This is a genomic window from Streptomyces sp. bgisy159 (genome assembly GCF_965341775.1).
Lineage (GTDB): Bacteria > Actinomycetota > Actinomycetes > Streptomycetales > Streptomycetaceae > Streptomyces.
Map to the genome: position 1 here is coordinate 1 of NZ_CBDQZH010000029.1, position 96665 is coordinate 96665.

General features: G+C 73.5%; 83 protein-coding genes and 4 pseudogenes. 46 read left to right on the forward strand and 41 right to left on the reverse strand.

Annotated features, from left to right (window positions below):
- Positions 1-1346, reverse strand: a 1346-nt coding sequence (locus ACSLTV_RS24715) for an amidase (protein WP_435612906.1), incomplete at its 3' end; no start/stop codon positions are given.
- A 143-nt stretch (positions 1347-1489) separates the two neighbouring features.
- Between ACSLTV_RS24715 and ACSLTV_RS24720 the strand changes: the two genes are divergently transcribed.
- From ACSLTV_RS24720 to ACSLTV_RS24735, 4 genes are all read left to right on the forward strand, one after another.
- Positions 1490-2515, forward strand: a complete 1026-nt coding sequence (locus ACSLTV_RS24720) for an enolase C-terminal domain-like protein (RefSeq protein WP_435612907.1) — start codon at positions 1490-1492, stop codon at positions 2513-2515.
- Positions 2512-3267: an SDR family NAD(P)-dependent oxidoreductase gene (locus ACSLTV_RS24725; protein ID WP_432136751.1), complete on the forward strand. Its 756-nt coding sequence runs from the start codon at positions 2512-2514 to the stop codon at positions 3265-3267. Before ACSLTV_RS24720 ends, ACSLTV_RS24725 begins: the two co-directional genes overlap by 4 nt.
- Positions 3264-4211: an aldo/keto reductase gene (locus ACSLTV_RS24730; protein WP_435612908.1), complete on the forward strand. Its 948-nt coding sequence runs from the start codon at positions 3264-3266 to the stop codon at positions 4209-4211. Before ACSLTV_RS24725 ends, ACSLTV_RS24730 begins: the two co-directional genes overlap by 4 nt.
- 167 nt (positions 4212-4378) lie before the next feature.
- Positions 4379-4663 (forward strand): amidohydrolase family protein, encoded by a 285-nt coding sequence (locus tag ACSLTV_RS24735; protein ID WP_435612909.1) that lies wholly within the window; start codon positions 4379-4381, stop codon positions 4661-4663.
- On the opposite strand, the gene ACSLTV_RS24740 is transcribed toward ACSLTV_RS24735, so the two are convergent.
- Positions 4606-6027: a lipase maturation factor family protein gene (locus ACSLTV_RS24740; RefSeq protein WP_432155344.1), complete on the reverse strand. Its 1422-nt coding sequence runs from the start codon at positions 6025-6027 to the stop codon at positions 4606-4608. The two genes, ACSLTV_RS24735 and ACSLTV_RS24740, sit on opposite strands and share 58 nt — an antisense overlap.
- A gap of 95 nt (positions 6028-6122) precedes the next feature.
- Between ACSLTV_RS24740 and ACSLTV_RS24745 the strand changes: the two genes are divergently transcribed.
- From ACSLTV_RS24745 to ACSLTV_RS24755, 3 genes are all read left to right on the forward strand, one after another.
- Positions 6123-8210 carry a SpoIIE family protein phosphatase gene (locus ACSLTV_RS24745; protein WP_432136748.1) on the forward strand — a complete coding sequence of 696 codons (2088 nt, stop codon included), beginning with the start codon at positions 6123-6125 and terminating at the stop codon, positions 8208-8210.
- Positions 8211-8233: 23 nt separating this feature from the next.
- A complete protein-coding gene (locus ACSLTV_RS24750) occupies positions 8234-9097 on the forward strand; it encodes an Fpg/Nei family DNA glycosylase (protein WP_432136747.1) in 864 nt (287 codons plus the stop codon).
- A gap of 83 nt (positions 9098-9180) precedes the next feature.
- Complete coding sequence (locus ACSLTV_RS24755; RefSeq protein WP_432136746.1) at positions 9181-9729, forward strand: isochorismatase family protein; 549 nt, start codon at positions 9181-9183, stop codon at positions 9727-9729.
- Positions 9730-9788: 59 nt separating this feature from the next.
- Here the strand turns inward: ACSLTV_RS24755 and ACSLTV_RS24760 are convergent, their stop codons facing one another.
- From ACSLTV_RS24760 to ACSLTV_RS24770, 3 genes are all read right to left on the reverse strand, one after another.
- Positions 9789-10448, reverse strand: a complete 660-nt coding sequence (locus ACSLTV_RS24760) for a zf-HC2 domain-containing protein (RefSeq protein ID WP_432136745.1) — start codon at positions 10446-10448, stop codon at positions 9789-9791.
- A 139-nt stretch (positions 10449-10587) separates the two neighbouring features.
- A complete protein-coding gene (locus ACSLTV_RS24765) occupies positions 10588-11100 on the reverse strand; it encodes a hypothetical protein (protein WP_432155342.1) in 513 nt (170 codons plus the stop codon).
- Between the two features lie 135 nt (positions 11101-11235).
- The gene (locus ACSLTV_RS24770; RefSeq protein WP_432136743.1) at positions 11236-11784 is read right to left on the reverse strand and encodes a sigma-70 family RNA polymerase sigma factor; all 549 of its coding nucleotides are present in this window, start codon (positions 11782-11784) and stop codon (positions 11236-11238) included.
- A 258-nt stretch (positions 11785-12042) separates the two neighbouring features.
- Between ACSLTV_RS24770 and ACSLTV_RS24775 the strand changes: the two genes are divergently transcribed.
- Entirely contained in the window at positions 12043-13200 is a 1158-nt protein-coding gene (locus ACSLTV_RS24775; protein WP_432136742.1) for a CapA family protein, read from the forward strand.
- A gap of 33 nt (positions 13201-13233) precedes the next feature.
- On the opposite strand, the gene ACSLTV_RS24780 is transcribed toward ACSLTV_RS24775, so the two are convergent.
- Positions 13234-13707: a universal stress protein gene (locus ACSLTV_RS24780; RefSeq protein ID WP_432136741.1), complete on the reverse strand. Its 474-nt coding sequence runs from the start codon at positions 13705-13707 to the stop codon at positions 13234-13236.
- Between the two features lie 138 nt (positions 13708-13845).
- Here ACSLTV_RS24780 and ACSLTV_RS24785 point away from each other — a divergent pair, with 138 nt between their 5' ends.
- Complete coding sequence (locus tag ACSLTV_RS24785; protein WP_432136740.1) at positions 13846-14688, forward strand: polysaccharide deacetylase family protein; 843 nt, start codon at positions 13846-13848, stop codon at positions 14686-14688.
- 45 nt (positions 14689-14733) lie between these two features.
- On the opposite strand, the gene ACSLTV_RS24790 is transcribed toward ACSLTV_RS24785, so the two are convergent.
- Positions 14734-15408, reverse strand: coding sequence for a class F sortase (locus ACSLTV_RS24790; protein ID WP_432136739.1), 675 nt, complete (start codon positions 15406-15408; stop codon positions 14734-14736).
- Positions 15409-15743: 335 nt separating this feature from the next.
- Here ACSLTV_RS24790 and ACSLTV_RS24795 point away from each other — a divergent pair, with 335 nt between their 5' ends.
- Complete coding sequence (locus ACSLTV_RS24795; protein WP_432136738.1) at positions 15744-16256, forward strand: hypothetical protein; 513 nt, start codon at positions 15744-15746, stop codon at positions 16254-16256.
- A 41-nt stretch (positions 16257-16297) separates the two neighbouring features.
- Here ACSLTV_RS24795 and ACSLTV_RS24800 read toward each other — a convergent pair whose 3' ends face one another.
- The 3 genes from ACSLTV_RS24800 to ACSLTV_RS24810 all read right to left on the reverse strand — a co-directional run bounded on the left by ACSLTV_RS24800 (position 16298) and on the right by ACSLTV_RS24810 (position 18405).
- Positions 16298-16810: a hypothetical protein gene (locus tag ACSLTV_RS24800; protein ID WP_432136737.1), complete on the reverse strand. Its 513-nt coding sequence runs from the start codon at positions 16808-16810 to the stop codon at positions 16298-16300.
- 187 nt (positions 16811-16997) lie between these two features.
- On the reverse strand, positions 16998-17762 hold the full coding sequence (locus ACSLTV_RS24805; protein ID WP_435612910.1) for a DUF4239 domain-containing protein: 765 nt from the start codon (positions 17760-17762) through the stop codon (positions 16998-17000).
- Between the two features lie 22 nt (positions 17763-17784).
- Entirely contained in the window at positions 17785-18405 is a 621-nt protein-coding gene (locus ACSLTV_RS24810; RefSeq protein ID WP_435612911.1) for a hypothetical protein, read from the reverse strand.
- Positions 18406-18756: 351 nt separating this feature from the next.
- Between ACSLTV_RS24810 and ACSLTV_RS24815 the strand changes: the two genes are divergently transcribed.
- The 3 genes from ACSLTV_RS24815 to ACSLTV_RS24825 all read left to right on the forward strand — a co-directional run bounded on the left by ACSLTV_RS24815 (position 18757) and on the right by ACSLTV_RS24825 (position 22948).
- Positions 18757-19740, forward strand: coding sequence for an SCO0930 family lipoprotein (locus tag ACSLTV_RS24815; RefSeq protein ID WP_432136734.1), 984 nt, complete (start codon positions 18757-18759; stop codon positions 19738-19740).
- A 218-nt stretch (positions 19741-19958) separates the two neighbouring features.
- A complete protein-coding gene (locus tag ACSLTV_RS24820) occupies positions 19959-20771 on the forward strand; it encodes an SAM-dependent methyltransferase (protein ID WP_432136733.1) in 813 nt (270 codons plus the stop codon).
- Positions 20768-22948, forward strand: a complete 2181-nt coding sequence (locus ACSLTV_RS24825; protein WP_435612912.1) for a putative bifunctional diguanylate cyclase/phosphodiesterase — start codon at positions 20768-20770, stop codon at positions 22946-22948. Before ACSLTV_RS24820 ends, ACSLTV_RS24825 begins: the two co-directional genes overlap by 4 nt.
- A gap of 249 nt (positions 22949-23197) precedes the next feature.
- Here ACSLTV_RS24825 and ACSLTV_RS24830 read toward each other — a convergent pair whose 3' ends face one another.
- Complete coding sequence (locus ACSLTV_RS24830) at positions 23198-24082, reverse strand: LysR family transcriptional regulator (RefSeq protein WP_432136731.1); 885 nt, start codon at positions 24080-24082, stop codon at positions 23198-23200.
- 131 nt (positions 24083-24213) lie between these two features.
- Between ACSLTV_RS24830 and ACSLTV_RS24835 the strand changes: the two genes are divergently transcribed.
- The 5 genes from ACSLTV_RS24835 (at position 24214) to ACSLTV_RS24855 (ending at position 29511) form a co-directional block, all read left to right on the forward strand.
- Positions 24214-24885: a succinate dehydrogenase gene (locus tag ACSLTV_RS24835; protein ID WP_432136793.1), complete on the forward strand. Its 672-nt coding sequence runs from the start codon at positions 24214-24216 to the stop codon at positions 24883-24885.
- A 1-nt stretch (position 24886) separates the two neighbouring features.
- On the forward strand, positions 24887-26833 hold the full coding sequence (locus ACSLTV_RS24840) for a fumarate reductase/succinate dehydrogenase flavoprotein subunit (RefSeq protein ID WP_435612913.1): 1947 nt from the start codon (positions 24887-24889) through the stop codon (positions 26831-26833).
- Positions 26830-27579 (forward strand): succinate dehydrogenase/fumarate reductase iron-sulfur subunit, encoded by a 750-nt coding sequence (locus ACSLTV_RS24845; RefSeq protein ID WP_432136729.1) that lies wholly within the window; start codon positions 26830-26832, stop codon positions 27577-27579. Before ACSLTV_RS24840 ends, ACSLTV_RS24845 begins: the two co-directional genes overlap by 4 nt.
- Positions 27580-27835: 256 nt before the next feature.
- Positions 27836-28618: a GNAT family N-acetyltransferase gene (locus tag ACSLTV_RS24850; RefSeq protein WP_432136728.1), complete on the forward strand. Its 783-nt coding sequence runs from the start codon at positions 27836-27838 to the stop codon at positions 28616-28618.
- Complete coding sequence (locus ACSLTV_RS24855) at positions 28615-29511, forward strand: lysophospholipid acyltransferase family protein (protein ID WP_435612914.1); 897 nt, start codon at positions 28615-28617, stop codon at positions 29509-29511. The genes ACSLTV_RS24850 and ACSLTV_RS24855 overlap by 4 nt, the downstream gene beginning before the upstream one ends.
- A gap of 79 nt (positions 29512-29590) precedes the next feature.
- Here ACSLTV_RS24855 and ACSLTV_RS24860 read toward each other — a convergent pair whose 3' ends face one another.
- On the reverse strand, positions 29591-30604 hold the full coding sequence (locus tag ACSLTV_RS24860) for an LLM class flavin-dependent oxidoreductase (RefSeq protein ID WP_435612915.1): 1014 nt from the start codon (positions 30602-30604) through the stop codon (positions 29591-29593).
- Between the two features lie 197 nt (positions 30605-30801).
- Between ACSLTV_RS24860 and ACSLTV_RS24865 the strand changes: the two genes are divergently transcribed.
- A complete protein-coding gene (locus ACSLTV_RS24865; RefSeq protein WP_432136725.1) occupies positions 30802-31293 on the forward strand; it encodes an LNS2 domain-containing protein in 492 nt (163 codons plus the stop codon).
- A gap of 13 nt (positions 31294-31306) precedes the next feature.
- Here the strand turns inward: ACSLTV_RS24865 and ACSLTV_RS24870 are convergent, their stop codons facing one another.
- Positions 31307-31522, reverse strand: a complete 216-nt coding sequence (locus ACSLTV_RS24870; protein ID WP_435612916.1) for a dodecin — start codon at positions 31520-31522, stop codon at positions 31307-31309.
- A 215-nt stretch (positions 31523-31737) separates the two neighbouring features.
- On the opposite strand from ACSLTV_RS24870, the gene ACSLTV_RS24875 reads away from it, so the two are divergent.
- Entirely contained in the window at positions 31738-33039 is a 1302-nt protein-coding gene (locus ACSLTV_RS24875) for an extracellular solute-binding protein (RefSeq protein ID WP_435612917.1), read from the forward strand.
- Positions 33040-33093: 54 nt separating this feature from the next.
- Here the strand turns inward: ACSLTV_RS24875 and egtD are convergent, their stop codons facing one another.
- From egtD to egtA, 4 genes are read right to left on the reverse strand one after another with little or no spacing between them, the layout of a single operon-like run.
- A complete protein-coding gene (gene egtD, locus ACSLTV_RS24880) occupies positions 33094-34056 on the reverse strand; it encodes an L-histidine N(alpha)-methyltransferase (RefSeq protein ID WP_432136722.1) in 963 nt (320 codons plus the stop codon).
- On the reverse strand, positions 34053-34841 hold the full coding sequence (gene egtC, locus ACSLTV_RS24885; protein WP_432136721.1) for an ergothioneine biosynthesis protein EgtC: 789 nt from the start codon (positions 34839-34841) through the stop codon (positions 34053-34055). The genes egtD and egtC overlap by 4 nt, the downstream gene beginning before the upstream one ends.
- Positions 34841-36157: an ergothioneine biosynthesis protein EgtB gene (gene egtB, locus ACSLTV_RS24890; RefSeq protein ID WP_435612918.1), complete on the reverse strand. Its 1317-nt coding sequence runs from the start codon at positions 36155-36157 to the stop codon at positions 34841-34843. Before egtB ends, egtC begins: the two co-directional genes overlap by 1 nt.
- Positions 36154-37446, reverse strand: coding sequence for an ergothioneine biosynthesis glutamate--cysteine ligase EgtA (egtA, locus tag ACSLTV_RS24895; RefSeq protein ID WP_435612919.1), 1293 nt, complete (start codon positions 37444-37446; stop codon positions 36154-36156). Before egtA ends, egtB begins: the two co-directional genes overlap by 4 nt.
- A 270-nt stretch (positions 37447-37716) precedes the next feature.
- On the opposite strand from egtA, the gene ACSLTV_RS24900 reads away from it, so the two are divergent.
- Positions 37717-38544, forward strand: a complete 828-nt coding sequence (locus ACSLTV_RS24900; RefSeq protein ID WP_435612920.1) for a TIGR02452 family protein — start codon at positions 37717-37719, stop codon at positions 38542-38544.
- 169 nt (positions 38545-38713) lie between these two features.
- Here ACSLTV_RS24900 and ACSLTV_RS24905 read toward each other — a convergent pair whose 3' ends face one another.
- Positions 38714-39160: a type II toxin-antitoxin system PemK/MazF family toxin gene (locus tag ACSLTV_RS24905; protein WP_432136717.1), complete on the reverse strand. Its 447-nt coding sequence runs from the start codon at positions 39158-39160 to the stop codon at positions 38714-38716.
- Positions 39161-39468: 308 nt separating this feature from the next.
- Positions 39469-40878 (reverse strand): amidase, encoded by a 1410-nt coding sequence (locus ACSLTV_RS24910; protein WP_432136716.1) that lies wholly within the window; start codon positions 40876-40878, stop codon positions 39469-39471.
- 227 nt (positions 40879-41105) lie between these two features.
- On the opposite strand from ACSLTV_RS24910, the gene ACSLTV_RS24915 reads away from it, so the two are divergent.
- Together ACSLTV_RS24915 and ACSLTV_RS24920 are read left to right on the forward strand one after the other, a co-directional pair.
- Complete coding sequence (locus ACSLTV_RS24915) at positions 41106-42494, forward strand: glycoside hydrolase family 43 protein (protein ID WP_435612921.1); 1389 nt, start codon at positions 41106-41108, stop codon at positions 42492-42494.
- 14 nt (positions 42495-42508) lie between these two features.
- Entirely contained in the window at positions 42509-44011 is a 1503-nt protein-coding gene (locus ACSLTV_RS24920) for a glycoside hydrolase family 43 protein (protein WP_435612922.1), read from the forward strand.
- A 12-nt stretch (positions 44012-44023) separates the two neighbouring features.
- On the opposite strand, the gene ACSLTV_RS24925 is transcribed toward ACSLTV_RS24920, so the two are convergent.
- Entirely contained in the window at positions 44024-44476 is a 453-nt protein-coding gene (locus ACSLTV_RS24925; RefSeq protein ID WP_432136713.1) for a YbhB/YbcL family Raf kinase inhibitor-like protein, read from the reverse strand.
- Between the two features lie 121 nt (positions 44477-44597).
- Between ACSLTV_RS24925 and ACSLTV_RS24930 the strand changes: the two genes are divergently transcribed.
- Positions 44598-45053: an archease gene (locus ACSLTV_RS24930; protein WP_435612923.1), complete on the forward strand. Its 456-nt coding sequence runs from the start codon at positions 44598-44600 to the stop codon at positions 45051-45053.
- A gap of 74 nt (positions 45054-45127) precedes the next feature.
- On the opposite strand, the gene ACSLTV_RS24935 is transcribed toward ACSLTV_RS24930, so the two are convergent.
- Entirely contained in the window at positions 45128-46543 is a 1416-nt protein-coding gene (locus tag ACSLTV_RS24935; RefSeq protein WP_435612947.1) for an RtcB family protein, read from the reverse strand.
- A 6-nt stretch (positions 46544-46549) separates the two neighbouring features.
- Positions 46550-46873, reverse strand: a pseudogene (locus ACSLTV_RS24940) (DNA polymerase/3'-5' exonuclease PolX); the annotation flags it as partial.
- A 113-nt stretch (positions 46874-46986) separates the two neighbouring features.
- Here ACSLTV_RS24940 and ACSLTV_RS24945 point away from each other — a divergent pair.
- Complete coding sequence (locus tag ACSLTV_RS24945) at positions 46987-47280, forward strand: hypothetical protein (RefSeq protein WP_432136711.1); 294 nt, start codon at positions 46987-46989, stop codon at positions 47278-47280.
- Positions 47281-47290: 10 nt separating this feature from the next.
- On the opposite strand, the gene ACSLTV_RS24950 is transcribed toward ACSLTV_RS24945, so the two are convergent.
- Positions 47291-48652 (reverse strand): jacalin-like lectin, encoded by a 1362-nt coding sequence (locus tag ACSLTV_RS24950; protein WP_435612924.1) that lies wholly within the window; start codon positions 48650-48652, stop codon positions 47291-47293.
- Between the two features lie 237 nt (positions 48653-48889).
- Between ACSLTV_RS24950 and ACSLTV_RS24955 the strand changes: the two genes are divergently transcribed.
- Positions 48890-49420 (forward strand): hypothetical protein, encoded by a 531-nt coding sequence (locus tag ACSLTV_RS24955; RefSeq protein ID WP_435612925.1) that lies wholly within the window; start codon positions 48890-48892, stop codon positions 49418-49420.
- Positions 49421-49794: 374 nt separating this feature from the next.
- On the opposite strand, the pseudogene ACSLTV_RS24960 reads toward ACSLTV_RS24955, so the two are convergent.
- Positions 49795-51046 (reverse strand): annotated as a pseudogene (locus tag ACSLTV_RS24960) (MFS transporter).
- Between the two features lie 434 nt (positions 51047-51480).
- Complete coding sequence (locus tag ACSLTV_RS24965) at positions 51481-52044, reverse strand: hemerythrin domain-containing protein (protein WP_435612926.1); 564 nt, start codon at positions 52042-52044, stop codon at positions 51481-51483.
- A gap of 327 nt (positions 52045-52371) precedes the next feature.
- Between ACSLTV_RS24965 and ACSLTV_RS24970 the strand changes: the two are divergent.
- A pseudogene (locus ACSLTV_RS24970) lies at positions 52372-52719 on the forward strand (transposase); the annotation flags it as partial.
- 5 nt (positions 52720-52724) lie between these two features.
- Here ACSLTV_RS24970 and ACSLTV_RS24975 read toward each other — a convergent pair.
- From ACSLTV_RS24975 to ACSLTV_RS24990, 4 genes and pseudogenes are all read right to left on the reverse strand, one after another.
- A pseudogene (locus ACSLTV_RS24975) lies at positions 52725-52844 on the reverse strand (transposase); the annotation flags it as partial.
- Between the two features lie 334 nt (positions 52845-53178).
- Positions 53179-61326 (reverse strand): SpvB/TcaC N-terminal domain-containing protein, encoded by an 8148-nt coding sequence (locus ACSLTV_RS24980; RefSeq protein WP_435612927.1) that lies wholly within the window; start codon positions 61324-61326, stop codon positions 53179-53181.
- Positions 61327-61986: 660 nt separating this feature from the next.
- The gene (locus ACSLTV_RS24985; protein WP_435612948.1) at positions 61987-63678 is read right to left on the reverse strand and encodes a protein kinase domain-containing protein; all 1692 of its coding nucleotides are present in this window, start codon (positions 63676-63678) and stop codon (positions 61987-61989) included.
- A gap of 248 nt (positions 63679-63926) precedes the next feature.
- Positions 63927-64490: an NAD(P)H-dependent oxidoreductase gene (locus ACSLTV_RS24990; protein WP_432155321.1), complete on the reverse strand. Its 564-nt coding sequence runs from the start codon at positions 64488-64490 to the stop codon at positions 63927-63929.
- A 99-nt stretch (positions 64491-64589) separates the two neighbouring features.
- Between ACSLTV_RS24990 and ACSLTV_RS24995 the strand changes: the two genes are divergently transcribed.
- Entirely contained in the window at positions 64590-65276 is a 687-nt protein-coding gene (locus ACSLTV_RS24995) for a TetR/AcrR family transcriptional regulator (protein WP_435612928.1), read from the forward strand.
- Positions 65277-65496: 220 nt separating this feature from the next.
- The gene (locus tag ACSLTV_RS25000; RefSeq protein WP_432136703.1) at positions 65497-66546 is read left to right on the forward strand and encodes a LacI family DNA-binding transcriptional regulator; all 1050 of its coding nucleotides are present in this window, start codon (positions 65497-65499) and stop codon (positions 66544-66546) included.
- A gap of 219 nt (positions 66547-66765) precedes the next feature.
- Here the strand turns inward: ACSLTV_RS25000 and trxA are convergent, their stop codons facing one another.
- Entirely contained in the window at positions 66766-67158 is a 393-nt protein-coding gene (gene trxA / locus ACSLTV_RS25005; RefSeq protein WP_435612929.1) for a thioredoxin, read from the reverse strand.
- A 141-nt stretch (positions 67159-67299) separates the two neighbouring features.
- Between trxA and ACSLTV_RS25010 the strand changes: the two genes are divergently transcribed.
- Positions 67300-68736 carry a dihydrolipoyl dehydrogenase family protein gene (locus ACSLTV_RS25010; protein ID WP_435612930.1) on the forward strand — a complete coding sequence of 479 codons (1437 nt, stop codon included), beginning with the start codon at positions 67300-67302 and terminating at the stop codon, positions 68734-68736.
- 196 nt (positions 68737-68932) lie between these two features.
- Here the strand turns inward: ACSLTV_RS25010 and ACSLTV_RS25015 are convergent, their stop codons facing one another.
- The 4 genes from ACSLTV_RS25015 to ACSLTV_RS25030 all read right to left on the reverse strand — a co-directional run bounded on the left by ACSLTV_RS25015 (position 68933) and on the right by ACSLTV_RS25030 (position 71108).
- A complete protein-coding gene (locus tag ACSLTV_RS25015; protein WP_432155318.1) occupies positions 68933-69577 on the reverse strand; it encodes a peptide deformylase in 645 nt (214 codons plus the stop codon).
- Between the two features lie 176 nt (positions 69578-69753).
- Positions 69754-70101: a tetratricopeptide repeat protein gene (locus tag ACSLTV_RS25020; RefSeq protein WP_432136699.1), complete on the reverse strand. Its 348-nt coding sequence runs from the start codon at positions 70099-70101 to the stop codon at positions 69754-69756.
- A 69-nt stretch (positions 70102-70170) separates the two neighbouring features.
- Positions 70171-70620 carry a MarR family transcriptional regulator gene (locus ACSLTV_RS25025; protein WP_435612931.1) on the reverse strand — a complete coding sequence of 150 codons (450 nt, stop codon included), beginning with the start codon at positions 70618-70620 and terminating at the stop codon, positions 70171-70173.
- The gene (locus ACSLTV_RS25030; RefSeq protein WP_435612932.1) at positions 70617-71108 is read right to left on the reverse strand and encodes a MarR family winged helix-turn-helix transcriptional regulator; all 492 of its coding nucleotides are present in this window, start codon (positions 71106-71108) and stop codon (positions 70617-70619) included. Before ACSLTV_RS25030 ends, ACSLTV_RS25025 begins: the two co-directional genes overlap by 4 nt.
- A 154-nt stretch (positions 71109-71262) precedes the next feature.
- Here ACSLTV_RS25030 and ACSLTV_RS25035 point away from each other — a divergent pair, with 154 nt between their 5' ends.
- Positions 71263-72228 (forward strand): pirin family protein, encoded by a 966-nt coding sequence (locus ACSLTV_RS25035; protein ID WP_435612933.1) that lies wholly within the window; start codon positions 71263-71265, stop codon positions 72226-72228.
- A gap of 114 nt (positions 72229-72342) precedes the next feature.
- Here the strand turns inward: ACSLTV_RS25035 and ACSLTV_RS25040 are convergent, their stop codons facing one another.
- From ACSLTV_RS25040 to ACSLTV_RS25055, 4 genes are all read right to left on the reverse strand, one after another.
- The gene (locus tag ACSLTV_RS25040) at positions 72343-73695 is read right to left on the reverse strand and encodes a DUF2254 domain-containing protein (RefSeq protein ID WP_435612934.1); all 1353 of its coding nucleotides are present in this window, start codon (positions 73693-73695) and stop codon (positions 72343-72345) included.
- Positions 73696-74077: 382 nt separating this feature from the next.
- Positions 74078-74455, reverse strand: coding sequence for a hypothetical protein (locus ACSLTV_RS25045; protein WP_435612935.1), 378 nt, complete (start codon positions 74453-74455; stop codon positions 74078-74080).
- A gap of 70 nt (positions 74456-74525) precedes the next feature.
- Positions 74526-75236, reverse strand: a complete 711-nt coding sequence (locus ACSLTV_RS25050) for a tetratricopeptide repeat protein (RefSeq protein ID WP_435612936.1) — start codon at positions 75234-75236, stop codon at positions 74526-74528.
- Positions 75237-75265: 29 nt separating this feature from the next.
- Positions 75266-75751: a hypothetical protein gene (locus ACSLTV_RS25055; RefSeq protein WP_435612937.1), complete on the reverse strand. Its 486-nt coding sequence runs from the start codon at positions 75749-75751 to the stop codon at positions 75266-75268.
- A gap of 209 nt (positions 75752-75960) precedes the next feature.
- On the opposite strand from ACSLTV_RS25055, the gene ACSLTV_RS25060 reads away from it, so the two are divergent.
- The 7 genes from ACSLTV_RS25060 to ACSLTV_RS25090 all read left to right on the forward strand — a co-directional run bounded on the left by ACSLTV_RS25060 (position 75961) and on the right by ACSLTV_RS25090 (position 84103).
- The gene (locus ACSLTV_RS25060; protein ID WP_435612938.1) at positions 75961-76140 is read left to right on the forward strand and encodes a hypothetical protein; all 180 of its coding nucleotides are present in this window, start codon (positions 75961-75963) and stop codon (positions 76138-76140) included.
- Positions 76141-76242: 102 nt separating this feature from the next.
- Positions 76243-77553 carry a hypothetical protein gene (locus tag ACSLTV_RS25065; RefSeq protein WP_435612939.1) on the forward strand — a complete coding sequence of 437 codons (1311 nt, stop codon included), beginning with the start codon at positions 76243-76245 and terminating at the stop codon, positions 77551-77553.
- Positions 77554-77741: 188 nt separating this feature from the next.
- Positions 77742-77954 carry a hypothetical protein gene (locus ACSLTV_RS25070; RefSeq protein ID WP_432136690.1) on the forward strand — a complete coding sequence of 71 codons (213 nt, stop codon included), beginning with the start codon at positions 77742-77744 and terminating at the stop codon, positions 77952-77954.
- Positions 77951-78850, forward strand: coding sequence for an RNA polymerase sigma factor (locus tag ACSLTV_RS25075; RefSeq protein ID WP_435612940.1), 900 nt, complete (start codon positions 77951-77953; stop codon positions 78848-78850). The genes ACSLTV_RS25070 and ACSLTV_RS25075 overlap by 4 nt, the downstream gene beginning before the upstream one ends.
- Complete coding sequence (locus tag ACSLTV_RS25080; protein ID WP_432155312.1) at positions 78847-80868, forward strand: M48 family metalloprotease; 2022 nt, start codon at positions 78847-78849, stop codon at positions 80866-80868. The genes ACSLTV_RS25075 and ACSLTV_RS25080 overlap by 4 nt, the downstream gene beginning before the upstream one ends.
- A gap of 507 nt (positions 80869-81375) precedes the next feature.
- Positions 81376-83634 (forward strand): MMPL family transporter, encoded by a 2259-nt coding sequence (locus tag ACSLTV_RS25085; protein ID WP_432155311.1) that lies wholly within the window; start codon positions 81376-81378, stop codon positions 83632-83634.
- Positions 83635-83776: 142 nt separating this feature from the next.
- Entirely contained in the window at positions 83777-84103 is a 327-nt protein-coding gene (locus ACSLTV_RS25090; RefSeq protein ID WP_435612941.1) for a hypothetical protein, read from the forward strand.
- 37 nt (positions 84104-84140) lie between these two features.
- On the opposite strand, the gene ACSLTV_RS25095 is transcribed toward ACSLTV_RS25090, so the two are convergent.
- Entirely contained in the window at positions 84141-84758 is a 618-nt protein-coding gene (locus ACSLTV_RS25095; RefSeq protein ID WP_435612942.1) for a hypothetical protein, read from the reverse strand.
- A gap of 113 nt (positions 84759-84871) precedes the next feature.
- Between ACSLTV_RS25095 and ACSLTV_RS25100 the strand changes: the two genes are divergently transcribed.
- From ACSLTV_RS25100 to ACSLTV_RS25120, 5 genes are all read left to right on the forward strand, one after another.
- Positions 84872-85612 (forward strand): DUF1775 domain-containing protein, encoded by a 741-nt coding sequence (locus ACSLTV_RS25100; RefSeq protein WP_435612943.1) that lies wholly within the window; start codon positions 84872-84874, stop codon positions 85610-85612.
- A 148-nt stretch (positions 85613-85760) separates the two neighbouring features.
- Positions 85761-87581, forward strand: coding sequence for a copper resistance CopC/CopD family protein (locus tag ACSLTV_RS25105; protein WP_432136684.1), 1821 nt, complete (start codon positions 85761-85763; stop codon positions 87579-87581).
- A 116-nt stretch (positions 87582-87697) separates the two neighbouring features.
- Positions 87698-88492, forward strand: a complete 795-nt coding sequence (locus ACSLTV_RS25110; RefSeq protein ID WP_432155307.1) for a hypothetical protein — start codon at positions 87698-87700, stop codon at positions 88490-88492.
- 173 nt (positions 88493-88665) lie between these two features.
- Entirely contained in the window at positions 88666-89376 is a 711-nt protein-coding gene (locus tag ACSLTV_RS25115; protein ID WP_432136682.1) for a superoxide dismutase family protein, read from the forward strand.
- Entirely contained in the window at positions 89355-89945 is a 591-nt protein-coding gene (locus ACSLTV_RS25120; RefSeq protein ID WP_432136681.1) for a copper resistance CopC family protein, read from the forward strand. The genes ACSLTV_RS25115 and ACSLTV_RS25120 overlap by 22 nt, the downstream gene beginning before the upstream one ends.
- Before the next feature lie 211 nt (positions 89946-90156).
- Here the strand turns inward: ACSLTV_RS25120 and ACSLTV_RS25125 are convergent, their stop codons facing one another.
- Together ACSLTV_RS25125 and ACSLTV_RS25130 are read right to left on the reverse strand one after the other, a co-directional pair.
- Positions 90157-90390, reverse strand: coding sequence for a hypothetical protein (locus ACSLTV_RS25125; RefSeq protein ID WP_432136680.1), 234 nt, complete (start codon positions 90388-90390; stop codon positions 90157-90159).
- Positions 90377-90736: a DUF6400 family protein gene (locus tag ACSLTV_RS25130; protein ID WP_435612944.1), complete on the reverse strand. Its 360-nt coding sequence runs from the start codon at positions 90734-90736 to the stop codon at positions 90377-90379. Before ACSLTV_RS25130 ends, ACSLTV_RS25125 begins: the two co-directional genes overlap by 14 nt.
- A 158-nt stretch (positions 90737-90894) precedes the next feature.
- On the opposite strand from ACSLTV_RS25130, the gene ACSLTV_RS25135 reads away from it, so the two are divergent.
- The 3 genes from ACSLTV_RS25135 to ACSLTV_RS25145 form a co-directional block, all read left to right on the forward strand.
- Positions 90895-91572 carry a DUF429 domain-containing protein gene (locus tag ACSLTV_RS25135; RefSeq protein ID WP_435612945.1) on the forward strand — a complete coding sequence of 226 codons (678 nt, stop codon included), beginning with the start codon at positions 90895-90897 and terminating at the stop codon, positions 91570-91572.
- A 1444-nt stretch (positions 91573-93016) separates the two neighbouring features.
- Positions 93017-94882, forward strand: a complete 1866-nt coding sequence (locus ACSLTV_RS25140) for an MFS transporter (RefSeq protein WP_432155303.1) — start codon at positions 93017-93019, stop codon at positions 94880-94882.
- A partial coding sequence (locus ACSLTV_RS25145) for an alpha/beta fold hydrolase (RefSeq protein WP_435612946.1) occupies positions 94879-96665 on the forward strand: 1787 nt, incomplete at its 3' end. The genes ACSLTV_RS25140 and ACSLTV_RS25145, both read left to right, overlap by 4 nt.

Genomic DNA, 96665 nt, shown 5'->3' on the forward strand with positions numbered 1-96665 from the left:
CCCAGTGGGGGTCCCCCCCCCCGGCGCCAGGGCCGCGACTCCTCCAACTGCTCCGCCAGCGCCAGCAGTCGCCCTTCCGTCCCGGGCCGCCCCACCAACTGGACCGCCGTCGGGGCACCCGACGGCAGCGCGCCCAGCGGGACCGTCATCGCCGGCCAGCCGGTCAGGTTCCACGGCGGTGTCAGCGGCGCATAGGCGGTGTTCGCCAGGAGATTGCGCAGCCACCCCCGCCGGTGCCAGGGCGCCGACCGCGGGGAGCGGCGGGCCAGCGCCGGGGTGAGCAGCACGTCGTACTCGGTCAGGAACGGCTCCAGCCGCCGCCGCAGCCGCTCGCGCGCCGCCCCCGAGCGGGCCGCCGTGACGAACCGCCGCCCCACCGCCGCGTGCACCCGGGTCCGTCGGTCCAGCAGCCGCGGGTCCAGACCCCGGGCGTCCACGGCCGTGCCCGCCGTCCAGTGGGTGAGCGCGGTGACGCCCAGCGACAGCGGATACGGCGGCTCCGCGCGCCGCACCCGGTGCCCCGCCCCCGCCAGCACCGCGGCCGCCTCCCGCACCGCGTCGGCGTACGGCGCGGCGACGGGAACCCCGGCCAGCGGGCTGCGCAGGGACACCGCGATCCGCCGGACGCCCGGCTCACCGGCGCCGGGAACGTCCGTGTCCGCCAGGACCGACAGCATCAGGCGCGCGTCGGCCACCGTGGTGGCCAGCGGGCCGTTCTCCGCCATGCCGAACCAGGCGCCGTCGCCGATGCCCGCCGGCACCGTCCCGTGACCCGGCTTGACGGTGACCAGACCGCACACGGCCGCCGGGATGCGCAGCGATCCCATCCCGTCGTTGCCGAGCGCCAGCGGCGCGAAGCCCGCGGCGACGGCGGCGGCGCTGCCGCCCGAGGAGCCGCCCGCCGAGCGGGAGGTGTCCCAGGGATTGCGGGCCGTGCCGTGCACCCCGTCCGTCGTGCCGAAGACGCACAGCTCCGGCACCTGTGTCAGCCCCACGACCACCGCGCCGGCCGCCCGCAGCCGGGCCACGGTCACATGGTCCTCGACGGCGGGGGTGTCCGGGGTCGCCGTCGAGCCGACGCGCATCGTCTCGCCGCGCACCGGGAGGTTGTCCTTGACGGCCACCGGCACCCCCGCGAGCGGCAGCCGGGCCAGATCGCCGCGAGCGCCGACCTCGTCGGCCTCGGCCCGGGCCGCCGCCGCGCGCACCGAGCGGAACGCGCCGATCCGCCCGTCCAGCCGGGCGATCCGGTCGAGATGGTCCACCACCACCTCGCGCGGCGTGACCCGCCTCTCCCGCACGGCGGCGGCGATCTCGACGGCGGTACGGCCGGTCCAGCTGCTCACGGAGACTCCTCGGACGATGGGACACTCAATCAATCATCGGATCAATATGGGGCAAAGACCGGCCGACCGAGCGCTGCGGGGTGTTGTGACAGGGATGCTCCCTGATGGATATCGGATGGCTGCCGCTCGGTGAAAGGGGTCCCGTGAGTCCGATCCCGGCCCGCGTCACCGCCCTCGACACCTACGACATCCGGTTCCCCACCTCCCGGGAACTCGACGGGTCCGACGCGATGAACCCCGACCCCGACTACTCGGCCGCCTACGCCGTACTGCGCACCGACGCCGCCGACGGCCACCAGGGACACGGGTTCACCTTCACCATCGGGCGGGGCAACGACGTCCAGGTCGCCGCGATCGAGGCGCTGCGCGAGCACGTGGTGGGACGCGAGGTCGACCGGCTCTGCGCCGACCCCGGCACCCTGAGCCGCGACCTGGTCGGCGACAGCCAGCTGCGCTGGCTCGGCCCCGAGAAGGGTGTGATGCACATGGCGATCGGCGCCGTCGTCAACGCCGCCTGGGACCTCGCCGCCAAGCGCGCGGGCAAGCCGCTGTGGCGGCTGCTCGCCGAGGCCGAACCCGAGTGGCTGGTCCGGCAGATCGACTTCCGCTACCTCACCGACGCCCTGACTCCCGACGACGCCCTGCGCCTGCTGTGGCGCGGCAAGGAGGGCTCCGCCGAGCGGACCGCCCGCCTCCTGGAACGCGGCTACCCCGCCTACACCACCTCCGCCGGCTGGCTCGGCTACGACGACGCCGAGCTCACCCGGCTCGCCGCCCAGGCCGGCGCCCTCGACGTCCTCCAGCTCGACGCGGCCCGCGTCGGCGGGGTCAACGAGAACCTCGCGATCCTGCTGCTGGCGGCCAGGTTCGGCGTGCCGGTCTGCCCGCACGCCGGCGGCGTCGGCCTGTGCGAACTCGTCCAGCACCTGTCGATGTTCGACTACGTGGCCCTCTCCGGCACCACCGAGGACCGCGTCATCGAGTACGTCGACCATCTGCACGATCACTTCCTCGAACCGGTGGTGATCCGGGACGGCCACTACACGGCACCCACCGCGCCCGGCTTCTCGGCCGCGATGCTCCCCGGGGCCGTCGCGCGCTACACCTACCCCGACGGCGCCTTCTGGGCCGCCGACCTCGCCACCGGCCGGAAGGAGCAGGCTGCATGAACGACTTCGAGGGGCTGCGCGCCCTGGTCACGGGCGGCGCCTCCGGCATCGGCCGGGCCACCGCCGCACTGCTCGCCGAGCGGGGCGCCCGGGTCGCCGTCCTCGACCTCGACCCGTCCGGCGTCGAGCGACCGCTGCTCGGATACCGCGCCGACGTCACCGACGACGCCTCGGTCCGTACGGCGGTCGCCGCGGCCGCCGCCGACCTCGGCGGGCTGGACGTCGTGGTCAACAACGCGGGCGTCGGCGCCCAGGGCACCGTCGAGGACAACGACGACGCCGAATGGCACCGCGTCCTCGACGTCAACGTCGTCGGCATGGTGCGGGTGGCCCGCGCCGCACTGCCGTACCTGCGGGCCTCCGCGCATGCCGCCGTCGTCAACACCTGCTCGGTGGCCGCCACCGCCGGGCTCCCGCAGCGCGCGCTCTACAGCGCCACCAAGGGCGCCGTGCAGTCCCTCACCCTCGCCATGGCCGCCGACCACGTCCGCGAGGGCATCCGCGTCAACTGCGTCAACCCCGGTACCGCGGACACCCCGTGGATCGGCCGCCTGCTCGACCGGGCGGACGATCCGGTCGCCGAACGCGCCGCCCTCGAAGCCCGCCAGCCCACGGGCCGGCTGGTCAGCGCCGCCGAGGTCGCGGGCGCCATCGCCTACCTGGCGAGCCCCCTGTCCGGCGCCACCACCGGCACCGCCCTCGCCGTCGACGGCGGCATGCAGGGCCTGCGCCCGCGGCCGGCGGCGTCATGAGCGCCGCCGCCGAACTCGGTTTCGGAGCCGCCGGCATCGCCGGCCTCTACACCGAGGTCCGCGACCAGCAGGCCTACGACGCCGTCCAGGCGGCCTGGCGGCACGGCATCCGCACCTTCGACACCGCGCCCCACTACGGCCTCGGCCTCTCCGAACGCCGCCTGGGCGAGGCCCTGCGCGAGCACCCCCGCGACCGGTACCGGATCTCCACCAAGGTCGGCCGCCGCCTCGAACCCGCCGACGGCACCGGCGACGACCGCGCGGGCGGCTTCGCCGTCCCCGCCACCGACCGCCGGGTCTGGGACTTCACCGCCGACGGCATCCGCCGCACCCTGGAGGCCAGCCTGGAGCGCCTCGGCCTCGACCGGGTCGACACCGTCTACCTGCACGACCCCGACGACCACGCCGAACAGGCCTTCCGCGAGGGCTATCCCGCGCTGGAGGACCTGCGCTCCGAGGGCGTCGTCCGCGCGATCGGCGCCGGCATGAACCAGTCCGCCATGCTCACCCGCTTCGTGCGCGACACCGACGTCGACGTGGTGCTCTGCGCGGGCCGCCACACCCTCCTCGACCACGGCGCCCTCACCGACCTGCTCCCCGCCGCCCTGGAACGCGGAGTACCGGTGGTCATCGGCGGTGCCTTCAATTCCGGCCTGCTGGCCGACCCGAGACCGGACGCCACCTACGACTACGGCCGGGCGCCCGGCGACCTGGTGGAGCGCGCCCTGCGCCTGAAGGAGGCCGCCGAACGTCACGGCACCACCCTGCGCGCCGCCGCCCTCGCCTACAGCGCCGCCCACCCGGCCGTCGGGCACGTCCTGATCGGCGCCCGCTCGGCCGCAGAGGTCGACGACTGTGTACGCCAGTTCCGCACGCCCGTCCCCGCCGCGCTCTGGGCGGAACTGCGGGCCTCGGGCCTGCTCCCGGTGGGGGAGTGGCCGTGACCGTACGGTGGGCACCGGCCGCCGTCGCCGAACCGGCCTGGTGCACGACCTGGTCGTGCTCGACTCGACCACCAGCTCCCGGCCCGCGCCGAGGCCCTGCCCGCGCTCACCTTCGTCCTGGACCACCTCCGGCCGCACTGCCCAACACCGTGTGCAAGGTGTCCGGCATGGTCACCGAGGCCGACTGGACGGCATGGCGCACTGCGGACCTGCGGCCCAACTGGGACACCGTGCTGGACGCCTTCGGCCCCGACCGCCTGATGTTCGGCTCGGGCTGGCCGGTGTGCACCCTCGCGGCCGGCTACGCCCAGGTCGTTCAGGCCGTCGACGCCCCGTCCGGCGAACCGGGGCGGGACGAGCGCCACCAGCTCTTCGAGGCGACCGCCACCCGCGTCTACGGCCTGCGGGCCGGGCCGGCCAGCCGGGTCGGCGGCAGGAACTCCCGCACATAGGCGCGCTCCCAGCACGCGCCCGTCTCCCGCAGCTCCCGCCAGGTGGTGAACCGGTAGCGGTAGAGACGGGCACGGACGTGCCGGGGCGGCCGGTCGGGCGGGAACGGGGACCGGCGCAGCAGCCTCAGTGTGTCGCGGTCGTTCTCCAGCAGCCGCTCCACCAGCGCGCCGAACCAGGACCCGGCGTAGGCCGGGGACAGCGCGGCGAACCACATCATCCAGTCCAGCCGCAGGTGGTAGGGGGCGAACTGGCGCGGCCAGCGCCGGGGGTCACCGGGCTTGCCCCGGAACTCGTACTCCCGCCACTCGGAGTCCTCCCGGGGCACGTCGTCGAGCGTGCCCTCGACCACCACCTCGTGGCGCACCCGGCTGACGCTGCCGAACGCCCCGTAGGTGTTGACCAGGTGCAGCGGGTCGAAGGAGCGGTTCATGACCTGGCGCCGGGAGATCATGTTCACCACCGGGCGACGGCTGAGGAACAGCAGCAGCGCGGCCACCGCGAGCACCACCACCTCGTACCAGAGCGGGGCGCCGGGTGTGGCCGGGGCGTCGTACGGCAGCCGAAGCGCGGGCACGGCGAGCACGATGGTGATCCAGTTCAGCCAGGCGAAGTTGCCGCTCAGCACCAGCCACAGCTGCGTGACGATCATTAGCGAGGCGGCCGCCGTCGCGACCGGCTGCGGGGCGAACAGCAGCACCGGGACCACCAGCTGGGTGACATGGTTGGCGGCCACCTCCACCCGGTGCAGGGGCCGGGGCAGACGGTGGAAGAACCAGCTCAGCGGGCCGGGCATCGGCTGGGTCTCGTGGTGGTGGTCCAGACAGCTCAGATTCCGCCAGCAGGGATCGCCGCGCAGTTTGATCAGCCCGGCGCCGAACTCCACCCGGAACAGCACCCACCGCAGCAGGAACAGCACCACGACCGGCGGCGCCACCTCGTCGTTGCCCAGGAACACGGCGAGGAACCCGGTCTCCAGCAGCAGCGACTCCCACCCGAAGCCGTACCACGTCTGGCCCACGTTGACGATCGACAGGTACAGCGCCCACGGCACCAGCCACAGCACCATCGCCGCCGCCAGCGGAACGTGGGCGTCCACGCCCGCCACAAGCGCCGCCGACACCGCGCAGCCCGCCCAGGCGCAGCCCGCGAAGAACCGGTCCGAGTAGTGCAGCTGGAACACGCCGGGCGCCTGCCGGAACGGCACCCGGGCGACGAACCGCGGCACCGGCAGCATGCCGCGCTCCCCGATCAGCGCACGGAACTGCAGCGCCGCGGACAGGAACGCCACCAGGTAGAGCACGGCCAGGGCCCGCTGGAAGACGAGCCGGCCCAGCCAGTAGTCGGGCTCGGTGAACCACTCCACGGACGTGTGCTCCTTCCCGCCGCGCTGTGCTCGGTACTGTGCCAGTACCGCGAGCCCCGGTCGAAGAATCGGACAAATGCTGGCAAGGTGGCCCCATGGCTGATCGGGGAGCGAGCGCCCTGTCCCTCCCGGACGACTGGCCCGCCCACCCGGACCCGATCCTGGCGCTCAACCGCATGGGCACCTTCGACTGGGACCTGGACACCGGCATGTTCCACATGGACGCCCGGGCCCACGAGATCTTCGACATGCGCCCCGACGAGTTCGACGGCCGCCCGGAATCCCTCTCGCAGCGGGTACCCAGCGCGGAGGCGCTGCGCCTGGACGCGCTGGTCGCCCAGGCCATCAAGGACGGCAGCGAGAACTACGGCGCCTACTTCCGGCTCCGGCTGCGCGACGGCGCCCTGCGCTGGACCCACACCCAGGGCTACATCCGGCGCGACGGCACCGGCCGCCCGCGCCGGATCGTCGGTATCGTCCGCGACGCCACCGAGGAGCTCGGCGAACTGGCCACCCGCCGCGACGAGCCCACCCCGGCCGACAGCCGCCGCACCCAGACCCACGTCGTCCAGCTCACCACGGCGGCCCTGGCCCACGCCCGGACCGTGCAGGACGTCATCGACGTCCTCAAGGACACCCACGGACTCACCCATCTGGGCGCCACCAGCCTCGTCATGGGCCTGGTCGAGGCCGACCGGATCCGGCTGATCGCCGAGGGCCCCGAGGGAAGCTTCGTGCCGGGCACCCTGGTCACCGGCATCGACGAGCCGTACCCGATGAGCGAGGTCGTGCGTACCCTCACGCCCCGGTTCATCGAGTCCCCAGAGGAGTTCGCCGTCGGCTACCCCATCCTCTGGCCGCACATCACCGGCCTGAAGATCACCGCCGCCGCCTACCTTCCGCTGATCGTCCAGGCCCGCCCCATCGGAGCGATGGGCCTGCTCTACAGCGACCGCACCCGCTTCCGCCCCGAGGAGCGCGACATCCTCGTGGCACTCGGCAGCAGCATCGCGCAGAGCATGCAGCGGGCGATGTTCTACGAGCAGGAGAAGGACATCGCCCAGGGCCTGCAGCAGGCCATGCTGCCGCGCACCATCCCCAGCGTGCCCGGCGCCGACGTCGCCGTCCGCTACCGGGCCGCCACCATCGGCGGCAGCCTCGGCCGGGACATCGGCGGCGACTGGTACGACCTGATCCCGCTGCCCGGCAGCCGGGTCGGCGCGGTCATCGGCGACGTCCAGGGGCATGACACGCACGCCGCCGCCGTCATGGGCCAGCTGCGCATCGTGCTGCGCGCCTACGCGGCAGAGGGGCACCCCCCGGCCACGGTGATGGCCCGCGCCTCCGTCTTCCTCCACGAACTCGACACCGACCGCTTCGCGACCTGCCTGTACGCCGAGGCCGACCTGTCCACCGGGGTGGTGCAGGTGGTCCGGGCGGGGCACATCGACCCGCTGGTGCGCGGCACCGACCGCACCTGCCGGCGGATCGAGGTCCCCGGCGGGCTGCCGCTAGGGCTGTCGGCGGAGTTCGGCAGCCTGCAGTACCCCGTCGGCACGGTCGAGCTGGACCCCGGGGCCACCCTGCTGCTGTGCACCGACGGCCTGGTCGAGCAGCCCGGCGCCGACCTGGACGACGGCATGTGCGGTCTCGCCGAGATGATCGCGGCCGGACCCGACGACGTCCGGGCCCTCGCCGACCGGCTGATCGACGCCGCCGAGGAACGCGGGGGCGACGACGACGTGGCGCTGCTCCTGCTGCGCCGTCGGGGCGAGGACACCCCGCGGGCCGGCGGCCGCCTCCAGCAGCACGTGGCGTCCGGCGACCCCGAGGCGCTGGCCCACGCCCGGCACATGATCCGCGCCGCCGTGCGCGGCTGGGGCGCCGGGGACCGCGCCGACGAGATCGAACTGGTCGCCGACGAGCTGGTCACCAACGCGCTGATGCACACCGAGGGCGCCGCCATCCTCACCCTGCGGGTCCTCACCGGCGCCGACCGCCGGCTGCGGGTGGAGGTCGAGGACTCCTCCAGCGCCCTGCCGCGCCGGCGCGAAGCCGGGGAGTCCGGGGTCTCCGGGCGCGGGCTGCTCCTCGTCGACCTGCTGACCGACGGGTGGGGCGTGGAGGCGCGGGGCGGCGGGAAGTGCGTGTGGTGCGAGTTCATCGTGCCCGCACAGGGCTGAGCCGTCGATGGCACCCTTGACGTATGCCCGAACTCCCCGAGGTGGAAGCGCTCAAGGACTTCCTGACCGAGCACCTCGTCGGTCAGCGGATCGTGCGCGTGCTGCCCGTCGCGATCAGCGTCCTGAAGACGTACGACCCGCCGGTCACGGCCCTTGAGGACCATCCGGTCACGGCGGTGCACCGCCACGGCAAGTTCCTCGACGTGGAGACCGCAGGCGGCCCCCGGCTGCTCACCCATCTGGCGCGGGCCGGCTGGCTGCACTGGAAGGACCCGCTGCCCGGCGGCATGCCGCGCCCCGGCAAGGGCCCGCTGGCGCTGCGGGTGGCCCTGGAGACCGGCGCGGGCTTCGACCTCACCGAGGCCGGCACCCAGAAGCGCCTCGCGGTGTACGTCGTCCGCGAACCGCGGGAGGTCCCCGGGGTGGCCCGGCTGGGCCCCGACCCGCTCGCCGACGACTTCGACGAGGAGCGGTTCGCGGCACTGCTCGCCGGGGAGCGCCGCCGGATCAAGGGCGCCCTGCGCGACCAGGGCCTGATCGCCGGGGTCGGCAACGCCTACAGCGACGAGATCCTGCACGCCGCGCGCATGTCCCCGTTCAAGGTGGCGGCCACCCTGACCCCGGAGCAGACGCACGCCCTGTACACGGCGCTGCGCACCACGCTCACGGAGGCGGTGGAGCGCTCCCGTGGCCTGGCCGCCGGCCGGCTGAAGGCGGAGAAGAAGTCCGGCCTGCGTGTCCACGGCCGCACCGGTGAGCCCTGCCCGGTCTGCGGCGACACCGTCCGCGAGGTCTCCTTCAGCGACTCCTCCCTGCAGTACTGCCCCACCTGCCAGACCGGCGGGAAGCCACTGGCCGACCGCAGACTGTCCCGGCTGCTGAAATAATCCCGGCGATGCGCGATCATTGGGGGCCGACGGACCGGGCCTCACCGGGCCTCACCGGGCCCAGGACTCCACCAGGGGGACGCATGACCACCCTTCCCGACCGGCCGCACACCGCGCTGCTGGTCATCGACGTCCAGAACGGCGTCGTGTCCGAGGCCCACGACCGAGAGGGAGTGCTGCGGAACATCGGCACCCTGGTCGAACGGGCGCGTGCGGCGGACGTCCCGGTGGTGTGGATACAGCACTCCGACCGGTGGCTGAAACGCGACACCGACGCCTGGCGGTACGTCCCCGAACTGGTCCGGGGGACCGCCGAGCCCCTCGTCCACAAGACCTACCGGGACTCTTTCGAGGCCACCGAACTGGAGTCGGTGCTCGCCGGGCTCGGGGTGGGCAGCCTGGTCGTCACCGGCGCCCAGACCGACTTCTGCGTCCGTTCCACGCTCCACGGAGCCCTGGCGCGCGGCTACGACGTGACCCTGGTCGGCGACGCGCACACCACGGAGAGCCTGCCGGTCGCCGGAGCGCCGGCCCCGGAGCAGGTGATCGCCCACACCAACTTCTACTGGAACGGCCAGCGCGCTCCGGGCCGCCGGACGGCCACCGTGGCCACGCGAGAGGTCACCTTCTAGCCCGCCGCGGGGGCGCGCCACCTGCCGGCGCCGCCGCGGGACCCGGGTCGCAGGCGGCCCTATTCCCGGGGCGAGGGCAGCTGCACCAGCGTCCGGCCCTCGGTCGTGCGGATCTCGTAGTGCGCGATCTGGTCGGTGTGCCAGGCCGAGCCACCGTGCATCGTGCTGGGCCGGGCGTCGTGGTCGGGGGCCGACCAGCTGGTGACCGTGTGCTCGGAGCCGTCCAGGCCCACGATGACCAGACGGCAGGTACGGGGGCCGGCGGCGTCCTTCACCTTCACCTCGACCTGGCTGCCCCAGGGCATGTCCTCGGTCGTCACCTGGGCCCACACGCCCGAGCGTTCGTCCGTCGCGGTCACCCGCACGGCGTCGTCGCCCCCGCCGCCGGCCAGCAGCGCGAGCGCCGGCCCCGCCACCGCCGCGACCACCGAGGCCGCCAGCCCGAACAGCACCCGCCGCCGCGCGGCACGCCGCCGGGCGGCCACCTCCGCGACCAGCCGGTCCAGCAGTCGGGGACCCGGCCCGGCGAAGGGATGCACGGTGCGCGGTGTCGCCCGCCGGTAGAGCATCAGCTGCCGGGTGGTGGCACCGAACTCGGTGACCTGGGCCGTGCACCGAGGACACTCCATGAGGTGGTCCTCGAAGCGGAACGCCTCCGCCTCGTCCAGCACGCCGAGCGCGTACGCACCGACGTCCGCATGCCTTTCCAGGGACCTCATGCCGAATCCTCGTGCCGTAGGGTGCGGGTGGGGTTACTCCTTGCTCCCACCGGTACGGACCAGGACGCGGAATCACTCACGCCCACACCGAATCGTGACCAGATGTTCGGAGCGGGCGGGCCCTCGGATTGGTCGGAATCTAAAAAAGATGGATCGCCAGGTGCCCGAGCGGCAGACCGAGCTGCCAGGCCGGCGTCCACACCTTCGGCCCCTCGTCCTCGCCCGTTCCGGCGCCGCCCGGCACCGCGTTCAGGTCGGGGGCGAGCAGTTCGGTCTCCTCCAGCCACCGCCAGGCCGCCGACGCCAGGTCCAGGTCCGGCGCCGGATCCGTCGACCCCGCCGCCCCCGCGGCCAGTTGGGCCATCCGCTCCCGCACCCAGTCCTGCCACGGCTGGTCGTACGCCGTGAGCGACAGCCAGGTCTCCAGCTGGGTGACGACCCGGATCCCGGGCAGCTCGCCGTCGGTGTCCGAGAGGAAGATGGTCAGCGCCAGCGCGTCGCGGCCGGCGCGGAACTCGAAGGACGTCGGTGGCATGAGATCGCCGGTCCGCAGCAGTTCGTCGGCGATGTACTCGGCGTAGAACCAGGCCATGGGAACGGTGAGTTCGCCGTCGTCGGCGCCGTCCGCAGGCTCGTGACCTCTGTGCAGCATCCCTTCCTGCCTTCCTCCGGTGCGTGCGCGTCGCCCGATACCGGGTCCCGGTCCGGAACACGGATGAGGACAGCCGATTACTCAACAGGGGTCGTCGGCAAGGCGCTTTACGGAGGTTTGACTCGACTGCTGGTTTCAGTGCAGGTCGGCCGCGTATCCGGGCAGCACCCGGCGCAGGGCGCGCAGCGCGTAGTACGCGCGGGACTTCACCGTACCGGGCGGAATCCCCAGCGTTTCGGCGGCTTCCGCCACACTGGCCCCCTGGAAATACACCAGTACCAGTACTTCCCGGTGCTCCGGAGTGAGTGTCTTCACAGCCTCGCGCACATCCAGCGTGGCCACGGCCCGCTCGGCGTGATCGGCGGCCGCGGGAGCGTGTTCCAGTACCGAGTCCGCCACTTCGGCGGGCCGCGCCTGCCGGGCGCGCCGCGCGTCGATGGCGAGCCGCCGGCCCACGGTCATCAGCCAGGGCCGTACGGAGTCGAAGTCGTCGGCGCGCAGCGCCTCCGGGTGCTGCCAGGCGCGCACCAGGGTCTCCTGGAGGAGATCCTCGGCGCGCTGCCGGTCTCCGTCGCACAGCCTGAGCAGCAGCGCGAACAGCGGCCGGCCGTGCTCGCGCTGCAGTGCGGCGAGCTCGTGTTCGGCGGTGGTCGTGGGGTGCGGGAAGGCGGTAGCGGCCGTCATGCGCGTATGGCACCCCAGGCGAGCGGTTTCGGACAGGGCGCGCACACGGGTCTGCGACGGACGGTCGATCGCGTCGACGAACGGTTCGACGAACGGTCGGCTCACCCGCCTGGTTCCCTGCCCGGCTCCGCGTCCGGCTACGCCGATCGCGCGCATCGGCGGGGCGGGCCAGGGAGCGCCGGGGCGGTTCGCGTCCGGAAATGGACTAGTAGTGAGGAGTGCGTAAATACGACAATCCTCCGGTAAAGGGGTGATCTGGTGATCGCGCGCAGCCGACAGCTGGCCCTCGCCCTGACGGCCGTCCTCGCGGCGGCCGCCGCCTGCCAGGCCGACGAAGACCGACCGACCGACCCGCCCGGACATCCCGCGCCCTCCGCCGCCCGGGCCCGCGGCTTCACACTCGTGGCCTCCGGCGACGTCCTGCCGCACACCTCGATCATCGACCGAGCCCGCTTCGACGCCGGCGGCACCGGCTACGACTTCCGCCCCATGCTGGAGGGCGTCAGGCCGGTCGTCTCCCGCGCCGACCTCGCGCTGTGCCACATGGAGACCGTGTACGGCGCGGACGGCCACTACTCCGGCTACCCCGCCTTCACGTCACCGCCCGAGATCGCCGAGGCGCTCGCCGCCACCGGCTACGACGGCTGCTCCACCGCCTCCAACCACAGCCTCGACGACGGCGCCGCCGGCGTCCGCCGCACCCTCGACGCCCTCGACGCCGCGGGCGTCCGCCACGCCGGCACCGCCCGCACCGAGGCCGAGGCCAACGGGATCACCCTGCTGCGCGCGGGCACCGCGAAGGTCGCCCACCTCGCCTACACCTACGACACCAACGGCTACCCCCAGCCCCCGGGGGCGCCCTGGACGGTCAACCTCATCGACCAGAACCGGATCCTCGCCGACGCCAAGGCCGCCCGGAAGGCGGGCGCCGACGTGGTCGTCGTGTCGATGCACTGGGGCACCGAATGGCAGGACGCCCCCGACGACCGCCAACTGGCCCTCGCCCGGACCCTCACCGCCTCCCGCACCGGCCACCGCCCCGACATCGACCTGATCCTCGGCACCCACGCCCACATCCCGCAGGCGTACGAGAAGGTCAACGGCACCTGGGTGGTCTACGGCATGGGCGACCAGATCGCCGGCGAGATGTTCAACCACCAGGGAGTCCGGGACCCGCGGGGCAACCAGTCCACGCTCGCCCGCTTCTCCTTCGCCCCGCCGGAACGCCCCGGCGGCCGCTGGAAGGTCACCCGGGCCGAGTTCGTGCCCCAGTTGTTCGACGTGGACGCCGGCCGGGTCCTCAACCTCAACCGCGCCCTCGCCCGGGGCGCCGACGTCCGGGGTGTACGAGACCGGATCCGGGACATGGCCCTGAGCCGGGGCGCGGCACAGGACGGCCTCACGATGGGGGAGTAGACCCCTTCCCGGCGGACCCTGACGCGCGGCCGGTCACGGCACCACCGTCACCGGCCAGCGTCCCGCCTTCACCAGCCGCACCGCGACCGAGCCGACGATGCGGTGACCGGCCTGCTCGGACGCGCCGACGACCACCGCGTCGGCCGTCAGCTCCTCCGCGGCCTTCACCAGGCCCGAGTAGGGGTCCCCGCGGAACGTGTGGAACTCCCAGCGGACCTCGAACAGCCCCCGCAACCGCTCGGCCGCCTCCCGGATCTCCGCCACCAGATCCTCGGCGACCTGGTCGGTGGCGTCCGCGACCGGAGCCCCGAGCGCCATCCCGGCCGCCATCACGGGCTGCACGTACACCACGGCCAGCAGCGCCCGCTGTCGCCGGGCCAGCCCCGCGGCGTACGCCGCCGCCCGCATCGAGGTGTCCGATCCGTCGACCCCGACCAGGATGACCTTGGGCCCGTCCGTCCCCCGCTCGAACCGCTGTGCGGGCTGCTGAGAGTGCTGTTCCGTCACGCCCCGAGGCTATCCGAACCCGTGAGCGGCGCTGACCGCCCCGCCCTCACCACGGGTGTTGCGCCAGCCGGGTGCAATCATGCCCCCACCCCGGTGTCGCGGTGGTGCGCCGACGGCCCGCCGGGCGACTGATGACTCATGAAGAAGGATCAGTTCCTCACGCGCCGCGGGGCCCTGCTCGCCGGCGCCGCGGCGGTGGGGGCGGCGGCCGGCGCCGCCGGCCTGTTCGCCTCCGGCACCGGCGGCACCGCACCCCGCTCCCCTGCCGGGCCCGCCGCGGGTGCCCCCCGCGGCGCCCCGCTGAAGCCGTCCGCCTACCGCCTGAGACCGATGACGGGATTCGGGCCGCCGCAGACCGCGCCCGAACACCTCACGGTCCGCCACGAACCCCTGCTGCGGATGACCGGCCGCGGCCGCACCATGGTGCTGACCTTCGACGACGGACCCGACCGCCGTTACACCCCCGGAATCCTCGACACCCTCGCCGAGTACGACGTGCGCGCGATGTTCTTCGTGTGCGGGGAGATGGTCGGCGACAACGCGGATCTGCTGGCCCGGATGGCCGACGAGGGCCATGTGGTCGGCAACCACACCTGGTCCCACCCCCTGCTCACTCGGCTCGGCCGCCGCCAGATCCGCTCCCAGATGGAGCGCACCAGCGACATCATCGAGTCCACCTACGGCGAGCGGCCCGCGTGGTTCCGCGCCCCCTACGGGGCCTGGAACCGGGCCGCCTTCCAGCTCGGCGCCGAGCTGGGCATGGAGCCGCTGGCCTGGACCGTCGACACCCTCGACTGGACCACCCCGGGCACCCGCACCATCGTCGACCGGGTGGCCGACGGCGCCGCCCCCGGCGTCGTGGTGCTCTCGCACGACGCCGGGGGCGACCGCTCGCAGAGCGTGCGGGCGCTGCGCCGTTATCTGCCGCAACTGCTGGATTCCGGGTACCACATCGATGTGCCCCGCCGGGTGCCCGCCTGACGGGAATCCGGGAATCCGGGAATCCGCCCGCCGGGCCGGGGCCGCTCAGCGGACCTCGGTCAGGCGGGCGAAAGCCACCACGTTCCCGTCGTAGCCATTGGTCTTGGAGAAACCGCCACCGCAGGTGATGACCCGCAGTTCCGGCGTGCCCTTGGAGCCGTAGACACGGTCACCGGGGAAGTTGTTCTTCTCGAACACCTCGATGCCGTAGATCTCGAAGACCGCGGTCTTTCCGTCCTTGCGCGCCACTTCGACGCGATTGCCCTTCTTCAGCGCCCCGAGCCCGTAGAAGACGGCGGGGCCCTGGTGATTGTCGACATGGCCGACGACGACCGCCGTGCCCTTCTCGCCGGGCGACACCGCCCCGGTGAACCAGCCGGCCAGATTCGGGTCCTCGGGCGGCGGCGCGGCGACCCAGCCGGCGGCGTCCAGCCCTACCGCCATGATCGGCGCGTCCACCTGGATGGCGGGGATGCGCACCCGGTCGGGCACACCGTACGGCAGCGGGTCCGGTGCCCGGCCGAGGGTGCTGCCCGGGGCGGTACGGCTGTCCGGGGCCGCCGCGGAGGCGGGCTGCGGCGGGCCCACGTCGAATTCGCCCGACCCGTTCCGGATGAGCGCGAGGCCGGTCAACAGCACCAGCGCTATCACGCCCCAGGGCGCGCGCTTCTTGGGCCGCTCCTCCTCTTCAGCCCATTCGGACAGCTCATATCCGGACATTCGCCATCCCCTTTCGACACGGCCGTCGCCGCATCCTTATCGCGCATACGAGCACGCTAAGCGCAGTGGGCGGAAGCGGCGACGGGTGCGGCGGCGAACGGGTGGTCCGAAGCGAGCCCGGTGCGCCATCCGAGTTGCCCCCGGTCAGAATTTTCTGACGGTCCGTGACCTGCGACGATATCCGACAGTGCGCATTTCGTACGGTGTGTCGGCTCACCAGGACGGACCATTCCCGAAATGCGGCCCCGCGCGCGGCATCTGAGGGTCTATCCGGGAGGTGCTTTCTCGCCGATCGACCGGGGACGGGTCCCGGGGCGCCTTCCGCGGAGGATCACATGCGAACCACTCGTGCCTTGGCGGCCTCGGCCGCCGCGGTGGCCGTCCTCGGCCTCGCCGCCCCCGCCGCCGTCGCCGACGGCATGCCCGGCGGCCCGGGCCGCTCCGGCCCGAGCAACATCGTGGCCCTGCCCAGCGTCATCGCCCGCGGCGGCCAGCTGACCATCACCGTCGACAACTGCCCCCAGGGCGGTACCGCCACGTCGAACGCCTTCCCGGCGACCACCCTGACTCCCATCAACGGCGCGAACCACACCGCCAAGGGAACCGCCACGGTCAACAGCAACGCCCGGCCCGGCTCCTACGACATCACCGTCAACTGCACCAACCGGGGCACGCTGACCCGCCCGGCCGCCTTCACCGTCATCGGTGGTGTCCAGGGAGGTCTCGGCGGCAGCAGCTCCAGCGGGGCCACGCCGACCGACATGGCCATCGGCGGCGGACTCGTCGCGGCGGCGCTCCTCGGCGGCGGTCTGTTCTGGATGCGGCGCCGTTCCGAGCGCCGCGCCTGACGGCTCACCGGGCCGAGAAGCGTTCTCAGCGGGCGCCGTCGTCAGGCTCCGCCCTCACCCGCGCGCCCGCGCGCGAAGCGGTACGCCACGCCCAGCGACCCGGCGACCAGCGCCGCGCCCAGGCCGATCTCCTTGAGGTCGAACCCGGCGATGCTGCCGCCCGCACCGGCGTGCACGCCCCGGTGCGGTGGGTACGGCTGAGGGTGGCCGCCCGCGATGGTGAGGCTGGTGGACCCGCTCGCCCGCGCGCAGCCGAAGGTGACCAGGTAGACCGCCCCCGGACGGGCGTCCCGGTCCACGGTCGCCGTCGCCGTGGTGTGCCTGGCCGGGATCCGCACCGTGTCGAAGACGGCCGACGACACCGTCACGGGCCCCCTGCAGCCGTCGCCGTCCCGGTTCACGTGCAGGGTGACCTGGCCGCCGGCCGCGACGGTCGACGGCATGACGCTGAAGCCGAACGGCGTGACGTCGTCGGAGGCGACGGCGGCCGGTGCGGACAAGGTGAGGGCGGTCAGGCCCAGCAGTGCGGCCGAAGCGACGCGTATCGCGCGCATGGTGAATCCTCCGGTCCCCGAGGAGCAGCTGCGGACCTGTTCCGCTTGCGTCGGAAATGCACCTCGATGACCGAAACGTAAGGAACGTGTGTGCGGCCCCGCGATCGCAGTCGGGCGAATGGGGCACACCTGTGGGCCGCACAGGGGAACGTCGCCCTCCGCACGCTTACCGCCCCGCTCTCCCCCCTCACCCCTCGATGTGCGGGAAGAGCAGGGTGAACGGCTCCGGCGACGCGGTGATCCCCCGGCTGTACGGGGCGTCGAAGTCCCAGATCAGGAACAGCAGGAAGGCGATGAGCGCGGAGAACAGCCCGGCGAGGATCAGCTCCCGCGGCGTGCGCCGGATCTGCAGCGCGAACACCATGCCGATGGTGACCACTGCGCCGATGATCAGCCCGAACCACACCACGCCCGGCATCGTCGGATCCGCCGAGTCCGCCCGCGCGGTGCGCGCCTGGTCGGCGGCGGCGACCTGGTCCATCAGAGGCTGGTAGGCCTGGGCCTCGAAGTCCGTGCGCGGCTCGTAGTCGGTGACGTCGACCCGGATGGTCCGGAAGAGCTGGTCGCCGCGGTCCGTCGCCTCCCCGGTGTCGGCCATCGACTGCCACTCCTTCGTCAGGATGTGTCCGACATAGGCGTTGACGTCGTCCCGAATGCGCTCACGTACGTCGGCCGGGTAGACCCGCACCCGCTCCGAGATCTCGTGCAGCGCCTGGGCCTCCGCCTGGACGTGGTCCTCGGCGGCGCTGCGGGCCTCCCAGACGCCCGCGATGGCCAGACCCAGCACGATGGCGTACACCACCCCGATCCACATCGTCATGTACTCGATGACGTCGGGGGTCTCCGAGGTGTCCTCGTCCTCGGCGGCCCGCTTGTGCCGCACGAGGGTGACGACGATGACCACCGCGCCCACGGCGGCCATAGCGAGGGTCAGAACAAGCCATTCTGGCAAGGGATGCCTCCTGGTACGGCGGCTAGCGCGGCCGCAGCGCGGCGACGGCCGCGATGGCGGGCACGGTGATGAGCAGGACGTAGGTGAGCGGCGACGGGGTGCGGCGCGTCTGCCGCCTCGGCGGCGGGGCGTGGTAGGCCGGGTAGCTCACCGGCTTCGCGGCGGGGCGCGGGGTGGGCGTCGGCGTGGGAGCCGGTGGTGGTGGCGGTGGTGGCGGGGCGGGTGCCAGTCGGGCCGGTGGTGTGGCGGGCGCCGGCGGGGGAGGCGGCTCGGGGGTGGGCGCCGGCCTCGGTGCCGGGTTCCTCGGCTTTGGTGCGGAGGGCTTCGGCGCGGTGGTGGGTGTGGGGCTCGGCTTCGGCGGGGGAGGGGGCGGTGGGGGCGGGTCCGGTGTGGGGGTGGGTGTCGGCTCCGGGCACGGTGGCGGCGGCGGGGGCGGGCACGACGGCGGGGCCGGCCAGGTGCCGTCGCCCGCGACGGCCCACGCCTCGGTACCGCCCGGGCCGGTCGAGGCATGGGCACAGGCGTCGGCGGCCGCCACCCCGGCCGGTGCGCCCACCAGGGTCCAGACCGCGCCCAGCACCACCAACGCCCGGGTCACGAAGGCGAGTCGGATCGGTTCGGGAGCATGCACGACCAAGATCATGCGGTCTCCCCGGCGCCGCTGGCGGCCTCAGCGCCCGGATTGGCCCGATCGGAGGAAGTCCACGCGCACGGGTTTGATCGTTGCGCGCTCCCACGGCCCGGGAGGCGCACGCACGTACGAGGCGGCTGTGGCGGCGGAGGAGCGACTACCGGATGTGGTGGGGCCCGGAACGCGGGAGTGGCGGGTGCCCGGCGCACGGGGGTGGCGGGGGCCGAAAGGGGCCTGGAGCGGTGGCGGTGAAAAAGAATTCCCGCCGCCGTTGAACACCCGGCCCCCCGCCGTCCGTACCCAGTGCCGTGCGGCGGCGCAGCAGGGCGCCCGCAACACCTTGCGAAGATCGGGGAGTTGAGGATGAACACCTCCTGGCGGAACGCCTCTCTCGTGGCGAGTGCCGCGGTCGTGCTGGCGCTGACGACGGCGTGCGGTCAGGAAGGCGGCAGCTCGGCGGCCAGCCAGAACGTGGGCGCCACGGCCCCGGTGACCGGCGGTATCACGGGCGGCATCACCGGAGTGGGCGCGGGGGCCGGAACCGGTGCCGGCGCCGGAGCGAGCGCGAGCCCCGGGACCGGCGCGCAGGGCGGGACCGCCGGAGAGCTGGCCGTCACCGTGAACGCCGAGCTGGGCAAGATCCTGACCGACGGCAGCGGCAAGACGCTCTACCGCTTCGACCAGGACACGGCGGAGCCGCCGAAGTCCAACTGCGACGGCCAGTGCGCCACCGCGTGGCCGCCGGTGCCCGCCGACGACGTCTCGGCCGCCGACGGCATCGACAAGTCGCTGCTCGGCGAGGTCACCCGCACCGACGGGAGCAAGCAGCTCACCATCGGCGGCTGGCCCGCCTACTACTACGCCAAGGACGCGAACGCCGGTGACATCAGCGGCCAGGGCGTGAACAACAAGTGGTTCGCCATGGCACCCGACGGCAAGAAGGCGACCAAGGCCGCCGAACTGCCCGGACTCTCGGTGCGCAACGACCCGAACCTCGGCGACATCGTCGTCGACGCCAAGGGCATGACCGTCTACCGGTTCATGAAGGACTCCCAGTGGCCCATGAAGACCGCGTGCACCGGCGCGTGTCTCGACAAGTGGCCCGTCGTCGGGCCGGTCGACGCGAAGAACACCGAGGGCATCGACCTTCAGGGGTCCACCGCCAACCGCGGCTACGTCGTCTTCAAGCGCCCCGACGGCCTCAAGCAGCAGACCATCGACTGCGTACCGCTGTACACCTTCGCGGGCGACAAGGCGCCCGGTGACATCAACGGCCAGGGAGTCGGCGGCGCATGGTTCGCCGTGGGCCCCGACGGCAAGCCGGTCGGCGCGCCCGGGCAGAACTGATCACCTCCCCAGGGCTGATCCTCGCGACTGCCCGCCGACGCCGGCCCACGGTCCGCCCCCTCCGCGCCGCACGGAGGGGGCGGACGCGTATCCGCGCCCGGACCGGCCGCAGGTGGTGACCGGGAACGGATGGTCAATTTCCGGTTCCGCTCGCCCGTTCGGCAGGCGATCAGTAGCCTCAGCTCGAACACCGGATCGCCTACGCCTTGGAGAGATAGATGGAGCGTCCCGCCTGGGCCCCCCGGAGCATCGACATCTCGGTGCCTAGCGTCTCGCGCATCTACGACTACTTCCTGGGTGGTTCGCACAACTTCGAGGTGGATCGCGAAGCGGCGCGCAAGGCGATGGAGTTCATGCCGGGACTGCCGAAGATCATGCAGGCGAACCGGGCGTTCACCCGCCGCGCGGTGCGGTACGCGGCGGGACAGGGCATCACCCAGTTCCTGGACATCGGTTCGGGCATCCCCACGTTCGGCAACGTCCACGAGGTCGCCCAGGCCGCCAGCCCCTCAGCGCACGTCGTCTACGTCGACCACGACCCGGTGGCGGTGGCCCACAGCCAGGCCGTGCTGGCCGGCAACGACGCCGCGGACGTCCTCGCGGCCGATCTGCTCAAGCCCCAGGACATTCTGACCAGCCCTCAGGTGGAGCGGCTGATCGACCTGAACCGTCCGGTCGCCCTGCTGCTCGTCGCCGTCCTGCACTTCGTGGCGGACGACGACGACCCGCACACGGCGGTCGCACGGCTGCGCGACGCACTCGCGCCCGGCAGCCTGCTGATCCTCACGCATGCCTCGTACGAGGGAATCCCGCTCCCGCCCGGGCGGGCGGAGGGCGCGGTGGACGTATACAAGGACATTCGCAACCCACTGATCATGCGTTCGCGCGACGAGGTCGCGCGGTTCTTCGAGGGGTACGAGATGGTGGAACCGGGACTGGTGCCGATGCCGCACTGGCGTCCGGAGACGGCACCGGAGGACGAGGATCCGTATGCCTTCTCCGGTTTCGCCGGCGTGGGGATCACGGCGTGAGCGCGGAGCCGGACGGTCCGGAGGACAGACTGCGCCGGTTCGCGACGATCTGGAGCCGGGCGGTGTTCCCGGTGACCTCGACGTCGCTGACCCGGCCGGAGTTCGAGGCGTTGTTGCTGCCGCTCGCCCGGCGGCTGCGCGAGGCGCTGCTCGCGCGGACCTTCGACGCGGAGGAAGGCCGGGCGGTGGGTGCCGCCCTGGTGGGCGCGCACTGCACCGACCCGGAGGCGCTCAGCCGCGCGCTCGACTGCGTGGACGCCTACCTGGTGCTCTACTGCGGCGAGGACGGTGCCGGAGAGAGCGGTTCGCCGGCGGAGCGGCCCCCGGGCGAGCGCGTGCTGGAGGACCTGCGCACCCGCTCCTCCCGGCTGCAGCACGCCATGGCCGCCGGGTTCGCGCAGCGGTTGCGCGAGCGGACGCTGGCCGAGCAGGAGACCATCGCCCGGGCCGCGCTGCAGGCCCAGGGCGTGGTGGCGCAGGCCCTTCACGCCAGTGAGGCGCGGTTCCGGGCGGTGTTCGAGGGCGCGGCCATAGGCATCGCCATCGCCGACCTGTCCGGCCATGTCCTGGAGGTGAACGGGGCGTTGCTGCGCATGTTCGGCGGCTCCGAGCAGATCCTGCGGGGCCGCAACGTCACGGACTGGACGCACGCCGAGGACGCCCCGCAGGTCTGGAAGCTCTACGACGAGCTGGTGAGCGGCGAACGCGAGCACTACCACGTGGAGAAGGCGTTCTACCGCCCGGACGGAACGGTCCTGTGGACCAACCTGACGGTCTCCCTGCTGCGGGACGCCGACGGCAACCCGCAGTACCAGCTGGCGCTGATGGAGGACACCACCGAGCGCCGGCTGCTCAACCTCCGGCTGCGCTACGAGGCCACCCACGACGCGCTCACCGGCCTGCCCAACCGCACCCTGTTCTTCGAGCGGCTGGAGAAGGTCCTGGGCGCCGGGGAGGGACAGCGCTTCGGGCTCTGCTACCTCGACCTGGACGGGTTCAAGACCATCAACGACAGCCTCGGCCACGCGGCCGGCGACCGGCTGCTCGTGGAGGTGGCCGACCGGCTTCAGTCCTGCGCGACCGCGCCGGGGGAGATGGTGGCGCGACTGGGCGGCGACGAGTTCGTGGCGCTCACCACCGGACCGCAGGCCCGCAGCGAGGTGGACGAACTGGCGGCGCGCATCATGAACGCCCTGGTAGCGCCGGTGCGGATCGACGGCCGCGAGCTGACCGTGCGCGGCAGCATCGGCATCGTGGAGGGCGCGGCGGGCGAGCGCAGCGCGGCCGAGGTGCTGCGCAGCGCCGACATCACCATGTACCGGGCCAAGTCGGCGGGCGGCAACCGCTTCGAGCTGGCCGACCCGGAGGCCGACGCCCGGGCGATCACCCGCCACGGTCTGACGACGGCGCTGCCGACCGCGCTGGAGCGCGGCGAGTTCTTCATCGAGTACCAGCCGCTGGTCCACCTCGGCGACGGCAGTGTGCGCGGTGCGGAGGCGCTGGTGCGCTGGCTGCATCCGCAGCACGGCGTGCTCGGCCCCGACCGGTTCATCCCGCTCGCCGAACACACCGGTCTGATCGTTCCGTTGGGCCGCTGGGTACTGGAGCAGTCGGTGCGCCAGGCGAAGGAGTGGCAGGAACGCACCGCGCAGAGCGGCCCGTTGCGCATCAACGTCAATCTCTCGCCCTGCCAGCTCACCCACCCCGGCCTGGTCCAGGACACGGTCGACATCCTCGAACGCACGGGGGTCGAACCGCGCGCCCTGTGCCTGGAGGTCACCGAGTCGGCCCTGATCGGCGCCGACGACGATCTGCTCAAGCCCCTGCGCCGGCTGGCGGAGATGGGCGTGGACATCGCCCTCGACGACTTCGGCACCGGCTACTCCAACCTCGCCAACCTGCGCCGCCTGCCGGTCAGCGTGCTCAAGCTGGACCGCTCCTTCACCCAGGGCATGCAGCAGTTCCCCGCCGACCCCGTCGACCTCAAGATCGTGGAGGGGATCGTCTCCCTCGCGCACAGCCTCGACCTCGCGGTGACCGTGGAGGGTGTGGAGACGGGAGCGCAGGCCGAGCAGCTGCGGATACTGGGCTGCGACACCGCCCAGGGCTGGTACTACGCCCGGCCCGGCCCCCCGGAGCGCCTGCACGAACTCGCCCTGGCGGACGCCACCGGCTGACCCCGGAAGGCGCGCGGGGCCGTAGGCGGGCGCGGCCGCGCCGCGTGATGCGCCCGGTGCCGGGACCACGCCGAGCGGGTGGGCGCCGAGGCTCGACGAGCCGGGAGCCGGAGCTGCGGGTCGGCGCCGGGCGCCGGTGCTGCGGGTCGGCGCCGGGCGCCGGTGCTGCGGGTCGGTGCGGGAAGACACCGTCCGGAGGCGGGGCCCGGCGAGGAGCGCCTGTGCACGGTGCCGGGCAGCGACGGCCCCTCAGCGTTCGAGCAGCATCCGCTGCAGTTCCCGCGCCGCCCGTGGCGGAGCCACGTCGCTGCGGTGCGCCAGGGCGATCGTGCGGTGCAGTCCCGGCCGGGCCAGCGGTGTCACTCGCAGCCCGCGACCGGACCGCGCGGCCACCATGCGCGGTACGACGGCCATCCCCAGCCCGGCCCGTACGAAACCCAGCACCGCGTCCATCTCGCCGCCCTCCACCGCGAAAGCCGGTTCGAACCCCGCGGAACGGCACGCGGCGACGGTCAGCTCCCGCAGGTCGTAGCCGTGCCGGAACATCACGAGCCGCTCACCCTCCAGATCGGCGATCCGCACCGCACGCCGCCCGCGCCCCGGCCGGGGTGCCTCCGGTGAGGACACCACCACCAGGTCCTCCCGCAGCAGCTCCACGGTGGTCAGCGCCGGCGAGGGCGTCGGCAGCGGCAGCACCACGAGCGCCAGGTCCAGTGCCCCGCGGGCCAGCTCCCGCACCAGGTCGTGGGAGCCGGACTCCTCGATCATCAGCTGCACGCCGGGGTACCGGTCGTGGAAGGCCCGCAGCACATCCGGCAGCAGGCCCGTGCACAGACTCGGCGTCGCCCCGAGCCGCACCCGCCCGCCGCGCAGCTGCACCAGCTCCCGCACCTCGTAGCGGGCCGTCTCGGCGTCCGCGAGGATCCGCCGCGCCAGTGGCAGCAGCGCCTCGCCCGCGTCGGTCAGGGTGATGTTGCCGCGGGCCCGCAGGAACAGATCCGCGCCGAGATCCCGTTCCAGGGTCCTGATCTGCTGCGACAGCGACGGCTGGGCGACGTGCACCAGCTCGGCGGCCCGGGTGAAGTGCCGGGTCTCGGCCACCGCGACGAAGTACTGGAGCTGCTGGAACTGCACCCGCCCATCATAGAGGGACCATAGGGAACAGCTATGGAAACGAGCTGGACCATGTCTTGGACCGATGGGGCCGTTCGGCCCTACCGTCTCGTCCCATGGCACTGGCAACGCGGACGGACCGACGGCCGTCCATGGCACGCACCGTGTGGGACTCCACCGTCGGCAAGAAGACGGTCATGGCCGTCAGCGGTGTGATCATGCTGCTGTACCTGGTCGCCCATGTGATCGGAAACCTGAAGATCTTCTTCGGGGCCGAGGAGTTCAACCACTACGGGCACTGGCTGCGCACCGTCGGCGAACCGTTCATGCACTACGAGTGGACGCTGTGGCTGGTCCGCGTCGTGCTGATCGTCGCGGTCGTCGCCCACGCCGTCTCCGCCTACCAGCTCAGCCGCCGCGACCTCCGGGCGCGCCCCGGCAGGTACGTGCACCGCAAGCCCCGGGCGAGCTACGCCACGCGCACCATGCGCTGGGGCGGGATCATTCTCGGCCTGTTCATCGTCTGGCACGTCCTGGACCTGACCACCGGCACCGTGCACACCGGCGGCTTCCAGGAGGGCCACCCGTACCAGAACGTCGTGGACACCTTCTCCACCTGGTACGGCAACGTCGTCTACATCGTCGCGATGCTCGCCCTCGGCCTGCACGTCCGGCACGGCTTCTGGAGCGCCGCGCAGACCCTCGGCGTCGGCAGCCGCCGCCGCGACCGCGCCCTGAAGACCGTCGCGAACGTCCTCGCGCTGCTGCTCACGGCCGGCTTCGTCGCCGTCCCCGTGGGCGTCATGACCGGAGTGGTGAGCTGACATGCCCTACACCGACTACACGACCGGCGAAGCGGTCACGGACACCAAGGCCCCGGCCGGCCCGATCCACGAGCGCTGGGACAAGCGCCGCTTCGAGGCCAAGCTGGTCAACCCCGCCAACCGGCGGGGGCACACCGTCATCGTCGTCGGCACCGGCCTGGCCGGCGGTTCGGCCGGTGCCACCCTCGCCGAACAGGGCTACCACGTCGTTCAGTTCTGCTACCAGGACTCCCCGCGCCGCGCCCACTCCATCGCCGCACAAGGCGGCATCAACGCGGCGAAGAACTACCGCAACGACGGCGACTCGGTCCACCGGCTGTTCTACGACACCGTCAAGGGCGGTGACTTCCGCGCCCGAGAGTCCAACGTGCACCGCCTCGCGCAGATCTCCGTGGAGATCATCGACCAGTGCGTCGCCCAGGGCGTGCCCTTCGCCCGCGAGTACGGCGGCCTCCTCGACACCCGCTCCTTCGGCGGGGTCCAGGTCTCCCGCACCTTCTACGCCCGCGGCCAGACGGGCCAGCAACTCCTGCTCGGCGCCTACCAGGCACTGTCCCGGCAGATCGCCGCGGGCAACGTCGAGATGCACCCGCGCACCGAGATGCTCGACCTGATCGTCGTCGACGGGCGGGCCCGCGGCATCGTCGCCCGGGACCTGATCACCGGCAGGATCGACACCTACTTCGCGGACGCCGTCGTACTGGCCTCGGGCGGCTACGGCAACGTCTTCTACCTGTCGACCAACGCCATGAACTCCAACGCCACCGCCGTGTGGCGGGCGCACCGGCGCGGCGCGTACTTCGCCAACCCCTGCTTCACCCAGATCCACCCGACGTGCATCCCGCGCACCGGCGACCACCAGTCCAAGCTGACGCTGATGAGCGAGTCGCTGCGCAACGACGGCCGTATCTGGGTGCCGAAGGCCAAGGGCGACCACCGGCCGCCGAGCGAGATCCCGGAGGAGGAGCGCGACTACTACCTGGAGCGCATCTACCCGTCCTTCGGCAACCTCGTCCCGCGCGACATCGCCTCCCGCGCCGCGAAGAACGTCTGCGACGAGGGCCGCGGCGTCGGCCCCGGCGGCCAGGGCGTCTACCTCGACTTCGCCGACGCCGTCCGACGCCTGGGCCGCAAGGCCGTCGAGGCCAGGTACGGCAACCTCTTCGACATGTACCGGCGGATCACCGACGAGGACCCGTACGAGGTCCCGATGCGGATCTACCCGGCCGTGCACTACACGATGGGCGGCCTGTGGGTCGACTACGACCTGCAGACCACCATCCCCGGCCTGTTCGCGATCGGCGAGGCCAACTTCTCCGACCACGGCGCCAACCGGCTCGGCGCGTCCGCGCTGATGCAGGGCCTGGCCGACGGCTACTTCGTGCTGCCGGCGACGATCAACGACTACCTCGCCCGCAACCCGCACCAGGAGACGGTCACCGGCGAACACCCCGTCGTCCAGGAGGTGCTCGCCGAGACCCACGACCGGCTGAACCTGCTGCTGGCCGTCGACGGCGACCGCACCCCCGACTCCTTCCACCGGGAGGTCGGCGAACTGATGTGGGAGTTCTGCGGCATGGCCCGCAGCGACGCCGGCCTGCGCAAGGCGCTGGAGCGCATCCCCCAGATCCGCGAGGAGTTCTGGCGGCGCGTCAAGGTCCCCGGGACCGGCGAGGAGTTCAACCAGTCCCTGGAGAAGGCCAACCGCGTCGTCGACTACCTCGAACTCGCCGAGCTGATGTGCCTCGACGCGCTGCACCGCACCGAGTCCTGCGGCGGACACTTCCGCGAGGAGTCCCAGACCCCGGACGGCGAGGCGGCCCGCAACGACGACCGGTTCGCGTACGCGGCCGCCTGGGAGTTCACCGGCACCGGCGAGGCGCCCGTGCTGCACCGGGAAGACCTGGTCTTCGAGTACGTCCACCCCACCCAGCGGAGCTACGCATGAAGCTCACCCTGCGCGTCTGGCGGCAGAAGAACGCCGACGCCGACGGCGCGATGTCCACGTACGAGGTGGACGGCGTCTCGCCCGACATGTCCTTCCTGGAGATGCTCGACACGCTCAACGAGGAACTCATCCTCAAGGGCGAGGACCCGGTCGCCTTCGACCACGACTGCCGCGAGGGCATCTGCGGCGCGTGCTCCCTCGTCATCAACGGTGACGCGCACGGCCCCGAGCGCACCACCACCTGCCAGTTGCACATGCGATCCTTCCGGGACGGCGACACCATCGACATCGAGCCGTGGCGGGCCGCCGCCTTCCCGGTGATCAAGGACCTCGTCGTGGACCGGTCCGCGTTCGACCGGATCATCCAGGCAGGCGGCTACATCACCGCCCCGACCGGAGCCGCACCCGAGGCCCACGCCACACCGGTGCCCAAGCCCGACGCCGACCACGCGTTCGAGCACGCCGAGTGCATCGGCTGCGGGGCGTGCGTGGCGGCCTGCCCGAACGGCGCGGCGATGCTGTTCACCTCGGCGAAGGTCAACCACCTCAACGTGCTGCCGCAGGGCGCGCCCGAGCGCGAGACCCGGGTGCTGGACATGGTGGCGCGGATGGACGAGGAGGGCTTCGGCGGCTGCACCCTCGCGGGCGAGTGCGCGACCGCCTGTCCCAAGGACATCCCCCTGATGTCGATCACCCAGATGAACAGGGAGTGGCTGCGTGCCACCCGGAAGGCGGCGAAGCGGTAGCCGCCACGCGCGAGGCGTTCGCCACCGACGGCGGGCGGGCGGGGCCGGGAGTGGTGCTCATCCCCGGCCCCGTCTCGTTGCCGGTGCCCCTCGCCGCCCCGCGCCCCGAAGCGCCGACCCCGGCCGGCCGGTGCCCGCGCCGTTCAACAACCCCACATCCCCCCTCCCGGCCACGGTCACATGCCCGCCAACCGGCGTCGGCACAACTGGAGCGGCGGCACCGCTCGCCGCCCCAGGACCGTGACCAGGAGCAGCCATGACCGGCGTTTCGACCCTCGACCGTCCCCAGCAGAGCGTCGCCCCCACCCGCTACACCGTCACCCTCGCCCGCGACGAGGACGACGTGCGCGCCGCCCAGCGGCTGCGGCACGACGTGTTCGCCGGGGAGCTGGGAGCCCTGCTCACCACCCCGCAGCCCGGCCTCGACGTCGACGCCTTCGACGCCTACTGCGACCACCTGCTGGTCCGCGACACGACGACCGGACAGGTCGTCGGCACCTACCGACTGCTGCCGCCGGAGCGCGCCGCGGTCGCCGGACGGCTGTACTCGGAGGGCGAGTTCGACCTCGGCCCGCTCGCGGCGATCCGCCCGGACCTGGTCGAGGTCGGCCGCTCCTGCGTCCACCCCGACCACCGCGACGGCGCCGTCATCGGCCTCATCTGGGCCGGCATCGCCCGCTACATGGTGGACGGCGGTCACGAGTGGCTGGCCGGCTGCTGCTCCCTGCCGCTCGCCGACGGCGGCGCCCTCGCCGCCGCGACCTGGAACCGGGTCCGTGCCAAGCACCTGGCGCCGGAGGAGTTCCGGGTGCGCCCCCGGCTGCCGTGGCTCCCGGCGGAGGCGTCCGCGCCGGCGGCCCCCGCCGAACTGCCCGCACTGCTGCGGGGCTACCTCCGCCTCGGAGCCTGGGTCTGCGGCGAGCCCGCCCACGACCCGGACTTCGGGGTCGCCGACCTGTACGTGCTGCTGTCGATGCGCCGGGTCAACGCGCGCTATCTGCGGCACTTCCTCTCCCTCGTCCCCGCCACCGGCCGATGAGCGGCTGGCTGCCCACCGCGCCCTGCACCCCACGGGCGTGCCTGGACCCGGCGCGCCGGGCCGGGGCCGCGCCCCGGGCGGTGGCCCGCCTCACCGCCGTACTCCTGCTGCTGCTCGCCGGGATCGCGCTGGCACCGTTCGGCGGGCACCTCCCCGCCCGGTGGGTGCGTGCCTGGAGCCGGAGCATCGTGCGGGCCGCGGGCCTGCGCGTCCGGATCACCGGCGCCGCTGCGGACACCGGCGGGCTGCTGCTGGTCGCCAACCACGTGTCCTGGCTGGACATCCCGCTGCTGGCGGCCGTGCGCCCGGCGCGCATGCTGGCCAAGAAGGAGATCCGCGACTGGCCGCTCGCGGGGCCGCTCGCCCAGCGCGGCGGGGCGCTGTTCATCGACCGGGACCGGCTGCGCGCCCTGCCCGGCACGGTCGCCCGCCTCACCGACGCCCTGCGGTCCGGTGCGGCGGTCGGGGTCTTCCCGGAGGGCAGCACCTGGTGCGGGCGCGCCCAGGGCCGCTTCCGGCGGGCGGCCTTCCAGGCCGCCCTCGACGCGGGCGTCCCCGTCCAGCCGGTCCGCATCCGCTACCGGCTCGGCGACGGCCCGGCCACCACCCTGCCCGCCTTCCTCGGCGACGACACCCTGCTCACCTCGGTGTGGCGGGTGGTCACCGCCCGCGACCTGGTCGCCGAGGCCGACATACGCCCCACGATCCCCCCGGGCGCCCACCGGTCCCGCCGCGCTCTGGCGGAAGCGGCCCAGCGCGCCGTCACCGGAGGCGCCGCGACGAACCGCGCGCCCGGCGAGGACACGTCCGCGCGCCCCGGACCGCACCGACAGCCCGTCGCCCCGCCGACGACCCGCCACCCGCGGCGTCGCGGGGCGCGCGAAGCCGCGTGACCTGGTAAGGGGGCGCGGGGAGCTGTGCATGACGGGGAACAACTCCCGACCGGCCGTGAGCTGCGGGTCCTCGAATTCATCACCGCGCGGTCCGGCTCCGGCGCACGAGGCCGGCCAGCCGCCGGTACGAGTCCAGCAGCGCCCCGCGGTCATGGGTGCTGGTGGTGACCAGGACCTCGTCGGCGCCCGTCTCCTTCAGCAGGGTCTCCAGCTCGTCGGCGACCTGCTCCTCGGTGCCGGTGATGTGACCGGTGAGCGCGGCCTCGTACAGCTCGCGTTCCCTGTGGGTCATCGAAAGCCGCTCGATGTCCTCGGCGGGCCGCAGCGGGGGGAAGGTGCCGTGGGTGCGCGCGTACGCCGTCGACCACGCCTCGGGGACGAGGATCCGCCGGGCCGCCTCGGGGTTCTCGGCGACCGCGACGGTACCGGAGACGACGACGTACGGTTCGGCGGCCCAGGGGGAGGGGCGGAACCGGGCGCGATAGCCGTCGATGCCGCGCCGCAGCCGGTCGCGGTCGCGCAGGTCCCCGATGACCATCGGCAGTCCGGCGCGGGCGGCGATGCCGGCGCCCTCGCCCATCGCCAGCACGAACGGCGGCACGGCCAGCCCTTCGGCGGGCCGCGCGTGGACACCGGTGGTGGAGGTGCCACTGAACCACCCGAGCAGCTCCTCGACCTGTGCGGCGAAGTCCTCGGCGGCGCCCTTGTCGCGGCCGAGCGCCCGGCGCACGCCGGTCGTGAAACCCACCGAGCGACCGAGTCCCATGTCGATCCGGCCCGGGAACAGGGACTCCAGCACCCCGAACTGCTCGGCCACCACCAGCGGCCGGTGGTTGGGCAGCATCACGCCGCCGGTGCCCACCCGGATGGCGCGGGTGGCCCCGGCCACGGCGGCGGCCAGCACGGTCGGGGCGGAACCGGCGACCCCGGGCACGCCGTGGTGCTCCGACACCCAGAACCGGTGATAGCCCAGCGCCTCCGCCTCCCGGGCGAACCCCACCGTCTCCCGCAGCGCCTCGCCGGGGGGGCGCCCCTCGCGCACGCGGGAGCGGTCGAGGACGGAGAAGCGGGTCGTGGCGATCGCGGAACTCATGACGGGTTCAACAGCGGCACGGGCTCGTGATTCCCGGCGGCCGCCCGCCGGGAATCACGAGCCCGGTCGCGCTCCGGGGCCGCGGCGGACCGCGCTCGTAGACGCCGGCCAAGTGCTGCGGGACCGGGCGGTGCACGCCGTCGACGGTGACCGGCACGCGCGGGGCGTGGCGGGCGTCCCCCCATAGGGTGGGCCTTGTGACCGACAGCGCCAAGCGGCCGATCGCCGTGTTCGATCTGGACAACACCCTCGCCGACACAGCGCACCGCCAGCGGTTCCTGGAGCGCCGCCCCCGCGACTGGAACGCCTTCTTCGCGGCCGCGCCCCAGGACCCGCCGCTCGCCGAGGGCATCGCCCTCGCGGTGGACAGGGCCCGCGAGTGCGAGGTCGTCTACCTGACCGGACGCCCCGAGCGCTGCCGGCCCGACACCCTGGCCTGGCTCAGCGGGCACGGGCTGCCCGAGGGGCCGGTGTACATGCGCCGCGACGACGACCGCCGGCCGGCCCGGCGCACCAAGCTGGACATCCTGCGCCGGCTCGCCCGCACACGTGAGGTGCGCGTCCTGGTGGACGACGACCCGCTGGTATGCGATGACGCCGAGCGCGCCGGTTTCACCGTCGTGCGGGCGGACTGGGCCAGGCCGTCCGGCGCCCTGCGGCAGGCTCAGGAGGGGGAGGGGCGGACCTGAGGGCCGCGCGGGCTCAGTCCGTCTCCTCCAGGCGGAAGCCCACCTTCAGGCCCACCTGCCAGTGGGCGATGTCGCCGTCCTCCAACTGGCCCCGTACCTGGGTCACCTCGAACCAGTCCAGATTGCGCAGCGTCTGCGACGCCCGCGTGATGCCGTTGCGGATGGCTTGGTCGACCCCGTCCGGCGAGGTGCCGACGATCTCGGTGACCCGGTAGGTGTGGTTCGACATGGAGTGCTCCTCTCCCGTGTCACACGCCCTGTGTCACACGTCACTCCACCGTGCCCCAACCTGCGGCCTCCCGCGAGACGTCGGGCGGCGACCCTCGGTAACCCTTGACCTTCCGATTGGTCCATACCAAAATCCAGCCCACCCGTTCGAGCACCGCGCTCGTCCCCCACGTCGGGCCCCGCACCCCTGTCCTCCAGGCCAGAACAAGGACCCCCGTGAGACGTCGCCTCCTCGCCCTCGTATGCGTGTCCGCCTCCCTCCTCACCGCCTGCGGTGTCCTGCCGACGGGCACCGACCGGCACACCGTCACGGTCTGGCTGATGAAGGGCAGCGCCTCGCAGGAGTTCCTGGACCGCTTCACCGAGGACTTCGAACGCGACCACACCCACATCGACCTCGACATCCGCATCCAGGAATGGACCGGCATCGGGGAGAAGGTCGACCAGGTCCTGGCCGGCGACAAGGCGGGCGCCGACGGCGACGAGGACGGTGGGGACGGTGACGACGGAGCGGGAGCGCCGGACGTGATCGAGGTCGGCAACACCCAGGTACCCCGCTACGTCGACCACGGCCGGCTCCTCGACCTGACCCTGGAGTCGGCGCGCGACTGGGGCGGCGCCGACTGGCTGCCCGGCCTCGCCGAACCCGGACAGCTCCGCAACCACCAGTACGGCATCCCCTGGTACGCCGCCAACCGGGTGGTCGTCTACCGCAAGGACCTCTTCGCCCGGGCCGGCGTCGACGCCCCGCCGCGCACCCGCGAGGAGTGGCTCGACCTCACCGAACGGCTCGACACCGGAGACACCCAGGGGATCTACCTCGCCGGACAGGACTGGTACACGCTGGCCGGCTTCGTCTGGGACGAGGGCGGGGAACTCGCCACCGAGGAGGGCGGCCGCTGGCAGGGCGCCCTGCACAGCCCGGCCGCGCTGCGCGGCATGGACTTCTACCGGCGGCTGCAGGCCCTCGGGGACGGCCCGGCCGACGCCGACGAGGAACACCCGCCCCAGGCAGGGGTGTTCGCCTCCGAAGAGGTCGCACAGATCATCGCCGTGCCCGGTGCGGCCCAGGCCGTCGTACGGCAGAACCCCGGCCTCGACGGCAAACTGGGCTTCTTCCCCGTCCCCGGCCGCACCGCCGGTGCGCCCGGCCCCGTCTTCACCGGCGGGTCCGACCTGATCATCCCGCGCGACACGGACGAGCGCGAGGGCGCCATCGCCGTGGTCGCCGCGCTCACCGGCGAGAAGTGGAACACCGAACTGGCCCGCACCATGAACTACGTGCCGAACAAGGCCGGTCTGGCCGAGGCCGTCGCCGGCGAGGAGGGAGCCGCGGCCATGGCGGCGGGAGCCGCGCGCGGCCGGGCGACCCCCAGCACACCCGAGTGGGCCGCCGTCGAGTCCGACAACCCCATCAAGACGTACATGACGAAGGTGCTCGCCGGAGCCGACCCCCTGACCGAGGCCCGCCGCGCCTCCGGCCGGATCACGGAGGCGCTGCGGGTGTCCGCAGGGTGAGCGGACCCGGTGACGGGCAGCTCACCCGGCGGACCGGACAGCCGCGGACGGACGTCAGCGCACCGTGCTGAGCGACAGCGCGAAGCGACCCGCCGCGTCCGTCCACCAGTGGGTCAGTGCCAGTCCGGCGGCGGCCAGTTCGGTGCGCACCCCGGCTTCCCGGAACTTCGCCGACACCTCCGTGCGCAGTTCCTCGCCCGCCGAGAAGTCGACGGCCAGGCCCAGCGCCGGCACCTTCACGGTCTGCGCGGTGCGGGCCCGCAGCCGCATCTCGATCCACTCGGCGTCGGCGTCCCACAGGGCCACGTGCTCGAAGCCGCCAGGATCGAAGTCGGCGCCCAGCTCGCGGTTGATGACGGTGAGGACGTTCTTGTTGAACGCCGCCGTCACCCCGGCCGCGTCGTCGTACGCCCGCACCAGCACCGCCTCGTCCTTGACCAGGTCGGTGCCCAGCAGCAGCGCGTCGCCCGGCGCGAGCAGGGCGCGCACCGAGGCGAGGAACGCGGCCCGCTCCGCGGGCAGCAGGTTGCCGATCGTGCCCCCGAGGAAGGCCACCAGGCGCGGCCCCGGCGCGTCGGGCAGCCGCAGCGGCCGGGTGAAGTCGGCGATCAGGGCGTGGACCTCCAGCCCGGGCCGCTCGGCGGCCAGGGCCCGGCCGGCCTGGGTGAGGGCGCTCTCGCTGACGTCGACCGGCAGATAGGCCCGCAGGCCGGTCAGCGCGTCGATGAGGAGACGGGTCTTCTCCGACGAGCCCGAACCCAGCTCGACCAGGGTGCGGGCACCGGAGGCCGCGGCGACCTCGTCCGCGCGGTCCAGCAGGATCTCCCGCTCGGCGCGCGTCGGGTAGTACTCCGGCAACTCGGTGATCCGCTCGAAGAGTTCGCTGCCGTGCGCGTCGTAGAACCACTTCGGCGGCAGGGTCTTCGGACTCGTGGTCAGGCCGTGCTGCACATCGGCGCGCAGCGCGGCATCCGTGGCGTCCTCGGGCAGGGTACGGGTGACATGGAACGGACTCACGTACGGGGCTCCTTGCGTGGTGCTGGTGCCGGGTCCTCGGGATCCTTCAGCGGGCTGAGCGACACCTCGGTGCGGCTGGCGGTGAGCAGCGTGCGGTCGGGGACCTCATGCCAGGCGGGGTCGTCGTCGTAGGGTTCGGAGGCCACCACCGCGCGCCGGCCGGGCTCGGCGAACCACCACAGGGTGTCGCCCCAGGCCGTCGCGGTGATCGTCTCGCCGTCGGTGAGCAGCAGGTTGAGGCGTGCGCCGGGAGCCGCCGCGGCGGCCTCCCGCACCGTGTCGGCCATGGCGCGCCCCGCCTCGTCGCCCGCTCGCAGCCGGGCCAGGAGCAGCGCCCACACGAACGCCGAATCGTTTCTGGCCTCCATGGACAGCAGGTCGGCCGGAGACAGCGCGGGTACGAGGGGCGCGAGGGATCCCGGCCAGCCGGGCACCGCGCCGTTGTGACTGAACAGCCACCGCCCCGCGGCGAAGGGGGCCGCAGCGGCCTCCGCGTCGGCCCCCGCCAGGGTGGCGTCCCGTACGGCGGCCAGCAGGGCCCCGGTCCGTACGACCCGGGCCAGATCGGCGAAGGACAGGTCGGCCCACACCGGCCCGGCCCGGCGGTAGCGGGCCGGCACCGGGTCGCCCTCGGCGTACCAGCCCACACCGAACCCGTCGGCGTTGACCGTGCCGTACCGCTGCCGCCGGGGCGCCCAGGACTGCCGGTACAGGGCGTGCGGCGGCTCGACCAGCAACCGCCCGAGCGGCTCCGCGTCGCCCACGTAAGCGATATGACGGCACATCAGACGGACCCCGAGCGTGCGGTGCGGAAGCCGGAGAAGATCTGCCGCCGGACCGGATGGTCCCAGTTGCGGAAGGTGCCCCGGCACGCCACCGGGTCCACCGCGAAGGAACCGCCGCGCAGCACCTTGTAGTCGGGGCCGAAGAACACCTCCGAGTACTCCTTGTACGGGAACGCCCGGAACCCCGGATAGGGCAGGAAGTCGCTCGCCGTCCACTCCCAGACGTCACCGATCAACTGCCGTACGCCGAGCGGCGACTCGCCGGCCGGATAGCTGCCCGCCGGGGCCGGACGCAGATGACGCTGGCCCAGGTTGGCGTGCTCGGGCGCCGGGTCCGCGTCGCCCCACGGGTAGCGCATCGAGCCCCCCGTCGCCGGGTCGAACCGGGCCGCCTTCTCCCACTCGGCCTCGGTGGGCAGCCGGCGCCCCGCCCAGCGGGCGTAGGCGTCCGCCTCGTACCAGCACACGTGCAGCACCGGCTCGTCGGGTGGCACCACCTCGGTGACGCCGAACCGGCGGCGCAGCCACTGCCTGCCGTCGCGGCGCCAGAACAGCGGCGCGTGCAGCGAGGCACGCCGCACGTGCGCCCAGCCCTCCGGCGTCCACCAGCGCTCGTCGTCGTAGCCGCCGTCCTCGATGAACGCCTGGTAGGCGCCGTTCGTCACCGGGGTGGTGTCGATGTGGAAGGGCGCCACGTCGACCTGGTGGGCGGGGCGCTCGTTGTCCAGCGCCCACGGCTCGGCGGAGGTGCCCATGCTGAACGGCCCACCGGGCACCAGGACTTCGGACGGTCCCGTGAACAGCGGTGCGGGGTCGGGGTCGGGCGCGGTCAGGGCCTGCGGGCCCCGGCGCAGCTGATGGGTGATCAGCATGGTCTCGTCGTGTTGTTGCTCGTGCTGGGCGATCATGCCGAAGGCGAACCCGGCCTCGGTCAGCCGGGTGCCGTGGAAGTCGGCCGAGGCCAGCACGTCCAGGACCCGGCCGCGCACCTCGGCGGCGTACGTGCGGGCCTCCTCCGGCGGCAGCAGCGGCAGCGAGGGCCGCTCGGCGCGCGGGTGCTCGAAGGCGTCGTAGAGGCTGTCGATCTCCGGGCGCATCGCCTCCCGACCGCCGACCGCGCGCAGCAGCCACTGCTCCTCCTGGTTGCCGATGTGGGCCAGGTCCCACACCAGTGGGGACATCAGCGGTGAGTGCTGGGCGGTCAGGTCCGGGTCCTCGACGCAACTGGTCAGCAGGGTGGTGCGCGCGCGTGCGGTGGTCAGGGTGGTGAGCGCCTGCTCGCGCAGGGACTCGGCGTCGAAGGCGGGCTCGGTCATGGGCGGATGTCCTTCCCGTGCGCGCGACCGGACGTGCCGCGCAGGCGGTCGAGCAGATCGTCGGCGGGGCAGCGGCCGCGCAGGACATAGCGGTCCTGGTACGCCGCCACGGCGTCCAGGACCGCACGTCCCGCGCCGAGCCGGGGCAGGGCGTCGAGGGCCGCGGCGAAGCAGGTGACGGCGGCCTCCCGCAGCTCCGGATCGGCCGGGCCGTACCGGGCGGCGTCCCGCCACAGTGGATTGTGCGGGGCCGGCTCGCCGAGCGCGCGTTCGGCCAGCGGCTTCACGGCGCGGTACGCGGTCTCGGAGGCGGCCGGGTCGTCGAACAGGGCGGCCGTCACCGCCAGCGGCACGATCCAGCCGTCCTCGCCGGGCTGCGCGTCGATCATGCGCAGCTCCAGATGGCCGCGGGGGCGGACCGGCGGGAACAGGGTGGTGATGTGGTAGTCGAGGTCGGCGCGGGTCGGCGAGCCGTTCCGGATCCACTCCCGGAAGGTCAGCCCGTCGGGCACCTCCCACGGGCCGGACCGGCGGCGTACGCACATCACCGGGGCGTCCAGCACGTGCCGGGCCCAGGCGGTGCGCGGATCGCCGTCCAGGGCGGGTGCGCCCGCGCGCCCGGCGCCGATCTCCGTCCACAGCAACTGCCGGGTGGAACGCCATCCGGTGGGCCGGTGGCCCAGCAGCGGGGAGTTGGCGAAGGCCGCCACCAGGACCGCGCCGAGGGTGTGCGCGAGCCACCAGCGCCGTGTGTGCCCCAGCGGGCCCGGCTCCTCGTGCCCGGCGTCCAGGCAGACCTGCACGGAGGCCGAGGTGCACATCATGGCGCGCCCGGCCGGGCCGGTGCGGTCCAGGCACGCCTCCATGGCGTCGTAGCGCGGCTGGCGCAGGAACCGGCGGGGAGGGTGCCAGGGATCCGTGCCGATCCCGGCGAGGGCCAGGTCCCGCTCCCGCAGGACGGCGCGGACGGCGGCGAGGTCGGCGGCGACCGCGGTGACACAGCCGGTCAGCGAGGAGGCGGGCGACGAGCTGAGTTCCAGCTGGCCGCCGGGCTCGACGGTGAGCGCCGAACTCAGGGGTACGTTCCGCAGCGCGGCGTAGGCCGCTTCGAGTCGTTCGGGTGCCACCGGGTCCCACGGACGGCGCCGCTCGTGGACCAGCCACTCCACCTCGACACCGAGGGTGCGCGGAGGGCCGGTCTTGAAGCAGATGCCCCGGACCAACGCCTCCACCTCCGCCTCGGTCAGCGCGGTGCGGGGCTCCGTACAGTCACGCGCGGAATCGGACATGTCGGGATCCTCCATGGGTCGCGATGGGCCGTCGCCCGGGCCCGGGTGAGGCACACCCGTCCCACCCAAGACCCTCGTGCCGATTCGCACAAGGGTGCACAACGGTGCATTCCGGACCCGTCACATCCGTCCTTCCTGTCCGTTCCCCGGCGGTTTCGTGGGGTCGAGGGTCCGGGAAACTCTGTTGCACCGCATGTCCAGGATCGCTCACGATGCGTTCATGAGCACGACGGGGGAGCGCGCGCCCATGGCATCCACGGGGGTGGCGCCATGAGCGGCCGGCTGCGCGACATCGCACGGGAGACCGAGCAGATCGTGGCGGCGGGGGGATATCGCCGCTCCGACGGGGGCGAGGTCGTGCTCGCGGCGGCGATCCGCGCCGCACGGGAGGGGACGCGGATGGTGGGGCCGGGACCGGTACGGGTCCCCGCGTCACCATCCGTCACCACCGGGGTGGAGGTCACCGCCGAGAGCAGCACCGAGGCCGCCCGCCGGCTCGCCGGCGAACCGGTCGCGGTGCTGAACTTCGCCTCCGCCCGCAACCCCGGCGGCGGCTACCTCAACGGCGCCCAGGCGCAGGAGGAGGCCCTGTGCCGCTCCTCCGCGCTGTACACGTGCCTGCTGGAGGCCCGCCGCTTCTACGACCACCACCGGGCCCACCGCGACCCGTTCTACACCGACCGCGTGATCCACTCACCGGCCGTGCCGGTATTCCGCGACGACCGCGGGCGGCTGCTCGACGAGCCGTACACGGCGGGCTTCCTGACGGCTGCCGCGCCGAACGCCGGCGTGGTGCTGCGGACGATGCCGGAGCGCGCGCCCGAGCTGCCGCGCGCCTTGGCCGTGCGGGCCGAGCGGGTGCTGGAGACCGCCGCAGCGCACGGCTACCGGCGGCTGGTCCTCGGCGCCTGGGGCTGCGGGGTCTTCCGCAACGACCCCGCGCAGGTCGCGGCCGCATTCCGCGCCCCGCTGGCCCCCGGCGGCCGCTTCGCGGGCACCTTCGAGCACGTGGTGTTCGGGGTGCTGGACCGGACGCGGGGCGCCGTGGTGCGCGCCGCCTTCGCCCACGCGTTCCCGGAGCCCCGGCTCACCGACTAGGGGCTGGGCCACGCCGGAGCACCGGACCGCGGCGGCGCCGGTCCGATCAGCGTGGGCGCCGGCCGCGGTGGGGTCCGGGCGCGGCGGACCCGGCTGCGGCCGGACCCGGCAGGGAGCGCGGCCGCGCCGTCGCGTCCCGGGCCCGGGACATCGTCCCGGGCTGTCGGTCTCAACTCCAGCCGTAGCGCTCCCGGAGCCGGTTGCGGACCAGGTTGAAGCGGCCGCGGTCCAGGGCGCAGGCCTCGCGGCGCATGCCGTCCTCGTGGAGCCGCAGCACCCGGTCCACGTCGACCCAGGAATCCCGCCCCGACCGGTCCCAGGGCCCGCTGCCGATCGCCACCCACTCCCGGTCGCCGTCGTGCCGCTTGCTGGAGAGCTGTACGGCGAGGAAGGTGCCGGCCACCTCGCGGGCGACGACGAGCACCGGGCGGTCCTTGCCGCGGCCGTCGTTCTCCTCATAGGGCACCCAGGTCCACACGATCTCCCCGGGGTCGGGGTCGCCGTCGCGTACGGGCGAGTACTCGGTGCGCACCTGGCCGACCTCGCGGGGTTCGGCCTCGGTGGTCGCGGTGGGGCCGGAACGGCCCGGGACGTATCCATCGGTAAACGCGGTCACGGGGGCACCCTAAGGGCTGCCCCCGTGACCGGGCGCGGGGGGTCGCGCCTCGGCCACCGCCCGCCGCCGCGCGGTCGGCCCGCCCGCCGCCTCGCGGGCGGGCACGGCCCCGGCCGCCACGGCCCGCCGCCGGGAGGTGAACTCGCTCTCCCCGCCCGCCCGTTCCGTTCCCTCGACCCCGGCGGCCGGCGCGCCGACCCCAGCCCGGTCCGGCCCATCGTGCGGACCTTCGGGAACAGGTCGGCCATGCCGTCCGCCCGTCGTGCGGCACCGCGCTGCCGAGGCCGCCGAAGGCGGACGCCCCGAGCTCACACCGCCGTCAGCCTGGCCGGCCAGCGCTCGAACCACCGCTCACCGGCCTCCAGTTGCGCGGCCAGCGACAGCAACAGGGGCTCGCTGTTCGCGGGGCCGAGCAACTGTGCGCCGACCGGCAGCCCGTCCGCGGTGAACCCGGCCGGGACGTTCACCCCGGGCCAGCCCAGCACGTTCCACGGCCAGGCGTACGGGCACGCGAGGATCACCGCGCGGTCGGTGGCGAAGCCGCCGAGCCCGGTCAGGGCGCCGACGCGTGGCGGGGGCGCGGCCGTGGTCGGGGCGAGGATCACGTCGTACGAGGTGAGGAAGCGTCCGACACGGCGCCGCAGTACGGCCTCCGCGCGCCGCGCCGCGCGCAGCGGTGGCCCGCCCAGGAGCCGGCCCAGCCGGGCGGCGCCCAGGGTGCGCGGGTCGAGCAGTTGGGGGTGGGGCGCCTCGGCGACGCGTTCCGCGATGCCGGCGGTGGCCCTCGGGACGAAGGTGAGCCCGATGGGTCCGTACGGCGGGTCGGCCTCCTCGACGAAGTGCCCCGCCCCGGCCAGTCTCTCGGCGAGTTCGACGACCCGGGCCCGCACCTCGGGATCGGGCCGGGCCGGCAGTGCGGTGAACGGCGGCCTCAGGGCGAGCGCGATGCGCAGCCGGCCCGGGTCACGGCCGACGGCGGCCGAGGCGTCCACGGCGGGCGGTCGGTGCGGGTCGCGCGCGTGGTTGCCAGCGGCCGCGTCCAGCAGCAGGGCCGCGTCGGCGACGGTGCGGGCGAGCGTCCCGTTGACGGTGATTCCCTGGAACGACTCGCCGCGCGGCCAGGTCGACACCCGGCCACGCTGCGGCTTGACGCCGACCAGATGGGTCCAGGCGGCCGGGATGCGCACCGAACCGGCGCCGTCCGAGCCGAGCGCGGCCGGGACCAGTCCGGCCGCCACCGCGGCGGCCGATCCGCCGGAGGAGCCGCCCGGGGTGTGGCCGAGGTGCCAGGGGTTGCGGGTGGCGCCGAAGGCGCTCCCCTCGGTGACCGGCCACTGCCCGAACTCGCAGGTGTTGGTCTTGCCGACGATCACCGCGCCGGCGGCCCGCAGCCGCCGCACCGCCTCCCCGTCCTCGGCCACGGGCGCGTGGGGGCCGGCGCACCCGAACGCGGTCGGTTCGCCCGCGACGTCCATGTCGTCCTTGACGGCGACCGGCACCCCGAGCAGCGGACGGCGTACCCCGCGGGCCAACTCCCGGTCCGCCGCGTCGGCTTCGGCGAGCGCGGCCTCGGCCCGCACGACGCGGAAGGCGTTCAGGGTGCCCTGGGTTGCCTCGATGCGGGTCAGGGCCTGCTCGACGAGCGTCCGGGCGGACACCTCGCCCTCGGCGAGTGCGCGGGCCGTCTCCGCGAGGCCTGCGGCGCGATCGGGCGTCATACGGTACCTCCGGGACGTCGTCGTCTACCGAACGGTAACCTCCGGCGCTCCGTCGGCGGAACATCTCCGCCCGCGTGCCGGGATCCGAAAGGCCGTCACCTGCGCCCCGCCGGCCCCGCGGCGGCCTGCCCGAACCATTGACGTGCCTGCCTGGCCCCTCTACGTTCTGACCGGCTTTCCGAACCATGTTCGGAATGTCGAACCCTGAGTCGTAGGGAGAGCCGCACATGACCACCCGACCCCCCACACCGTCCCGCCGCACCCTGCTGCGCGGCCTCACCACCGCCCCCGCGGCGGCGTTCGCGCTCGGCGCGGCGCCCGGTCTCCTCGGCACCGCCCGCGCCGCCGCCCCCGCCGCCGGCACTGCCAGCCGCTACACCATCGTGCCGTTCCGCAACAGCGACGACGGCACGGTCGACGTCTACGAGTCCGACGACGCCACCGACTTCCGACTGCTGCGGTCCGCCGCCTACACGCCGTCCACCGGCCGCATCCGCGACGCCGCCGTCCTCCGTCACTCCGACGGCTACTACTACCTCACCTACACCACCCACACCTGGCAGGACGTCAGCACGACGATCGGCTTCGCCCGCAGCGCCGACCGGCTGAACTGGACGCATCTGCAGGACTACCCGGTCCCGATCGCCGGCCTCTCCCGCGCCTGGGCCCCGGAGTGGTTCGTGGACGGCGACGGCGGCGTCAACGTCATCGTGTCCTGCTCACGCACCAGCGACGAATGGATCTTCACCCCCTACCTGCTGAGGGCCACCGACTCCACGCTGACCGAATGGAGTCCGCCGGTCGCCCTGTCCGGCCTCGGCGCCAACCACATCGACACCTTCCTGGTGCGCATCGGCTCGACCTACCACGCGTTCACCAAGAACGAGACGACGAAGTACATCGAGTACGCCACCGCCTCCCGCCCCACCGGCCCCTACACGATCTCCCGGACCGGAAACTGGGCGGGCTGGGGCAGCTACCGCGAGGGTCCCGCGCTGATCCAGCTCGACAACGGCGGCCGGCGCCTCTTCTTCGACGGCTACGGCGACGGAAAGTACTACTACAGCGACAGCTACGACACCTTCGCCACCTGGAGCACTCCCCGGGCTCTGCCCGGCATCTCCGGAAGCGCCCGCCACTTCACGGTCCTCAAGGAGACCGTCTCCGGCGGTCCGGACCCGGCCCGGAACACCCCCCGCTCCTTCCGGTCCGCCAACTACCCCACCCGCTTCTGGCAGGAGCGCTCAGGACTGCTCGACCTGCCGGTGGTGACCGCCTCCAGCACCACCGCCGAGAGGCAGGCCGCCACCTTCACCGTGGTCGCGGGGCTGGCCGACCCGAGCGGACACTCGTTCCGCGACGCAGCCGGCAACTACCTGCGCCACTACGGCTTCCGGGCCCGCTTCGACGCGAACGACGGCACCCCGACCTTCGCCCGGGACGCCACCTTCACCGCCCGCACCGGCACCACGAGCGGCGCGGTCCGCTTCGAGTCCCACAACTACCCCGGCCACTACCTGCGGCACTACGACTACGAACTGCGCGTCGACCCGACGGACGCGACGTCCCTCTTCCGGCAGGACAGTTCGTTCCTGCCGGTGACCGCCTGGGCCTGACGAGAAAGCCGAGAATGTCCGAGACGAACACCACCTTCCACAACCCCGTGATCCCCGGATTCCACCCCGATCCGAGCGTCTGCCGGGTCGGCGAGGACTACTACCTCGCGTGCTCCAGCTTCGAGTACTTCCCCGGCGTGCCCCTCTTCCACAGCCGGGACCTGGTGCACTGGACCCGGATCGGCAACGTGCTGGACCGGCCGGACCAACTGCGGCTGCCCCTGGACTCGCCGTCCTCCGGCGGGATCTACGCGCCCACGCTGCGCCACCACGACGGACGCTTCTGGCTGATCGTCACCAACGTCAGCGGCGACGGCAACCTGCTGTTCACCACCACCGATCCGGCCGGCCCCTGGTCCGGTCCCATCCGGCTGCCCGACGTGCACGGCATCGACCCGGACCTCGCCTGGGACGAGGACGACACCTGCTGGTGCACCACCGCGGGCGTCGCGCAGGTACCCATCGACCCGCACACCGGGCGGACGCTCGGCCCCCAGCGCCGCATCTGGTCCGGCACCCCCGGCGCCAAGGCCCCCGAGGCGCCGCACCTCTACCGGATCGGTGAGTACTGGTACCTCCTCATCGCCGAGGGCGGCACCGAACGCTGCCACAGCGTCTCCGTCGCCCGCTCCCGCACCCCCGACGGCCCCTTCGAACCCTGCCCGGCCAACCCGGTGCTGACCCACCGGGGCACCGAACACCCCATCCAGAACACCGGCCACGCCGACCTCGTGCAGGGGCCCGACGGCTCCTGGTGGATGGTGCTGCTCGGAGTGCGGCCCGGCGGCGGCTCGCCCGGCTGGCACGTGCTCGGCCGGGAGACCTTCCTGGTGCCGGTCGACTGGGTCGACGGCTGGCCCGTCGCCGGCGCACTGTCGCCGGAGGCGCCCGCCCCGCCCTGGCCGCTCCGCCCCGGCCCGGCCGTGCCGGTGCGCGACGACTTCGACGAGAACGAACTGGCCGCACACTGGGTCTCGGTGCGCCACCGGCCGCCGGAGGACTGCACCACGAAGGAACGGCCCGGCCGGCTGACCCTGCGGGCCCGCGGCGGCTCCCTCGACGAGCCGGACGTCACCTTCGTCGGCCGGCGCCAGCAGCACCCGGCCTGCCGGGTGCGCGCCCACCTCGACCCCTCGCGGGGGGAGGGCGGACTGGCCGTCCGGCTCGACGAGAGCCACCACTACACCGTCGAGGCGGCGCCCGGCCAGGTCCGGGTACGGGCCCGCATCGGCCCGCTCACCGGCGTGGTGGCGTCCCGGGAGGCACCCGCCGGACCCGTGGTCCTGCGCATCGAGGTCACCCCCGTCGACGCCGGGTACGACGCACGCAGCGGTCCCGACACCGTGTCCCTGGGCTTCGAGAACCCGGAGGGCGGCTTCGTCGAACTGGCCTCGCTCGACGGCCGCTATCTGTCCACGGAGGTGGCGGGCGGCTTCACCGGCCGGGTCATCGGCCTGTTCGCCTCGGCCGGCTCCGTGGACATCGACTGGTACGACTACGAGCCGCTCGGATCCTGACGACGCCCAAGGTCAGCGCCGGTACAGGCCGACGACGGTGCCGCTGGCCAGCTGCTGCCGGTCCAGCACCGCGTGCGCCTCGTCGGCGCCGACCCGCTCCGGCAGGGACACCGGCGCGGGAAGGGCGTAGAGGCGGAAGAAGTAGCGGTGGGCCCGGTCGCCGACGGGGGGCCGCGGGCCGCCCCAGCCGGCTTCCCCGAAGCCGTTTCGGTGCGGCTCGGCGCCCGGCGGCGCCTCACCCGCGTCCAGCCCCTCGGTGCGCGGGTCGATGCCGGTGACCAGCCAGTGCACGAACGTCCCCGACGGCGCGTCCGGGTCCTCGCACAGCAGGGCCAGCTCGGCCGCCTCCTCCGGGACACCCGACCAGGTCAGCGGAGGGGAGACGTTCTCCTCGTCCTTCGCGTGGCGGCTCGGGATCATGCTGTGATCGCTGAAAGCCGCGCTCTTGAGTTCGATACCGGACATGGAGCCGGAGTACCCCTCGCGACAGCGGCCATACGCCCCCGCCGGGAGCCGCCGACCCGGCCGATCCGGTGCCCGGCCGGGTCGGCTAGCGGCGTCGCCGCCCGCGCGCGAAGGTGGTGGCATGGTCGGAGAGTCGGGTGACGAACGCGCCGAGCGGCGGCAGGGCGACAACGGGCACCGCACGGTCCCGCACACCGCCGACGTGCGGATCGAGGCCTGGGGCGCCAGTCGCGAGCAGTGCCTCGTGGAGGCGGTGCTGGGCCTCGTCGAGTGCTTCGCGGACGTCTCGCGCGCCCACCCGACGGCCGTGGAACGGGTGCACCTCTCCGACGACGACGGCGACGACCTGCTGGCCGCCCTGCTCGACGAGGTGATCCTGGAGCTGGAGGTGCGTGGCCGGGTACCCGTGGACGTGGTCGTGGAGCCGGCCGGCGAGGCACTTGAGGCACGGCTCGCGGTCGCGGAACTGTCCGACGTGGAGATCGTCGGCGCTGCGCCGAAGGGCGTGTCGTGGCACGGGCTGCACATCGGCGTCGACCCCTACGGCTGGTCCTGCGCGGTGACGGTCGACGTGTGACCGCCGCCCGCTGCCGCGCGGCGGGCCGACCGCGCAGCGGGACCCGCGGCCCGGGGCGGAAGGGCCTTCGGAGGTCAGCCCTTGACGACTCCCAGCGGCACGAGCCGCGCCACCGTCCGGCACAGCCCCGCGCCCTCACTCGCGCTGACCACCGCGTCGACGTCCTTGTACGCCTCCGGGGTCTCCTCGGCCAGGCCCCGCCAGGAGCGGGCGGCCACCGCGATGCCGGAGCGCGCCAGCCGGGCCCGCAGCTCCTCGCCGGTGACCGAGCGGGCGGCCTCGTGGCGGCTCATCGTGCGGCCCGCCCCATGGCAGGTGGAGGCGAACGCGTGCCCGCCCGTCACCCCCGCCAGCACGTACGAGGCGGTGCCCATGGTGCCGGGGATCAACACCGGCTGGCCCGCCGCCCGCAGGTCCTCGGGCAGCTCCGGATGGCCGGGCGGGAACGCCCGGGTGGCACCCTTGCGGTGCACGCACAGGCGGCGCGGCACACCGTCCACGGTGTGCGTCTCCAGCTTGGCGAGGTTGTGCGAGACGTCGTACACCAGGGACAGCCGGATGCCCGCGACCCGGCGGAACACCGCGCGCGCCGCGTCGGACAGCACCTGGCGGTTGGCGCGGCCGTAGTTGGCGGCCGCGGCCATCGCCCCCAGATAGCGCCGCCCCTCGGGCGAGTCGACGGGCGCGCAGGCCAGCTGCCGGTCCGGTACCGAGATGCCGTAGCGGGTCATGGCGCGGTCCATCATCCGGACGTGGTCGGTGCAGATCTGGTGGCCGAGCCCGCGCGAACCACAGTGGATCATCACGCACACCTGGCCCTCCGCGAGACCGAAGGCGTCCGCCGCGGCCCGGTCGTACACCTCGGCCACCCGTTGCAGCTCCAGGAAGTGGTTCCCGGACCCCAGACTGCCGACCTGGCCCAGGCCGCGGTCGCGGGCCCGCTGGTGCACCTGTCCCACATCGGCGTCGGCCACCGCCCCGCCGTCCTCGCAGCGCACCAGGTCACGCTCCTCCCCGCGGCCCTGCTCCACCGCGTACCGGGAACCGTCCTCCAGGAGCAGCTCCAGCTGCCCCGGCCCGGTCAGCGGCCACACCCCGCCGGGGCCCGCGCCACGCGGAACGGCCCGGTCCAGGCCGGCCATCACCCCCGGCAGGGCCCGCCGGAACCCGCCGGTGTCGCAGTCGGCGGCCAGCAGCCGCACCCCGCACGAGATGTCGAAGCCGACCCCGCCGGGGGAGACCACCCCGCCGTCGTCCACGGCGGTCGCCGCCACGCCGCCGATGGGGAAGCCATAGCCCCAGTGGATGTCCGGCATGGCGTACGAGGCGCCCACGATGCCGGGCAGGGTGGCCACGTTCACCACCTGCCCCAGGGAATGCTCCGCGTCGCGCAGCAGGTCCGCGGAGGCGAACACCACGCCCGGCACCCGCATCGCGCCGCGCCGTTCGATCCGGAAGCGGTACGGCCGTTCCTCGACCAGGTCCCTCATCGCCGCCCCTTGTTGCAGAAACCGCCGCAGCCGGGTCTCCGGCCACGCGTCGACCACGTCGGCCCGGGTGAGCCGGCCGCGCTGGGCGGTGCCCACGCCGTACCGCGTGTCGGCCAGGTGGAGCGTGGCGTGGGCGTCGCTGTCGACGGCGAACCGCACTCCGCGGCGCCGAGCCCGCACCATGTACTCGTCACGCAGGTCCAGCCGGTCCGGGTGGGCGTTGATCTCCAGCGCGGTGCCCCTGCGCGCGCACGCGGCGGACACCTCGTCGAGGTCGGCGTCGATGCCCGGCCGCCTGTCGATGATCCGTGCGGTGGGATGTCCGATGACGTAGGCGAAAGCGCGGCCACCCCGTCGTTGGACCGAGCCACACCCTCAGAGTACGACCGGACGGGGAGGGGTACCCGGCCGGTCGCGGACCGCTAGTTCAGGAGATGACTCGGATGCTGATCCTCGGACTGCTCATAGTGCTGGGCACGGGCGCCTTCGTCGGTCTGGCGATCGCCGGCAACCTCTCCGGCGGGCCGGACTACACGGTGTCCGTCCTCGGCAACGACATCGCGACCATGAACGGTCTCGCCCTGTTCTGCTCGGGGCTGGCCCTCGCGCTGATCTTCTGCCTCGGGCTGGTCCTGATGACCGGCACCGCGGCCCGCCGCCACCGCCGCCACCGGGGCACCGGTTTCCGTCGGCACCGCATGTTCGGCGGCAAGGCGGGGCCGGAGGCCAGGGCCTGAGCCGCCGGGCTCAGCGCTCGGTGTAGATGAAGCCGATCTTGTCGATCTCGTCGCCGGCGCGCCCGTGGAACCCGGCGATCTGCCGGCCCGCGGGCGCGGTGCGGGTGACGCAGTCGGAGGTCGTCGTGCCGCCGACCAGGACGCGGCCGAGGCTGGTGGTGAACCGGACGGAGAAGATGCGTGTGCGGCCGTCCTTCCGGCCTCGGCAGACCTGTGCGGTCGTCAGGTACTCGTCCGGGCCGAGGGTGAGGGAGTCGGCGGTGCCGCCGGTGCCGCCGTGGGTCAGCGTGCTGCCGTCGGAGAGGGTGACGCCCAGCGCGTCGACCCGGGAACCGGCGCGCAGCGTGACGGTGGTGGTGCGGGCACCGGCGGGCACCCGGCCGATGTCGGTGAAGTGGTCTCCGTGCGGGCCGCCGAACGGATCGCTGAGCTGGAAGGCGGGGTTGCGGGCCCAGGCGAAGCCGACGGCGAGCGGGTCGTGGTCGGAGAGCATCAGCCCGCCGTCGGTGAGAAAGGCGGCGTGCTCGTTGGCGTACGAGGTGGCCGTCAGCGAGACCAGTTCGCTGCCCCGGTAGAGGATCTTGTCGACCACCTCGCAGGTGTCGGGCACGGTCGGACCGGTCTGGTCGCAGAGCAGCGGGTCGCTGCCCTTGGCGGGCGGGGTGCCGCCGCGGACCAGCTGGACCCAGGCGTCGGTGAGACCGTTGGCGGCGGCGAACTCGGCGATCGTGTCGCCCGCGCGCGTGTAGCGGGTGTTGGTGTCGCCCATGACCACGACGGCGTTGCCCGCCGACTGGGCCCGGATGAACTCGGTGAGCTGGCCGAGGTTGTCGGCGCGCGCCTTGAGGTCGTCGGCGTTGCTCCCGGCGTTGGTGTGGACGTTGTAGAAGTCCACGTAGACGCCCTCGGCGAGGCGTTCGCGCAGGAAAGTGAACCCCTTGGGGGTGAGGCAGTCCCCGGAGCCGAAGGTGCAGGTCCGCCACCGCACCCGCTCGAAGTCGTCCCCGTCGTAAGGCAGCCGGGACAGCGTGTTGAGGCCGCTGCCGATGCCGGCACCGCCGCTGGTGGGGGTGCGGTAGGGGTGCGTGGTGTCGGTGGCGTACAGGCGCGCGTGGTAGTTGAAGTCCTCCTGTACGTGGACGATGTCGTACGGCGCGACGCGTCGGCCGATCTCCTCGGTGGCGGGCTCCCGCGGGGTCGGGGCGCTGGAGATGGCCTCGGGCAGGCCCGCGACGTTGTAGCTGAGCACGCTGAAGGTGCCGGAGCCGGCGGAGACGTCGGCGGGGGCGGCGGCGGACGCAGTGGGGGCGGCGGCGGTGAGTCCGCCCAGCGTGGCGGCTGCGGCCGCCAGACAGGCGATGAGTCTGCGCATGCGGTTCTCCTGTGGAGTTGGTGCGGGCATGTCAGAAGTTACCGTCGGTCACAGTGGTGTGGTAAGGGCTTTCGGTCATTCGGGGTCATGAGTTGGCCGGCCGTACACCGGCCGTTCGATGTGGCCGAGGCCACCCCGTTCCCGTGGTCACGGCCATGTCCGCCGGGCCCGGGGCGGGCTACCGTTTCCCGGAACACCCGTTCATCTGTTCACCGCAAGATTTCGGACGGCCCGGCAGTGCTCGCAGATCTCTCCCCGCTCATCGCGGCGACCGCCCAGTGGCTCATGCGCGCCTACCCGCCCTGCGGGGGCGCGATGGCGGCCGCCCTGTGCGAGGTCCAGGCGCGCCAGGCCGTGACCGTCGCCGCCTGGCTGCGCTACCCCACCCCGACCGACGCCGCCCTGGTCGGCATGGCCGGCCCCGGCGGCTCGGCGCGGCTGGACTGGATCTCCGGCGGTGACCAGGGGAGCGCGGACCCGGACGCGGACGAGGCCGCCTGGCGGACCTGGGTGGACGAGGTCGTCGCCAGCTGGGCCGCCTGTCTCCTGGCCGACCCCGCGCTCGCCCGGGAGGCCGTCCTCGCGGTCGGCGACAGCAGCCACACACCGGGGATACCGGTCGAGTTCCGCCGCCTGGTCGACCCCGACGAGCGCGACCGCCAGGCCGCGGCCCTCCTGCGCCACCCCGACCTCGTCGCCCCCGTCTGCGACCTCCACCGGTCCCAGCTGAGCGACCGGCTCGCACCGGGGCAGACGCTCATCGCCTGACGGGGGCGCGCATTGCCCCGCCGAGGCGGGGCACGCCGACGCAAGGGTGCGCCGACGCGGGGCGCCTGACCGCGGGGCTTCCTGCTGGCCGGAGCGCCCTGATTCGGGGCGGCGGGTTCGGCTGGTTCGGCTTGCCTTCGGCCCTTCCCGACCGTTGTGTCGCCGGGTCGGACCGCCCCCCGTCGCCGCCCCGCGCGCGGCTGCCGTTCCCGGGCCCGTCCGCCCGCGGCCTCGCGCCCTGCCGTACTGCCCGCACCGACCGGCCCGGTCCCGTCTGCGCCGGCCGGTGCGGGCTGCGCACCACGTCGACTCAGGAGGGGGCCGGCCTGCCGGGCTCGGCCGCGGGGGCCCGCACCCGGCAGGCCGGCGGCGGCTCAGGCCACCACGCGCAAGGTGTCCCGGGAGGCGAGGTCACCGTCCAGGTGGGGGAAGGGCACCGGGGCGCGGAGGCGGCGGGTGCGTACGGTCAGGCCGGTGGCGATCGTGCCCGCGACGATCAGGCCGCCGGCCACCAGAGCCCCGCGTGCGCCGGCCAGCTCCACCAGCAGACCCAGCGCCGGCGGACCGCCCAGGCGCCAGACGGTGCCGATGCCGTTCCACACGCCCAGCACCCGGCCCCGCAGACGAGCGGGCGGGTCGGTCTGCAGCACGGCGGTCCCCGCGGTGTCGGAGACCGACTCCACGACGGCCATCGGCAGCACCAGCACCATCAGTACCGCGAGGGAGGGCGACAGCCCCGCGGCACCTGCAGCAGCCCGCCCACCGCCGCCAGGACACCGACCAGCCGCACCGAGGGCCGGCGCAGACGGGCGCCGAGCAGCGCGCCCACGATGCCGCCGACCGCGAGCACCGTGGAGACCGTCCCGAAGGACCCGGCACCGCGGCCAGCGGGCCGGTGACCAGCACGGCCAGGGTCAGCCCGTAGTTGCGCCCGAAGACGGCGCTCACGCCGGTGACGGCGGCGAGCGCGACCAGTCGCGGGCGCCGGGCGAAGAACGCCAGCCCCTCGCGCAGGGACATGTCCTGGCCGTCGGTCCCCCGGTCCTCCCGGGGGACCGACGGACGGGCGAGCTCCGCGCCCGGCGCCGGCCGCAGGAACGGGATGACCGCCGCCACGAACAGGAACGACAGCCCGTTGGCCGTGTACGCGGACGCCGTCCCGAGGAAACCGACCGTCACGCCCGCCAGTGCGGCGCCGACCAGCCGGCCCGCGTTGTGCACCAGCGCGCCGACGCCGATGGCGGAGGGCACGTCCTCCACCGGGACCAGGTCGTTGCCGAGCAGCGCGCACGCCGGACCGTCGACCGTGGCGATCACACCGGTCACGGCGGCCAGCACCAGCAGGGACGTCATGTCCAGCCGGTCCAGCGCGACCAGTACGGCGGTGGCGAAGGCGACGGCGCCCAGCAGGGCCTGGCTGACGCCCGCGGTCAGCTTCCGCGGCCAGCGGTCCACGGCGGCGCCGCCCAGCAGGCTCATGAAGAGTGCCGGCGCGGCCTGCACGGAGACCGACAGGCCGGTCGCCGCGGCCGAGCCGGTGATCTGGAGCACCAGCAGGTTCTGCACCGTGAGCTGCATCCAGGTACCGGCATTCGACACGAAGTTCGCGACGGACCACCAGCGCATGCTGCGGTGACGCAGGGACCGCCACGGTGAACGGGAGCCCTTCGCGGGGTTGAGCCCGGCCGCGGGCAGTGGCCCGGAGGGAACGGAGTCGGAGGCCGGGTCGCCGGAGTCGGCGGCGGCGGGAACAGGGTGAGAGGCAGAAGGCACGGCGCGGTCCCCGACGCCCGTACGAGGGCGCCGTAGCTGGGGAGCGGGGAAGACGGAAACCCCGAGTCATGTCCACCCGGGCGTGCCACCTGCCCGCCCGTGCCCCAAATTCCCCTGGCCACAACCGTTTTGGCGGCCGAGTGCGGTCCCTCACAGCGCCGGGCGTCAGAGCAGGGCGGCCGGGCACGCCACAGGGCCCGCCGCCGACGGGATGCTGTGGGGCAGTTCGCACCAGCATCCGCGACGGCGACGGGCCCCGTGTGGTGCCCGGACGGACGGCTGAGCCGTCAGGCCTTCTTGCCGCGCCCCGAGAGAGCGTCGCGCATCCGGTCCACCAGCCCGGCCCCCGGCGCCATCATCTTGTTGGCGGGCGGGGTGTCCGGAGCCGACGGATGCGGCCGGGTCGGAGCCATCTTCTTCGCCTTGCGCACCTTGTCACCCAGCGTGTCGAGCGCATCGGGGGAACAGGCCGCCTGCAGTTTCGGGAAGAGGTTCTCCTCCTCGTCGACCACATGGGAGCGGATCTCGGTCATCAGCATCCCGATGAGCCGGTCGAACTCGGGGTCCCCCGCGTCGCAGCCCTCCAGATCCTTCATGATCTGCTCGGCCCTGGAGTGGTCCTCGATCTCCCTGTCGGCGATGGCGTCCCCGTCCGCCACATGCTCCCGCACGGCCGGGTACAGGTACTCCTCCTCCGCCACGGAATGCCGCACCAGCTCCATCGTGGCCTGGTCGGCCGCCACCTTTCGGTTCTTGTCACCGGTCGGCAGCGCCTCGATGCGGCCGAAGATCTCCTCGACCTCCCGGTGATCGGTCACCAGTTCGTCGATGACGTTCCCGCCATGTCCCATGTCCTTCACCTCCAGACTGGCAGCGCCGGCCCGGACGGGCCCGCCGGCACACGGGTAACCCGTGCGCCGCCCGCCACACACCGTGCACCGCTCACCGCGCCGCCACCCCTCCCGCATCGGGCTGCCGTGGCTCACGGGGCGCGGGGTACGCGGCCCCATTATGTTCTTCGCGGTCCTGCAGAAGGACCGCTGGCCTCCGGGCCCGGCATGACCGTTGCCCCCTGTCGAGGGCGTGACCTAGGGGGTGGTGTCGCCGGGCCCGAGGGGTGCCGTCGGAGACGCTGAGAGCACACACCACGGCCACGGGCTGACTCCGGCCGGACGCTCCCCAAGGCCCCGCGCATGGCGGCCCGGGTCATGGACGACGTCTTCGACGCGCTCGACGAACAGACCGTCGTCGTTCCCGGCATCGGCACCCTCGACGTGGTCATCCCGTCCCTGGTCCGCTCGCTCGCCGCCGTCCACGAACAACGCCGGGCCCTGGAAGCCCAGTTCGACGAGTTGCTGGAGGCCCACCCTCTTTCCCAGGTCCTGACGTCACTGCCCGGCGTCGGCGTCAGGACCGCCGCAGTCCTGCCGGTCACCGTCGGCGACGGCACCAGCTTCCCCACCGCCGCCCACCTCGCCTCCTACGTCGGCCTTGCCTCCGCCACCAAGCAGTCGGGCACCTCGATCCGGGAGGGATCGAGTCGCATCCGGATCAGAGTGATCGTGTGCATGGCCCGGTTGAGCTGCCGGTCGCCGCTGCGGTTGAGACGGTGCCGGTTGGTCAGCCCGGACGATGCAGGGATCAGCGAAACCGGCGAAGGAGGCGGAGGCGGCTTCTGGGCGGAATCATCCCTGGTGAGACCAGCTGACCAGGATCTGGGCGGCGGTGACGGTCCGACTCCGAGTAAGCCGAGGAACTCGAGAGCGTGTTGCCGCACCAGGGTGAGGATCTCGTTCTCACGTTCTCGGCCCTGGCCTGCAGATCCTGGATGCGCTGGGCCGTGGACCGCATGGCTTGCACCGTCATCCGGTGCTCGATGCCCTGGGCCGGGCGGTCGGCGGAACTGAGACCGTACAGACCCCGACGTCACCTTCGTGCCCCACGCACCTCGATGATCCCGGGGGAATTGCAGAGCGGATCGAGGCTCACCTGCGCTGGTTGCCTTGCAGGGGAGAGCTGAGCATACGAGAATGATTGTTCATGTAAGTGGCCCAGTCAACGCCTACGAATTTAACGCTGTAGGAGACCGACGCCTGTGGAAACGTACTCTTGAGCCAGGATTGACACCCTGCGTAGGTGCACGGTTCGAATTCGGAGTAAATTTCGAAGACGTCCTCGGCCCTTACGTCAGGATACTGCTGCCGCGCCTGGTTCCATGCCATTTTTTCGGCATGCACACGAGTTTCCGGGTCGCTGAACGCGGCCACGAATTTCACACTGCGGCCTGGCCCGGAACCGACCCAGAATCGGAAGACGGCAACGTTCCTCTCAGTGTGTTTACGCTCCGGATCATTCTTAAGTCGAAAAATGTATGCAAGGCGACTTCCTGCCGTGGTGCGGTATTGCACCTGTCCTGGGGGTGCGACCGAAGGAGCAGGCATCTCCGCCGCAGCAGCAGGGGCTGAGGCGGCAGCAGTCTCGGACGCAGAGGTGATTCCCCGACGCTTTGTGGCCGGTTCCGCGGTCGTCTCTCCCAAGGGCTCTCCAACCGGCGGTCCCTCGAACCGTGGCCTTTTCTTGCTGCCGTTGAGGCCGTTGGGGTCGGTGAGCAGGACGGGGTTGTTGCCGGCGTAGGAGTAGAGGGACAGGTTGGACGGTTCGTAGACACCGTTGTCGGGGGTGCCGTCGGGGTATGTGGCGATAGCGGGGTCGGGGTTTTGCCAGACCTGGGTTCTCGGGTCGTAGTAGCGGGCGCCGTAGTAGTAGAGGCCGGTTTCGGGGTCGAGTTCCTTGCCGGTGTACTGGTAGGGGATCGGCTGGGCGGGGTGTTCGCTGACCCAGGTTTCGCCGCCGGGGAGGTACTGGAGGTGTTCGGCCAGGCGGCCGCGGCTGTCGGTGACGAATCCGGTGGAGCCGAGGCGGTCGGCGTGGGTGTAGTACTGCCGGTCCTCGACGCGGTGTTCAGGTTCTACCGTCTTGGTGAGGAGCCGATTGTCGCCGATGTAGATGTTCTTGACGGACTGGTTGCCGTCGGTGGCGTAGTACTGGTTGGGGTAGATGTGGAACTGGGCCGCGTCCTTGATGACGCGGTTGCCCTGGTCGTCGTAGTGGTAGCGGGCTGCGTTGGGGGTGCCGCCGGCGTTGTCGCATGACTGGGGGGTCTGCGGCAGCGTGTGGCTTGGGACGTTTTCGTGGGTGCAGGCGAGGCGGTTGTTCTCGTCCCAGATGAGTTGCCGGCGGGGGCCGGGTTGCTGGTCACGGCTGGTCTGGTTGCCGTTGGCGTCGTAGATGAAGGTCTGGTCGCCGATGGTGGCGGGGGCGTGGGGGTGGGTTTTGTCGTAGGTATAGGGGTGGTGGTAGGTGAGTTTCTTGTCTGTGGTGGTGGTGCCGTAGAGCAGGAGTCGGTGGTCCTGGGCTTTGCTGGTGATGTTGCCTGTGGTGTCGTAGCGCAGGTCGAGCCGGTAGGTGTCGGTGTGCGGGGTGCGGGGCTGGTAGGAGCCTTCGGCGTGGGTGAGGCGGTCGAGGTCGTCGTACTGGTAGGTCTCGATGCTGGGGCCGCCCACCTGGGTGCCGACGTCGGGGTCGGTGGGCGGGGTGGTGTCGTTGCGGAGGGAAGTGATGTTGCCGGTCGGGTCGTAGCGGTAGGTGAGGTTCTGGAACTGGTAGCCCTGGGCGAGGCGGGCGGTGAGGTGGGTCAGGCGCCGGTTGGCCGGGTGGTAGGCGTAGGTGGTGCGGGTGCCGTTGCCGGTGTCGAGCAGGACGGGCTGCTCGAACTTGTCGTAGTCCAGGCGGGTCAGGTAGCGGTAGGTGTGCTCGGCTTTGGTGCCGGTGGCCCGGTCGGTGTGGCCGCCGCTGTCGTAGTCGTACGCGACGGTTTCGCCGTCGGGGTAGGTGAGGGCGAGCAGCCGGTTCCAGGTGTCGTAGCGGTAGCGGGTGGTGAAGGCGCGGGTCTTGTGGGCCTGGGTGGTGACGGTGCGGGTTTCCTCGGTGACCTCGCCGAGGGGCCCGTAGGCGCGGGGGAGGGTGCCGGCGCCGTCGGTCTGGGCGGTGACGCGGCCGGCTGCGTTGTGGGGGGCGCCGGGCGGGCCGTAGGTGTAGTGGACGTCGTTGGCGTGGAAGCGCGGGTAGCGGATGTCGGTCAGGCGGTTGTGGTCGTAGTCGTAGTCGATCGCCTGTCCGGCGGCGGCGAGGTTGGCGGTGACCGTGCGGACGGGGTTGCCGGCGAGGTCGTATGCGGTGGTGGTGGGGCCGGTGTCGGGGTTGTCCAGGGTGGTGCGGCGGCCGAGGCGGTCGTAGGCGGCGGTGGTGGTGTTGCCGTGGTCGTCGGTGACGGTGGTGAGCTGGCCGAGGGGGTCGTGGGTGTAGCTGGTCCAGATGACCGGCTGGCCGCCGGTGGGGTTGAAGTCCTCGACTGCGGTAGTGCGTTGGCGGACGTCGGTGTAGGCCCGGCGTGGGTGGCCGTTGGCGTCGGTGGCGGTGGTCTGGAATTGGGTGTGGCCGGCGCGGTCGGGGCCGAAGGCGTAGGCGGTTTCGGTGTGGGTGGTGTCCGGCAGGTCGGTGCGGGTGACCCGGTCGAGGACGTCGTAGGTGAAGGTGGTGGGGGTGACGGTGTCGCGGGTGTCGTTGAAGGTGGTGTTGGCCGGGGACTTGGGTTCGGTGACCGGGTGGTACTGGTGGGTGGGGCGGCCGAGGAAGTCGTAGTCGACGTGGCCCGAGACGGTCATCGCGTCGGCCGGGGGCGTGTCCGGGCCGGTGTGCAGGGCGATGTCCTTCTTGGTCTGGACGGGGCGGCCCAGGCCGTCGGTGAAGGTGATGGTGTCGATGGTGTCGTCGCGGACGGTGTCGTCGGCCTGGCGGTCGATGTTGTGGGTTGCGGCGTAGGGAACGGGCGCGTCGGGGTGGTAGTCGAAGGCGATGGTGACGTGGCCGGTGCCGGTTTCGTAGGGGCCGGTGACGGTGGCGGGGCGGCCGGCGGCGTCGTAGGTGGTGCGGGTGGTCTGGCCGTTGGCGTCGGTGACGGTGTCGGGCAGGCCGAACTTCAGGTCGGTGGTGGCCTCGGAGCGCAGGCCGAAGCTGTCGGTGACGGTGGCGATGTGGGTGTGGACGTCCGGGTCGTAGGTGTAGTCGAGCCGGTAGCGCTGGCCGTGGTGGTTGGGCGGGGCGGTGACGGTGCGCAGGTTGCCGTCGGGGAAGTAGGCGAGGTCGGTGACCGCGTCGGCCCCTTCGGTGAGTTCGGCCCGGATCTGGGTGATGTCGCCGTTGGCACAGTCCACCGTCGCCGACCGCCGGCGCATCAGCGTGTCGTCGCCGCGGACGTCGATCGCTGTCGGGATGCCGGTGATATGCGTCGCCCGGCAGGCGGGGTCGTCCGCCGAGTAGCGCATGCGGGTGTCGACGTCGTCGGCGGAGCCGATGTCGCCGGCGTCGAACATCCGGATGGGGTTGCCCAGTTCGTCATACTTCGTGGTGGTGTAGGTGGCCTTGGCCGGGGTGAGGCGGCCTTCGTGGAAGCGGTTGTCGGTGCGTACCGGCTGCGGGAAGATCGTCGCGGTGGTGTCGGCGGGGTCGGCGTCGGTGCCGGGTGCGTCGATGTCGCGTAGTTCGTAGGTGTATTGGGTTTCCAGGTAGGGGCGGTCGTCGGCGTCGACGGTGCGTTCGCGTACCGGCAGGCCTCGGGTGTAGTGGCCGTCGGTGCGGTATTCGCGGATGACGCTGCGGTAGACCGCGTCGTGGTCGCCGGGGTTGGGGTGCTGCTCGACGATGCGCCCGTATCCGTCGAACTCGCGCTCCAGGCGGTCGAAGACGCCGTCGTGGTAGATGTAGGTGGTCAGTTGCACGTCCTGGCCGTCGCCGGGGTGTCCGTCGTCGACGGCCACGCGGGACAGGTTCCAGCGCGAGTGCGGCTGGCGGTAGGTGTTGCCGTCCCGGGTGTAGCCGAAGTCGAGGCGTCCGCCCAGCGGGCGGTGGACGCTGTGCAGCAGGTTGGTGCGGCCGGTGGTGTTCAGACGGGCGGTGAGCTGGTCGTCGCTGGTGGACTCCAGCTGGTCGACGTTGCCGTCGCCGTCGATGTCGGCGAGCATCTGCCGGGTGCGGCCGACGCCGGTGGAGGCGTTCGCGCCCGGGTTGATGATGACGCACAGCCCCGGCAGGGGGCAGATGGGGATGGTGGCGTAGGCGCCGCCGCCGAGCTGGGCGTTCTGGTCGCGGTTGATCCGCGGCAGACTGCCGTGGAACGGTACCGGAGCCTGGAATCCGTTGCCGGTGTTGACCGCGACCTTCAGGGGCGCGTCGTCATCGCCTGCGAAGAGGCGGTCGGGCAGGCCGTCGCCGGTGACGTCCTGGAGGGTGGCGGCGGCCGAGGCGCTGTTCTGCGCGTAGGAGGCGCCGCCGGCGAAGCCGTAGAAGTCCGTCTGAAAGCCGATGTTGGCGCCCCAGCTGGTGCCCTCGCCGGCGTTGAGAGCGGCCGGGTTGCGCCACAGTTCCCTGGCGCCGAACCGGTAGCCGAGGTTGAGGGCGACGTTGCCGTCGCGGTAAACCTGGTCGGGCAGGCCGTCGCCGTTGACGTCGAGCAGATCGTAGCTGGCGTCGGAGGTGCTGCCGCCGAGGTCGCCGCCCACACCCAGCGGGGGCAGCTCGTTGCCGGACTCGGCGGTGTTGGCAGTCCGGCGGCCGGTCGGCGCGGCATCGCCGCGGCCCGTGCTCAGGGTACGCGCGGCGCTGCCGGCGCTGACGTTGCCGGTGACGTTCCAGTTGGTGCGTGCCGCGGGCTCGGGCAGGGACCCTCGCGTGCTGCCCAGGCCTCCGCCGGGGTCGGAGAACTGGATGCCGAAGGGCGAGACGACGTCGGGGAACTGATCGCCGTTCATGTCCTGGAAGTCGATCAGACCGGCACTGCCGCCGGTGGCGACGCTCCCGCCGAGGGAACCGCCCCCGCCGACGGAACCGGTCAGCGACAGCTGGTTGCTGTAGGCGAGCCGGGGCACCGCCGTCCCCGCGGTCCACCGGCTGGGGTCGGGCACGCTGACCGAGCCCGCGCCCAGGCGGGAACTGCTCGCGCCACCGGGCGAGACCCACGAGTCCTCGCCGCTGCCCCACCGCCGGTGCCGCGGGTCGGGGGCGAAGGGGATGACCTTCGGCGGATCGACGCGCGGGTCCGCCTGGAAGGCGTCCTTCTCCGCCTGCGGGTCGACGGACCGGGGGAGCTGGTCACGATAGGAGTCGTCGATGACCAGGTCGCCCTGTTCGATCGGCCTGCCCGCACGGTTCTCGTTGCCGTTGTAGCCGACCGCCGCCCAACCCCGGTACCGCTGGGGGAACGCGCCCTCCTCCAGCGCGCTGTGCAAGGCGCTGACAACGGGAACCGTGACGGCGTCCTCCCCGCTGCCGGTGGTGACCGTCACCGACGGGCGGGCCAGCTTGTAGGACAACTGTGTGCTGGGTGTGCTGAAGTCGAAGAAGAGGTCGTCTCCCGCCCGTGCCTGCACGCTGAACGGCTCCGGCACCGGCTCCTGGAGTTCCCCGCCGCGCACCGTGAAGAACCGCTTGGCGATCAGCTCCCCGCGGCGTTTGACCGTGAACGCGATCCGCGCGTCCGGCGCGCCGGGGAGCAAGGTGAGATCGGGGGACACGGTCACCGGCCCGTCGGCGGCGACGTGATGGAAACCCTGAGGCGCGGTGAGCCCGTCCTCGGGATACATGTCCGCGGCATACGGCGGATCGATGGTGACCAGCGGGTCGCCGTCTTCGTCGGTGAGCCGGTCGACGCCCTGGGCGCTGGTGTAGACGGCGCGCGGCTTCCAGGAGATCCGGCCGAGGTCGACGGGGGAGTCGGTGGCGATCCGCCACTGGAGGGTCTGTCCCTTCTCGACGTTGATGTCGAGATCGACGGGCGCCGTGCCCGCGGCCGTCCCGGTCAGGGTGCGCTCCAGCACCGGGCTGCCGTCACGCGTGATCACGACGGTGACGTCGTCGCTGGTGGCGCCGCTCTTGGTGACGTCGCCGCTCAGACGCAGGACCCCGGTGAAGGGGGCCTTCACCTTCGAGGCGCGCCCGCCCAGGACGAAGTCGTGGGATGCCTGGTAGCGGTGGACCGGCAGTCCGTTGACGTCATTGCGGTCGGGCACGTCGAGATAGCTGACGACCGGGTCCCAGGTGACCTCGTCCAGCGCGCCGTCGGAGACGGACTGGACCCGGAAGTACAGGCGGTCCCCGCGGGTGACGGTGATCCGGCCGACTCCCGTGGGGGTGTGCTCGCCGTCGTCCCGGGCTTCGATGCGGTCGGCCCACAGTTCGGTGTCCTCGTGCTGGATCGCGACACGTACTCCGTCGGCGTCCTGTGAGCGGGCGCGGGCGTCGGCGGTCTCGGGGGCGAGCCGGACCGCACCGTCGATGCTGATCGTGCCGGAGAACGGGGCCACCCAGCGGCGGACGGTGTCCAGCAGCGCGTTGGAGTGCGTCAGCCGCTCCCGCTGCTCGGCGAAGTCGGGGAATCCGCTCGTGTCCACGGCCCCGTCGCCGACCGGGACGGGGGTGTCCTCGCTGCGCACGCCGTACACGGGTGTCCCGTCCGTGCCGATCCGGCCGAACAGCACGCTCGATCCGTCGACCAGATCGGGAATCTGGTCGCCGTTGACGTCACTGAAGTACCGGTCGGTCACGGTGAACGTGTTGACGTCATCGAGCTGCGCGGCGACCGCGCCCGGGTAGCCTTCGACACCGACGGTGAACGACGCCGTGTGCTGCCGCATGAAGCCCGGCAGGTCCAGCTTCCTGGCCTCGTCGGCGAAGGCCGCCCGGCCGCCGGGACCGGACAGGTTCTTGCGGTACTTGACCGTGTTCCCGTCCCGGAACACCTTGTCCGGCAGCCCGTCGGCGTCGACGTCCACCAGCGCCAGCAGACCGTTGTCCTGGGCGTAGCCGAAGCCCAGCTTCTCGCCGACGGAACCGGACTTGGTGGGCTCGGCGCCGATACCGACGTACAGGTGGCCGCCACCGCCGTCGCTGGTACTGGCACCGAGGGCGCTGACCCGGCCGACGTGGTCCGGAGGCCGATCGAGGCCGCCCTGGCGCAGGTTGTCCGACGGCGATGTCCACGGCACCTGCCTGAACGCCCGGTAGTCGCCCTGCGCGTCACGGATGTCGTCGTAGTAGTCCAGGCGGTGCCGGCCGACCAGGGCGAGTTCGGCGTCGTACTGGTCGATCGAGCGCAGCAGCGTCTTGTCGAACGCGCCGGTGGTGTACGTGAACTCGTACCGGCGGATCAGCTCGTCGTCGAGCCGCACGTCGACACGGCGCAGCCGGTCGGCGGTGACGCGTTTGAAACCGCCCCGCGCGTCGATGGCCCTGTCGGCCCGCAACGGCTCCCCCAGCTGCCGGTCCCGGGTGAAGGTGACCGAGTAGCGGCCGTCGCTGCCGCCACTGTCGGTATAGGTGATCTTCTGCAGGTACAGGTTGCTGCCCGGCTCGCTGCCCCCCTCGACGCCGGGGTCCTCGACGCGGGCGTAGTTGTAGCGCATCACGTTCCCGTGCGCGTCGCGGACCTCCTTCAGCGCCCACTCGAAGACGTTGCCGGAGCCGTCGGTGAGGGTGGCATCCGCGTGCGGGCCCTGGCTGCCTGTCGGCGCACCGTACAACCAGTGCGTCCCGGACTTGTCCGTGACCTCCCACCAATAGCTCGCGGGGCCGCTGTTCCCGTGGCGGACGATCCGGGCGAAGGACCCCTCGGTGCGGGCATGGAAGACCTTGTCTCTCTCCGACGTCCGCGGTTGCGGCGGACCGCGGTGCGCCAGAGGCGTCAACTGCTCCCCGTCGAGCAGGTACGTCTCCGTCTCCCGGCTTGCGTCGTAGCGCGGGACACCCCACCGGGTCTCCACCGTGATCGCCGGGGCGGCCAGGTCCCACCCCACGCCCATCCAGCCGTCACCGCCGCCAGAGTTGTAGCCGACGCTCAGCGCAGGCTGCAGACCCTGCCGGCCCGGCGGCACCTCGATTGGGTACGAAAGCCTGTTCTCCCCCTGGTTGTCGGCCTCGGGAGGGGCGATGAGGCCGATGCCGACGCCCGGATCGGCGGCCGCGATTTTCTGCATCTCATCGGCGCCGAAAGAGGCGACCGCCGGATGCTCGGGAACCGTCACCGCCTCATCCGCCCCGCCCTTGGTTACGGCCGGCAGCGAACGGCTCGCCGGAGCAGCAAGAAAGGGCGGGATCAACAGCAGTGAGACGACCAGCGCCAATGTGGTCCTGATCAGGCGCCGGTTGCGGAGCCGGGGCCTGCGGCCGCATGAGGGAAGTACGAGCATCTTTCGCCACCCCTTGTGCGTGATGGGGTCGGTGGGGGGAGACCAGGTCCGTTGAGCAAAGGCGGTACCGGCGCACAACAGCCGGACCGACGACTCGCGGGGTCAGTGCCAGCCCAGGCCGGTCGACACGCACACAGCGGAGGCGCCCTCGGGCTTCGGTGATGCAGTCAGTGGGAAGCAGGCGAGACCCTCCCGGAAGGGCTCGCACCTGGCGCCGACGTCCGCCACGCGGGACACCCACTCGACCCGTGATGCTTCACCCGCACCACTCACGGTAGGCAACACGCCGTCAACTGTCCTTAACAGAACACCGATACCACCCGAATGGGGCAGCGCACGGGCAGCGGACATCCACCACCGGCGCAATACCCCCACCTGTTTCCCGACGCCCGCGCACGCCCCACCCAACCACAAACACCCACCAAGAAAGCGCTCCGCATGGCTCAGTGGCTCGCTTGACGAAAGACATGGAGGCACCCCCGGGTGGCCCCGCGCTCACTCGGCGCCGCGGAGGGCGACCCAGGTGGCGTGGTCCACGACCCCGTCTGCCGGGAGGCCCCGGTCGCCCTGGAAGGCCCGCACGGCGGTCTCCGTACCGGCGCCGAACGTGCCGTCCGGGTCGGGCCCTCCGTGACCGTAGCCGCGTTCGCCGAGCAGGCACTGCACCTGCGAGACTTTTCTGCCGCTGTCGCCGCGGCGGGTGCGCCCGCTCCCGGGGTAGTGCGTGCAGGGAGAGTCGGCGGAGGATTCGGCGGACTCGGCCCCCGGGGTGCTCGCGGCGGGCGCGGGCGTGGTTCTCGCGGGCGGCGTCGGCGCGGTCGCGGGCGGCGCGGCGCGGAGCGTGGCGGGACCCGGGCTCTCGGCGGCCTCCGCACCGGTCTCCGCCCGGCCGCTCGCCCGGCCCGCGGCGGAGGCCCGCGCGGGGGTGCCGGGCTCCGGCGGCGCTTCGGCCTTCTCCGGTACCGCGTCGGTCACACCGGACGGCGGCGCGACCTTCTCGGGCGCCTCGGCGGTCGCGGGACCGTGCCGCTCGCTGTGGGCGACCAGCCCGGCGGTGGCGGCGGCCAGAGCGACACCGGCGGCGACCCCGAGCAGCCGCGTCCGGCCCCGGCCCGCCGAGCGCACGGGTGCCGCCTGCTGCGCGGGGAGGCGGGGCGGGGCCGCAGCTCCGGCCCGCCGTTCCGGCGGCCGCAGCGCCGCCGCCCGCGCCACCGGAAGGCGGCGCAGCGTCTCGTACGCCCGCTGCCGCGCCAGCAGCCGGCTGTGCAGCGGTTCGGGCCAGCCGGCCACCGGGGTGCGGAGTTCGGCGGTGGCGACCAGGTCGAGCGGGGCCGGTCGGGCGGTGGGGTCCTTGGCGAGGCAGGCGGACAGCAGCCGGCCCAGCTCAGGGTCGGCGGCCGCGATCACGGCGATCGTCCGCGGGTCGGGCGGTTCGAAGGCCACCCGGTGCATCACGTCGACGCCGGTGCCGTCGCCGAACGGGGCCCGGCCGGCCGCCGCGAACACCAGGGTGCCCGCCAGCGAGAACACGTCGGAGGCGGCGTCGCAGTGACCGGTGCGCAGGTACTCGGGTGACATGTAGGCGGGGGTGCCCACCCGGTTGCCCGTGCCGGTGATCGCGCTCGCGTCGGCGGCCTTGGCGATCCCGAAGTCGATCACCTGGGCGCCCGGCAGGGACAGCAGCACGTTGGACGGCTTCAGGTCCCGGTGCACGATGCCCGCGCCGGCCAGCGCGGCGAGCGCCCGCCCCAGCCGCGCCACCAGCTCCCACACGGCGGGGGCCGGCAGCGGGCCGTCGCCGCGGACCGCGGTCGCCAGGTCGAGGCCGGGCAGGTACTCGGTCGCCGTCCACAGCAGGTCGTCGTCGAAGCCGGTGCCGCACAGCCGGGGAGCGTGCGGCGGGCCGACCCGGGAGTGCACCGCCGCCTCCTGGGCGAAGCGCCGCCGGAACCGGACGTCCTCGGCGTACTCCGGCCGGATCACCTTCACCGCGGACAGCCCCGGCCGGTCGTCAGCGGCCCGCGCCAGATAGACCCGCCCCATGCCGCCGCTGCCGAGCAGGGCCAGAGGTACGTGGGGGCCGACCCGGGCCGGATCGCCGGGCCGCAGGGGAGACGCGCCGGTCTGCCGGAGCGCGGCGGCCTCGTGCGCCGCGGGACCCGGTGGTGTTGGCCGCTGGTCGGACACGGAACTCCCGAAGTCATTGTCGCCGTACGCCAGTTCGCCCGGAAAGGGGATCACGAGGCTAGTACCGGACGGGGCCTGCGTTCAGGCTTTCCAGCACTTCGGTGGGCTCCGGCGGGCGATTCCCGGCCGGTGACCGCCGGAAGGGGGCCGGAGCGTGCTGCTCCGGCCCCCTCGTCGAGGCGCCGCGGAAGTACCGCCCAGGTGGCCGCGACTCCTGAGGCGGCTCCTGTGCGTGGCCGTCGAGGCGGTCAGGCGGCGGTGGGCTCGGCGGCGTGGTCCTGCAGTCGGGTCACGACCTCGGTCAGCTGCGCGGCGACCTCCGCGTCGTCAGCCGGGTGGGTCGCGGCGAAACGGGTGACGGAGCCCGGGATGGACAGCTTGATGTCCTCGATCACCCGGCCCCCGGCGATGCCCACCGACTTGCGGGTCTCGTCCTGCGCCCACACGCCGCCGTACTGGCCGAACGCGGTGCCCACCACGGCGACCGGCTTGCCGCCGAAGGCGCCGGCGCCGTACGGCCGGGACAGCCAGTCGATGGCGTTCTTCAGTACGGCCGGGATGGTGCCGTTGTACTCGGGCGAGAAGAACAGGAAGGCGTCGGCGGCCTGAGCGGCCTCACGCAGCTTGGCCGCGGCGGCGGGGACACCGCCCTCCACGTCGACGTCCTCGTTGTAGAAGGGGATCTCCGCGAGGCCCTCGTACAGCACGACCTCGGCGCCCTCGGGGGCGAGCTTGACGGCCGCCTCGGCGAGCTGGCGGTTGTGCGACCCGGCGCGGAGGCTGCCGACGAGCGCGAGGATACGGACAGACATGACGCAACTCCCAGGGAGGAAACAGTACCGAAACAATCCGGACCGAGGTCCGCTTAATTTCTAGCACCCTAAACGGACCGTGGTCCAGTTTCATTCCCGATGCTTTACGCTGGGTTCATGTCCGCCGTGCCGCCGTCCTTCGCGCAACCCCACGAACCACTCGGCGGGACCGAGATCCTCCAGCTCGGCACCCGCGAGGAGGAGCCGTGCCTGCGCGCCGACGCCGCCCGCAACCGGGCCCGGTTGCTGGACGCCGCGGCCCGGCTGGTCAGGGAGCACGGGGCGGCGAACCTCACCATGGAGGCCGTCGCCACCGCCGCCCAGGTGGGCAAGGGCACCGTCTTCCGGCGCTTCGGCGACCGCACCGGACTGCTGGCGGCGCTGCTCGACCACTCCGCCCGCCAGATGCAGGCCGCCTTCATCAGCGGCCCGCCCCCACTGGGCCCCGGGGCGCCGCCGGCGGAGCGCCTGAAGGCGTTCGGCCTGGCCCAGTTGCGGCACGTCCACGAACAGCTCGACCTGCACCTGGCGGCCCAGCCCGAGGCGGCCCGCCGCTTCTCCCACCCGGCGCTGCGCGCCCTCGGCGCCCATGTCACGCTGCTGGTCCGACAGGCCGTGCCCGGCGCCGACAGCGACCTCCTCGCCCTGACCCTGCTCGGCCACCTCGACCCCGCCCTGGTGTACCACCTCACCCGCCAGTGCGGCATGCCGCTGGAACGCCTGGAAGCCGCCTGGACCGACCTGGTGGAGCGCTTGACGGCGACCCCGCGGGACACGGACACCTGAGGGGGCCGGGGACGCCGGATCTGAGTGGGCGCTGGACCTGAGCGGACGCCGGACCGTTCCGGGGGTCTTCCGCCTCGGCCGCCGGGCCCCGGCCGCATGCTGTTCGTCCGCGAACGCCTACGGATTCGCCGGCGACCGCCTACGAGGTCGTGCCCACCGGTCGCCGTCCCGCCGGCTCCCGTGATCCCGGACCGGAAACCGGGCTCCCGGTTCTGCCAAGATGCCGTACGTCATGGTGCAGATACCCAACACGCCCGCGCCGCCGTCGCCGCCGGCGCCGCGCTCCGTACCCACGAGCGCCGACGTGGCACGCCTCGCCGGAGTGTCGCGCGCGACCGTCTCCTACGTCCTGAACGACTCCGGCGCCGTACGGATCAGCGAACCCACCCGCCGCCGGGTCCGCGCCGCCGCCCGCGAACTGGGCTACGTCCCCCACGCCGCCGCCCGCAGCCTGCGCGCCGGACACAGCCGTCTGGTGCTGATGCCCGCCCCGCCGGTGCCCGCCGGACCGCTCTACAGCCAGTTCGTGCACGACTTGCAGCAGGCCCTCAGCGGCCTCGATTACACCGTCGTCCAGTACGGCGCGTCCGGGTTACGCGGTGACGAGGCCGCCCGCGCCTGGGCCGAACTCAGGCCTGTCGCCGTCCTCGTGCCCGGTCCCGGCATCGGCCCCCAGGGAGTGGCCGTGCTCAAGCGCTCCGGCGCCCGGGCCGTCGTCACCATGGGGCCCGACCGCGTCCCCGGAGCCCACGGCATCGTGCTCGACCACGACGGCATCGGCCGAGCCGCCGCCCGCCACCTGCACGCGCGCGGCCGCCGCCGCATCGGCGTCGTCGTACCCCGCGAACGCGGCATGAACATGTTCTCCAAGCCTCGCCTCGACGGCGCCCGCGCCGCCCTGCGGGACACCGACGCCACCCTCACCCGGCTCGACCTCGCCCTGACCGAGGAGTCCGCCGCCGGACTAGCCGCCCGCTGGCGCGCCCTGGACCTCGACGCCGTGTTCGCGTTCAACGACGAGTACGCCATGCTGCTGATGAGCGCCCTGCTGGACGCGGGGCTGCGCGTCCCCGAGGACACCGCGGTCATCGGCGCCGACGACCTCCTGCTCGGCAGGCTGGTCCGGCCCAGACTGAGTACCGTGCACATAGAACTGCCGTCCGGCCGCGAACTGGCGGAACTGGTCGACCGCGCGGTGCGCGCCCCGGGGACCCCGCTCGACCCCCGCGAACCGCTCGGCGCCACGGTCGTGCACCGCGACTCCAGTTGACGGCTCCCGAGACGCCACCGGCACGGACCCGGCGGTCCGTTTCCGTGCCCCCGGACCCTCCTGAGCGATCATGTACCGCCGACCGCCGACCGCCGACCGCCGACCGCCGACCGCCGACCGCCGACCGCCGACCGCCGACCGCCGACCGCCGACCGCCGACCGCCGACCGCCGACCGCCGACCGCCGACCGCCGACCGCCGACGGATGGGCGTGCCGCTCTCAGGCCTCGTTGCCGGACTGCTGAGAGGCGCTCTGCTGCTCGGCGATCTGCTTGCGGACCTCGTCCATGTCGAGCCGCCGGGCCTGCCCGATCACATCGGTGAGCGCGGTCTCGGGCAGCGCGCCCGGCTGGGCGAAGACGGCGACCTGGTCACGCACGATCATCAGCGTGGGAATCGACTGGATCCCGAAGGCCGCCGCCAGTTCCGGCTGCGCCTCGGTGTCCACCTTCCCGAACACCAGGTCGGGGTTCTGCTCGGCGGCCTTCTCGTAGACCGGGGCGAACGTCCGGCACGGCCCGCACCAGGACGCCCAGAAGTCGATCAGGACGAACTCGTTCTCCGTGACCGTCTGGTCGAAGTTCTCCTTGGTCAGCTCCACGGTGCTGGTCATGACGTAAAACCCTCTTCCGGTGCTTCCTGCCGGTGGTCCCGGCAGGGGGTGTAGCCGCCGGCACAACACGGCCGGCGGACGGCGTATTCCGCGCCCCTACCCGTGTGGCCCGGGCACACACTCACCCATCAGACTGACCCCATGACGGATACGGAAACCATCGAGTACGACGTCGTGGTGCTGGGCGCGGGACCCGTGGGGGAGAACGTCGCGGACCGCACCCGCGCCGCCGGCCTCGCCACCGCGGTCGTGGAGAGCGAGCTCGTCGGCGGCGAGTGCTCGTACTGGGCGTGCATGCCCAGCAAGGCCCTGCTGCGCCCGGTCATCGCCCGCGCCGACGCCCGCCGTGTCCCCGGCCTTCGCCGGTCGGTCCAGGGTCCCCTCGACACGGCCGCGGTTCTCGATCACCGCGACGACTACACCTCCCACTGGAAGGACGACGGCCAGGTCTCCTGGCTGGCGGGCATCGGCGCCGAGCTGTACCGCGGCCACGGCCGCCTCGCCGGCCCCCGGACGGTCGCCGTCACCGGCGCCGACGGCACCGAGCGCCGCCTGGCCGCCCGTCACGCCGTCGCCGTGTGCACCGGCAGCCGGGCCGCCCTGCCCGACCTGCCGGGCCTCTCCGACGTCAAGCCCTGGACCAGTCGCGAGGCGACCTCCGCGCGGTCCGTGCCCGGCCGGCTGATCGTGGTCGGCGGGGGAGTCGTGGCCACCGAGATGGCCACGGTCTGGCAGGCCCTCGGTGCCCGGGTCACCCTCCTGGTACGCGGCAAGGGCCTGCTGCCGCGCATGGAGCCGTTCGCCGGGGAACTGATCGCCGAGGCACTGACGGAGGCCGGCGCCGACCTGCGCACCGGCACCTCGGTCCGGTCCGTCACGCGCGGCGCCGACGGCACGGTCGTGGCGGTCACCGACGGCGGCGACCGGATCGAGGCCGACGAGATCCTCTTCGCCACCGGCCGCGCCCCGCGCACCGACGACATCGGCCTGCACACCGTCGGCCTGGAGCCCGGCTCCTGGCTGGACGTCGACGACAGCCTCCAGGTCACCGGCACCAACTGGCTCTACGCGGTCGGAGACGTCAACCACCGCGCCCTCCTCACCCACCAGGGCAAGTACCAGGCGCGGATCGCCGGTGCCGCCATCTCCGCCCGCGCCGCGGGCGTCCCGATCCTGGAGTCCGACCCCTGGGGCGCCCACGCCGCCACCGCCGACCACCACGCCGTCCCGCAGGTCGTCTTCACCGACCCCGAGGCGGCGGCGGTCGGCCTCTCCCTCGCCGAGGCGCAGCAGGCGGGACACCGGGTGCGGGCCGTCGACGTCGACCTGTCGTCCGTCGCGGGGGCCGGCCTGTACGCCGACGGCTACCGGGGCCGCGCCCGCATGGTCGTCGACCTGGAGCAGGAGATCCTGCGCGGGATGACCCTCGTGGGACCCGGCGTCGGCGAACTCATCCACTCCGCCACGATCGCGGTGGCCGGCCAGGTGCCCCTCAGCCGTCTCTGGCACGCGGTCCCGTCCTACCCCACCATCAGCGAGGTCTGGCTGCGGCTGCTGGAGGCCTACCGGGACAACTGACGCCGGCCGCGGGGGTATCGCTTTCCAGGACCATCCGGCCCCGGGAGCATCCGGCGCGGGCGGTCGCCGCAGGCGTCCCGTCCCCAGGAACCTTCCGGGCACAGGCGCGTTCCGGCGCGGGCGTACTGTGGCGCAGGCGCGTCCCGCCCCAGGAACATCCGGGCGCAGGCACGGCCCGGTCGCGGCGCATGCCGGCTCAGGGCAGCTCGAACCCCAGTGCCCGCGCGGCCCGCTCCGGGGTGGGCTGCGTCCAGCGTTCCGTCATGGCCCGGGCTGAGGACAGCGACCGGATCTCGGCCCGGTCCAGATACAGCACACCGTCCAGATGGTCCGTCTCGTGCTGCACGATCCGGGCGGGCCACCCGGTGAACTCCTCGTCCACCGGCCGCCCGTGCTCGTCGGCCCCGGTCACCCGCACCCGTCGGTGCCGGGTCACCACGGCCTGCCACCCCGGCACGCTCAGACAGCCCTCGAAGAACGCGGCGCGCTCGTCCCCCGCCGCCTCGTACGAGGGGTTGACCAGAACCCGGAAGGGCTGCGGCACCCGGCCCCGGGCGTCCCGTACCTCCGCCGGGACGGTCGCCGGATCCTCGATCACCGCGATCCGCAGGGCCACACCGACCTGCGGCGCGGCCAGCCCCACCCCCGGAGCCGTCCGCATCGTGACCCGCAGCGCCGCCACGAACCGGTCGAGCAGCGCAGGACCCAACTGCCCCTCGTAGGAGGCGGTCCCGGCGCGCAGCACCGGATCGCCCGCCGCGACGATCGGCAACGGTCCTCCCGGAGCCAGGAGTTCCTCGACCTGCTCGACAAGGGACGTACCACTGCGGGGAGCTGCCATCGCGTCAGCATGCCATGGCGACGAGAGGTAAGTGGCCCGGATCCGCCGGACACGTGGGGGACACCTGCGGGGCCCGGCTCCGTGCGGAACCGGGCCCCGCCCTCGACCCTGGCGAGCCCCTGCGGGTGGCCCCTGCCGGGCCCTCCGCGGGTCACTTTTGCCGAGCCCCCTGCAGGTCACCCCTGCTGGAAGTCGCCCGCCAGCGCCGAGGCGATCCGCAGGTGCGTCTCCGCCTCCTCCGCCCGACCCTGCCGTTCGAGTGTGCGGCCGAGCAGCAGCCGGGCGTAGTGCTCCACCGGCTCCCGTTCGACGATGACCCGCAACTCCGCCTCGGCGCGCTTCAGCTGGGCCGAGTGGTAGTAGGCCCGCGCCAGCAGCAGCCGGGGCCCGGTCTGCTCCGGCACCTGTGCCACCAGCCCGTCGAGGACGCGGGCCGCGGCGGTGTAGTCCTTGGCGTCGAAGAACAGCTGCGCGCGCTCCCAGCGCTCGGCGGGCTCTCCGTGGGAGTAGTACGTGGTGTCCACTCGTGACCTCCTTCGGGGCCGACAACCGGGTCAGTCGGTTGAATATTCCACCAATGGTGTCGGCAGGAGTCAGGTGGACGCCGGCGCCGCCAGCTCCGCGTCGGCGCGCTCCTTGACGAGCGCCAGGACGCGCCCCGCGGCGGCCAGGTCCTCGGCGCGGATGCCGCTCCAGATGCGCGCGCTGACCGGAGCGGTCTCGGCGGTGACGCGGGCGAGCAGCTGCCGCCCGGCGTCCGTGGGGCGCAGCCGCACGCCGTCCATGGCCAGCAGCTCCTTGCCCACCAGCTCGTCGACGACGGCGGGAACCTCCGCCGCGTCAGCCTTGAGCGAGCCGCGTACCTCAAGGACGAGCTCGTCCGGGGTCCGGGGTGCGTCCGCCGCTATGGCGGCGCGCAGTGTGACCTGCTGCTGGAACGTGAGCCCGTGGCGGGCCAGCACCCGCTCCAGGACGCCGCGGGCGGCGTAGTGGGCCAGTGCCAGAATGCGGGCGTCGGCGGGTGCGGCGGTGGTGGTGGTCATGTCGTCCCCTGAGTGCTCTCGTCGTCGGACAGGGATGGGTCGAGAGGTACGTCGAGAAGGGTCGCCAGCGTCTCGGTGAACGCGGAGGTGCGCTCGGCGTCGAGGCCGCCGAGCGGCTCCAGCAGCTGTTCCAGCAGCACCTGGACCACGGCGATGGCCCGCCGCGTGATGTCCTGGCCCCGCTCCGTCAGTGCGAGCTGAACGGCCCGCGGGTCGCGGGGGTCCCGGGCGCGGTCGATCAGGCCTGCGGACTCCAGCGCGCGTGCCAGCTTCGACACGTAGAGCGCCTCCATGCCGGTGACGTCGGCGAGCCGCCGCTGGCTGGGACGCTCGCCGGTGCGCCGCATGCCGTACAGGGAGGCGAGCAGCGCGTACTGCGCGTGCGTGAGCCCCAGCGGAGCCAGCGCCCGGTCGACGGCGACCCGCCACTTGTTGGCCAGCCGCCACACCAGGTAGCCGGGTGTGGGGCCGGAGGATCCCTTGCTCATGAAGAGAAAGAGTACATGGCAACTATGTACATGGCTACTATTCCGCAGCTGGCCGACTGGCCGACTGGCTGGACGGCTGCAGGGACGGCGGAACTCTCGCCGGATACCGGCCACCGGATGCCGTCCGGCCCGCGGCACGGCTAGGTTGACCCGCATGAGCAACCTTGACCGTCAGGCGGTGCCCAGCGTGTGCGGCGGCCGCGGGTTCGTCGTCAGTGAACCGGTACGAGAACTCCTGAGCCCGCGCCGCGTACCGCTCGGCGAGTCCACCGAGGTACGGCGGCTGCTGCCCAACCTCGGCCGGCGGATGGTCGGCGCGTGGGCCTTCGTCGACCACTACGGCCCCGACGACATCGCCGACGAGCCCGGCATGCAGGTCCCGCCCCACCCGCACATGGGTCTGCAGACGGTGAGCTGGCTGCACGAGGGCGAGGTGTTGCACCGCGACTCGACCGGCAGTCTGCAGACGATCCGCCCGCGCGAGCTGGGCCTGATGACCTCCGGCCGCGGCATCAGCCACTCCGAGGAGAGTCCCCGCCCCCACGCCCGCTTCCTGCACGGCGCCCAGCTCTGGGTCGCCCTGCCCGACGGCCACCGCCACACCGACCCGCGCTTCGAACACCACGTCGACCTGCCGGTGGTCACCGCGCCCGGCCTGGCGGCCACCCTGATCCTCGGCTCACTGGACGGAGCGACCTCGCCCGGCACGGCGTTCACCCCGATCGTCGGCGCCGACGTCGCCCTCACCCGGGGCGCGGACGTACGCCTGCCGCTGGAGCCGGACTTCGAGTACGCGGTCCTGTCCATGTCCGGCGAGGCCCACGTCGACGGCGTCCCCGTCCTCCCCGGCTCCATGCTCTACCTCGGCTGCGGCCGCACCGAACTCCCGCTGCGCGCCGAGTCGGACGCCGGCCTGATGCTCCTCGGCGGTGAACCCTTCGAGGAAGAGCTGATCATGTTCTGGAACTGGATCGGCCGGACCCAGGAGGAGATCGAACAAGCACGGCGGGACTGGACGGAAGGCTCCCGCTTCGGCGAGGTGAAGGGGTACGAGGGGGCGCCACTGCCCGCACCGGCACTGCCGCCGGTGCCGCTGAAGCCAAGGGGGAGAGTGCGCTGACCTGCTGAAACGAGTCAACGTTGGCGGTCGATGCTCTCTCGGGACGCGGCCCGGAAACACGGGGCGTCCCGGGAGCCTTGGGCGCGCTCGTGACAGGCTGCGGCCCGCCGCGGATCAGCGCGTGCGACCAGGAGTCCATCGCCCGGCCATGGCTTCGTCGACGCGTGCGGTCAGCTCGGTGAGTCGCCCGTGCTCGGTGGCGTGGAAGTTCTGGGCGTCGACGGTGGAACGCAGTCGGGCGAGTGCGGCGTTGATGGTCGGATACTGGTCGGGCGTGCTGCACCAGGCGAGTTCGCGCAGCAGCATCGCGATGCGTGCCAGGACGGCGGGCTCGGCGGCGCCGTAGCGCAGGGGCTGGGACACCGCCAGATCCAGCAGGTCCTGCAGATCCGGCCGCCTCAGAATGACTCTCACCTGCCCGTCGTCATCCCGCAGCAGCCGGGGGCCGAGGTCGCGGCGCGCCAGCTCGCACAGCAGGGCGGCGGAGTGGGACAGGGCGTGTACGGCGGTGGTCGGGTCGTTGATTCCTGGTGAGAGGGCTTTGGCGGCGATGTCGGTGAGCTGCCGAAGCCCGAAGGCGACGTCCTGGAGGTCGGTGCGCTCGGGTCCGGTCCGCACCGCCTCGGAGGCCGCTTCGGTCAGGAGGCTCCGTGCGGCGGGGGAGAACGGCTCTCCGGTGCGCGGCCAGGCGGCTCCCATGGGCGTGCCGGCGATCAACGAGCTTCCGGGGAGGCGATCGATGATCACGAGTGCGTCGGCTTCCACGGTTGCCTTCATCAGGGCCGCCTCGTCCACGGAGGTGAGGAAGCCGGAGGCGCCGGGGGTCAGGGGCAGTACGTTCGCGGGCGGCTCCGGTGGTGCGGCGGGAGGATCTCCGGCCGCGGGCTCCCCGTCGGCGGGGTCCTGCCTCTGCGTGAGGAGCCGGCGTACGGTGCGCTCGGCGGCGGTGTGGACACTGCTCATCATCGTCTCGATCCGGATCTCACGCGCCAGATGGGACAGGAACAGCACCAGGGCGAACAGGCTCGCCAGGGTGAGCAGAAAGGCCACGGTGACCGACACCTGTGGGACGAACGCGGTCCGCCCGTCCTCGCCGGTGCGTACGGTGCGCAGCACGGTCAGGGCGTAGGTGAACGTCGCGAGGAAGACCGCCAGGGTCGTCTGGACGTACCGGTCCGCGGTGAAGGTCCGCAGCAGCCGCGGGGAGAACTGGCTGCTCGCCAGTTGCAGCGTCACCACGGTGAGCGAGAAGGTCAGCGCCGTTACCGTGACCATGGAGCCGGCGATCGCCGCCAGTACCGAGCGCGCGGCGTCGGCGCTGCCGCCGAACAGATAGTCCCTCAGCCAGGGCGGCGTGTCGTGCCGGATCCGCCCGTCCAGCCGGGGCAGTCCCACACCCGCGACGACGGCGAGTGCGACACCCAGCGTCGGAAGCGGCCACAACTGGACCCGGAGCGTGTCACGCATCGGCGCGAGCAAGGAGGGGCCGGAGCCCGGCTGGAGCCGAGGCGGTCACCGGCACGGGGAGACAGACCGAGTAATTCGGCATCAACACAAGATCAGGTTACAAACAGAAACGTATAACGCAAATGCTGGAAACCGTCTGCAAGCACATCTCGACAGTCGTCGCGCCGGTGCCCCAGGAACATCCACCGGTGCGAGCCTTCGCTCGCTGTGTGTCGCCCGTGATCCGCGCGCCGTCGTCCCCGCGCCTGCGAGGGTTGCTCGTGGACAACGGACATCTACTCAAGTCTGCGGGTCACGGTGACGTCATGGCGGAGCCGGCACCAGTGGACGGTGACCTCTCGGCTCGGCGAGTCCCCCGTCATAACGCCCAATAACACCCGATCTAGGGCCCTCCAGTCGCATGAGGGAGCAAGCGAACCGCCGCCCCACTGGCCTCGGCGCAAGCGCCGAAAGCGTCGCGGGCGACGGCGATGCGGTTGCGCAGGTCGGCCCGCTCCGCGAGGCCCGCCTCGCTCTCGACGCGTGCGCCTCCACAGGCACACGGCCACTCGGTCGGTCGCCCCTGCGTCCCCGGCGTCCACTGGGCCAGAAGGTCCAGCACGGCGATGTCCCCCAGACGCCGGGCCGACGTGGCGGCCCGGACCGCCGCGTCGAGCAGCCGCAGTTCCCGGCGCAGTGTGCAGTTGCCCCGGCAGTCGGGGACCGCCGTGCGGTCGGCGGCGACGAGTGCGCTCACGTCCTCGGCCAGCGAGGGGTCCATGGCGTGACGGCACTGTTCGAGGTCGGCGGGCGAGACGGCCCGACGGGCAGAATCGGGCTGTAGATCACGGTCAGCACTGTTCCTCCCCGGGCGATCCGCCCGAGGACACCCGGTCGCGGCAGCGGGCCAGCGACCGTGCCACCTCGCAGGTCCGGGGGTGGTCGCGGCCCTGGACCCGGACCATGTCGGCCAGCAGGGCGGTGAGCAGGGTGATCGCCGCCTCCTGGCCACCGGAGAGTTCCAGCAGTTCCGCCCTCTGCTGCCGGGTCCGCAGCGCGCGCGGGTGATCCGTGCCTAGGACCTCGGCGACCGCCGTCTGGAGCTCCGACAGGTCGGCCAGGGCCGCGGCCCGGTCACCCGCGAGTCCCCGCCAGTAGGCGAGGTTGACCCGGTACGTCAGCGCGGTCGGGTGGTCGGCGCCGAGCGCTCGCTCCGCGTCCTGCGCCGCCACGGCGAACTCCTGTACCGCGCGCCCGTGATCACCGGCGAGTCCCCGCCAGTAGGCCAGATTGTGCCGGGCTATCAGGGTGTCGCTGTGGAGCCGGCCGAGGGCGGCCTCCAGCCCCGCCACGGCCCGCAGGTGCAGGTCGACCGCGGCGGACGTGTCGCCCGCCTCACCGGACCACCGGCCCAGCTCGGCCAGGATCCTCAGGGTCCGAGGGTGCCCGGCGTCCAGCCGCCGCTCCAGAACCTCGAGGAACGCGGCCGTACCGTCACGGGCGCCGACGGCGTCCCCCGACAGGCTGCGGCACAGGGACAGACAGCTTCGCGCGTCGACCACCAGGGCGTGGTGGTCGCCGAACTCCTCGGTCAGCTGGTCGGCGAGCCCTCCCGAACCCCGTCGTCCCGCAGCGCCGCGTCGATCAGGTGGGCCAGGGCCGGCCTCTCGCGCAGCGATGCGGCGTCACTGGGCGGCCGGCCGACGACCACGTCCCGCGGCGGGTCCCCGCCCGCCGTACCGTGGTCGGGCACCGCGACCGCCCGGTCCTCGTAGGCCGCCCGCCACGTGCGTTCCCAGTCGGCGACGGAGAAGCCGCTGCCGTCGGATCCGGCGGCCGACTGCACGGCGCGCACGACGGCCAGGACGGCGTGGAAGTCGCGGGGGACGGACCGGCCGTTCAGCCACTCACCGAGGCGACGGGCGTTGACACTGACCAGACGTCCGGACGGCAGGGGCGTACGACTCGCCCGCCGGGCGAGCATTTCGTCCGAAACGTCGGGCAGTTGCCGCCGCACACGCCTCAGCGCGGCGGCGAACGCCGCTCTCGGCGGCAAGTCGGACTCAGGCGGGCGCACCCCACAACTGTAAGCGGATCAGGCGGCGTTGCGAGGTCGCCCGGCGTTTCCGCCGGCGTCCCCGGTCCGGGCCGGTCCGGGGACCTCCTCGTCGGCACCGATGGCCGCCCGGCCTGCGCCGACGCCCGCCCGAGGAGTCGGTCGCGCCCCGGACCTCCGGGGAACGAGGTACGGTCCCGCACCAACGATTCGTCGAGGAGGTACGGGGAATGGCACAGACGCAGGCAGGCAACAAGGCCGTCGGCTGGGGGGTGCTGGTGTTCGCCGGGGCGGTGGGCAACGCCGTCGGACTCATCGGAAAGGTACCGGTCGTCACCTTGGTCGCGGCCCCACTGGCGATCATCGGCGTCATCGGCCTGATGGTGTCGCGGCGCGCGCAGCGGTCCTGACGGTACGGCAGGTGGTTCAGTCGGTGGCCGGCGCGGTCCCGGGCCGCCACCGCAAACGCACACGGGGGTACGCGCATGATGTCGTCGCCGTACGTTCTGGCGGTGGCCGTTGTCCTCTGCGGCACCGCGTGGTTCGCGGTGTGGTGGCGGGAGGCCGTGCCCTTGCCGACGCCGCCACCGGTGGAGGACATCCATCCGGTGGTGGCCGATCTGCTGATGCACCGGGGCAGAGCGCTCTGCGCCGATGCCGTGCGGACGACGGCGCTGTCCCTCGCCGACGAGGGCTGGCTGGGCAAGGAGGAGCGGCCCGACGGCACGGTGGTCCTGCGCTGGGACCCCCGGTCGCACGGGCGCCGGATCCCGCGGCCCCACGAGAGGCTGGTTCGCCGCCGGGTGCGGCAGCGGGCCGACGACCGTACCGGTGAACTGCCGCTCGCCGCGCTCGGTCCCGGCGACGGCGACGCCTACACCACCTGGCTGCGCGACTTCCAGCAGGCCGTCCGCGACGAGGCCGTCGCCCAGGGCCTGGTACGGCTCGACCGGGCCGGTGGTGCCCGCCGGATCGCCTGGACGTGCTCCGTGCTGCTCGCGGCGGCCGCGGCGTACGCGTCGTTCCCGGCGTTGCCCCAGGGAGCGTTCGCACTCCTCGTGCCCCCCTTGGTCCTCCCGTTCCTGCGCCTCCCGCGTTCCCGGCCGCGGCTGACGCCGGGCGGCCGACGGGCGGCCCGCTGGTGGCGCCGCCGACGAGCCGGTGGACACCGGCACCGTCGTCGGCACACCGCCGGGCACGAGGCCGTGGCGGCACTGCCCCACCGCGCGTCCCGCCGGATCTGGTCCCGGGCCGGAGGCGAATGGCACACCACCGAGACCGAGCCGCTCGACGGGACCCCGGCGAGCCTTCCGCACCAGGTGCACGTGCTCGCCGTCGTCGCCTGCGCGGGCGGCGTGCTCGGGGCCGTGTACGCCCACGGGCCGCTGCGGACGTCGCTCGCCGCACTGCCGTTCCTGGTACTGCTGCCGATGTCGGCCGGCTGGCTGCGCGATCGCCGGCGCCGGCGCCGCTTCCCGAGCGACCTCACCTTCCGCGGGGTGGTGATCAGCCGGTTCACCCTCCGGCAGGAGCTCGACGAGTACCCCACGGTCCACATCGTCCGCTGCTGCTCCGTCGAGGACCCCGCCACCCGCCACGCCTGGACGTTCAAGACCGACGAGTCGGTCGTCGTCCAGCCGCCGGTGCGCGGGCCGCACACCGACGAGTTCACGGTCGGCGACCTGGTCGAGGTCCACTGCGACCCACGCCGCCGCAGGCTGCACCGGCTCACGCCGATCGCCCCCGCGGCCGGCCCGGCCGACCCGCCTCCCGTCGCACCCGCCCGCGCCCGCGGACGTGGTCGCCGATCCCGGCGACGGTGACCCGTCCCCCGCCCGCCCCGGCCCCCTCCGTCCGCTCTCGCGATCGCCGGGTTCGGCACCCTCCCGGTCCGTGACCCCGGGTGCGCCGCGTCGGCCCGGTGAACAGCCGCGTCGGCCCGGTAAACAATGTGGCGCTTCGCGCCTGTTACTGGACGAAGGCCCGTCCGGCGAACAAGGGAGTGCTCCCGATGCAGGGAACGATGATGTTGACGGCCGTCGTGGGTGTGGCGGCGTCTCTGCCGAGGGTCCTGCTGTTCTGGCTGATGTCGAGGGAGCGGCAGCGTATCGTTGCCGCCGTCTCGGAGTCGGGGAACACGACCCTGCTTCTGGACCACCATGGGCCGGGCCGAGCCGGAGTGACCCTGCTCGCCGGCCGGGGGGACGAGGGGGAGAGCCGGTGACCGAGCAGGCGCAGACTTCGCAAGCGGTGCGGACGGCCGAGCCGTTCGACACCTTCTTCGCCCGCTCGTTCCCCGGCATGACGGCCAGGGCCCTGCTGCTGTGCGGACATCCACAGGACGCGGAGGACGCGGTGCAGGAGGCGTACGCGGCGGCCTTCTCCCGCTGGGAACGGCTGTGTCACTACGACGCTCCGGACGCGTGGGTCTACCGCATCGTCCGGCAGCGCCTGTGGGCCGTCGCCCGCGACCGGTCGCGGACCCGCCCGGCGGCGCCGGACTCCCTCCAGCCGCCTCCCGCGGCCGGAGTCGAACAGACGGTGGAAGCCCGCGCGGTTCTCACGGCGCTGGCCCGACTGCCCGCCCGGCAGCGGACCGTGCTGGTGCTCCACTGCCTGGAGGGCATGACCCAGGAGGCGATCGCCGACGAGCTGGGTCTGACCAGGGGCGCGGTCGCGTCCAGTGTCTTCAGGGCACGCGCCAAGTTGACGAAGGCGGTGGGGATGTCGGACGGGGTGGACGCGGGAAACGGCCGTCGGGCGGGGCGCGGGAGGCACGACGGTCTCGGGCTGGTCCCCTCGCCCCCGCAGGCGAGGACGGCACGGCTCGGGGAGCAGGCCGCTGATTTCGCCGATCCCGTCGCAGCGGCCCTGCGGCGGACCGAGCTGTGGCTGCGCGCCGCGGTCGCCCGGTCGGACCGGCCGGCCCGGCAACTGGCCGCCGTACGACGCGCCTCAGCCGGGCCCGGGGCAGCGGGGCCCGAGGCAGCCGATCCCGACGCAGCGGAGGCAGGGCCGGCCGAGGCAGAACCGGCGGAGGCCGATGGGGCCAGGTCCGAAGCGGCGGAGGCCGAGAAGGCAGCGGCCGAGGGAGCAGCGGCGGAGAAGGAGGCGGAGTGAGCCGGTTACGCCGTGCGCTGCGCTCCGCCGGCGCGCTCGCCCTGGTGGTGGGGTTCTACGTGCTCGCCGTCGCCCTCCTGGGCGGCTACGCGGTGTTCGGCGTGGTCATGTCCCAGGTGGTCTTCGACCCGGACGGCACGGTCGGCCTGCCCCTCGTACTGGCGCAGATCTCCTTCACCGTCGCCGCTCTGGCGATGCTCCCTCAGCTCCTGGGCATGGGCAGAGCGGCCGGACCGCGCCCCGGCACGGTGGCCGTGGACCTCGACGACGCCTACGGCCTGTGGGAGACCGTGATGGACCTGGCGGACCGGATCGGGGTGCCCGCTCCGACGGAGATCCGCCTGACCATGGAGGCCAACGCCGCAGTCAGCGAGGAGACGGGCGTCCGGGGTGGCACGGGGCAACGGCGCCTGTACGTGGGCCTGCCGCTGCTGGCCGGACTGAGGGCCGATGAGCTGCGGGCCGTACTCGCGCACGAACTCGCCCACTGCGCACAGGGGCACACCCGCTTCGCGGCGACGGTGTACCGGGGAGCGACCGGTCTGGAGCGGGCACGCGAGGGTTTCGCCGCACCGGAGGTCGGCAATCCCATCGTCACCGTCTACGCGGGCTTCCAGTACCTGACGCTGAGTCTGTACGCCTGGATCTACAACGCCCTCTCCTTCGCGGTGCGTCGTCGGCAGGAACTGGAGGCGGACGCGACGGCGGCCGCGGTGGCGGGCAGGGAGGCCGCCGTCCGCGCCCTGGTGGGAGTGGCCACGGTCGCCGCCGCGTGGCAGGACTTCCACACACAGGTGCTGAGGCCCATGGCGGTGCTGGGACGTCTGCCGGACGATCCGGTGCGTGCCTTCCACGCCGTGCTCACCGACCCGCGGTACGGGGGACGGGCCCCGGTAGGCCAGGCGGCGCGGGAAGCGCGGCAGCCGGTGGCGGTGCGGCATCCGTTCGACTCGCATCCGCCCCTGCGGCAGCGGCTGGCCGCGCTGCGTGCGCTGCCGAAGGGGCAGGCCGAGCCGGACGTGCGGCCCGCCCACGTGATCGTCGAAGACGAAGGGCCCCTGCCGGGCCGGGTGCTCGCCGCGCTGATGCCGCCGCGGTCCCCCGGCCGTGAGCGCCTGACGCTGCCCTGGCCCGACTGGCTGGCGGAGGCCGCGGAAGCCCGGGCGGCGCGCGCGATCGAGGAACTGGACGCGGCGATGGGGCTCATCGCTCTGGCCCGCCCGACGACCGGCGGCGTCCTGGACCTGTTGACCGGGGCGCGCGGTGGCGAACTCTCCGACGCGCTGCGGGACACGGGCTGGGGAGAGCGCTGGCAAGCCGCGCCCCGGCCGGGCGTCCCGCAAGGGGCCGGGGCGGACGACGGCGACCGGACCGCCGGGTCGTGGTGGACACAGCACATGGCCGACCGGTGGCATGAGCGGGGACAGACACCGAGCGGTGACCGCGGCCGGCCGGGCCCGGACGACGTCGGGGAGCGGCGGGACACCGATGCCCGGCGGGCCCTCCTCGCGCTCGAACTGCTCGCCGGGCACGCGCTCGTGGCCGTGGGACGGGCCCGCTGGGCGTTCCACGCGCCCGGCCCCGGCCGGGCCGTGCCGGAGGACCCGGCGGCGGCCGAAGCGCTGGAAGCGGTCCCAGCGGCGCTGACGGACCCGGCGGACGCCGCCCGGCTGCGCGCCCTGCTGCTGCGGTGCGGGGTCTCGCTGGAGCGGCAGCTGAGCGCGGCGGGATCGGACTCCGCGCTGCGTCTTCCACCAGAAACCACGGAGCAGGAGTCGGGCGGAACGCCGGCGCGGCCCGCCTTCCGGGGTGCCGTCTTCCTCATGGCCCTGGTCGCCCTGCTGCTGTTCGCGCTGCGCTGGGACCTGGAGAACGAGCGGCGCTCGCGACCACCGCTGCCCTCGCTGCCGGACCGGTACCCTTCACACGCCCCGCTCTTCCACCCCACCTGCCCGCCCGGCCACCTCCCGTACGGCGGTCTGTGCGTACGGATTCCCCGGCCGTCGCCCACCGGGTGAGCCGAGGTGGCCTGCGGGGACGACAGGGCGGTCGTCCCCGCAGGACGAACCGTGACCCGCGGTTCACCGACCCGCCGATACAGAGGGCGGGCGCGCGACCGGACCAGGAGCCTGCCGGCCACCACGAGCCCGTACCGCCCCGAGACCGCGCGACGCGCGTGGTGCCGGGGTCGAGACGGCCGGTGCGATGGTCAGCGGGGCTCGTCCCCGGCCCCTGCGGCAGCGCCATACGGCCGGGTACGGCACCGGAGTCCGGTTCCGCCAAGGCGAGGGCGAGCGGGAGGGCGGCGACGCAGGTGTCGGAGGCGGGCGGCGGAGCGGTGGGCGAGTGCGGCGGCCAGTCCGCCGGCGAAGGGCGCGAGGCCGGCGACAGCCGTTCGGGGCGCGGGCCTTCCGGGGACGGGTCCGGGACGCACCGGGCGGTCCGCGTCCCCGACATGCCGGATCGATCCCGCGCGCATCTAATGGACGGCATCGACCTCCCGGCCGACACAGGAGACGACGTCCATGCCCGACAGCCGCACCGGTGACAGCGACGAGGAAGCCGCGCGCGCGGGCATCCTGCGGCGGCTGGGAGAGTGGTGCGCACGGCACTTCCTGATCGTCATCGTCGCCTGGCTGGCCGCGCTGGTGGCGCTGCAGCTCGTCAACCGGGCGTTCGGCGGTGAGTACTCCGACAACTTCTCCCTGTCCCAGGCGCAGTCGCAGCAGGGCCGGGTCGTTCTGAAGGCACACGATCCCCAGGCCGGCGGCTACAACAGCCAGATCGTGCTCCACGACGACCAGCAGCCCCTGACCGCGCTGGGTTCCCAGATCTCCGGCACGGTCGCCGACCTGGAGAAGCTGCCGCACGTGCTGTCGGCGCAGAACCCGCTGTCGGCGCCGGCAGCGTCCTCCGGGCAGCAACAGCAGCAGAACGTCGGCCCCCTGTCCGACGACAAGAAGACGGCGTACATCACCGTCCGTTTCGACGTGCAGCCCGCGACCCTCGGCGACGACTATCTGAACGGGGTCGACGACGCCGTACGGCCGCTGCGGTCGGCCGGGGCCCAGGTCGAGTACGGCGGGCCGCTCGGCGAACTCGCCCGGCCGGGCCCCGACGACTGGGTGAGCGAACTGATCGGTTTCGGCGTGGCCGTCGTCGTGCTGCTGATCGGATTCGGGAGCGTCATCGCCGCCGCCGTTCCACTGGTCACCGCGCTGATCAGCGTCGTGTGCGGACTGGCGATGCTCGGACTGCTGGCCACCGCGTTCACCTTCGCGACGGTCTCCCCGACGCTGGCCACGATGATCGGACTCGGCGTCGGGATCGACTATGCCCTGTTCATGATCACACGCCATCGGCAGAGCCTCATGGACGGCGCGGACCCGGTTCGGGCCGCGGGACAGGCCACGGCCACCAGCGGTCACGCGGTCCTGGTCTCCGGCTGCACGGTGATCGTCGCGCTCGCGGGCCTGTCGGCCTCCGGGGTCCGCTTCATCGGCCTGCTCGGGCTCGCTGCCGCGGTCACCGTCGTCTCGGCCGTCGCCGGCGCGCTCACCCTGGTCCCGGCCCTGCTCGGACTCATCGGCCGGCGCATCGACCGCTACCGGGTCCGGCGCCCCGTCGCCGAGACCGACGCCGAGGCGGGCACCACGCCGCAGGGCACCTGGCACCGTTACGCGCAGCGGGTGGAGCGCAGACCGCTGTGGTTCCTGTCGGCGGGCGTCACCGTGGTCGTGGTGCTCGCGATCCCCCTGTTCTCCATCCAGCTCGGGCACATCGGCGACGGCGCCGATCCGACGTCGTTCACCGACCGGCGGGCCTACGACCTGATGACCGACGCGTTCGGGCCGGGGTCCAACGGGCCGCTCACCGTCGTCATCGACCAGACTGACGTGCCCGCATCGCAACGCTCCGGTCTCGCCTCCAAGGCCCAGCAGACGCTCGGCTCGGTCCAGGGGGCCGCCGTCGTCACCCCCCTGACGCCCACGCAGGACGGCGATGTCCTGATCGGCACCGTCTACTCGACCCGGTCGCCGCAGAGCGCCACGACCACGGACCTGGTCAACCGCCTGGTCGACCACACGCTGCCGGCGGCGGTCGCGGGTACGGACGCCAAGGGTTACGTCACCGGTACGACGGCGGCCCAGGTCGACTTCCGCGACATCGTCGCCTCCCGCCTGGTCGTGATCATCTTCGTGGTCGTGGGTCTGGCGTTCCTGATCATCCTGGCCGTGTTCCGGGGACTGCTCGTCGCCGTCAAGGCGGCCGTCCTGAACGTGCTGTCGATCGCCGCCTCGTACGGGGTGGTCGTCGCGGTGTTCCAGTGGGGCTGGGGCGGTCCGGCGCTCGGCGTCAACGGCACGGTGCCCATCGAGAGCTATGTGCCGATGATGATGTTCGCCATCATCTTCGGCCTCAGCATGGACTACGAGATCTTCCTGCTGTCCCGCGTCCACGAGGCGTGGCTGCGCACCGGGGACGCCGAGGGATCGGTCGCGCACGCCCTGGAGATCACGGCACGGGTGATCACCTGCGCCGCCCTGATCATGGTGAGCGTGTTCGCGGCGTTCATCGTCAGCGACAACATCGTCGTCAAGATGCTGGGGCTGGGGCTGGCGGTCAGCGTCCTCGTCGACGCGACCGTCGTACGACTGCTCATGGTGCCGGCCGTGATGACGCTGCTCGGACGGCGCGCCTGGTGGATGCCGCGGTGGCTGGACCGGGTGGTGCCGCACGTCGACGCCGAGGGGGCGAAGACCGGGCCCGGTCCGGCGTCCTAGCCGTACTCGGCCGACAGACCGGGACGCCGGGGACTGCCGGCAGGGCGGGGTGCGGGCGGGTGCGCCGGGGCCCTGCGGCCGGTGTCTTCCCCGAGCCGTGAACACTTCGGTCCCCTCCCGCGTATGTGACAGGGTGACCGCCGTGACGACCCGCGAGGCCTCCGCCCACGACGAACGCCCGACCGCCCCCGCGGCCCGGCGGGTCATCGCCGTCCCCCTCACCCCCTCCCGGTCGTCGGCCGTCGCCGGTGACGCCCGCGTTCCGCCGGCCGTGCCGGGGCGACCGCGAGACCCCCTGAGCGAGGCACGAGCCAGGCGGACGCAGGGGGTGGGTCCGCGGCTTGCGGTGGTGCCGCGTGGCCGTACCCCCTTCGCGGTCCGGACCGCGGGGCTCGGCCCCGCCGGGGGCGCCGGTGTCTCCACGCGGGCCCCGGTGCGGCCGGTCGAGGCGATCCGCCAGCTCGGCTGACGCGGGGGACGTTCAGGGAGGACGATGGGCAGCGGTGTCAGGTGATCACGTGAGGGCGTACGGCGGCCGGGGCGCGGGTGCGCGGACGGTGCGTGCCGGTGCGTGCGTGCGCGCGGGTGTGTTGTCCCTCTTCGGCAGCGTGCTTGCGGCTCTGGGCCACCACACGGTCGCCGACGAGGCGGTGCCGTGGCGGCTGGTCGCGGTCTTCGCCGCCGTTCAGTTCGTCGCCGCCCGGCCCTTCGCGCGCCGCCGCCCGTCCCTGCCGATGGTCATCGGGTGCACCTGCGCGGCCCAGGCCACGCTGCACCTCGCCCTGACCTGGGCGGCCGGCACCCCGCACCCCGGGGCCGGCCCCATGGGTCATGCCGGGCACGCCTCGACGGCGACGGGCGGCGGGCCCGCCTGGAACCATGTGGGCACGGCCATGGCGACGGCCCATATGGCCGCCGCCCTCGCGGTCGCCTGGCTGCTCCACCGCGCCGACGAGGCGGTCGTCCTCGCTCTCGCCGCCGCCCGGACCGTGCGGGCGATCGCCTCCGTCCTGGCCCGTGTGGTGCCGCGCCTGACCGGTGCCTGCCCGCTCAGGCCGCGGGGCGTGCCGCTCGCCGGCCGCTTCGAGCCCCCGGCCGCTCCACGGACCCGGACGCTCGCCCACGCGCTGGTGCGCAGAGGGCCCCCGGGACCGGGACACCCCCCGGTCACCTCCCTCACCGCCGGGCCGGGCCCCGCCCGGCCCGCCCGGCCGCCCCACCAGCAAGGAGTTCCTCCATGTCTTCGTTCACGCGCCCCCTCGGCCGTACCGCGGGCGGGGCCGGCACCGTCGGCGCCCTCGTCCTGGCGGCCGGACTGGCCCTCGCCGGACCGGCCGCCGCACACGTCGAGGTCGAGGCCGACACCCCGCAGGCCCTGGCCGAGAACGTCACCCTCACCTTCGTCTCCGAGGCCGAGTCCGCCGCCGGCGGCTTCACCCGGGTCCGCGTGGTCCTGCCCGAGGGCATCGCGCCCGGCGACGTCACGCTCGCCGAGGCGCCCGCGGGCTGGAAGTTCGAGGCCACCGCCGACGGTTACACGATCTCCGGTCCGAAGATCGCCACCGGCGTCGACGCCGAGCACAAGATCAAGGTCCGGCAGCTTCCGGACGCCGGGCAACTCGTGTTCAAGACCGTCGAGACCTACAGCGACGGCAAGATCTCCCGATGGATCGAACTGCCCACCGGCGGCGCGGAGCCCGAAGAACCCGCCCCCGTGCTGAAGTTGAAGGCCGCCGCCCCGGGTGCCACCGCGGCGGACCGCGCCCCCGCCACGGGCGGGACCGCCGCCCCGGCCACGACGGCCACCAAGTCCTCCTCGCCCGCCGCGGTACCCCGGGCGGCCGACCAGGCGGCGTCCGACGAGGACGACAGCGGTCCGAACGGACTGATCGTCGGCGGCGCGGCCGTGGCGCTGCTGGCCCTCGGCGGCGGCGCGTGGTGGCTGATGAGGCGCCGGACCACGTCGGGCACCGACTGACCACACCCTCGCCCCGCAGCGCGGGCGGGGCACCACAGGCGGCACACCCGGACGTCCGGGGCGGGCCGGCGGTGGGCGCTGTCGGACAGCGCGTACGCGACCTGGCGTACGCATCCGCGATCCAGGAGCTGGGACCGGGAGACATGACGTGGCACGACGACGGATAACCGAGAGCCGGCGGCAGGGCGGGGCACTGCTGGTGGTGGTCGCCGTCCTTGCCGTCGCCCTGCTCGGCGGCGCGGCGCCCGCCTCGGCGCACGCGGTACTGACCGGCAGCGACCCGCGCGCGGGCACCGTACTGGAGACCGCGCCGGACCAGGTGACCGTCTCCTTCAACGAGTCGGTCGCACTCGCCGAGGATTCCGTCCGCGTGCTCGACCCCGACAACCGGCCGGTGACCGCGGGCGACCCCGAACACGCCGACGGCAAGGCGGACACCGCCCGCGTTCCGCTGACCGGCGGCCTCAAGGAGGGGACGTACACCGTCTCCTGGCGGGTGCTGTCGGCGGACAGCCACGCCGTCTCCGGCGCCTTCACCTTTTCCGTCGGCGAACCGTCCCGGACCCGCGCCCAGGTCGCGGCCGCACCGGCCGTGGACCCCGTCGTCGACATCCTCTACGGCATCGGCCGCTACGTCGCCTACGCCGGTCTGGCCCTGCTGATCGGCACCGTCGTCTTCGTCGCGGCCTGCCGGCCCGGCGACTCGGCCGTACGGGCGGTGCGCCGCCCGTTCCTGGCCGGATGGTGGGCGCTGACCGGATCGACCGTCGCGCTGCTGCTGATCCGCGGACCGTACGTGAGCGGGGACGGGCCGCTCGGCGTGTTCGACCCGCGCCTGCTGAGCGGCACGGTGGACAGCCGCCCCTGCGTCGCGCTGCTGGTCCGCCTGGCCCTGCTCCTGCTGGTGGCCCTGCTGCTGAAGCGGGCCCGGCCCGAACGGTGGGCGGACCCCCGAACGGCCGCGGCGGGTGCCGTCCTCGCCGTCGGCCTCGCCCTCACCTGGGCGGCGGCCGAGCACGCCTCCGTCGGCATTCAGGTGCCCGTGGCGATGGCCTCCTCCGTGCTGCACCTGCTCGCCATGGGCGTGTGGCTGGGCGGGCTGGCCGCGCTGCTGACCGCGCTCCACCGGGCCCCCGCCGACGACCCGCTCCCGACCGCCGCCGTGGCCCGTTTCTCCCGGCTCGCCGTCGCCTCGGTGGCCGTGCTCGTGGCCACCGGCAGCTACCAGTCCTGGCGCGGCCTCGGCTCCTGGGAGGCCCTCACCTCCGGCTACGGCAGGACGCTCCTGATCAAGGTCGCGGCCGTGCTGCTGATGCTGCTGGCCGCCTCTTCCTCCCGCCGCTGGACCGAGCAGTTGCTGCGCGTGCGCGAGGAGGTCCCGGAACTGGTCACCGTGGGCGGCGGCGAGCGCCCCCAGGACCCGCCGCGCGACCCGGTACCGGGTCCCGCCGCGCCGGCCGAGCCGGGCGGTACGCCCGAGGCGCACCGGCGGGCCCTGCGCCGGTCCGTGCTGGCCGAGCTGGTGATCGCGGTGGTGGTGCTCGTGGCCACGACCGTGCTGACCGGCAGCCAGCCCGGCCGGGCCGCCGACGAGGCCGCCGCGAAGCCCGTCATTCCTGGGCAGCCCAGTGTGTCCCTGACACTGATCCCGTTCGACACGGGCACCCCCGGAGGCCGCGGCACGGTGCAGGTCACCCTGGAACCGGGCCTGGTGGGCAGGAACGTGGTGCAGGCCGTGCTCTACGACGCCGACGGCCCCCTCATGGTGGTCCCCGAACTGCGTCTCACCTTCACCCTCACCGACGAGCGTGTCGGCCCCCTGGACGCCGAACTCGCCGACCAGGGGGGCTACTGGGGCAGCGACAGCCTCGACCTCCCGCTCGCCGGGACCTGGACGATGCGCGCCACCGTCCGCGTCTCCGACATCGACCAGGTCACCGTGTCCAGGACCGTGGAGATCGGCTCCTGAGGCACCGTCGGCTCCGGCCCCGCGCGCGGCGCGGGATCCGACGATCCCGGCGTGAACACGCGCGGCCGATCATCCGTATGGAAACGGGAAGCACGTCGGCCCTGAGGAGTTGTCGAATGCCCTGGATGCGCCGCCGTGGCGCTGGAGTGCGCCGGGGCCGCCCTGCGGCAGCCGGTGCCGCGGGCGCCGACGACGTCCTGCGCCTCACGCGGGCAGCGGTGTTCGCGGCCGTGTGCGTGGTGGCCACGGCTCTGGGCCACGCCCTGATGTCAGGTGACGTCCTGCCCTGGTGGGCGGTGGCCGTCGCGGCGGCCGGAACGGCCTCGGGCGCCTGGTGGCTGGCCGCTCGGGAACGCGGTGCGACGACGGTCGTGGGGGCCACGGTCGTTGTCCAGGGGCTGCTGCACCTGCTGTTCAGCCTGGCCCCCGCGACGGCCGGAGCGCCGCGGACGGCAGGCGCTCACGGCATGCGCCACCACGTGACGCTCTCCCACGCCGGCATGATCGTGCACCACTCCGGGACATCCGCCGGTGCGACCGGGACGCGCTCGGACCTCCATGTGCTGTCCGCCGTCACGCACGGCGGCTCCGCCGGGATGCTGCTGGCGCACCTGGCGGCCGCCGTGGCCTGCGGGCTGTGGCTGTGGCGCGGCGAGGCCGCGGCCCACCGGATCGGCCGGGCCCTGGCAGCGGCCGTGTTCGCCCCGCTGCGCGCCATCTGCCGGATGCTCTCGCGTACGGCGGCGGCCGGTCGCGAGGCCCCGTCGCCTCTGGCGACGGCCGACGGTGCGGAGCACCGGCGCTCGATCCCCGCCGCGCTGGAGCACGCCGTGGTGCGCAGAGGGCCGCCGGGGGGCCGTTCGGCAGTCAGCCGCCCGTCTCCCGACCCGCTGCTCGCCCCGCGGCCCTGAAGCCGGCCCTGTTCCGGTGGCGGCCGTGGCCGGGGGACAGGCGCCGCAAGGCCGGTGCGCCCGTACGCGCCCCGGACCGTCCTTGGCCCGTCCCGGGCTGTGCCCCGCTCCGCCGCGCGACCGAACGCCGCTCGTCGGCGCGGCACGGCCCTCCGTCACCGATCAGGAGTTCCATGTCCACGTACCACCCCACATCGGGTCGTCCGCCGCTGCGTGACACGGCGTCAGCGGCGCGGCCGGTGCCGTCCGAACCCGGCCGCCCGGCCGGTGTGTCCGGTCGTCCGCGCGCTCGTCTCGCCGTCGCCTGCGCCACCGTGACCGCGACGGCCGCGCTGCTGTCCGGCTGCGGCGGCGACTCCGCCGAGAACACGTCGAAGGCGTCGAACAAGTCCGCGGAGGTGGCGGCCTCCGCGTCCCCCTCCCACGAGATGGACGGCATGGACGACATGGCCATGGGGGACCCGTCGGCCACCCCGGCCGACAAGATCCCCGGCGCCGACGTGGTGAAGGGAACGTTCCAGCTGCTCGACACCCGGCCGCCCGGCATGGACGACGTCACGGGTACGGCCTGGCTGGCCCAGGGGCCGCAGGGCACCACGGTGACGGTGTCCCTGAAGGGCCTGAAGCCGGGCGAGAAGTACATGTCCCACCTGCACTCCTCGCCGTGCTCGGCCGACAACGGCGGCGCCCACTTCCAGTTCGAGAAGGGCGGCGCGACCGCGCCGCCCAACGAGGTGCACCTGATGTTCACCGCCGACCAGGCGGGCCAGGCCATGACGACGGTGAACAACAGCCGCAAGACCGGCAAGGGCGCGGTCGCGATCGTCGTCCACCCCCAGAAGGCGATGGACAACCGGATAGCATGCGCGGACTTCGACCTCTGAGGGCGCCGGCCGCGCTGGTGGCGCTTCTGGGAGCGCTGCTGTTGCTCGGCGGCCCGTCCGCGTACGCCCACAGCGCGCTGAAGGACGCGACACCGGGGCCCGGCGCCAAGGCCGCCCCCGGGACCGACGCCGTCTCGCTGACCTTCGGCCCGCTGAAGTCCGGCACCACACCGAAGATCGGCCTGACCGGACCCGACGGCGCCGCCGTGGCCGTTGGGCGGCCCGTCACGGCCGGCGGCTCCGTCGTCTGCGCCGCGGTCACCCCGCTGGTCACGGGCGTCCACACCCTCACCTACACCGTGACCTCGGCCGACGGAGACACCAGCAGCAGCGCCTTCCAGTTCGAGGTCGCCGAGGGCGCCGAGCCCGCCGCCGTCCCGTCCGGCTGCCAGGGCCTGAGCCTGTCGGCTCCGGCGGGAGACGACGGGAGCGGCACGATCCTGGGGCTCGGCCGCACCACGGCGCTGATCGTCCTGGCGGTCGCCGCGGCGGCCGTGGGAGGCGGCGTCCTCACCGCACGCGCGATGCGCCGGGCGCCGTCGTCGAGGAGAAAGGGGGCCGCATTGTGACACCGGCGCCTCGCGCGCCCGGGGCGTGCTCACCCGGCACGGCCTGAACACGGGTCCGAGCGGGGCCCGACCCACCACACGAGCAGTAACGATCGAGAGGGGGCGCCTTCGAAGCGAACCGAACGGAGATGACGCGGCCCGCGGGCCCGGTCCGGCGAACCGCCGGTCCGGGCCCGCGTCCGGCGGCAGGCGCTCCGCCGGCCGCCGGCCCTCAGCGCCCGTCGTGGGCGCGGGTCGCGCCGAAGTGCGTCTCGTGCGACCAGACGTGGGTGCAGGAGGGGCACTGCAGGTGCAGCAGGCTCTTGGTGTTGGAGAGCAGGTACCGCCAGTGCCGGGTGCACGTGCTCCCCTGCTCGCACGTCGCGCACCCGCGGCGGTCGTCGCAGTTCGGGCAGGCCACCCACGCCCGGCGCCCGATGTCGGCCTGCGGATCAAGAGGCAGCACGGTGCCCCGTCCCCCCGCCGGGCAGCACACCGGCCGCGACCAGCTCGTCGTAGAGACGCTGCTGCTCCGGGCTGAGGCCGGAGTACAGCAGGGCGTAGGCCTCCTCCTCGCCGCGCAGCGCGCTCACGGGGTCCCAGTCGGGGCCGAGCGCGGCCATGACGTGCGTGCGCCGGAGCATCTCGTGCCCGGTCAGGTCGACCGCGAAGTCGACCGGCGCGGCACGATCGGGACGGGCGGGCGCGGCACGATCGGGACGGGCGGGCGCGGCGGCGCCCGGCGCGTCCGCACGATCCGGCCGCTCAGGGGGCTCGGGAAGCCGGGGGAAGGAGGAGGCATGGGGGGACATGCGGCCGAACGTAGGTAGGCTCGTCCGACCGCGGCAAGAGCACGTGGGAGAAGTCACAGACGCGGCCAGGCGTCCGCCGGGTCTGCGCGGCGGGATGCCGGGCCGCCACCACCGGGTGGCAGCGTGTGACGCGCGGGGCCCGAGGGCAGGGGGAGCGGATGGACGTACTGGGAGTGGACGCCTGCGGCCCGCAGGGCTGGGTCGGCATCGGGCTCACGGACGGCACGTACGCGGGCAGCCTGGTCGCTCCCCGGCTCGCGACCCTGGTCGAGCGGGCCGCCGAGGCGCGCGTCATCGCGGTGGACATGCCGCTCGGCCTCGTCGAGAACGGCTGGCGCGCCGCGGACCTCGCGGCGAAGGCCCTGCTGGGGGCGCGGCGCCACAGTGTCTTCCTTATCGCGCCGGCGCCGGCCTGGCAGGAGGCGGACTACGTGGCTGCCGCAGACCGGTGCCAGGAGCTCACCGGCCAGCGGCTCACCAAGCAGGCCTGGGCGCTCGCCCCGAAACTGCTCGAAGCCCAATCGTGCTGGTCGGCGGACGACCGGATCCACGAGGTGCACCCCGAGGTCTCCTTCCACGCCTTGGCGGGCGGAGCGCCGCTGACCTTCGCCAAGAAGACCTGGCGCGGTCAGCATGTGCGCCGGTCCCTGCTGGCCGGGGCCGGCATCGAGCTCCCGGACGCGCTCGGTGAGGCGGACCGCGTTCCCGTGGACGACGTGCTCGACGCCGCGGTGGCGGCCTGGTCGGCACGGCGGATCGCGCTGGGGGCGGCGGGCCGGCTCCCCGAGTCGCCCGAACTCGACGTGTCGGGCCGCGCCGTGGAGATCCGCTTCTGACGTCCGCCGGACCCCTCGGACGGTCTGCCCCCGCCGCGCGCCCGCCCGGGCCCGTCGGCGGGGCCTGGCGGGGCGTCCTGTCGGAGGGCCAGGCAGAGCTGGTGAGCCGCTCGACGTGCCGGACCACGACGGCGCCGGTCGCAGGGACCGTCGGCCGAGGGGGACCGCAGAATCCGGCTCTGGCCGCGGTTCCATGACGGCCCACGTCCTCCTGCCGAGTGCTGCTCCTTGAGCGGGACTGCGCCGGCCGGGAAGCGGAGCCGTCCTCAGCGGGCCATGTGCCCAGCTCTCGGAGCCTCGTGACTGGGTGAGAAGGCGGGCCCGGAGGAGTTCGAACGAGGCTCGGCCGACCCCTGTTCCCGTGGGGCGCGGCACCGGCAGTCCCGCGACCGGCCCCGCCGGCGGACCGCCGGGTCGGCCACCGGTGCCGGGGCGCCGGTCCGGTTCCGTGCTTCCGCTGTCGCCGACCCATCCGCCGGGCCGATCGCTACGGATCACCTGTGAGGGCTCGCACCGGCCCTCCGAGCGCCCGCCCGCGCGAGGGATACGGGAGGGCGGGCCGCTCCGGGGCCCCCGCCGACGATGCGCGGGGGCCCCGTCGGCCGTGCCGGCGGTCAGGCCCCGGCCGCCCGGGGCGCGCCCGCTGCTCCCGCGGGCCCCGTGCGAAGGTCGGAGGCCGTGCCCTCGGTGCCGTCGGCTCGCCGCTCAAGTGCGTGTGCTCGGGGTGCATCCGCGGGCGGGACGGCCGGGGAAGTGCCGGTCGCAGGCGGGCGCGGGCTCGCGCGCCGAACCCCGAGCCGGAGCGCGAGCCCGCCCCTCCCGCTCTGCCGCGCCGGCCTGAGTCCGGGTTCGCCGGGCGCACGTTGTCAGCCATTGTTGAGCAGGTGCCGGACTCGCCGCTCAGAGGGCCGGGGCGGTGGTCCGGGGCGGGGACGGCCCCCGGGGCGAGAGGGCCGGGACAGCGGGACGCACCGCCCACGCGGGACGCGTGTTCTTCCGCCCCGCAACACCTGCGCCCCCTCGTCGCACACCACGGTGAACAGCCGCTCAACCACGCGGCGCGGGCGGTCCGTGCCCTGCGAGAGGCCGACGGGAGGGGGCCACGGCATCCGGCCGGCGCCTTCATGGTGCGCTGTCGCGAAGGGGCGGCACGGTCCGCGGCAGCATGCTCCCGTCTCACCGGAGGTCACCGTGGGGCCCGGGGGCGGGATGTCCGTACAGTCCACTGTCGGCCATCTTTCGTCCGCTGGAGGTGTTCGGGAGGACTTCGGGGCCCTTGTTCCTGCGGCGCGAGGAGGGCTAGGCTCCGGGCGACCTTCGCACTTCGCACACATTTCTGACACATGGTCGTCCCTGCGCGTGACCTTCGCACGGGCGCCGGTGACCTTTTGGCATGCCCCTGCCGGGTGCGTCCGGTGGTGGGCCGACGGGGGGATACAGGGGAGTGGGGGAGACCGACGTACCCGGCATGACCCGGCGCTCCGCGGGGAAGTCACCCGCGCGCCGGTCACCCGGGCGGGGCGGGGACAGCCGCCGCGACACGGCCGTTCTCTGGTGCGTCAACGCCGTCGACGGACTCGGCAGCCAGGCTTCCGGGCTGGTCTTCCCGTTGCTCCTGCTGAACCTCGGCCACGGGCCGGGCGTCGCCGGGGCATTCGCCGGGGCCGCCGGGGTGGCCGGGCTGCTGCTGGGTCCGCTGGTGGCCGTGCCGGCCGATCACGGCCGTCGGCGGGCACTGATGACCGGTTCGGCGCTGCTGGCCTCGCTGGCGATGGCGGGACTGGCCGTCTCCTGCCTGGCACGTCCGCCCCTGTGGGTCCTGCTGGTCGCGGCCTTGGTCGAGCGCCTGTCCGCGACGGTGTTCGAGGCGGCGGCGCGCGGAGCGCTGTCCCGGCTGGCCGAGCCGGCCGACATGCCGCGGGCCGTGGCCGGCTTCCAGGCGGGCGATCAGGCGGCGCTGGTCGGCGGCCCGGTGCTGGGCGGCGTCCTGTTCGCCGTGAACCGCAGTCTTCCGTTCGTCTTCGACGCCGTCACCTACGGCCTGGCGGCACTGGGAACGCGAGCCATTCGCGGTCGCCTCGACGGCCCCGTCCCCTCCCCGTCGTCAACCGGCGCCGAGGGCCGGCAACCGGCAGGCGGCGCGACGGGGGGAGAGGCAACGGGTGGCCTGCGAGCCGGCCTGGTCGTGGTGTCGCGTTCGCCCGTGCTGCGCCTGGTGCTGCTGTGGTCGACCGTGGCGAGCGGGGCACTCGCGCTGCTCTTCTACACCGCCGTCTTCGTCCTGGGCGAGGGCTCGGGCAGTGCCGTGACCGGCGCGGTGCTCGCGGCCTGCGGGGCGGCGGGGCTGGCGGGTTCCCTCGTGGCCGCGCGGGTGGTGCGGCGACTGGGCGCGCGGCGGTCGCTGACGACGGCGACGTGGTTGCTCCTGCCGCCGTGCGCCCTGCTGTCGCTGGCCGGTGACCCGTGGCTGTGGGCCCTCGGGTTCGGCGCGCTGTCCGCCGTGCTGCCGGTCGTCACCGTCGTCCTGGGCGCGGCGGCCGTGCTCGCCACTCCGCAGGACGTGCAGTCCCGGGCCGGGGCGGTCCTGGGCACCGGCGGCGCGGTGGCCGCCGCCGTCGCGCCGGCCTTCGCGGCCGCGCTGGTGACCTGGTACGGCGACCACGCGCCGGCCGTGTGCTGCGGTGTCGTCCTGGCCGTCCTGGCGGCGTACACGCAGCGCGTCGCCCCAGTGGTGATCCGCCCGATCGCCGTGACCGACGACGGGCCGGCCTCCGGGCCCGGCGGGCCCTCCGGTCGGACCCGCGAGCCGTCCGGCAGGACCGGAGAACGATCCGCCTGCGGTACGGAGCCGTTGACAGGGGCCGGCGAGCTGCCCCCTGACGCCGGCAGGCGGCGTGGTCGGCCCGACGCCCTCCCGGACGAGGCCCACGAAGCTCACGTGATTGACGAGGCCGACGGGGCTGACCGTGCACGCCGGGCAGTGGGGGCCCGTGAAGCCCACGATCTTGACGAGGCCGACGGGGCTGACCGTGCACGCCGGGCAGTGGGGGCCCGTGAAGCCCACGATCTTCACGAGGCCGACCGGGCTGACCGTGCCCGCCGGGCCGAGGCCCCTGAACCTCACGGTCTTCACGAGGCTGACGGGGCCGGTCAGCCCTCCGCCGCGACCGGTCGGCCTTCCGCCCCGGCCGACCGCCCGCCCACCGTGCCGGACGCCCCACCCGCTCTCCCCGACGCCCCACCCGCCCCGCCCCGTGACACGGAGAGCGTCCAGCCCGCGATGCGGCCGTCCCGGGGAGCGCGCCCATGAGGAATGCGTACCAGGTGTTCGTCGCCGCCCTGCCCGATGTGTGCCCCTCCGACCGCCGGCGCATGGTGTTCACCGCGGACGCCGACGGCCGCTGCCAGGTCTTCACCTGGGACGCCGCCACCCGCCGCGTCCGACAGGTCACCGACGGCCCGGGTGGCACCGTGCACCGGGGGATCGACGCCGACGGCTACGTGTGGTGGTTCGACGAGGGCCCGTCCGCGGGGGGCCGCTGGTGGTTCCGGCACTTCGACGGCGGCCCCCGGCTGCCGGGACAGCCCGGGGCGCCGGCCGGCCCGTCCCGCGGGCTGGCCGTCACGGCGGACGGGACGGTCGCCGCGGCGGTCGACGACGGGCGGGGGACGAGCGTGCTCATCGGCGGGCGGGGCCGGGCCCCCGACCAGGTGCTGCGCAGGCCCGGACCCTGCCGTCTCGGCGGCATCAGCGCGGACGGTTCCCTGATAGCCCTGGCCTCGGCGGCCGACACCGAGGCGGCCGTGTCGGTGCTGGACCGCCGGGGCGCGACCGTCGCCGAGCTGCCCGGCCCCGGGAAGGCCGGTGCCGCGCTGTGGTGCCAGGGCTTCTCCACCTCCGCAGGGCGGCGGGAACTGCTGCTGGTGCGGGAGGACGAAGACGAGTACACCCTGGCCACCTGGACGCCGGAAGGGGGCCTGCGCGCCCACCGCTGGTGCGCCTTCGACACGGAGATCAACGCCCGCTGGTATCCCGGCCGCGACGAGGTGCTGGTGCGTCAGGACCGGCACGGACGGTCGCTGCTGCACCGCGTCGACCTCGGTGCGCGGCGCCGGACGCCGCTCGCCACTCCCGCGGGCAGCCTGCTGGACGCGGCACCGGCACCCTCGGGCGCGGTGGACTACCTGTGGACCGACACGGCCCACCCGCCGGTGCTGGCCGCCACGGACGGCGTCGCCCTTCCGCCGGCCGGGCCGCCGGTCGTCGTGCCGGGCCGGCACACCGACCTGTGGACACCCACGGCCGAGGGGGCCGTCCACAGTCTGCTCAGCCTGCCCGAGCCCGTCGGCACCGTTCCGCCGCCCGCGGTCTTCCTGGTGCACGGTGGTCCGGCCGACCACGACCGCGACGCCTACGACGGCACCGTTCACTCGCTGGTGGCCTCCGGCTACGCGGTCGTCCGCGTCAACTACCGGGGTTCCACCGGCTACGGGCCGCGCTGGCGCCGGACGTTCCCGGCGGGGGTCGGACACACCCAGGTGGCGGACCTGGCCGCCGTCCGCTCCGATCTCGTCGCCCGGGGACTGGTCGCCGGTGAGGCGACCGCGCTGTGGGGGGTGTCGTGGGGCGGCTATCTCGTGCTGCTCGCCCTCGGGTGCCGTCCCGGGCTCTGGCAGGCCGGCATCGCCGTCAAACCGGTCGCCGACTGGGCGGCAGCGCACCGCGCCACCACACCGGCGCTGCGCGCCCTCGACGTGCGGCTGTTCGGCGGCACCCCCGAAGAGGTGCCCGAGCGCTACGCGCGCAGCTCGCCGGTCACCTACGCCTCCTCGGTGGCGGACCCCCTGCTCGTCGTGGGCGCGACCCGCGACACCAAGTGCCCGCCCGGCCAGATCCGCGCCTACCTGGCCGAGCTGACCGCCGCCGGCGTCCCGCACGAGGCGATGTGGCTCGACACCGGCCACGACGGCTACGACGGCGCGGCGCACGTCGCCGTCCTGCGCCGCTGCCTGGGTTTCCTGCACGCGCGACTGCCCCGCCCGGCGCCCGGCGCCGTCCCTGGACGTCCCGGGGGCTCGGCCGCGGGGGCCGA

Excerpts from the sequence above, each read along its gene's own strand:
- ACSLTV_RS24810 (WP_435612911.1), bottom strand. The coding sequence starts at position 18,405 with ATGATCTTGGTCGTGCATGCTCCCGAACCGATCCGACTCGCCTTCGTG.
- ACSLTV_RS24855 (WP_435612914.1), top strand. The coding sequence starts at position 28,615 with ATGAGCGGCTGGCTGCCCACCGCGCCCTGCACCCCACGGGCGTGCCTG.
- ACSLTV_RS24795 (WP_432136738.1), top strand. The coding sequence starts at position 15,744 with ATGCGAACCACTCGTGCCTTGGCGGCCTCGGCCGCCGCGGTGGCCGTC.
- ACSLTV_RS25135 (WP_435612945.1), top strand. The coding sequence starts at position 90,895 with ATGGACGTACTGGGAGTGGACGCCTGCGGCCCGCAGGGCTGGGTCGGC.
- ACSLTV_RS24990 (WP_432155321.1), bottom strand. The coding sequence starts at position 64,490 with ATGTCTGTCCGTATCCTCGCGCTCGTCGGCAGCCTCCGCGCCGGGTCG.
- ACSLTV_RS24730 (WP_435612908.1), top strand. The coding sequence starts at position 3,264 with ATGAGCGCCGCCGCCGAACTCGGTTTCGGAGCCGCCGGCATCGCCGGC.
- ACSLTV_RS24770 (WP_432136743.1), bottom strand. The coding sequence starts at position 11,784 with ATGACGGCCGCTACCGCCTTCCCGCACCCCACGACCACCGCCGAACAC.
- ACSLTV_RS25110 (WP_432155307.1), top strand. The coding sequence starts at position 87,698 with ATGCCCTGGATGCGCCGCCGTGGCGCTGGAGTGCGCCGGGGCCGCCCT.
- ACSLTV_RS24840 (WP_435612913.1), top strand. The coding sequence starts at position 24,887 with ATGCCCTACACCGACTACACGACCGGCGAAGCGGTCACGGACACCAAG.
- ACSLTV_RS25000 (WP_432136703.1), top strand. The coding sequence starts at position 65,497 with ATGCCGTACGTCATGGTGCAGATACCCAACACGCCCGCGCCGCCGTCG.
- ACSLTV_RS25040 (WP_435612934.1), bottom strand. The coding sequence starts at position 73,695 with ATGCGTGACACGCTCCGGGTCCAGTTGTGGCCGCTTCCGACGCTGGGT.
- ACSLTV_RS24800 (WP_432136737.1), bottom strand. The coding sequence starts at position 16,810 with ATGCGCGCGATACGCGTCGCTTCGGCCGCACTGCTGGGCCTGACCGCC.
- ACSLTV_RS24870 (WP_435612916.1), bottom strand. The coding sequence starts at position 31,522 with ATGTCGAACCACACCTACCGGGTCACCGAGATCGTCGGCACCTCGCCG.
- ACSLTV_RS24965 (WP_435612926.1), bottom strand. The coding sequence starts at position 52,044 with ATGGGACATGGCGGGAACGTCATCGACGAACTGGTGACCGATCACCGG.
- ACSLTV_RS25010 (WP_435612930.1), top strand. The coding sequence starts at position 67,300 with ATGACGGATACGGAAACCATCGAGTACGACGTCGTGGTGCTGGGCGCG.
- ACSLTV_RS24760 (WP_432136745.1), bottom strand. The coding sequence starts at position 10,448 with ATGAGGTCCCTGGAAAGGCATGCGGACGTCGGTGCGTACGCGCTCGGC.
- ACSLTV_RS24925 (WP_432136713.1), bottom strand. The coding sequence starts at position 44,476 with ATGTCCGGTATCGAACTCAAGAGCGCGGCTTTCAGCGATCACAGCATG.
- ACSLTV_RS25085 (WP_432155311.1), top strand. The coding sequence starts at position 81,376 with ATGCCCGACAGCCGCACCGGTGACAGCGACGAGGAAGCCGCGCGCGCG.
- trxA (WP_435612929.1), bottom strand. The coding sequence starts at position 67,158 with ATGACCAGCACCGTGGAGCTGACCAAGGAGAACTTCGACCAGACGGTC.
- egtC (WP_432136721.1), bottom strand. The coding sequence starts at position 34,841 with ATGTGCCGTCATATCGCTTACGTGGGCGACGCGGAGCCGCTCGGGCGG.
- ACSLTV_RS25130 (WP_435612944.1), bottom strand. The coding sequence starts at position 90,736 with ATGTCCCCCCATGCCTCCTCCTTCCCCCGGCTTCCCGAGCCCCCTGAG.
- ACSLTV_RS25120 (WP_432136681.1), top strand. The coding sequence starts at position 89,355 with ATGCGCGGACTTCGACCTCTGAGGGCGCCGGCCGCGCTGGTGGCGCTT.
- ACSLTV_RS24750 (WP_432136747.1), top strand. The coding sequence starts at position 8,234 with ATGCCCGAACTCCCCGAGGTGGAAGCGCTCAAGGACTTCCTGACCGAG.
- ACSLTV_RS24790 (WP_432136739.1), bottom strand. The coding sequence starts at position 15,408 with ATGTCCGGATATGAGCTGTCCGAATGGGCTGAAGAGGAGGAGCGGCCC.
- ACSLTV_RS24735 (WP_435612909.1), top strand. The coding sequence starts at position 4,379 with ATGGTCACCGAGGCCGACTGGACGGCATGGCGCACTGCGGACCTGCGG.
- ACSLTV_RS24820 (WP_432136733.1), top strand. The coding sequence starts at position 19,959 with ATGGAGCGTCCCGCCTGGGCCCCCCGGAGCATCGACATCTCGGTGCCT.
- ACSLTV_RS24930 (WP_435612923.1), top strand. The coding sequence starts at position 44,598 with ATGGTCGGAGAGTCGGGTGACGAACGCGCCGAGCGGCGGCAGGGCGAC.
- ACSLTV_RS24935 (WP_435612947.1), bottom strand. The coding sequence starts at position 46,543 with ATGAGGGACCTGGTCGAGGAACGGCCGTACCGCTTCCGGATCGAACGG.
- ACSLTV_RS24850 (WP_432136728.1), top strand. The coding sequence starts at position 27,836 with ATGACCGGCGTTTCGACCCTCGACCGTCCCCAGCAGAGCGTCGCCCCC.
- ACSLTV_RS24860 (WP_435612915.1), bottom strand. The coding sequence starts at position 30,604 with ATGAGTTCCGCGATCGCCACGACCCGCTTCTCCGTCCTCGACCGCTCC.
- ACSLTV_RS25115 (WP_432136682.1), top strand. The coding sequence starts at position 88,666 with ATGTCCACGTACCACCCCACATCGGGTCGTCCGCCGCTGCGTGACACG.
- ACSLTV_RS24910 (WP_432136716.1), bottom strand. The coding sequence starts at position 40,878 with ATGACGCCCGATCGCGCCGCAGGCCTCGCGGAGACGGCCCGCGCACTC.
- ACSLTV_RS25030 (WP_435612932.1), bottom strand. The coding sequence starts at position 71,108 with ATGAGCAAGGGATCCTCCGGCCCCACACCCGGCTACCTGGTGTGGCGG.
- ACSLTV_RS24785 (WP_432136740.1), top strand. The coding sequence starts at position 13,846 with ATGAAGAAGGATCAGTTCCTCACGCGCCGCGGGGCCCTGCTCGCCGGC.
- ACSLTV_RS25025 (WP_435612931.1), bottom strand. The coding sequence starts at position 70,620 with ATGACCACCACCACCGCCGCACCCGCCGACGCCCGCATTCTGGCACTG.
- egtA (WP_435612919.1), bottom strand. The coding sequence starts at position 37,446 with ATGTCCGATTCCGCGCGTGACTGTACGGAGCCCCGCACCGCGCTGACC.
- ACSLTV_RS25035 (WP_435612933.1), top strand. The coding sequence starts at position 71,263 with ATGAGCAACCTTGACCGTCAGGCGGTGCCCAGCGTGTGCGGCGGCCGC.
- ACSLTV_RS25045 (WP_435612935.1), bottom strand. The coding sequence starts at position 74,455 with ATGGACCCCTCGCTGGCCGAGGACGTGAGCGCACTCGTCGCCGCCGAC.
- ACSLTV_RS24745 (WP_432136748.1), top strand. The coding sequence starts at position 6,123 with ATGGCTGATCGGGGAGCGAGCGCCCTGTCCCTCCCGGACGACTGGCCC.
- egtB (WP_435612918.1), bottom strand. The coding sequence starts at position 36,157 with ATGACCGAGCCCGCCTTCGACGCCGAGTCCCTGCGCGAGCAGGCGCTC.
- ACSLTV_RS24845 (WP_432136729.1), top strand. The coding sequence starts at position 26,830 with ATGAAGCTCACCCTGCGCGTCTGGCGGCAGAAGAACGCCGACGCCGAC.
- ACSLTV_RS25070 (WP_432136690.1), top strand. The coding sequence starts at position 77,742 with ATGCAGGGAACGATGATGTTGACGGCCGTCGTGGGTGTGGCGGCGTCT.
- ACSLTV_RS24725 (WP_432136751.1), top strand. The coding sequence starts at position 2,512 with ATGAACGACTTCGAGGGGCTGCGCGCCCTGGTCACGGGCGGCGCCTCC.
- ACSLTV_RS24950 (WP_435612924.1), bottom strand. The coding sequence starts at position 48,652 with ATGCGCAGACTCATCGCCTGTCTGGCGGCCGCAGCCGCCACGCTGGGC.
- ACSLTV_RS24915 (WP_435612921.1), top strand. The coding sequence starts at position 41,106 with ATGACCACCCGACCCCCCACACCGTCCCGCCGCACCCTGCTGCGCGGC.
- ACSLTV_RS25100 (WP_435612943.1), top strand. The coding sequence starts at position 84,872 with ATGTCTTCGTTCACGCGCCCCCTCGGCCGTACCGCGGGCGGGGCCGGC.
- ACSLTV_RS24755 (WP_432136746.1), top strand. The coding sequence starts at position 9,181 with ATGACCACCCTTCCCGACCGGCCGCACACCGCGCTGCTGGTCATCGAC.
- ACSLTV_RS25060 (WP_435612938.1), top strand. The coding sequence starts at position 75,961 with ATGGCACAGACGCAGGCAGGCAACAAGGCCGTCGGCTGGGGGGTGCTG.
- ACSLTV_RS24945 (WP_432136711.1), top strand. The coding sequence starts at position 46,987 with ATGCTGATCCTCGGACTGCTCATAGTGCTGGGCACGGGCGCCTTCGTC.
- ACSLTV_RS24920 (WP_435612922.1), top strand. The coding sequence starts at position 42,509 with ATGTCCGAGACGAACACCACCTTCCACAACCCCGTGATCCCCGGATTC.
- ACSLTV_RS24995 (WP_435612928.1), top strand. The coding sequence starts at position 64,590 with ATGCTTTACGCTGGGTTCATGTCCGCCGTGCCGCCGTCCTTCGCGCAA.
- ACSLTV_RS25015 (WP_432155318.1), bottom strand. The coding sequence starts at position 69,577 with ATGGCAGCTCCCCGCAGTGGTACGTCCCTTGTCGAGCAGGTCGAGGAA.
- ACSLTV_RS24815 (WP_432136734.1), top strand. The coding sequence starts at position 18,757 with ATGAACACCTCCTGGCGGAACGCCTCTCTCGTGGCGAGTGCCGCGGTC.
- ACSLTV_RS24835 (WP_432136793.1), top strand. The coding sequence starts at position 24,214 with ATGGCACGCACCGTGTGGGACTCCACCGTCGGCAAGAAGACGGTCATG.
- ACSLTV_RS24900 (WP_435612920.1), top strand. The coding sequence starts at position 37,717 with ATGAGCGGCCGGCTGCGCGACATCGCACGGGAGACCGAGCAGATCGTG.
- ACSLTV_RS24765 (WP_432155342.1), bottom strand. The coding sequence starts at position 11,100 with ATGCTGCACAGAGGTCACGAGCCTGCGGACGGCGCCGACGACGGCGAA.